The 113207-nt window shown below is 58.8% G+C and carries 103 protein-coding genes and 17 pseudogenes (2 of these 120 cut by a window edge); 59 read left to right on the top strand and 61 right to left on the bottom strand.

Annotated features, from left to right (window positions below; translation table 11 throughout):
- Positions 1-30: the final stretch of a hypothetical protein gene (locus IB238_RS23575; RefSeq protein WP_192253079.1), read on the top strand. 336 nt of this gene lie to the left of the window's left edge; the window shows 30 of its 366 coding nt (coding positions 337-366); the start codon falls outside the window, past its left edge; it ends in the stop codon at positions 28-30.
- 361 nt (positions 31-391) lie between these two features.
- Here the strand turns inward: IB238_RS23575 and IB238_RS23580 are convergent, their stop codons facing one another.
- Positions 392-1693: an Nramp family divalent metal transporter gene (locus IB238_RS23580; protein WP_192253082.1), complete on the bottom strand. Its 1302-nt coding sequence runs from the start codon at positions 1691-1693 to the stop codon at positions 392-394.
- An 84-nt stretch (positions 1694-1777) separates the two neighbouring features.
- On the opposite strand from IB238_RS23580, the gene IB238_RS23585 reads away from it, so the two are divergent.
- Positions 1778-2776, top strand: a complete 999-nt coding sequence (locus tag IB238_RS23585; protein ID WP_246723810.1) for an NAD(P)/FAD-dependent oxidoreductase — start codon at positions 1778-1780, stop codon at positions 2774-2776.
- An 11-nt stretch (positions 2777-2787) separates the two neighbouring features.
- Here IB238_RS23585 and IB238_RS23590 read toward each other — a convergent pair whose 3' ends face one another.
- Positions 2788-3234, bottom strand: a complete 447-nt coding sequence (locus IB238_RS23590) for a hypothetical protein (RefSeq protein ID WP_192253085.1) — start codon at positions 3232-3234, stop codon at positions 2788-2790.
- 69 nt (positions 3235-3303) lie between these two features.
- Positions 3304-3711, bottom strand: a complete 408-nt coding sequence (locus IB238_RS23595) for a GFA family protein (protein WP_192253088.1) — start codon at positions 3709-3711, stop codon at positions 3304-3306.
- A gap of 208 nt (positions 3712-3919) precedes the next feature.
- On the opposite strand from IB238_RS23595, the gene IB238_RS23600 reads away from it, so the two are divergent.
- Positions 3920-4507: an isochorismatase family cysteine hydrolase gene (locus IB238_RS23600; protein ID WP_192253433.1), complete on the top strand. Its 588-nt coding sequence runs from the start codon at positions 3920-3922 to the stop codon at positions 4505-4507.
- Between the two features lie 273 nt (positions 4508-4780).
- On the opposite strand, the pseudogene dinB reads toward IB238_RS23600, so the two are convergent.
- From dinB to IB238_RS23625, 5 genes and pseudogenes are all read right to left on the bottom strand, one after another.
- Positions 4781-5819: pseudogene (gene dinB, locus IB238_RS23605) on the bottom strand (DNA polymerase IV).
- A gap of 64 nt (positions 5820-5883) precedes the next feature.
- Positions 5884-7953, bottom strand: coding sequence for an ATP-dependent helicase (locus tag IB238_RS23610; RefSeq protein ID WP_192253091.1), 2070 nt, complete (start codon positions 7951-7953; stop codon positions 5884-5886).
- A 129-nt stretch (positions 7954-8082) separates the two neighbouring features.
- Positions 8083-8433, bottom strand: coding sequence for a hypothetical protein (locus tag IB238_RS23615; RefSeq protein WP_192253094.1), 351 nt, complete (start codon positions 8431-8433; stop codon positions 8083-8085).
- A 2-nt stretch (positions 8434-8435) separates the two neighbouring features.
- Positions 8436-8621, bottom strand: a complete 186-nt coding sequence (locus IB238_RS23620; RefSeq protein WP_192253097.1) for a hypothetical protein — start codon at positions 8619-8621, stop codon at positions 8436-8438.
- Positions 8618-8791 (bottom strand): hypothetical protein, encoded by a 174-nt coding sequence (locus tag IB238_RS23625; RefSeq protein ID WP_192253099.1) that lies wholly within the window; start codon positions 8789-8791, stop codon positions 8618-8620. Before IB238_RS23625 ends, IB238_RS23620 begins: the two co-directional genes overlap by 4 nt.
- Before the next feature lie 717 nt (positions 8792-9508).
- Here IB238_RS23625 and IB238_RS23630 point away from each other — a divergent pair.
- The 13 genes from IB238_RS23630 to IB238_RS23690 all read left to right on the top strand — a co-directional run bounded on the left by IB238_RS23630 (position 9509) and on the right by IB238_RS23690 (position 23968).
- Positions 9509-10264 (top strand): amino acid ABC transporter ATP-binding protein, encoded by a 756-nt coding sequence (locus tag IB238_RS23630; RefSeq protein WP_210333710.1) that lies wholly within the window; start codon positions 9509-9511, stop codon positions 10262-10264.
- Positions 10264-10905, top strand: a complete 642-nt coding sequence (locus tag IB238_RS23635) for an amino acid ABC transporter permease (protein WP_192253102.1) — start codon at positions 10264-10266, stop codon at positions 10903-10905. The genes IB238_RS23630 and IB238_RS23635 overlap by 1 nt, the downstream gene beginning before the upstream one ends.
- The gene (locus IB238_RS23640) at positions 10902-11552 is read left to right on the top strand and encodes an amino acid ABC transporter permease (protein ID WP_192253105.1); all 651 of its coding nucleotides are present in this window, start codon (positions 10902-10904) and stop codon (positions 11550-11552) included. Before IB238_RS23635 ends, IB238_RS23640 begins: the two co-directional genes overlap by 4 nt.
- Positions 11553-11583: 31 nt before the next feature.
- The gene (locus IB238_RS23645) at positions 11584-12426 is read left to right on the top strand and encodes a transporter substrate-binding domain-containing protein (RefSeq protein ID WP_192253108.1); all 843 of its coding nucleotides are present in this window, start codon (positions 11584-11586) and stop codon (positions 12424-12426) included.
- 278 nt (positions 12427-12704) lie between these two features.
- A complete protein-coding gene (locus tag IB238_RS23650) occupies positions 12705-13436 on the top strand; it encodes an aspartate/glutamate racemase family protein (protein ID WP_192253111.1) in 732 nt (243 codons plus the stop codon).
- Positions 13437-13794: 358 nt separating this feature from the next.
- Positions 13795-14403, top strand: coding sequence for an SDR family oxidoreductase (locus IB238_RS23655; protein ID WP_192253114.1), 609 nt, complete (start codon positions 13795-13797; stop codon positions 14401-14403).
- A complete protein-coding gene (locus IB238_RS23660; protein WP_192253117.1) occupies positions 14393-16069 on the top strand; it encodes a thiamine pyrophosphate-dependent enzyme in 1677 nt (558 codons plus the stop codon). The genes IB238_RS23655 and IB238_RS23660 overlap by 11 nt, the downstream gene beginning before the upstream one ends.
- Complete coding sequence (locus IB238_RS23665; RefSeq protein ID WP_192253119.1) at positions 16066-18144, top strand: hydantoinase/oxoprolinase family protein; 2079 nt, start codon at positions 16066-16068, stop codon at positions 18142-18144. The genes IB238_RS23660 and IB238_RS23665 overlap by 4 nt, the downstream gene beginning before the upstream one ends.
- A gap of 2 nt (positions 18145-18146) precedes the next feature.
- Positions 18147-19766 carry a hydantoinase B/oxoprolinase family protein gene (locus IB238_RS23670; RefSeq protein ID WP_192253122.1) on the top strand — a complete coding sequence of 540 codons (1620 nt, stop codon included), beginning with the start codon at positions 18147-18149 and terminating at the stop codon, positions 19764-19766.
- Entirely contained in the window at positions 19763-20968 is a 1206-nt protein-coding gene (locus IB238_RS23675; RefSeq protein WP_192253124.1) for a pyridoxal phosphate-dependent aminotransferase, read from the top strand. Before IB238_RS23670 ends, IB238_RS23675 begins: the two co-directional genes overlap by 4 nt.
- A gap of 12 nt (positions 20969-20980) precedes the next feature.
- The gene (locus tag IB238_RS23680; protein ID WP_192253126.1) at positions 20981-21799 is read left to right on the top strand and encodes an NAD(P)-dependent oxidoreductase; all 819 of its coding nucleotides are present in this window, start codon (positions 20981-20983) and stop codon (positions 21797-21799) included.
- A complete protein-coding gene (locus IB238_RS23685) occupies positions 21796-23001 on the top strand; it encodes an FAD-binding oxidoreductase (protein WP_192253129.1) in 1206 nt (401 codons plus the stop codon). Before IB238_RS23680 ends, IB238_RS23685 begins: the two co-directional genes overlap by 4 nt.
- Positions 23002-23065: 64 nt before the next feature.
- Entirely contained in the window at positions 23066-23968 is a 903-nt protein-coding gene (locus IB238_RS23690; RefSeq protein WP_192253132.1) for a LysR substrate-binding domain-containing protein, read from the top strand.
- A gap of 148 nt (positions 23969-24116) precedes the next feature.
- Here IB238_RS23690 and IB238_RS23695 read toward each other — a convergent pair whose 3' ends face one another.
- From IB238_RS23695 to IB238_RS23715, 5 genes are all read right to left on the bottom strand, one after another.
- Positions 24117-25058: an electron transfer flavoprotein subunit alpha/FixB family protein gene (locus IB238_RS23695; RefSeq protein ID WP_192253135.1), complete on the bottom strand. Its 942-nt coding sequence runs from the start codon at positions 25056-25058 to the stop codon at positions 24117-24119.
- Positions 25059-25182: 124 nt separating this feature from the next.
- Entirely contained in the window at positions 25183-25932 is a 750-nt protein-coding gene (locus IB238_RS23700) for an electron transfer flavoprotein subunit beta/FixA family protein (protein ID WP_192253138.1), read from the bottom strand.
- A gap of 14 nt (positions 25933-25946) precedes the next feature.
- Positions 25947-27377: an aldehyde dehydrogenase family protein gene (locus IB238_RS23705; RefSeq protein ID WP_192253141.1), complete on the bottom strand. Its 1431-nt coding sequence runs from the start codon at positions 27375-27377 to the stop codon at positions 25947-25949.
- 340 nt (positions 27378-27717) lie between these two features.
- Positions 27718-28473 carry a FadR/GntR family transcriptional regulator gene (locus IB238_RS23710; protein WP_192253144.1) on the bottom strand — a complete coding sequence of 252 codons (756 nt, stop codon included), beginning with the start codon at positions 28471-28473 and terminating at the stop codon, positions 27718-27720.
- A 40-nt stretch (positions 28474-28513) separates the two neighbouring features.
- Complete coding sequence (locus IB238_RS23715) at positions 28514-31576, bottom strand: FAD-binding and (Fe-S)-binding domain-containing protein (RefSeq protein WP_192253147.1); 3063 nt, start codon at positions 31574-31576, stop codon at positions 28514-28516.
- A gap of 99 nt (positions 31577-31675) precedes the next feature.
- On the opposite strand from IB238_RS23715, the gene IB238_RS23720 reads away from it, so the two are divergent.
- From IB238_RS23720 to IB238_RS23775, 12 genes and pseudogenes are all read left to right on the top strand, one after another.
- Entirely contained in the window at positions 31676-32425 is a 750-nt protein-coding gene (locus tag IB238_RS23720) for an SDR family oxidoreductase (protein ID WP_192253150.1), read from the top strand.
- Positions 32418-33161: an SDR family oxidoreductase gene (locus IB238_RS23725; RefSeq protein ID WP_192253153.1), complete on the top strand. Its 744-nt coding sequence runs from the start codon at positions 32418-32420 to the stop codon at positions 33159-33161. The genes IB238_RS23720 and IB238_RS23725 overlap by 8 nt, the downstream gene beginning before the upstream one ends.
- Positions 33162-33348: 187 nt before the next feature.
- On the top strand, positions 33349-33657 hold the full coding sequence (locus IB238_RS23730) for a type II toxin-antitoxin system RelB/DinJ family antitoxin (protein ID WP_192253156.1): 309 nt from the start codon (positions 33349-33351) through the stop codon (positions 33655-33657).
- Positions 33654-33882: pseudogene (locus IB238_RS23735) on the top strand (type II toxin-antitoxin system RelE/ParE family toxin). The gene IB238_RS23730 and the pseudogene IB238_RS23735 overlap by 4 nt, the downstream one beginning before the upstream one ends.
- Before the next feature lie 513 nt (positions 33883-34395).
- The gene (locus IB238_RS23740) at positions 34396-35997 is read left to right on the top strand and encodes an ABC transporter substrate-binding protein (protein WP_192253159.1); all 1602 of its coding nucleotides are present in this window, start codon (positions 34396-34398) and stop codon (positions 35995-35997) included.
- A gap of 135 nt (positions 35998-36132) precedes the next feature.
- On the top strand, positions 36133-37062 hold the full coding sequence (locus IB238_RS23745) for an ABC transporter permease (protein ID WP_192253161.1): 930 nt from the start codon (positions 36133-36135) through the stop codon (positions 37060-37062).
- The gene (locus tag IB238_RS23750; protein ID WP_192253164.1) at positions 37059-37898 is read left to right on the top strand and encodes an ABC transporter permease; all 840 of its coding nucleotides are present in this window, start codon (positions 37059-37061) and stop codon (positions 37896-37898) included. Before IB238_RS23745 ends, IB238_RS23750 begins: the two co-directional genes overlap by 4 nt.
- Positions 37899-37947: 49 nt before the next feature.
- Positions 37948-38955 carry an ABC transporter ATP-binding protein gene (locus IB238_RS23755; RefSeq protein ID WP_192253167.1) on the top strand — a complete coding sequence of 336 codons (1008 nt, stop codon included), beginning with the start codon at positions 37948-37950 and terminating at the stop codon, positions 38953-38955.
- A complete protein-coding gene (locus IB238_RS23760) occupies positions 38952-39908 on the top strand; it encodes an oligopeptide/dipeptide ABC transporter ATP-binding protein (RefSeq protein ID WP_192253170.1) in 957 nt (318 codons plus the stop codon). The genes IB238_RS23755 and IB238_RS23760 overlap by 4 nt, the downstream gene beginning before the upstream one ends.
- A 125-nt stretch (positions 39909-40033) precedes the next feature.
- Positions 40034-40810 carry a pyrroline-5-carboxylate reductase dimerization domain-containing protein gene (locus IB238_RS23765; protein WP_192253172.1) on the top strand — a complete coding sequence of 259 codons (777 nt, stop codon included), beginning with the start codon at positions 40034-40036 and terminating at the stop codon, positions 40808-40810.
- A gap of 37 nt (positions 40811-40847) precedes the next feature.
- Positions 40848-42635, top strand: coding sequence for a cobalamin-dependent protein (locus IB238_RS23770; protein WP_192253176.1), 1788 nt, complete (start codon positions 40848-40850; stop codon positions 42633-42635).
- A complete protein-coding gene (locus IB238_RS23775; protein WP_192253180.1) occupies positions 42632-43081 on the top strand; it encodes a gamma-glutamylcyclotransferase family protein in 450 nt (149 codons plus the stop codon). The genes IB238_RS23770 and IB238_RS23775 overlap by 4 nt, the downstream gene beginning before the upstream one ends.
- Positions 43082-43184: 103 nt before the next feature.
- Here the strand turns inward: IB238_RS23775 and IB238_RS23780 are convergent, their stop codons facing one another.
- Positions 43185-43859, bottom strand: a complete 675-nt coding sequence (locus tag IB238_RS23780; RefSeq protein ID WP_192253183.1) for a GntR family transcriptional regulator — start codon at positions 43857-43859, stop codon at positions 43185-43187.
- Positions 43860-44097: 238 nt separating this feature from the next.
- On the opposite strand from IB238_RS23780, the gene IB238_RS23785 reads away from it, so the two are divergent.
- Positions 44098-45261: a M20 aminoacylase family protein gene (locus tag IB238_RS23785; protein ID WP_192253186.1), complete on the top strand. Its 1164-nt coding sequence runs from the start codon at positions 44098-44100 to the stop codon at positions 45259-45261.
- Positions 45262-45355: 94 nt separating this feature from the next.
- On the opposite strand, the pseudogene IB238_RS23790 reads toward IB238_RS23785, so the two are convergent.
- The 3 genes and pseudogenes from IB238_RS23790 to IB238_RS23800 form a co-directional block, all read right to left on the bottom strand.
- Positions 45356-45574, bottom strand: a pseudogene (locus IB238_RS23790) (HigA family addiction module antitoxin); the annotation flags it as partial.
- A 30-nt stretch (positions 45575-45604) separates the two neighbouring features.
- Positions 45605-45694: pseudogene (locus IB238_RS23795) on the bottom strand (type II toxin-antitoxin system RelE/ParE family toxin); the annotation flags it as partial.
- Between the two features lie 726 nt (positions 45695-46420).
- Complete coding sequence (locus tag IB238_RS23800; RefSeq protein WP_192253192.1) at positions 46421-46825, bottom strand: RidA family protein; 405 nt, start codon at positions 46823-46825, stop codon at positions 46421-46423.
- 311 nt (positions 46826-47136) lie between these two features.
- Here IB238_RS23800 and IB238_RS23805 point away from each other — a divergent pair, with 311 nt between their 5' ends.
- From IB238_RS23805 to IB238_RS23820, 3 genes are all read left to right on the top strand, one after another.
- Positions 47137-48039: a LysR family transcriptional regulator gene (locus IB238_RS23805; RefSeq protein ID WP_192253195.1), complete on the top strand. Its 903-nt coding sequence runs from the start codon at positions 47137-47139 to the stop codon at positions 48037-48039.
- 1565 nt (positions 48040-49604) lie between these two features.
- Positions 49605-49979, top strand: a complete 375-nt coding sequence (locus tag IB238_RS23815) for a hypothetical protein (protein ID WP_246723811.1) — start codon at positions 49605-49607, stop codon at positions 49977-49979.
- A complete protein-coding gene (locus tag IB238_RS23820; protein ID WP_192253201.1) occupies positions 49976-50254 on the top strand; it encodes a hypothetical protein in 279 nt (92 codons plus the stop codon). The genes IB238_RS23815 and IB238_RS23820 overlap by 4 nt, the downstream gene beginning before the upstream one ends.
- Positions 50255-50554: 300 nt before the next feature.
- Here the strand turns inward: IB238_RS23820 and IB238_RS24815 are convergent, their stop codons facing one another.
- Complete coding sequence (locus IB238_RS24815) at positions 50555-50926, bottom strand: hypothetical protein (RefSeq protein WP_246723812.1); 372 nt, start codon at positions 50924-50926, stop codon at positions 50555-50557.
- A gap of 667 nt (positions 50927-51593) precedes the next feature.
- On the opposite strand from IB238_RS24815, the pseudogene IB238_RS24820 reads away from it, so the two are divergent.
- Together IB238_RS24820 and IB238_RS24825 are read left to right on the top strand one after the other, a co-directional pair.
- Positions 51594-51784 (top strand): annotated as a pseudogene (locus tag IB238_RS24820) (hypothetical protein); the annotation flags it as partial.
- Positions 51770-51993, top strand: a pseudogene (locus IB238_RS24825) (hypothetical protein). The pseudogenes IB238_RS24820 and IB238_RS24825, both read left to right, overlap by 15 nt.
- Positions 51994-52474: 481 nt before the next feature.
- Here IB238_RS24825 and IB238_RS23830 read toward each other — a convergent pair.
- Positions 52475-52678: a hypothetical protein gene (locus tag IB238_RS23830; protein ID WP_192253204.1), complete on the bottom strand. Its 204-nt coding sequence runs from the start codon at positions 52676-52678 to the stop codon at positions 52475-52477.
- A 63-nt stretch (positions 52679-52741) separates the two neighbouring features.
- On the bottom strand, positions 52742-53053 hold the full coding sequence (locus IB238_RS23835) for a hypothetical protein (RefSeq protein WP_192253483.1): 312 nt from the start codon (positions 53051-53053) through the stop codon (positions 52742-52744).
- Here IB238_RS23835 and IB238_RS23840 point away from each other — a divergent pair.
- Together IB238_RS23840 and IB238_RS23845 are read left to right on the top strand one after the other, a co-directional pair.
- On the top strand, positions 52935-53405 hold the full coding sequence (locus tag IB238_RS23840; RefSeq protein ID WP_192253207.1) for a DUF1515 family protein: 471 nt from the start codon (positions 52935-52937) through the stop codon (positions 53403-53405). The genes IB238_RS23835 and IB238_RS23840 overlap by 119 nt on opposite strands.
- A gap of 340 nt (positions 53406-53745) precedes the next feature.
- Positions 53746-53943, top strand: coding sequence for a hypothetical protein (locus tag IB238_RS23845; protein ID WP_192253210.1), 198 nt, complete (start codon positions 53746-53748; stop codon positions 53941-53943).
- A 55-nt stretch (positions 53944-53998) separates the two neighbouring features.
- Here IB238_RS23845 and IB238_RS23850 read toward each other — a convergent pair whose 3' ends face one another.
- Positions 53999-54157 (bottom strand): entericidin, encoded by a 159-nt coding sequence (locus tag IB238_RS23850; RefSeq protein WP_192253213.1) that lies wholly within the window; start codon positions 54155-54157, stop codon positions 53999-54001.
- A gap of 325 nt (positions 54158-54482) precedes the next feature.
- A pseudogene (locus IB238_RS23855) lies at positions 54483-54870 on the bottom strand (PRC-barrel domain-containing protein).
- Between the two features lie 202 nt (positions 54871-55072).
- On the opposite strand from IB238_RS23855, the gene IB238_RS23860 reads away from it, so the two are divergent.
- A complete protein-coding gene (locus IB238_RS23860; RefSeq protein WP_192253216.1) occupies positions 55073-55327 on the top strand; it encodes a YMGG-like glycine zipper-containing protein in 255 nt (84 codons plus the stop codon).
- Positions 55328-55614: 287 nt separating this feature from the next.
- Here IB238_RS23860 and IB238_RS23865 read toward each other — a convergent pair whose 3' ends face one another.
- The 3 genes from IB238_RS23865 to IB238_RS23880 all read right to left on the bottom strand — a co-directional run bounded on the left by IB238_RS23865 (position 55615) and on the right by IB238_RS23880 (position 57203).
- On the bottom strand, positions 55615-55839 hold the full coding sequence (locus IB238_RS23865; RefSeq protein WP_192253218.1) for a hypothetical protein: 225 nt from the start codon (positions 55837-55839) through the stop codon (positions 55615-55617).
- A 411-nt stretch (positions 55840-56250) separates the two neighbouring features.
- A complete protein-coding gene (locus IB238_RS23870; protein ID WP_192253221.1) occupies positions 56251-56433 on the bottom strand; it encodes a hypothetical protein in 183 nt (60 codons plus the stop codon).
- A gap of 383 nt (positions 56434-56816) precedes the next feature.
- On the bottom strand, positions 56817-57203 hold the full coding sequence (locus tag IB238_RS23880; RefSeq protein WP_192253224.1) for a hypothetical protein: 387 nt from the start codon (positions 57201-57203) through the stop codon (positions 56817-56819).
- 114 nt (positions 57204-57317) lie between these two features.
- Here IB238_RS23880 and ligD point away from each other — a divergent pair, with 114 nt between their 5' ends.
- A complete protein-coding gene (gene ligD, locus IB238_RS23885; RefSeq protein WP_246723813.1) occupies positions 57318-58289 on the top strand; it encodes a non-homologous end-joining DNA ligase in 972 nt (323 codons plus the stop codon).
- Between the two features lie 225 nt (positions 58290-58514).
- Here ligD and IB238_RS23890 read toward each other — a convergent pair whose 3' ends face one another.
- A complete protein-coding gene (locus tag IB238_RS23890; protein WP_192253227.1) occupies positions 58515-58715 on the bottom strand; it encodes a hypothetical protein in 201 nt (66 codons plus the stop codon).
- A gap of 42 nt (positions 58716-58757) precedes the next feature.
- Between IB238_RS23890 and IB238_RS23895 the strand changes: the two genes are divergently transcribed.
- A complete protein-coding gene (locus IB238_RS23895; protein WP_192253229.1) occupies positions 58758-59492 on the top strand; it encodes a DUF1629 domain-containing protein in 735 nt (244 codons plus the stop codon).
- Between the two features lie 139 nt (positions 59493-59631).
- On the opposite strand, the pseudogene IB238_RS24830 reads toward IB238_RS23895, so the two are convergent.
- A pseudogene (locus IB238_RS24830) lies at positions 59632-59826 on the bottom strand (hypothetical protein); the annotation flags it as partial.
- A 558-nt stretch (positions 59827-60384) separates the two neighbouring features.
- Here IB238_RS24830 and IB238_RS23900 point away from each other — a divergent pair.
- The 3 genes from IB238_RS23900 (at position 60385) to IB238_RS23915 (ending at position 63444) form a co-directional block, all read left to right on the top strand.
- Complete coding sequence (locus IB238_RS23900) at positions 60385-62310, top strand: adenylate/guanylate cyclase domain-containing protein (protein ID WP_192253232.1); 1926 nt, start codon at positions 60385-60387, stop codon at positions 62308-62310.
- 287 nt (positions 62311-62597) lie between these two features.
- The gene (locus IB238_RS23910; protein ID WP_192253238.1) at positions 62598-62858 is read left to right on the top strand and encodes a hypothetical protein; all 261 of its coding nucleotides are present in this window, start codon (positions 62598-62600) and stop codon (positions 62856-62858) included.
- Positions 62859-63135: 277 nt separating this feature from the next.
- Entirely contained in the window at positions 63136-63444 is a 309-nt protein-coding gene (locus IB238_RS23915) for an RNase H family protein (protein WP_192253240.1), read from the top strand.
- Positions 63445-64004: 560 nt separating this feature from the next.
- Here IB238_RS23915 and IB238_RS23920 read toward each other — a convergent pair.
- The gene (locus IB238_RS23920; RefSeq protein WP_192253451.1) at positions 64005-64253 is read right to left on the bottom strand and encodes a DUF982 domain-containing protein; all 249 of its coding nucleotides are present in this window, start codon (positions 64251-64253) and stop codon (positions 64005-64007) included.
- Here IB238_RS23920 and IB238_RS23925 point away from each other — a divergent pair.
- The 3 genes from IB238_RS23925 to IB238_RS23935 all read left to right on the top strand — a co-directional run bounded on the left by IB238_RS23925 (position 64146) and on the right by IB238_RS23935 (position 66482).
- The gene (locus tag IB238_RS23925; protein WP_192253486.1) at positions 64146-64673 is read left to right on the top strand and encodes a hypothetical protein; all 528 of its coding nucleotides are present in this window, start codon (positions 64146-64148) and stop codon (positions 64671-64673) included. The two genes, IB238_RS23920 and IB238_RS23925, sit on opposite strands and share 108 nt — an antisense overlap.
- A gap of 162 nt (positions 64674-64835) precedes the next feature.
- Entirely contained in the window at positions 64836-65285 is a 450-nt protein-coding gene (locus IB238_RS24835) for a DUF1515 family protein (protein ID WP_246723815.1), read from the top strand.
- Positions 65286-65354: 69 nt separating this feature from the next.
- Complete coding sequence (locus IB238_RS23935; RefSeq protein WP_192253243.1) at positions 65355-66482, top strand: Fic family protein; 1128 nt, start codon at positions 65355-65357, stop codon at positions 66480-66482.
- Between the two features lie 197 nt (positions 66483-66679).
- Here the strand turns inward: IB238_RS23935 and IB238_RS23940 are convergent.
- The 10 genes and pseudogenes from IB238_RS23940 to IB238_RS23985 form a co-directional block, all read right to left on the bottom strand.
- Positions 66680-66946, bottom strand: a pseudogene (locus IB238_RS23940) (helix-turn-helix transcriptional regulator); the annotation flags it as partial.
- 210 nt (positions 66947-67156) lie between these two features.
- Positions 67157-67765, bottom strand: a pseudogene (locus IB238_RS23945) (DUF5996 family protein); the annotation flags it as partial.
- 429 nt (positions 67766-68194) lie between these two features.
- A pseudogene (locus IB238_RS24840) lies at positions 68195-68320 on the bottom strand (RidA family protein); the annotation flags it as partial.
- Positions 68321-68341: 21 nt separating this feature from the next.
- Entirely contained in the window at positions 68342-68608 is a 267-nt protein-coding gene (locus IB238_RS23955; RefSeq protein ID WP_192253251.1) for a helix-turn-helix transcriptional regulator, read from the bottom strand.
- Between the two features lie 75 nt (positions 68609-68683).
- Complete coding sequence (locus IB238_RS23960; protein WP_192253253.1) at positions 68684-69559, bottom strand: glycine betaine ABC transporter substrate-binding protein; 876 nt, start codon at positions 69557-69559, stop codon at positions 68684-68686.
- A gap of 72 nt (positions 69560-69631) precedes the next feature.
- On the bottom strand, positions 69632-70519 hold the full coding sequence (locus IB238_RS23965) for a proline/glycine betaine ABC transporter permease (protein WP_192253255.1): 888 nt from the start codon (positions 70517-70519) through the stop codon (positions 69632-69634).
- Between the two features lie 24 nt (positions 70520-70543).
- Positions 70544-71776 (bottom strand): glycine betaine/L-proline ABC transporter ATP-binding protein ProV, encoded by a 1233-nt coding sequence (gene proV, locus IB238_RS23970; protein ID WP_192253258.1) that lies wholly within the window; start codon positions 71774-71776, stop codon positions 70544-70546.
- Positions 71777-72168: 392 nt separating this feature from the next.
- A complete protein-coding gene (locus IB238_RS23975) occupies positions 72169-72597 on the bottom strand; it encodes a GNAT family N-acetyltransferase (RefSeq protein WP_192253260.1) in 429 nt (142 codons plus the stop codon).
- A gap of 419 nt (positions 72598-73016) precedes the next feature.
- Complete coding sequence (locus tag IB238_RS23980) at positions 73017-74807, bottom strand: ABC transporter ATP-binding protein (RefSeq protein ID WP_192253263.1); 1791 nt, start codon at positions 74805-74807, stop codon at positions 73017-73019.
- 802 nt (positions 74808-75609) lie between these two features.
- On the bottom strand, positions 75610-77475 hold the full coding sequence (locus tag IB238_RS23985) for a calcium-binding protein (RefSeq protein WP_192253266.1): 1866 nt from the start codon (positions 77473-77475) through the stop codon (positions 75610-75612).
- A gap of 386 nt (positions 77476-77861) precedes the next feature.
- On the opposite strand from IB238_RS23985, the pseudogene IB238_RS24845 reads away from it, so the two are divergent.
- A pseudogene (locus tag IB238_RS24845) lies at positions 77862-78005 on the top strand (DUF3363 domain-containing protein); the annotation flags it as partial.
- Positions 78006-78158: 153 nt separating this feature from the next.
- Here IB238_RS24845 and IB238_RS23990 read toward each other — a convergent pair.
- The 4 genes and pseudogenes from IB238_RS23990 to IB238_RS24005 form a co-directional block, all read right to left on the bottom strand.
- Positions 78159-78442: pseudogene (locus IB238_RS23990) on the bottom strand (M24 family metallopeptidase); the annotation flags it as partial.
- Position 78443: 1 nt separating this feature from the next.
- Entirely contained in the window at positions 78444-79247 is an 804-nt protein-coding gene (locus tag IB238_RS23995; protein WP_192253269.1) for an EAL domain-containing protein, read from the bottom strand.
- A 291-nt stretch (positions 79248-79538) separates the two neighbouring features.
- Positions 79539-80618 (bottom strand): response regulator, encoded by a 1080-nt coding sequence (locus IB238_RS24000; RefSeq protein ID WP_192253272.1) that lies wholly within the window; start codon positions 80616-80618, stop codon positions 79539-79541.
- On the bottom strand, positions 80615-81961 hold the full coding sequence (locus IB238_RS24005) for an ATP-binding protein (RefSeq protein ID WP_192253275.1): 1347 nt from the start codon (positions 81959-81961) through the stop codon (positions 80615-80617). The genes IB238_RS24000 and IB238_RS24005 overlap by 4 nt, the downstream gene beginning before the upstream one ends.
- Before the next feature lie 78 nt (positions 81962-82039).
- On the opposite strand from IB238_RS24005, the gene IB238_RS24010 reads away from it, so the two are divergent.
- Positions 82040-82360 carry a hypothetical protein gene (locus IB238_RS24010; RefSeq protein ID WP_192253277.1) on the top strand — a complete coding sequence of 107 codons (321 nt, stop codon included), beginning with the start codon at positions 82040-82042 and terminating at the stop codon, positions 82358-82360.
- A 32-nt stretch (positions 82361-82392) separates the two neighbouring features.
- Here IB238_RS24010 and IB238_RS24015 read toward each other — a convergent pair whose 3' ends face one another.
- The gene (locus IB238_RS24015) at positions 82393-82794 is read right to left on the bottom strand and encodes a molybdopterin-dependent oxidoreductase (RefSeq protein ID WP_192253280.1); all 402 of its coding nucleotides are present in this window, start codon (positions 82792-82794) and stop codon (positions 82393-82395) included.
- A 230-nt stretch (positions 82795-83024) separates the two neighbouring features.
- Here IB238_RS24015 and IB238_RS24020 point away from each other — a divergent pair, with 230 nt between their 5' ends.
- From IB238_RS24020 to IB238_RS24040, 5 genes are all read left to right on the top strand, one after another.
- Positions 83025-83456 (top strand): hypothetical protein, encoded by a 432-nt coding sequence (locus tag IB238_RS24020; protein ID WP_192253283.1) that lies wholly within the window; start codon positions 83025-83027, stop codon positions 83454-83456.
- 65 nt (positions 83457-83521) lie between these two features.
- Positions 83522-83983 (top strand): hypothetical protein, encoded by a 462-nt coding sequence (locus tag IB238_RS24025; RefSeq protein WP_192253286.1) that lies wholly within the window; start codon positions 83522-83524, stop codon positions 83981-83983.
- Positions 83984-84387: 404 nt separating this feature from the next.
- On the top strand, positions 84388-88776 hold the full coding sequence (locus IB238_RS24030) for an autotransporter domain-containing protein (RefSeq protein ID WP_192253289.1): 4389 nt from the start codon (positions 84388-84390) through the stop codon (positions 88774-88776).
- Positions 88777-89096: 320 nt separating this feature from the next.
- Complete coding sequence (locus IB238_RS24035) at positions 89097-89822, top strand: SapC family protein (RefSeq protein ID WP_192253292.1); 726 nt, start codon at positions 89097-89099, stop codon at positions 89820-89822.
- Complete coding sequence (locus IB238_RS24040; RefSeq protein WP_192253295.1) at positions 89822-90457, top strand: invasion associated locus B family protein; 636 nt, start codon at positions 89822-89824, stop codon at positions 90455-90457. The genes IB238_RS24035 and IB238_RS24040 overlap by 1 nt, the downstream gene beginning before the upstream one ends.
- A 34-nt stretch (positions 90458-90491) precedes the next feature.
- Here IB238_RS24040 and IB238_RS24045 read toward each other — a convergent pair.
- Positions 90492-90843, bottom strand: a pseudogene (locus tag IB238_RS24045) (GSU2403 family nucleotidyltransferase fold protein); the annotation flags it as partial.
- Between the two features lie 50 nt (positions 90844-90893).
- Positions 90894-91712, bottom strand: a complete 819-nt coding sequence (locus tag IB238_RS24050) for a hypothetical protein (protein WP_192253298.1) — start codon at positions 91710-91712, stop codon at positions 90894-90896.
- A 342-nt stretch (positions 91713-92054) separates the two neighbouring features.
- Here IB238_RS24050 and IB238_RS24055 point away from each other — a divergent pair, with 342 nt between their 5' ends.
- Positions 92055-92564 (top strand): thermonuclease family protein, encoded by a 510-nt coding sequence (locus IB238_RS24055; RefSeq protein ID WP_192253301.1) that lies wholly within the window; start codon positions 92055-92057, stop codon positions 92562-92564.
- Between the two features lie 18 nt (positions 92565-92582).
- On the opposite strand, the gene IB238_RS24060 is transcribed toward IB238_RS24055, so the two are convergent.
- From IB238_RS24060 to IB238_RS24075, 5 genes and pseudogenes are all read right to left on the bottom strand, one after another.
- Positions 92583-93785: a GGDEF domain-containing protein gene (locus IB238_RS24060; protein ID WP_192253303.1), complete on the bottom strand. Its 1203-nt coding sequence runs from the start codon at positions 93783-93785 to the stop codon at positions 92583-92585.
- A 545-nt stretch (positions 93786-94330) separates the two neighbouring features.
- A pseudogene (locus IB238_RS24390) lies at positions 94331-94936 on the bottom strand (cyclase family protein); the annotation flags it as partial.
- A 15-nt stretch (positions 94937-94951) separates the two neighbouring features.
- On the bottom strand, positions 94952-95416 hold the full coding sequence (locus tag IB238_RS24395; RefSeq protein ID WP_210333696.1) for a hypothetical protein: 465 nt from the start codon (positions 95414-95416) through the stop codon (positions 94952-94954).
- The gene (locus IB238_RS24070; RefSeq protein WP_210333697.1) at positions 95413-96114 is read right to left on the bottom strand and encodes a DsbA family protein; all 702 of its coding nucleotides are present in this window, start codon (positions 96112-96114) and stop codon (positions 95413-95415) included. Before IB238_RS24070 ends, IB238_RS24395 begins: the two co-directional genes overlap by 4 nt.
- 219 nt (positions 96115-96333) lie before the next feature.
- Positions 96334-97068 carry a substrate binding domain-containing protein gene (locus IB238_RS24075; RefSeq protein WP_192253306.1) on the bottom strand — a complete coding sequence of 245 codons (735 nt, stop codon included), beginning with the start codon at positions 97066-97068 and terminating at the stop codon, positions 96334-96336.
- Positions 97069-97094: 26 nt separating this feature from the next.
- Between IB238_RS24075 and IB238_RS24080 the strand changes: the two genes are divergently transcribed.
- Entirely contained in the window at positions 97095-97433 is a 339-nt protein-coding gene (locus IB238_RS24080; RefSeq protein ID WP_192253309.1) for a hypothetical protein, read from the top strand.
- A 211-nt stretch (positions 97434-97644) separates the two neighbouring features.
- On the opposite strand, the gene IB238_RS24085 is transcribed toward IB238_RS24080, so the two are convergent.
- The 5 genes and pseudogenes from IB238_RS24085 to IB238_RS24105 all read right to left on the bottom strand — a co-directional run bounded on the left by IB238_RS24085 (position 97645) and on the right by IB238_RS24105 (position 101645).
- Positions 97645-98094: a pyridoxamine 5'-phosphate oxidase family protein gene (locus tag IB238_RS24085; protein WP_192253312.1), complete on the bottom strand. Its 450-nt coding sequence runs from the start codon at positions 98092-98094 to the stop codon at positions 97645-97647.
- 67 nt (positions 98095-98161) lie between these two features.
- A complete protein-coding gene (locus IB238_RS24090) occupies positions 98162-98509 on the bottom strand; it encodes a hypothetical protein (protein WP_192253315.1) in 348 nt (115 codons plus the stop codon).
- A gap of 127 nt (positions 98510-98636) precedes the next feature.
- Complete coding sequence (locus tag IB238_RS24095; RefSeq protein WP_192253318.1) at positions 98637-99899, bottom strand: aminotransferase class V-fold PLP-dependent enzyme; 1263 nt, start codon at positions 99897-99899, stop codon at positions 98637-98639.
- A 225-nt stretch (positions 99900-100124) separates the two neighbouring features.
- A pseudogene (locus IB238_RS24100) lies at positions 100125-101440 on the bottom strand (glucoamylase family protein).
- A gap of 1 nt (position 101441) precedes the next feature.
- Positions 101442-101645: a hypothetical protein gene (locus IB238_RS24105; RefSeq protein WP_192253321.1), complete on the bottom strand. Its 204-nt coding sequence runs from the start codon at positions 101643-101645 to the stop codon at positions 101442-101444.
- Between the two features lie 260 nt (positions 101646-101905).
- Here IB238_RS24105 and IB238_RS24110 point away from each other — a divergent pair, with 260 nt between their 5' ends.
- Complete coding sequence (locus IB238_RS24110; protein WP_210333698.1) at positions 101906-104464, top strand: SH3 domain-containing protein; 2559 nt, start codon at positions 101906-101908, stop codon at positions 104462-104464.
- A 312-nt stretch (positions 104465-104776) separates the two neighbouring features.
- Here IB238_RS24110 and IB238_RS24115 read toward each other — a convergent pair whose 3' ends face one another.
- Together IB238_RS24115 and IB238_RS24120 are read right to left on the bottom strand one after the other, a co-directional pair.
- Positions 104777-105100 carry a DNA-binding transcriptional regulator gene (locus IB238_RS24115; protein ID WP_192253324.1) on the bottom strand — a complete coding sequence of 108 codons (324 nt, stop codon included), beginning with the start codon at positions 105098-105100 and terminating at the stop codon, positions 104777-104779.
- Positions 105090-105449 (bottom strand): type II toxin-antitoxin system RelE/ParE family toxin, encoded by a 360-nt coding sequence (locus tag IB238_RS24120; RefSeq protein WP_192253327.1) that lies wholly within the window; start codon positions 105447-105449, stop codon positions 105090-105092. Before IB238_RS24120 ends, IB238_RS24115 begins: the two co-directional genes overlap by 11 nt.
- A gap of 139 nt (positions 105450-105588) precedes the next feature.
- Here IB238_RS24120 and IB238_RS24125 point away from each other — a divergent pair, with 139 nt between their 5' ends.
- Positions 105589-106500: an HNH endonuclease gene (locus tag IB238_RS24125; RefSeq protein WP_192253330.1), complete on the top strand. Its 912-nt coding sequence runs from the start codon at positions 105589-105591 to the stop codon at positions 106498-106500.
- 285 nt (positions 106501-106785) lie between these two features.
- On the opposite strand, the gene IB238_RS24130 is transcribed toward IB238_RS24125, so the two are convergent.
- Positions 106786-107055 (bottom strand): hypothetical protein, encoded by a 270-nt coding sequence (locus IB238_RS24130; protein ID WP_192253332.1) that lies wholly within the window; start codon positions 107053-107055, stop codon positions 106786-106788.
- A gap of 240 nt (positions 107056-107295) precedes the next feature.
- Positions 107296-108375, bottom strand: a complete 1080-nt coding sequence (locus IB238_RS24135) for a GSU2403 family nucleotidyltransferase fold protein (protein WP_192253336.1) — start codon at positions 108373-108375, stop codon at positions 107296-107298.
- Between the two features lie 863 nt (positions 108376-109238).
- Between IB238_RS24135 and IB238_RS24145 the strand changes: the two genes are divergently transcribed.
- Positions 109239-109982: a hypothetical protein gene (locus tag IB238_RS24145; protein ID WP_192253339.1), complete on the top strand. Its 744-nt coding sequence runs from the start codon at positions 109239-109241 to the stop codon at positions 109980-109982.
- Between the two features lie 340 nt (positions 109983-110322).
- On the opposite strand, the pseudogene IB238_RS24850 reads toward IB238_RS24145, so the two are convergent.
- Both IB238_RS24850 and IB238_RS24150 read right to left on the bottom strand, forming a co-directional pair.
- Positions 110323-110448, bottom strand: a pseudogene (locus IB238_RS24850) (MBL fold metallo-hydrolase); the annotation flags it as partial.
- Positions 110449-110472: 24 nt separating this feature from the next.
- The gene (locus IB238_RS24150; protein WP_192253342.1) at positions 110473-111372 is read right to left on the bottom strand and encodes a LysR substrate-binding domain-containing protein; all 900 of its coding nucleotides are present in this window, start codon (positions 111370-111372) and stop codon (positions 110473-110475) included.
- Positions 111373-111509: 137 nt separating this feature from the next.
- Here IB238_RS24150 and IB238_RS24155 point away from each other — a divergent pair, with 137 nt between their 5' ends.
- On the top strand, positions 111510-112337 hold the full coding sequence (locus IB238_RS24155) for a transporter substrate-binding domain-containing protein (protein ID WP_192253344.1): 828 nt from the start codon (positions 111510-111512) through the stop codon (positions 112335-112337).
- A 150-nt stretch (positions 112338-112487) separates the two neighbouring features.
- A protein-coding gene (locus IB238_RS24160) for an amino acid ABC transporter permease (RefSeq protein WP_192253347.1) crosses the window boundary here: on the top strand, positions 112488-113207 show its 5' portion. It continues 6 nt past the right edge of the window; the window shows 720 of its 726 coding nt (coding positions 1-720); its start codon is at positions 112488-112490; its stop codon lies beyond the right edge, outside the window.

Consider the following 113207-nt stretch of genomic DNA (forward strand, 5'->3'; position numbering starts at 1 on the left):
GACCCTCGGCGGCGCGCCGTCCTGCACTAGCGGCGCGGCGCGGGCCACAGAGCGTGGTAGAAAAGACATTGGTCAAACACTGCGGTCATTCGCTGGTTACCCGCGCGGGGATCAAAGGGGTGACACTGGCCTTACGCAAACTCGTTCGCGATCATCCCTTGCTGATGACAAAGCTCACCTCTGTCGCACTTTGGCACTCCCTGCAGGCGGGGGTGCGGGAATGGCGCGAAGGATCGGAGATTGGTAACTATCCAGGATGCTGGAGAGGCCGCCTGCGACTTCTCGTTCGATCGGAATGATCAGCGTTTGACGCTCGGTGTAACCATCCGTTTGGCAACGACCGGTAATCTTGTCTCGCGCGAAGATTTCGGCCTTCAAGATGGTTATCCGCTCAGAACACCACCATTCCCGCCACCGCAGCGGCCATCGCAGCCGTGGCGGCCCAACCTCCCAGTTTAAGTAATAGTGGTGCAGTGAATTCTCTCATCACGGATCGCTTCCCAACTACCGTCATCATCGCCACCATAACCGGCACGGCAACACACCCATTAATGACCGCGCTCCAGAAGAGCGCGGAAATTGGATCGATTTCAAAAAACTCTATACCCAATCCAAGTATGACAGCGGCTGAAATGACACCATAAAAGCCTTGCGCCTCCCACGGCTTGTTTTCCAAGCCACATTTCCAGCCCTGACTTTCACCGAAAGCATACGCGGCCGAACCCGCGAGAACTGGAATGGATAGCAATCCGGTCCCGACGATACCCAAACTGAACAATGCGAAGGCAAATTCCCCAGCGACAGGTTTGAGAGCCTCGGCGACGTCGGCAGCACTTCCCACCTCCGTTTTGCCGCTGGCATGCAGAGTGGCCGCGGTACTGATGATGATGGCGATGGCCACGAGGTTGGAGACCGCCATGCCAATGAATGTATCCCAGCGAATGCGCCTGATTTCCGGGCGCGCTTGTTCGGGGGCCTCCTTTAGTGGCTCTGCGTCGTCAGCGGCTTCAATCTCTTCCACTTCCTGACTCGACTGCCAGAAGAATAGATAGGGGCTGATCGTCGTGCCAAAGATTGCGACGATCATTGTAAAGCTGTCACCAGCCAGCGGAAACCTTGGCCAGACAAGACTCTTTAGCGCTGCCGGCCAGTCGATCTCGACGACGAACAGGACGGCGAAGTACGACAGAAGGACGAAGGTCAGCCATTTCAGATAGCGCGAGTATGTTTCGTACGAGAACGCCATCTGGAGGGCGAGTGACAGGACGGCGAACAACACTGTCGCTACCTTACTCGACATGCCTGTTACCATTTCTCCGGCCGCCCCCATGGCCGCTAGGTTCGCCCCGATGTTGATTGTGTTGGCAGCGAACAACAGCACGACAAGGCCAAGCACTGCGCTCTTTGGCCAGATGCGACCAATGTTGCTTGCCAGACCGCTTCCCGTGACGCGGCCGATACGGGCGCTGACCAATTGTACCGCAGACATCAACGGGTAGGTGAACAGCATGGTCCAAAGCATGTTGAAGCCGAACTGCGCGCCCGCCTGGGAATAGGTTGCGATTCCGCTGGGGTCGTCGTCGGCCGCACCAGTTATAAGGCCCGGTCCCAACTGACGAAAAACAGCCGCCCGTCTAAGGCGGCTGGTGCGGTCGGGCTTCGGTGTGGCCTTCGAGGCTGAAGTTTTGTCCATTAGCGTTTCCTCCGCGCCAGGAACGTGGAAGCTGGGTCAGTGTTCCGGAACCAACGGCCAGTGGGTTCGTTAGCTAGAGGGTTGATGGAGCGCGATTTGATGCAACCTGGCTCAGTCGAACATCGCAGCCGCAGTCGCGAGGAGGATAACCTCTCCATCCGTAACGAGATCGGGAACATGCATGATTGCATTGTAGTTGGCGGCGGACCCGCAGGACTAACTGCTTCCATCTATCTCAGCCGCTACCACTTGAAGGTCCTCGTGATCGATGACGGTAAGAGCCGCGCTGAAACTATTCCGTTATCGTTCAACCTCGCCGGGTACCCGAACGGTATACGGGGCCGCGAGCTTTTGCGAAGGATGAGGGCTCAAGCGCGTCGATTTGGAGTAAAATTCAGCTTTGGCACGGTTACGCAGTTGGCAAAATCAGGCGCTGCTTTTCTGGTCCGGAGTGACGGCTTTAGTGCGTCGAGCAGGTGCGTTCTGCTTGCGACGGGCGTCGTTAATCGACAACCGAAGATGCCGAAAACGCTACATCGGATCGCCCTCCAAAAAGGCCTAATTCGGTATTGCCCTATCTGCGATGGATATGAAGTTACGGACAAGCAGATCGCAGTCATCGGCACCGGCGACCGCGGAACTGACGAAGCCGTGTTTTTGAGGAGCTTCTCACGCTCGATTACTCTTGTCGCCGCAGGACCACAACATGAACTGTTAGATGCCGACCTCGACCGTCTCGACCAACACGGAATAAGTGTCATCGAGGGCCCCATTACGCTGTTCAGCCTGACAAATGGAGGACTGTCTTTATCGCTTCACGCTCAAAGCTTGTTCTTCGAAGCCGTCTACCCGGCCTTGGGATCGATCGTGAGGTCCGAACTGGCTGCTGGCTTAGAGGCGCGACTCAACGTCGATGGTTGCGTGGAAGTCGACAGCCACCAGCGAACCTCCGTCCAAGGTCTGTATGCAGCAGGTGACCTCGTTATCGGGCTTGACCAAATTTCTAATGCGTTGGGTCAAGGAGGCGTCGCCGCGACAGCCATCCGTAACGATTTGGCGCTTCAAGCGCCCCTCATGAGGTGACCGCGCCGGCTTCACTCTTGAACGGGCTTTATGGTGTCGACGGATATCTCTCCAGTCAGTACTCCTCTGGTGAGATCTGTTCGCCCGCGTTCCACTTCAATGACGGTGTAGAGTTTTTCCGATCGAAAGGCGCTCGCCGGAGACGTGGTCACGTCGTCTGCAGGAGCAGCATCGACCTCCATATAGTCTAGTTCCCGTCCTGAAGCCACGATTCTCGCGTCGCCCGCTGTTCGAGCCGCTACAATAACTTCCCCGTGTGACGGGCAGTTTTGCCAGCGCGGATCACCCCGCTCGGCGATGGGGACGAGGCGATAGACGTTCAACGGCTCGCCGAAGTCGGCAGAGGCAATGATTTTAGCATCGGCCATCTGCGCTTTGCTTTCCATTGACGTCCCAAACGTCGTGTCGCTCGTCCCGGTATTCTTCGGTTCGGGTCCACCTTTTGAAGTGTTCGACATTTCCGGTCCTTTCGTTTTTGCTAGTCCACGTCTGCAATTTCCCCGCTCGATCCGAGTTCTATCCGCCGCTCAGGAAGTGCTTTGCTTTGAGACGCGATTCCGCTTGAATTGCTCCGCTCCCTTGACCGGGGCAAGCCAGAGCTCGCGTCGCTTGATCCACAGTTCATATGTGGGGTGAAATGACGTGGGAGCGTTATCCAAAGTGCCCATTTTGATCTCCGCCTCACCGTCGCCACAGGAAAATAGCCGCGACCCGCAGTTAGGGCAGAAGCGCCTACCCTGATGAGTTTCGGTCCGCCCCGAGGAGGAGAATGAAGATGCCGGCCAGACACCAAAGAATGTGAAGGCCGAACCGCTTTCCTGACGGCAATCGGTACAATGACAGATGCCCACGCGATGGGGGGAGCCCCGAACCAAGTACTTGACCCGCCCGCATCTGCAGCCGCCCACGTGTATATTTTCGGTCTGCTCCGTCATAGTTCTCCCCGTCGAAAATACTTCGTGAGGCGACGGGTCCCTGTCGACGGACGCGCGAAACGGCTTTCGCATTTGGGGGCCGGCGACATGGAGAACACCTGAGGCACGCGCTTGTTCCGACGTCGCTCTCATTAGCGGAACTCTGTTGGTCAGCTGGCAGTTCTGCAGAGGTCTGGTTCTTTGACCTCGTTTTGGAAGGGTGTTGGAAATGCAACCGAAAAATTGGATTCACCTCTGCATAGACATGCAGCGCATGTTTGCCGAAGACACGCCATGGCAACTTGCCTGGATGCCCAAGGTGTTTGATGAAATCGTCGAGGTGGCTACCCGCTTTCCGGACCGCACCATATTCACCCGGTTCATCCCACCGTCATCTCCTGACGAACTGCCAGGGATGTGGCGCGCCTACTATGAAAAGTGGCCAATGATGACAACAACGCAAATGGATCCCGGCCTGGTCGATCTCGTGGCCGAACTTAAGCAGATGGTGCCGCCGGCGCGGATATTCGACAAAATGACGTACTCGCCGTGGACCGACGGCAGGCTACACAGCGCCTTATCCCATCAAGGAATCGAGGCGCTGGTGATCACCGGTGGGGAGACTGATGTTTGTGTGTTGGCTGCGGCCCTGGGCGCTATCGATCTCGGATACAAGGTAGTGCTGCTGAAAGACGCGGTGTGCAGCACGACCGACCAAACCCACGACGCTGCTGTAGAGCTTCTCGGAAAGCGGTTTTCAGTGCAAATGGAGGTGGCGCGAACCGAACAATGGCTTTCTTCCGTCTCCGCATTCTAAAGGCGGTTATCGTCGATGTAATGAGTTCCATGCCCAACACGCCGGGCCCGCGTTTTCCGCAGAGGCGAGTCCGCTAGATCGGAACAAGCTCTGCCAACACGGCGTTTCGCCGCCAATGCCACAACAGGAAACGTGGAGTTCGCGATGAAATACCTCAGAGATAATGGACTGACGATTGTTCTCTTGGCGCGTCGCTCATGCCTTGCCTTGCCGCGCGTTTGCTACCGAATGCCGCAAAAATCCTGGGTTGGTAATGTCGAACAGGTGCAGCCGTCATTTAGGTAGCGATAGAGCAAGCTGTCTTCCCGGCGTTTCTTTGGTGCCTAGAGAGGAAAGCCTCACCCCGAGCAGTCGAATGGCTTTGGGAAACGGATAGGCCGCTTCCAACAGTAACCTCGTGATGCCCAGCATTTCGTGCTAGTCAGAAAAGGATCTAGCAAGAGTTCGACTACGCGTGATCTGCTGGAAGTCCGCATACTTGACCTTCAGTGTGACAGTCTTCGCCGCAATCTGATGGCTTTCGCAATACTGCCAGACTTTGCGGGCGAGGGGCGCGAGTTCTGCTAGGGCCGCATCCAGCTCCGAGATGTCACTTGCAAATGTATCCTCGGCACCGACGGACTTCCGTTCGCGATCGGGTTCGAGCCGTCGCTATCCCGCGGGCAATTCCATAGAAGTACGGCCCCGACTTGCCAAAGTGCTCGCTCAGAAACTCAAGCGATTTCGCCTTGAGGTCTGCGCCGGTCTCTATTCCCAATCGCAGCATCTTCTCTGCGGTCGCCGGACCGACCCCGTGAAACTTTTTCACGGGCAGTGTCTCGACGAAGGCGGGTCCATTCTTCGGGGTAATCACCGCCTGGCCATTCGGCTTGTTCAGGTCACTCGCCATCTTGGCCAGGAACTTGTTGTAGGAGATCCCCGCCGACGCGTTCAGTCCTGTAACTTCCTTGATGCGGGCACGGATTTCCAGGGCAATGTCAGTTGCAATCGTCATGCCCTTCAGGTTCTCGGTCACGTCCAAATAGGCCTCGTCGAGCGACAGCGGTTCGATGAATGGCGTGTACTCGGCGAAGATCGCCCTGATCTGCTGGGAAACAACGCGATAGACGTCGAACCGAGGCTTGACGAAAACAAGATCTGGGCACTTGCGAGCGGCCGTGACCGACGGCATGGCCGAGCGGACGCCGAACGTGCGCGCCTCATAGCTTGCTGCCGCCACAACCCCGCGGGCCGCAGGGCTCCCGACTGCCACTGGTTTGCCACGCAGGCCCGGGTCGTCCCTCTGTTCGACGGACGCATAGAAGGCATCCATGTCCACGTGGATGATCTTCCGGATCAGAGGGGCTGGATCGTCGATCAAAGCTTATCCCTTCTGCTCACTTCCACATCGAACGCATCCTGGCGGCGACGTCGATCCGCACCTCACGCGCACTACGTTCATTGGCGCTTGCCGCTACCTTCGGCCAAGTCGTCGCCTCGAAGAACTGCAACAGCGTGGCAGGGATGAACCGGGTCCGGGACGCGTAAACGTGCCGATCACCCTGGCTGTTCTGGCCATGGGTGAAGAAACGTTGCGGAGTAATGAGCGCTAGGCTGTCTCGCGCCCGCGTCATACCAACATAGAGCAACCGGCGCTCTTCCTCCAGTTCCGCCGTTGTGCCGACGCCGAGATCGGAGGGAATGCACCCGTCGACGACGTTCAACATGAACACCGAGCGCCACTCCTGTCCCTTGGCGGAGTGAATGGTCGAGAGGATGAGATAGTCTTCGTCGAGCAGCGGAACGCCTGCCTGATCACTTGTCGCATCAGGCGGATCGAGGGTGAGTTCGGTCAGGAACCTTTCCCGGCTCGGATAGCCAGCTGCGATCTGCTCGAGTTGCAGGAGGTCTGCCTTGCGGGTGTCGGCGTCCTCGTGGATGCGATCCAGATGGGGTTCGTACCAGGCACGAGCCGTGGCGATCTCCGCAGGCCAGCCACCGCCCGCCTTCCTCAGACCGGAAACCAGGGTGACGAAGTTGGTCCAGTCCTCGCCCGTCTTTGGCGGAGGCGGAACTTCAGCGAGTGAGAGCAGGGGCTCTGGGTCGGCGGCGATGGCGTCGAGGATCTTTCCAGCCGTTTGTGGCCCGATGCCCGGTAGCATCTGGAGGAGGCGGAACCCCGCGACACGGTCCCGCGGGTTCTGGGCGAACCGCAGGACCGCCAACAGATCCTTTACATGCGCGCTGTCGAGGAACTTGAGCCCGCCAAATTTAACGAAGGGAATGTTGCGCCGCGTGAGTTCGACTTCGAGCGCGCCGCTGTGGTTCGACGAGCGGAACAGCACGGCCTGCTGCTTGAGGGTGATGCCGACCTCGCGGTTTGCCAGCACCTGCTCGACGATATAGTTTGCCTGGTCGGCTTCGTCCTTCACGGTGACAAGAAGCGGGCGCTGCTCTGACGGCCGATCCGTCCAGAGGTTCTTGGTGAAGCGCTCGCGGGCGAGGTCGATGACGCCATTTGCCGCGGCAAGAATCGGTTGTGTCGATCGATAGTTGCGGTCGAGCGTGATGACGTCCGCAGGCTTCGGAGAAAATTCCTGCGGGAAGTCGAGGATGTTGCGCACCGTTGCCGCTCGGAAGGAGTAAATCGACTGGGCATCGTCGCCGACCACCGTCAGGCCGCGCCCGCCAGGCTTCAACGCCAACAGGATCGAAGCCTGCAGGCGATTGGTGTCCTGGTACTCGTCGACGAGGACGTGGTCGAACCGATTGCCGATGTCCTCGGCGAGCTCCGGATCGGAGACCATCTGCGCCCAGTAGAGAAGCAGGTCATCATAGTCGAGGACGTTCTGCGCCTGCTTGGCCTCGACATACCCCGCAAACAACTGCTTGAGCTGTGCCTCCCATCCCGCCACCCATGGGTAGGTCGCCTTCAGGACATCGGCGACGGAGCTTTCGGAATTGACAACGCGAGAATAGATCGCAAGGCAGGTGCCTTTCGTTGGAAAGCGGCTCTCTGTCTTCGACAGGCCGAGCTCGTGCCGAACGAGATTCATCAGGTCAGCGCTATCTTCCCGGTCATGGATCGTGAAATCCACGTTGAGACCGATCTGCTCGGCATACATCCGAAGCAGGCGCGCCCCGATGCCGTGGAACGTGCCCGCCCAGGCCAGGGCATCGGTCATGATCGCCGCATTGTCTCCGAGCACCTGCCGACAAATGCGCTCGACGCGACGCGCCATTTCCGATGCCGCTCTGCGCGAGAAGGTCATCAGCAGGATGCGTCGCGGATCAGCCCGATTGACGATCAGATGCGCCACTCGATGCGCCAGTGTGTTGGTCTTGCCAGACCCGGCACCTGCGATGATCAGCAGAGGGCCGCCAAGCGCTCCATCCGGCAGTCCGACGCCATGTTCGACCGCCTCGCGCTGGCGGTCGTTCAGTTTCTGCAGATAGGTCGAGCTCATGTGTCCCCATTCGGATAAGAATAAATATCTGTACTCGACTGCCGCCTATCTGGGCTTGGCAAATGACCGAGAAATTGACAGCTTGTTGGACGGACGCCGACTATGAAACGCGTAACGCGCTCTCCCTGATCAGCCATCACCTCCACCCCGCACATCCTTCCAAACCGGCACCTTGATGCTCCGCACCTTCACCAGGTGCCGCACGGTCATCTTCATCCGCTCCGCCGCACTTGGATTTATGTACGTCAGGTTGATGCCGTCCCTTGACCCACAGCGGCTGCAGCGGAAGCGGCCATCGAGGTCCAGGATTGTAACCTCACCGAACAATTGCACGAGGTCACTGGGACGGTAGAAGTGCGACACACTGCACAGGGCGCATCTAACCTTCAGAAGCTGGCCGTTCTCGTCGGCTTTCGCCAATGTGTGCATCTTCGCCCGGACGGCCGGGTGAATGAAGCCGCGCTGGTAGCTCTCGGGCACGGTTAGGGCCGCCAGCCACGGGTGTAGCCTGTCCCCAAGATGATGACGGCAGTAGCCAGCCGCTCTTCCAGACTGTCGCGTTCGGCGAGCAATGTTCTGATGGCTTCCATTGCGTCGCCGTGGTGGAGCTTGAGTACTTCGGCTGCCTCATCTCGAGGTGGCTCCTCTTTCTTTGCTTCGGCAGTCATTGAAGTGGCAACTCCATCTGGGCCTTTTTGTTGGCCAGCACATAAAGTGGGCGAGGGGCGTCCAGCCGCTTCTGCATCTCTTGGCGGCGGGCAAGGATGCGCTCGCGGAGCGCTTTGGAGGCCGCGACTTCGGCGAGAGCTCGGGCGATTACGGTGTCTGTCTTATGCATGAGAGAGCCTCCATAAGTGTTCTCTTTTTGTTCCAATTTGCTGCGCGAGTCAAGGCTGGCTGGCTATGGCGAAAGCACTGTCGCAGGACATTGGCGCTGGCGGAATTCTGTCTGTGGTAGCACCCCATTCGGCGTCAACGACTGGGCGCATGGCCTTCTGCTATGGAGGCACCTTCTTCACACTGGACGGCGTAATGAAGGCCCATTGTATCGCGATTTGTCCGCCGAGTGACGCGTACCAAGATTCGATCGAGGATCCCGTCGCGACAGCGAGCGCCACCACCGAAGCCATCGGTCATGCTGTATCACCTTAGGCGAGAGCGCCGGGCAGTAGCGTCGGTCTTGATCATCGAGCCGACCAGTCCCTCCTATGAATTCATAGCCGAAATCTTTGGCGATTGGACTGTCGGCCGTATTAACTCGGCCTCACTGCCCGTTTGAGCAGGTGCGCAATACCCCCGGCAGGCTGAGAGTGTCCAGAGTCAAGAAATTCTTGCCGTTCTGCCAATTTTCTTGATTTGGCTCAGGGCCGGCTTCCTGCACAGTGACGGTGCAAAATCGGCGGTCATCGGCGTTTGTCACCACGGACCTTAGTGCGCGCTGGGGAGCAAATCTAGCGCCTTGCCTGTTTGTCTGGGAATTTGCCGCGGCCACGGACCGTCGGTGCTTGGGGGGCGCGTTACAATGGAAGAGGTGGGACAAGCATTGAGCGACAACATGCCGAAGCAGCCTTTGGTCCACGTTTCGGAGCTGAAGAAAAGCTTCGGTTCGCTGACTGTGCTTGACCGAATCGATTTCGACGTCGCGCAGGGTGAAGTGCTTGCCATTATTGGTCCAAGCGGGTCGGGCAAGAGCACGCTGTTGCGCTGCATAAACTTCCTGGAGACCCCTGATGAAGGGCGAATTCGCCTGGCGGGAGTTGAGATCGACGCTGGACGTCACCCGAGCCAAAAGCAGGTCCTGCAGCTTCGGCGTCTGGCTGGCATGGTCTTTCAGTCATTCAACCTGTTCCCTCATATGACGGTTCTCGAAAACGTTAGTCTGGCCCAAAAGCGTGTATTGACGCGTTCCCAGTCCGAGGCCGATGCCCGGTCGATGGAGCTTCTCGATCGGGTTGGTCTTGCTGCCAAGGCCAAGGAATATCCGTACCGCTGTTCCGGTGGGCAGCAGCAGCGCATTGCCATTGCGCGCGCGCTTGCGCTCAACCCGAAGGTCATGTTGTTCGACGAGCCGACATCGGCGCTCGACCCGGAGCTTGGGCTGGAAGTTCTGTCGGTCATGCGTGAGTTGGCGGAGGACGGCATGACCATGATCGTTGTGACGCATGAAATGCACTTCGCGGAAAGCGTCTCGGATCATGTGATGATTATGGCGGACGGCCACATCATCGAGTATGGGCCGAGCGCCGAAATCATGCGCAATCCCCAATCGGCCCGCGCCCAGCGTTTCCTGCATGCGGTGAGGGATCGTTGATGACCGAGATTGCCGCTCAGGTCATTGTTGGTCTCCCCTGGACCATCGCCGTTACCGCTTCGGCATTGCTGATCGGACTGGTTCTGGGCATGCCGGTGATGCTTGCACGCAGCAGCCGCTGGCTATGGTTGAGATTGCTTGCCGTCAGCCTCATCACGCTCGTGCGAAGCATTCCGCCCATCGTTTGGCTGTTCGTGATTTTCTTCGGCATTGGCAGCGGCTATTTCAAAATATCTCCCTTCGCTGCGGCTGTTGTCGGGATGGGCCTGATATCCTCCGCCTACATGGCTGAAATCTACCGCGGCGCCCTGCTGTCGATCCATTCGGGCCAGGTGGAAGGCGCTTCCGCGCTGGGATTGCATCCGGTCCGGATTTGGATCGACGTCATTGCGCCTCAGTTGCTCCGGGTGGCGCTGCCGGCAATGGCCACTTTCGCGATCGGACTTCTAAAAGACAGTGCGGTTTCCTCGACGATCGGTGTGCCCGAGCTCACCTTCCAGGCCAATGCGCAATCCATGGCGACTTACCGGGGCATGGAAGTCTTCAGTTTTGTTGCTGTCGTCTACATCGTGCTTAGCGTGCCGGTGGCATGGCTGTCGCGCATTCTGGATCGTCGCCTGCGCGCAAAGGTATCAAGATGAACGTCCTTTTCGAACAAGCAGGCAATTGGCTCCCGCACCTATGGAACGGGCTAAAACTCAGCCTCGGCGTTACGGCTGCGAGTTTGTTGATCGGGTTGCCATTTGGCTTTCTGCTGTCATTGGGCGTGATTGCGCGCAGCAAGGCGATCCGCCATGGCGCACTCGCAGTTGTTGAAATCGGGCGCGGAGCGCCGTCGCTGGTGCTGCTCCAGTTCGCCTATTTCGGCCTACCATCCACGGGCCTGGTGCTCTCGTCGTTCGCAGCAAGCGTTCTTGCCCTGAGTTGGTCGACTGCAGCCTATTCGAGCGAAATCATCCGGGCCGGGCTCCAGTCCGTGCCGGCGGGACAGAGCGAAGCGGCTTTGGCAATCGGGATGACGCGGCTCGATACGATGCGTTTCGTTGTCCTGCCTCAGGGCCTGCGTGTTGCGATCCCGGCTCTTCTCGGGTTTGCGATCCTGATTTTCCAGACAACGTCGCTGTGTTTTTCAATCGCGCTGCCGGAACTGACCAGCCGCGCCTACGAAATTGGGACGAATACGTTCCAATATCTGCCCGCACTTACGCTTGCAGGCCTTCTCTATCTCGCGGTCTGCGTGCCCGCGACCATTATCGTGAGCTGGGTCGAGGCACGGGCGGCTTCTTAATCTGCCATCACAAACGGAAAAGGGGAATTTTATGAACAATATCACCGGTCGCTCGGCGCTCTGCCTGCTCATTACTGCTTCGGGCGTGGTGTATGCAACCAGCTCAAGCGCGCAGGAATGCACGCCCAAGCATACCTTCAAGACGGTCGAGGAGGGATATCTTACCGTATCGGCACCGACTTTTCCTCCGTTCTCGATCCCGAAGGGTGAAAACGAGGTCAGCGGTATCGACGGTGATATCGTCACCGCGATCGCCGAAATGGAATGCTTGAAGATCAAGGTCACGAAGGTGGAATATGCCACGGCTGTCCCCTACGTTTCCTCCGGTCGCACGGACGTTGCCATCGGCAATTATTACCGCACCGAGGCGCGTGCCGCGGTCGTCGCGATCTCCAATCCGCTGTATCTCGATGAAATGGGAATCTTCTCCAAGGAGGGGATCAGCAAGATCGAAGACCTTAAAGGTCATTCCGTCGGCACGGTTCAGGGCTATCTCTGGGTGGACGAACTGAAAGCGATCCTTGGAGATGACCTGAAACTCTACAACAACTACGTCGCCCTCTATCAGGATCTTGATACCGGCCGCATCCAAGTCGCCATCGACGGTCTCGGTGTTGGTGCCGCGGCGCAGCAGAGCGGCAGTGCGCTAAAGGGCATTCAGCTCAAAGTGGCCGAGAAGGATGAGCGCGTTCAGGCTTCGGTGAATGCTGCACAAGCAGGGCTCCCGCTGTCGAAAGACAACGCTGATCTGCTCGCCGCAGTGAACGCTGACCTGGCAGAAATCCGCTCCTCCGGCAAGCTGGTCGAAACTCTCGAGAAGTTCGGACTGCAGAAGAGTGCCGCCGACGTCGGCGAGCCGCGCCTGATCAAGTAACTGCAAAGGGCGCTCGCTCTGCGTCGAATGGGCGAGCGCCTGACTAGGTTACACGGTTCGAACGATGCTCGCCAATGAGCAAGTCGTTCAACAAGCATTGCGCTTGCCGAGACGGTAGATGCCAACATCAACCCTGCCCCTTCTGTCAAACTCGGTAGAGCTGCGGCCGCCGTCGTGTGAAATGGCGGAATGTGTGCTCAAGGCCGGCGAAAGAAAACAGCGCGACCGGCGGGACCACCTTCGTCTCAGGTGGTCGCACGCATTCACAAGGCTGAACGATGATTTACACGACACGATCGAGAAGGCAGAACTGGACCGGTGAAACCGTTGGTATCATGGTGCTAGACTGCGAGTATCCCTATATCCCCGGCAATGTCGCCAATGCGACCACCTTTTCGTTTCCGGTTCGTTATGCCGTTGTTGAAGGGGCCGATAACCATCGTCTTATCTTCGACCGTGATCCGGCGCTTCTGGAGCCGTTTATCGCCGCAGCCAGGAAGCTCGAGGCGGAAGGCGTAAGGGCGATTACCGGCGCTTGCGGATTCATGTCGCTCTTTCAGAAAGAAATTGCAGCAGCAGTCAATATCCCGGTCTTCATGTCCAGCTTGCTGCAGGTACCGTTTATCCATAACATTACCGGCAAACGGGTCGGGATCATCTCGGCCGACAGCGCAAACCTGACCGAAGAACATCTCGTTAAAAGCGGTATCGCGCGCGAAACGCTGCTCGCTGTTGGCGGTATGGAGAAGTGCGAGGCCTTCAGGCAGGCAATCTTCTTTCCAGATGGAACGCTTGATGATGATGCCGTAAGAGAAGGCGTCGTCGGTGTCGCGACGGAGCTGCAGCGGCAGTACCCTGACCTTGGGGCCATTCTTCTGGAGTGTTCAGATCTTCCGCCTTACGCCCACGATGTTCAGCGGGCGACTGGTTTGCCGGTATTCGATTTCATCACGATGATCGATTATGTCCACGCGTCCCTCGTCCATAGTCGCTACGCGGGATGGGTCTGAACGCATTGGCGGGCTGTCACAGCCACTGCGGGTCAGCAAAAATTCCGTCATAAGGTCTTTGGTGATGAGTGCGGCGAAATCCGCCCCGCTTGCCCTGACCGATTCAGGCAAGAGGCGCGGAACGCCTCATGGGCGAAATCGGGTGCCGGCCCGATGCGTTCCAACCATCCCTGGACTGCCATCAGTCTGATTCGACCCAGCGCCGCGTCCGATTGGGCTGGTCGCACCGCCGGTGTGTTCCTGCGCTTGTGGTAAGGATGAGCAACAAGAAGAACTTGCCTAAGCGCGCTAATTTCTTCGTTTCAAGCACTGGCATCTACAGGCATCGTCCAACTCGCCTCATGGAGATCGTGTGTTGATGAAAGCACTTGTTACGGGGGCGACGCGTGCTCCCGGACGCGCGATCGCAACCACACTCGCAAAAGACGGTTGGGAAGTTCACGCCCTCGGTCGTGATCGAGTCGCGCTTGAGGAGATGCGCGGCGAGCACGGGATTGTGCCCCTGGCGATGGATCTGACGGATCGCGACTATGTTCGGTTCGTCGTCGAAGGGATGGAGCCCGAGGTCGTCGTCCACGCAGCGCTGCGCTGGCCCGAGGAGACCCGTTTTCTCGGTCTTGCGGAAGCCGACATCGATATGGCGCTCGAAGTCAATCTGTCCGCCACGCTGCATGTCACCCGAGCGGTCCTGCCCTCAATGATCGAACGAGGACGCGGAGCGTTCGTCATGCTCTCCCTGGACGACTGCGAGGCGAAAAGCGCTCTCGAACGGGCAGCCGCCGGAGCAATCGACGGTCTTGCGCGCGCTCTTGCCGACGAAATCGATGGCAGTGGGGTTTTCGTTCACCGCCTTTCCTTGGGAAAGCTGCCGTTTCAGCAGTTGGGATCGCAGGTCCTTGAGCTGTTGTCGGCATCCGGTTTTCAATCTCAAATCACCGAACGACAGGAACATGGAAATGGAACGTAATGGAGGGCAGTTGCTCGTCGAGTGCCTCTTGGCGCTGGGGGCGACAAAGAGCTTCGGAGTGCCGGGGGAAAGCTATCTCGCAGTCCTCGATGCACTGCACGACACCGGGGGACGTCTTGACTATGTTCTCTGCCGCAACGAAGGGGGCGCCGCTTTCATGGCTGCGGCCTACGGCAAGCTGACCGGCCAGCCTGGCATCTGCTTCGTGACTCGCGGTCCTGGCGCCACCAACGCCTCGATCGGCGTGCACACCGCCATGCAGGATTCCGCGCCGATGATCCTCTTCGTCGGCCAGGTCGGAACCGACATGAAGGGCCGGGAGGCGTTCCAGGAGGTCGATTACAAGGCCGTTTTCGGCACCATGGCCAAATGGGTCGTCGAGATCGATCAGGTCGAACGCATCCCGGAAATCCTTTCGCGCGCCTGGACGCTTGCGGTTTCGGGCCGTCCCGGTCCGATTGTGATTGCGCTGCCCGAGGACATGCTGACCTCGCTGACCGGGGCCGCGCCGCTTGCCGGTCCAGTCGAGATTGCCGAGCCCGCGCCGCCGGCTTCGGCCATGCAGCGCCTGCGCAATATACTGGAAGGCGCGAAGCGTCCCGTCATTCTTTACGGCGGCTGCAACTGGGCCGAGGGCTCGATGGCTACCGTCCAGCACTTTGCTGAAGCCTCCGACATTCCGGTCGTGTCCGTCTTCCGCTATCAGGATCAGTACGACAACGCCTCGCCGACTTTCTGCGGCGAAGCTGGCGTCGGCATGGTCGCCTCGGTCAAGGAACTGCTGCGCGAGGCCGATGTGATCCTCGCGATCAACAACCGCTTCGGGGAGAACTCCACGGACGGCTATACGCTGTTCGACGTGCCGCAACCGCGTCAGCAGATCATCCATGTCCACGGTTCGGACCTGGAGATCGGCAAGGTCTACCGGCCGGTGCTCGGCATTCACGCCGGTCCGAATGCTTTCGCGGAAGCACTGGGCGGTCTCGAACCCGTCGAGGGCGGATGGGCGGAGTGGCGCGCCAATGGGCGCGCCGCCTATGAAAAGGGCTTCGATCTCCCCGACCTGCCTTCCCCGGTCGACATGGGCAAGGTCACGGCTCTCCTGAACGGCATCCTGCCGGAGGATGTGATCCTCACCAACGGCGCGGGCAATTTCACGGTCTGGCCCAACAAGTTCTTCAAGTTCGGGCCGAAGGCGCGTCTTCTCGCCCCGCAATCGGGTGCTATGGGCTATGGCGTTCCGGCGGCCGTGGCCGCCAAGGTCGCCTATCCCGGGCGCGCCGTCATCTGCTTCGCCGGCGACGGCGACTTCCAGATGAATTGCCAGGAACTGGCGACCGCCCTCCAGCATGGGGCGCAGCCGATCATCCTTTTGCTCAACAACGGCATCTACGGCACGATCCGTGCCCATCAGGAGCGGCATTATCCGGAGCGTGTTTCCGGTACCACGATGGTCAATCCGGATTTCGTGGCGCTCGCGAAGTCTTACGGTTTCCATGCCGAGCGTGTCGAAACGACGGCGGACTTTTCGGCCGCGTTCGAGCGCGCCCGGGCATCGAAGACCGGCGCCCTCCTGGACCTCGACATTTCGCCTGAGGCGTTGACCCCGCGCCAGACGCTGAGCCAGATGCGCAAGGCTGCCCTTTCTGCAAAGGAAACCGCATGACACAGCGTCACGACATCCGCCTGGGCGCCGATATCGGCGGCACCTTCACCGACATCGCGCTTGACGTGCGGGGCAAGCTCTTCTCGACGAAGGTGCTGACCAATTATTCTGCACCCGAACAGGCAATCCTCGACGGTATCGAGATTGTCGTCAGGGATGCAGGCATCGCGCCGAAGGATATCGATATTGTCATCCACGGCACCACGCTTGCCACCAACGCGCTTATCGAGCGCCGCGGTGCCAGGACCGCGCTCGTCACCACCGAGGGCTTCCGAGACGTCATCGAGATGCGTACGGAAAATCGTTTCGAACAGTATGATCTCAGCCTCGTCCTGCCCAAGCCGCTGATCCCGCGCGAGGATCGCTTCCCGGTCAAGGGTCGCATCGATGCGCAGGGCAGGGAGCTTCAGCCGCTCGACGAAGCGGCGCTGGAAGCCCTAGCGGATATCATCGCGGAACGCGGTTTCGGGGCAGTGGCCATCGGCTTCATCCATTCCTACATGAACCCGGCGCACGAGGAGCGCGCCCGCGACATTCTCTCCAGGAAACTTTCTGTTCCGATCTCGATCTCGGCGGAAGTGTCGCCGCAGATGCGCGAGTTCGAGCGTTTCAATACGGTTTGTGCCAATGCCTATGTGCGTCCGCAGATGGCCGACTATCTGTCGCGCCTGCAGGTGCGGCTGAAGGAGATGGGCGCGGGCTGCCCGGTCTTCATGATCCATTCGGGTGGCGGGCTCATCTCGGTGGAGACGGCTTCCGAATTCCCGGTTCGCCTCGTCGAATCCGGCCCGGCGGGCGGTGCGATCTTTGCCGCTGACATCGCCCGCCGTTTCAGTCTCGACCGCGTCGTCTCCTATGATATGGGCGGCACGACCGCGAAAATCTGCCTCATCGATGACTACCAGCCCCACACGGCGCGCACCTTCGAGGTTGCCCGCACCTACCGTTTCTGCAAAGGCTCGGGCATGCCGATCTCCATTCCGGTGATCGAGATGATCGAGATCGGCGCGGGCGGCGGTTCCATCGCCTGGGTCGATGCCATGGGCCGGATCCAGGCCGGTCCGGAATCGGCTGCCTCGGAGCCGGGTCCGGCCTGCTACCAGCGCGGCGGCGAACGGCCGGCGATCACTGATGCGGATCTCGTGCTCGGCAAGCTCGATCCTGACAATTTCGCCGGCGGCAAAATCAAGCTCTCGGTCGATAACGCTAGCGCGGCGATTGCACGCGATGTCGGCGACAAGCTCAAGCTCGCTCCGGAAGCCGCCGCCTTCGGCATCGTTGAGGTGGTGGACGAGAACATGGCCAATGCGGCGCGCGTCCATGCGGTCGAAAACGGCAAGAACATCTCGGAAAACATCATGATCGCCTTCGGCGGCGCCGCACCCCTGCATGCCGCTCGTCTCTGCGAGAAGCTCGGCGTGGAGCAGTGCCTCATTCCGCACGGAGCGGGCGTCGGTTCGGCCATCGGTTTCCTGAAAGCGCCGTTCGGCTACGAAGCGCTGGCTTCCAAGATCATGGGCCTGTCGAAATTCGATGCCGGACCGATCAACGCCATGCTCGACGAACTGAAGGCGACCGCCGAAGGGTTCGTGCGCGCCGGAACGAATGGGCAGATCGTGCGCGAAATCACCGCTTTCATGCGGTATGCGGGCCAGGGCTGGGAAATCCCGGTGGCGCTGCCCGACCGTGCCTTCACCGCAGCGGATACGGCCATGATCGAAGCCGCCTTCAAGGAGCGGTACGCCCAGTTCTTCGGCCGCGCGGTCGAAGGCCCGGAAATTGAATTCGTCACCTGGTCGGTCAAGGCGCAGGACGTCCGCCCCGAAAGCGAGCGCTTCGCCCTTGAAACGGACGGCGCGCCGGCGTCCGTGCCCGCGACGAGAGCCGTCTTCGATCCCGCCTCCGGCAAGACGCTGGAAACCGCGATTGTGTCGCGCGATACGCTCTCGCGAGGCGCGCGTGTGATCGGCCCTGCCGTCATCGTCGAGCGTGAAACGTCCACCATCGTCACGTCGCCGTTCGATGCCGTCATCCAGATCGACGGCACCATTCTTCTCGTGCGCAAAGGTCTCTGATCATGAGCGATATCAATGAAATTCGCATGCAGGTCATGTGGAACCGTCTGATCTCGGTCGTTGAGGAACAGGCGCTGACGCTGCTGCGCACCGCGTTTTCCACCTCTGTCCGCGAGGCGGGCGATCTTTCGGCCGGCGTCTATAACGCCAAGGGCGAGATGCTGGCGCAAGCCGTTACCGGCACGCCCGGCCACGTCAACACCATGGCCGAGGCGGTGCTGCACTTCATCGCCGAAATCCCGCGCGAGGAAATGTATCCCGGAGACACCTACGTCACAAACGATCCGTGGAAGGGCACCGGCCACCTCCACGATATCACCATGGTCTCGCCGTCGTTCAAGGGAGAGGAACTGATCGGCTTCTTCGCCTGCACGGCGCATGTGGTCGATGTCGGCGGGCGCGGCTTCGGGGCGGATGGCAAGTCGGTCTATGAAGAAGGCATCCAGATCCCGATCATGAAGTTCGCCGAGCGCGGCACGGTGAACAAGGACCTCCTGAAGATCCTGCGCCTCAATGTGCGCGAGCCGAACCAGGTGATCGGCGACTTCTTCTCGCTCGCTGCCTGCAACGACGTCGGCCACAAGCGGCTGATCGAGATGCTGGACGAGGTCGGCTACGACAATCTCGACACGCTTGGCGATTTCATCCTGTCGCGCACGCACACTGCAACGATGGACCGCATCGCCGGCCTGCCGAAGGGGGCATGGACGAACGAGATGCTGACGGACGGCTATGATGTACCGATCAAGCTTGCGGCCGAGGTCTCGATCACCGACATGGGTGTCAATGTCGATTTCTCCGGTACGGACGGGATGAGCCGCTGGGGCATCAACGTGCCGCTGATCTATACGAAAGCCTATGCATGCTACGCGCTAAAATGCGTGGTGGCGCCGGATATTCCGAACAATTCGGCGTCTCTCGCCGTCTTCAACGTTTCCTCGCCGACCAACATCCTCAATGCCGAGCGGCCGGCGCCGGTATCGGTGCGCCACGTCATCGGCCATATGGTGCCGGACCTTGTACTCGGCGCGCTTGCCAAGGCGCTGCCCGGCAAGATTCTCGCCGAAGGTGCAGCCGCCTTGTGGAATATCCATATTTCGGCCCGCCCGGTCGCCGGCGCTTCCGGGCGCCGTGCCGAGGTGCTGATGTTCAACTCGGGCGGCATGGGTGCGCGCCCGGGCATCGATGGCTTGTCTTCGACGGCCTTTCCTTCGGGCGTCCATACCATGCCGATCGAAGCGACCGAGCATACCGGTCCCATTGTCGTCTGGCGCAAGGAACTTCGCCCCGATTCCGGCGGCGCGGGCAAATATCGCGGCGGCCTCGGCCAGATCATCGAGATCGCGCCCGCGGAGGGGCATGAGTTTGATTTTTCCGCGATGTTCGACCGTATCGCGACTCCGCCGCGCGGGCGCGATGGGGGTGAAGACGGAGCACCCGGTTCGGCAAAGCTCGACGATGGAACGAAGCTGCGTCCCAAGGGCTGGCAGCATGTGCCGGCGGGCCGCCGGCTGGTACTGGAACTGCCGGGCGGCGGCGGATTTGGAAGCCCGGCCGAGCGCTCGGCCGAAGCCTGGGCCGAGGACCTGTCGAAGGGTTACGTGACGGAGAAGAGACAATGAGCCACATCGCAAGCCGGCTTTCCGCCGTCAAACCTTCCGCCTCCATGGCCGTCTCGCAGGCCGCCAAGGAGCTGGCGGCGACCGGGATCGACGTGATCGATCTCGGTCTCGGCGAGCCGGACTTTCCGGCTCCCGCCCACATCACCGAGGCCGCCTTCGAGGCGGCGCGCAAGGAGCGGATGCTCTATACCGCTTCGCTCGGCACCCCGGACCTACGCAAGGCGATCGTCGCCAAGTTCAAGCGTGAAAACGGCCTCGATTATGCCATCGACGAGATCGCGGTTGCCAATGGCGCCAAGCAGATCATCTTCAATGCGCTGATGGCGACCCTGGAGGAGGGTGACGAGGCGATCCTGCCGGCGCCTTACTTCGTCTCCTATCCGGAAATGGTGAAGCTTTTCGGCGGAGTGCCGGTCACCCCGGCCTGCCGGGCCGAAAACGGCTTTCGCCTGACGCCCGAGGTGCTGGAAGCGGCGCTCTCGGAAAAGACGCGGTGGCTATTCCTGAACATGCCGGGCAATCCGTCGGGCGCGGTTTATACCGAGGCGCAGTTGCAGGCGCTCGGCGCGGTGCTCGCCAAATATCCTGATGTCATGATCCTCTCGGATGAAATCTACGAACACATCATCTTCGACGGGCGCACCTTCGTCTCCTTCGGCACGGCCTGCCCGGAATTGCGCGATCGTTCGCTGATCGTCAATGGCATGTCCAAGGCCTATGCCATGACCGGTTGGCGCGTCGGCTATGCCGCCGGCCCGAAGGATCTGATCAAGGCGATGGCGACGATCCAGAGCCAGTCCTGCACCTCCGTTTCCGCCCCGGCGCAGATCGCGGCCAAGGCGGCGCTGGAGGGGCCGCAGGATTGCGTTGCCGAGTTCCGCACGGCGTTCGAGCGCCGCCGCCACCTCGTGGTCGAGGGCATCGCGAAAATCAACGCGCTGAGCCTTGATCCACCGGAAGGCGCCTTCTACGCCTATATCGGCTGTGCGGCGCTGATCGGTGCGAAAACTCCGTCCGGCCAGACGCTGGAAGACGATATCGCCGTCGCAAAGTACCTCCTCGATGAGGGGCATGTGGCGGCCGTTCCGGGCACGGCTTACGGCCTTTCGCCCTTCTTCCGCATCTCCACCGCGACCTCGGACGAAGTTTTGGCCGAGGCGGTGAAGCGTATCGGCGCGGCCGTCGCTAAACTCGAATTCTGATTGGAAGGAAGAATGTCCAAGCTCTACAAGACCATTCTGATCACGGGCGCGGCCGGCCGTCTTGGTACGGAACTGCGTCGGGGCCTTGCACCACTGGCCGATAGGCTGCGCCTGGCCGATATCGGCGAGATCAAGGACCTGCAGCCGAACGAGGAAGCGATGGTCTTCGACCTTGCCGACGAAGCCGCCGTGATGAAGGCGGTCGAGTGTGTCGACGCCATCGTGCATTTCGGCGGCGTTCCGCTGGAGCGCCCCTGGCAGGATATCCTCGATGCCAATATCCGCGGCAGCTACCATATCTATGAGGCTGCCCGGAAGCATGGCGTCAAGCGCGTCGTCTATGCCTCCTCGGTCCATGCGATCGGCTATCACACGCTGGAAGCCCATATCGATACGGATGCGCCAGTCCGGCCAGACAGCCTCTACGGCGTTTCCAAATGCTTCGTCGAAGCGCTTAGCCGCTTCTACTGGGACAAGTTCGGGCTGGAGAGCGTGTGCCTTCGCATCTTCTCCTCGTTCCCGGAGCCGGCGGATCGCCGCATGCTCTGGTCCTGGCTGTCCTTCGAGGATTGCATTCGCCTGGTGACGGCTAGCCTGACGGCGCCGCGCGTCGGCCACACGATCAGCTTCGGCTTGTCCGACAACGCCATCAAGCCGGTCGACAATTCCAGGGCCGGCCATCTCGGTTACGTGTCGCAGGATAGTACGGAGTGCTTCCGCGCCAAGGTCGAGGCGGACAAGCCGCCGGTTGATCCGAAGGCGCCTTCCACCCTTTACCTCGGCGGATGGTTCGTCGATATCGGCCATCCCAATGATGAGGTTTCGAAATGAAAGACCAGTATGACGTCGTCATCATCGGCGGCGCGGTGATCGGTTCCGCCGTCGCCTACTATCTCGCGGCCAATCCCGATTTCGACGGCTCGGTGCTCGTCGTCGAACGCGACCCAACCTACTTGAAAGCGGCGACCTCCCTATCTTCCTCTTCGATACGCACACAGTTTTCCAATCCGATCAATGTGAAGATCAGCCAGTATGGCTCCGAGGTCATCCGCAATTTCGGGGAGATGATGCAGGTCGGCGACGATAAGCCCGACCTCGGCTTCCATTCAGGTGGGTACCTGTTCCTCGCTAACACTGCGGAGCAGGTACAAGTCCTCAAGGAGAACCATGAGGCACAGGTTTCCTGTGGTGCGGACGTCGTACTCTGGAGCCGTGATGAATTGGCAAATGCCTTCCCGCATCTGAATGTGGCGGATATCGAGCTGGCCTCCTACGGCCGTTCCGGCGAAGGCTGGTTCAATAATACGGGCCTGATGTATGGCTTCAAGAACAAGGCGCGCTCGCTGGGCGTCGATTATGTCACGGATGAAGCCGTAGCCATCGGCCGCGATAGCGACAGGGTGACGTCGGTAACTTTGAAGTCGGGCTCGGTCGTGAAGGCTGGCACGATCGTCAACGCCTCCGGCCCACGCGCGGCGATCACCGCCCGCATGGCCGGCCTCGATATTCCGGTCGAGCCGCGCAAGCGCACATTGTTCGTGTTCGATTGCGCCGGTACGCCGGAGGGAACCGCGAACGTCAACCAGGGGCGGCTTCCGCTGATGATCGATCCGTCCGGCGTGTTCTGCCGGCCTGAAGGTCGCTTCTTCCTGACGGGTTGCCCTCCCGTGGAGGACCCGGCGGCCGATTGGGACGATTTCGAACCGCGCTACGAAGAGTTCGAGGAGATCATCTGGCCGGCTCTTGCCGAACGGTCGCCCCAGTTCGAAGCGATCAAGGTGGTGAACCAGTGGGCGGGTCATTACGACTTCAATGTCCTCGATCACAATCTGATCGTCGGCCGTCATCCCGCGGTGCGCAATTTCGTCTTCGCCAACGGCTTTTCCGGCCATGGCCTGCAGCAGGGGCCGGCGACGGGACGAGGCGTGTCAGAGTTGATCATCTACGGCGAATATCGCACATTGGACCTGACGGAAGTCGGCTATGAGCGTGTCGTGGAGAATCGCCCGTTCCTCGAAAAAGCCGTGATTTAATCATCGTAGGCTCCGCCGGCAGGCGGAGCCGTTATATTTAGATATCGCCTGTCGGGAGGGCGGATTGGCTGGACAACACACACGGCTTCCCCCTCTCAATGCGCTGCGGGCGTTCTGGGCGGTTATGCGTCAAGGTACATTTCGTGGCGCGGCAGATGAACTACTTGTCACGCCGCAGGCCATCAGCCAGCAGATCAAGCTGTTGGAGGATACCTTGCACGTTCCGCTGTTCGAACGGAAGGCGCGGGTAATTGAACCGACGGAACATGCGATCATTCTCTCGCATTTCGTCCAGGCAGGCTTCGATGAATTTACGGAGGGAATCCGTCGAGTCACCAACTCGACCTACCGTAACCGCATCAACATCAATGTCAGTCCGTATTTTGCCACCCGCTACTTGATGGAGCGCCTTGAGCGATTTCGTCAACTCATGCCCGGTGCTGATATCCGGATGACGACCATGGTAAACGTGCGCGACTTCGCCGCCGAAGAAGTGGACGTTTCCATTCAATGGGGATTCGGAAACTGGAAGGAATATGACGTAAAATTGCTGATGCACGACCCGAAGATCATCTGCTGCTCGCCGGAGTTAGCCAAACAGATCTCTTCACCGGCGGACCTCGGCCGTATGACCCTTCTGCATCCTGTCATGGCGCGCGACCTGTGGCGCAAGGTGCTGGCGCATCTTGGTCTGCCGTCGCTGGAAATGGCTGGGGAGATCGAATTCCAGGATGCCGCGACGATGCGCAAGGGTAGCATCTCCGGCATCGGGGTTGGGCTCGTGTCAAGGGGCGACGCGCTTGCCGATATCGAGGCCGGTACCCTCGTCGCGCCGCTCGGCATTGATATGCTGGATACGATGAACAAGAAGGATATCCCCGGCTTCTATCTTGTCGTTCCGAGAGCCCACAAGCGAGTTAAGATCATCTCCGCCTTTTGTGACTGGATCGCCGCAGAGCAATGGTGAAAGGAAAAGTGCGGAACAAAGTGGACGCCAGCATAGCCGTCCGCTTCCGCACTTGTGACCACTCCTCTGGGTGTTTCACTGACCGATAAGCGACCACCAAGCTGGCGGCCGGTGGCGGAGGCGTTCTTCCGCCACCGATATTGGATGGTCACAGCGCCTTCTGAAGTTCCGGCAGCGCCTCGAACAGGTCGGCGACGAGGCCGTAGTCGGCGACCTGGAAGATCGGCGCCTCCTCGTCCTTGTTGATGGCGACGATGACCTTCGAATCCTTCATGCCGGCGAGGTGCTGGATGGCGCCGGAGATGCCGCAGGCGATGTAGAGCTGCGGGGCGACCACCTTGCCGGTCTGGCCGACCTGCCAGTCGTTCGGCGCGTAGCCGGCGTCGACGGCGGCGCGGCTGGCACCGACGGCGGCCCCGAGCTTGTCGGCCACCGGCAGGATCACCTCCTTGAACTTCTCCGCCGAGCCGAGCGCCCGGCCGCCGGAGATGATGATCTTCGCCGAGGTCAGCTCGGGACGGTCCGACGACGACAGCGCATCGCCGACGAAGGACGAGAGGCCCGGATTGGCGCCGGCGGCGACCGTCTCGATTGCGGCGTTGCCGCCCTCGGCCGCGGCGGCGAACGAGGCGGTGCGTACGGTGATCACCTTCTTCGCATCGGTTGACTGCACCGTCTGGATGGCGTTGCCGGCATAGATCGGCCGCTTGAAGGTGTCGGGCGCAACGACCTCGACGATTTCCGAGACCTGGGCGACGTCGAGCAGGGCTGCGACGCGCGGCAGGACGTTCTTGCCGACCGAGGTGGCGGCCGCAAGGATCGTGTCGTAGCCGCCGGAAAGCGCAACGATCGTCGCTGCTAAGGGCTCCGCCAGGTTGTTGGCCAGCGAGGCGTCGTCGGCGAGCAGCACCTTGGCAACGCCCGCAAGTTTCGCCGCCTGCTCGGCCGCCGCCTTGGCGTTCGCGCCCGCGACGAGCACATGCACGTCGCTTCCGGTCCCCTGGGCGATTTTCTGCGCCGCCGTCAGCGCCTTGGCGGTCTGGTCGGAAAGGTGGTTGTTGTCGTGGTCAGCCAGAAGAAGAATGGCCATGATCTTGTCCTCAAATAGTGTTGGTTCCTGAAATCCGCCAAAAACCGGCGCGCAGCGTACCGAACGTACGTGAGCACCGGAAGCGCAGCGGCACGCCGTTTGCAGGCGGGCCTCACGGATTCCCTCACAGCACGCCGGCTTCGCTCTTCAGCTTTTCGACCAGCTCGGCGACGCTCTTGACCTTAACGCCGGCCTTGCGGCCTTCCGGCTCCTCGGTCTTCAGCACCTTCAGCCGCGCGGCGGTGGAGACGGCAAAATCGGCCGGGCTCTTCTTGTCGAGCGGCTTCTTCTTCGCCTTCATGATGTTCGGCAGCGAGGCGTAGCGCGGCTCGTTCAGGCGCAGGTCGGTGGTGACAACCGCCGGCAGCTTGACCTCGATCGTCTGCAGGCCGCCGTCGACCTCGCGGGTGACTTTTGCCGAGCCGTCGGCAAGCTCGATCTTCGAGGCAAAGGTGCCCTGGGCCCAGCCCAAGAGCGCCGACAGCATCTGGCCGGTCTGGTTCGAATCGTCGTCGATCGCCTGCTTGCCGACGATGATCAGGCCCGGCTGTTCGGCCTCGGCCACCCCTTTGAGGATCTTTGCCACCGCCAACGGCTCGACCGCGTCGTCGGTCTCGACCAGGATTGCCCGGTCGGCCCCCATGGCAAGGGCGGTGCGCAGCGTCTCCTCGGCCTTGGCCGGGCCGATCGACACGACCACCACTTCGTCCGCCTTGCCGGCCTCCTTCAGCCGCAGCGCCTCTTCGACGGAAATCTCGTCGAACGGGTTCATCGACATCTTCACGTTCGCAAGCTCGACGCCCGTGCCATCCGGCTTCACCCGGATCTTCACGTTGTAGTCGACGACCCGCTTTACGGGGACCAAGATCTTCATATTTGTGTCTCCAATCATGCAGATGTGTAGGCGATCTTCACCGAGGTGTAGAACTCGGCCGCATAGCGCCCTTGCTCGCGCGGACCGTAAGATGAGCCCTTTCTGCCGCCGAAGGGGACGTGGAAGTCGACACCCGCCGTCGGCAGATTGACCATCACCATTCCGGCTTCAGAGTTTCGCTTGAAGTGGGTAGCATGCTTCAAGTTGGTGGTGGCGATGCCCGAGGAGAGGCCGAAACTCGTGTCGTTGGCAACCGCAAGGGCCTCATCGTAGTCCTTGACGCGGATGACAGCGGCAACAGGGCCGAAGATCTCTTCGCGGCATATGCGCATCTGATTGTCCGCTTCGGTGAAGAGCGCGGGCTGAAGGAAGAAGCCGGGGGTCTCTCGTTCCAACCTGTCTCCGCCGAACGTCAATCGGGCGCCTTCAGCTTTGCCAAGCGAGATGTAATCGATGTCCTGCTTCAGCTGGCTTTCGTCGACGACGGGGCCGATGTGCGTTCCCGACTTCATCGCGTCATCGACGACGAGCGCCTTCAGGCGTTCCGTCAACGCACTGACAAACGCATCGTGAATGCCCTCCGTCACGATAAGGCGCGAGGACGCCGTGCAACGCTGCCCCGTCGAGAAGAACGACGAGTTCGCTGCTGCCTCCACGGCAACCGCCAGATCGGCATCGTCCAAAACAACAAACGGGTTCTTTCCACCCATCTCAAGCTGGAACTTCCTGTTGTGTTCGACCGAGGCAAGCGCGACGCGTTTACCGGTGCCGACCGAGCCGGTGAAGGTGATCGCGTTGATGTCCGGGCTGTCGAGCATGGTCTGGCCGACAACAGAGCCGCGCCCCATCACCAGGTTAAGCACACCGGCCGGCAAGCCCGCGCGATGAAGAATGTCGACCAGTGCCCAGGCGCTGCCTGGAACGAGGTCGGCCGGCTTGAAGACGACCGTGTTGCCGTAGCAAAGCGCAGGCGCGATTTTCCAGGCCGGGATCGCTATCGGGAAATTCCACGGCGTGATGATGCCGACAACGCCGACAGGCTCGCGCGTGATTTCGATACCGACGCCCGGACGTGTGGAAGGGAGCGCTTCGCCCGAAAGGCGCAATGCCTCGCCGGCAAAAAATTCGAAAACCTGAGCTGCTCGCACCGTTTCGCCGATGGCTTCCGGCAGGGTCTTCCCCTCTTCCCGGGCGAGGAGTGAACCCAGTTCATCCTTGCGTGCCATGATCTCTTCGCTCGTCCGCTTGAGAATCGCGTGGCGCTCGAGGATCGGAGAGCGCGACCAGCTGGGGAACGCTGCCTTGGCTGCCGCAATGGCTGTCTTGGTCTCCTCAGCTGTCGCCGACGCAAACTCGCCAATGACTTCGTTTGTGTTGGATGGGTTGATGTTCGCCGAGGCGTCGCCGGATACCCACTCGCCGGCGATCAAGTTTCTGTGCAGCATTGTCTTTTCCGTTCAGTGTGAGCCATGCGGTCCGTTCCGCATCCGTTGTTGCTGCAGGGATAAGCGCCGGCGGTTCGCTCTGCGCTCAACCTTGGAAGGATTGGAAAAATCGTAAATCACCATGGTTCCAGCGCGGTTTGCGCTACACACGCACATCGTGTGTGGATTACCTGCAAGTCTTGTTGCCACTGAAAAAGTATAGGGCTGCGTAGCCTTGGGGCTGCGTAAGAAATTCAGTCGATCGACAAGCTATCCTTGATACGCCGACCCTCTCCAGCGCGAAGAATGGACACCTTAACCCCGAACAGCGAGACGTGGGGTTGGTCGGTTTCACAATCCGCTATGTCTGTGCGCAGCGCGGAGACAGAGCGGGACTTTTCATGCCCGCCGGCTCTTCCAGCATGGCGCGGTAGCGGTTGAGGCTCTCCTCCAGATGCGCGGCTAGCGCCTGTTTGGCGGCCTTCGCATCGCCCTGTGTAATTGCCGCGAGAATGGCGGCGTGCTCCTTGTTGATCTTCTTTAGATAGGCGTTGTAGGAGCGGCCGGACTGGCTGTGCTTCAGCACGAGGTCGAAATTGATCTCACCCATCACAGCTTCGAGAAAGCGCGGGAAATGCTGATTGCGGGTCGCCTTGGCGATGGCGAGATGGAATTCGAAATCGGCCCGCGCCTCGGTCTCGGGGTCGTTGGTGTCGAGGTTCTCGATATGGTCGAAGGCCCGCGCGATCTCGGCGAGCGCTTCGGGTGTGCGGCGCTGGGCGGCGAGCGCCACGGACTGCATCTCCACGCCGAGGCGCAGTTCGAGGATCTGCATCGCCGAGCGGATGTCCTCGATCCGGCTGATCTCGAAATTCAGCGTTCGGACGTCCTTCCCTGTCACATAGACGCCGGCCCCCTGCCGGGCGATGACGCGGCCTGCTACCTTCAGCGAGGTCAGCGCCTCGCGGATGACCGTGCGCGAAACGCCGAATTCCTCACAGAGCTGTGCGCTCGACGGAATCTTCTCGCCGGGGGCATAAAGGCCAGAGTCGATGCGCTCAGAAAGCCTGGCGACGACGATTTCGGCGAGATTGCCGCGCTGCGTGATGACCGACATGGCGTACAGCCTCTGGGTTATGCTCTAAATTTATCATATATCATACGTGGCATCCCCGCCTGAGGGAAGCGCCCGTATTCTCTTGCAGAATGGCGTGGATGACCTGAAGCGGATGGGGAAGCCTCCGGCCGTCCATCAGCTTGGCCTGCGACCGGCAGGAATAGCCCGTCGCCATCACCAGATCTGCCGGGCCGGCGGCGGCAAGCGCTGGTTGCCAGCTCATGGCATAGAGCTTTTCCGAAAGGGCCCGGTTGCGCACCTCATGGCCGAATGTGCCGGCCATGCCGCAGCACCCGGTCTCGCCGGCCACGAGATCCACGCCCAGTTTCGCGAAGACCACCCGCCACTGGTCCGCTGCGGCCGGCACGTTGGTGCGTTCCGTGCAATGGGCCATGAGCATGTGGCGCGTCCGTTTTTCGCCGGCAAGCAAGGGCAGGCGGTCGAGGATGGCGGCCAACCATTCCTGCGGCAGCAGGACATGCGCACGCATCCTCGTGCTGGCGTATTCGCTGCGAAAGGTGAGCGTCATGGACGGATCGATGCCGACGAGCGGCACGCCGGTTTCCGCAAGCCGGTTGAGGGCGTCGGCGGTGCGGTGCGCCGTTCTTTCGAAGGCTCCGAGATAGCCGTGCACATGCAGCGCCTTGCCGTTGCGGAGCGGCGGCGCGACGAAGGGAGAAAGCCCGAGCAGGCGCGCCACCTCCACCGCATCGAGAATCACTTCGGGGTCGAAATGCTCGGTGAAGGCATCTGGCACGAAGATGACCGCCTTTGTCCTCTCCGCCGCGTCGAGGCGTGCGAGCGCCGCGGGCGTGGCGACCGGCACGTGCCGCCGGGCAAGTTCGCGGCGCGGCGACCGCGACGGAAGAACGGGAAGGGCAGTGAGGCCGGCAAACCGCATTGTCGCCCGGCCGGCCACAGAGCCGACGGCGAGATTGTAGAGCGGGCGCATCCGCGCCATCAGTGGCAGGGTGGTCTCGATGGCGGCGACCAGCGGGTCCTTCAACGGCCGCAGATAGCGCGCATGGTAAAGCTCGAGGAATTTCGCGCGGAAGGCCGGAACGCTCACCTTGACCGGACATTGCCCCCCACAGGCCTTGCAGGCAAGGCAGGTGTCCATCGCCGCACGCACTTCATGAGAAAAGTCATCGCGATTGGCGGGATTGATACTGTTCCAGAGCCGGCGCACCAGCCCGAACCCAGCGCCGGGGCGACGCTGCCGCTCCGCTTCGCGGCGGGGATCGACGCCCTTTTCCGCAAGGCGGCGCAGCCATTCGCGCATCAGCGAGGCGCGGCCCTTGGGCGAGAAGCGCCGGTCGTGCGTCGCCTTGTAGGAGGGGCACATCAGCCCGTCGGCGTCGAAATCGAAGCATGCGCCGTTGCCGTTGCAATAGGCGGCATTGTCGAAGGCAGCGCGGATTTCGTTGCCGATCTGCCGGTCGAGCGTGCCGCGCAGGGGGATCTCGTCGATCTTCGGCAAAGTCTTGCCGGCCGGCGCGATGATCTTGCCGGGATTGAGCTGGCCGAGCGGGTCGAAGACCTCTTTGATTTCCTGAAGGCGCGGATAGAGCGGGCCGAAGAAGTCGGGCACATATTCAGAGCGCACGCCCTTGCCGTGCTCGCCCCAGAGCACGCCGCCATATTTGCGCGTCAGCGCCACGACGGCATCGCTGATCCGGCGTACCAGGGCGGCATGCTCGGGGCGGGTGAGATCAAGCGCCGGGCGCACATGCAGCACCCCGGCATCGACATGGCCGAACATGCCATAGGTAAGGCCTTCCCCATCAAGCAGTGCACGGAATTCGCGGATATAGGCGGCGAGGTTTTCTGGCGGAACGGCGGTATCCTCGACGAAAGGCACCGGCCGGATCGGCCCTTCGGCATTGCCAAGCAGCCCGACCGCCCGCTTGCGCATCGTCCAGACGGCCTCGATCTCGGCCTCGCCTTGCGTCATGGTGAAACCTTTTCGGCCGGGAAAGGGGCTGTTTTCCAGCGCTGCTGTCACGCCCGAAAGTTTTTCCGCCAGTTCCTCCGGCGTCTCGGCTAGCACCTCGGCAATGTTGATGCCGTTGGCCGGGCCGTCGGCATCGTGGGGAAAGAGAGTCGCAATGCGGGGCCAGATAATATCGCCCTTGGCAAGCCGCAGCACCGTTTCGTCGATCGTCTCGACCGAGGTGAGGTTCAGCGCCACTAGATTGCGCGCATCTTCAAGTGCTGCGTTGAAATTGTCGTAGCGGATGTTGACGAGCGCGGCATGCTTCGGGAGCGGCAGCAGATTGAGCTCCGCCTCCGCAATCATCGCCAGCGTACCTTCCGAGCCGCAGAGCACCGCGTTGAGATCGAACCGGCCGTCCTCCCGGGTGAGGTGCGCAAGGTCGTAGCCGGTCATGAAGCGATTGAGCTTGGGGAAGATCCGCTCGATGTCGCCGCTGTCTTCCCTGGCGATGCGCGCTAGGGCGCGGTGGATAACGCCGATGCGGTCGCGCCGCGCCTGCAGCGCTCGCAATTCCTCCTCGCGCACCGGCCGGGAGAGGAAATCCGTTCCGTCCGTCAGAACCACGCGCAGGCCCAGCACGTGGTTGCTCGTCTTGCCGTAAAGGCAGGAACCCTGGCCGCAGGCATCCGTCGAGATCATGCCGCCGATCGTCGCCCGGTTTGAGGTGGAGAGCTCTGGCGCGAAGAAAAGGCCGTGCGGGGCGAGCGCCTTGTTGAGCTGATCCTTGACGACACCGGCCTCCACGCGTGCGATCCGGCGAACCGGGTCGATCTCCAGGATGCGGTTCATGTGGCGCGAACAGTCGACAACGACGCCTGCTGTCAGTGACTGGCCGTTCGTCCCCGTGCCGCCGCCCCTCGGGGCGAGCGTGACGGCGAAAAATTCCGGACGGGAGAGGGCCTTGGCGATACGCTTCAGGTCGCCGATATTTTTCGGAAAGATGATGCCATCAGGCTCCACTTGATAGATGGAATTGTCGGTTGAGAAGACGGTGCGCTCGGCGGCGGACATGCCGATATCGCCTTCGAAGCCCACGCCATCGAGATAGTGCAGGAACGCTTCGCTTGGCGAAGGCGTGCGCGGTTCGGCTTCGAGGCGGGGGATCATGGCGGAGTCCAAAAAAGGGCTTGTGCTTCATCAAAGTTGGCATATAAGTGATAACATGCCAGTACGGTGAAGCAACCCGAAAATTGTGGGGTCGGAGATATGAAGAACCAGTCTGTTGTCATCGTCGGCGGCGCATCCGGCCTGGGGCTTACGGCCGCCAGATTGATGGTGGCCAACGGCGCGGCGAAGATAGGCCTCATAGACCGCAACGAGGCGATGCTCGCCTCCTCCGCGGCGGAACTAGAGGCGCTCGGCGCGGAGGTCGCGACGGCCGTCGCCGACATTTCGCGGGCCGAGACAGCCCACGGTGGCTTCGAGGCCGTCGCCGCCGAGCTCGGTCGCGTCCATGCGCTCGTCAACAGTGCGGCGATCTATCCGCGAAAGCCCATTCTCGAAATTACCGACGAGGACTGGGACCTGGAAAACGCCATCAACGTCAAAGGCACCTATCACATGATGGTCGCCGCCGTGCGCCACATGCGCCAGTTCGTAAACCCGCCGGAAGTGACCGGCCGCATCGTCAACGTCACTTCGGTCGATGCCTTCAAGGCGCATCCGCAGAACGCCCACTACGCCGCCACCAAGGCGGCCGTCGTCAGCCTCACAAAATCCTTCGCGCAGGAATGCGCCAGCGACCAGATCCTCGTGAACTCGGTCGCCCCCGCCGGCTTTGCCACCGACCGCGCCAAGGAACTCGGCTTCCTGCCGGAGCTTGCCAAGGCGAGCGCGCTCGGCCGCGCCGCTGAGCCTGTCGAAATGGCGGAGTGGATCGTCATGATGGCCTCCAGCCGAAATACCTATGCGACCGGCGAAAACGTTGTGATCAGCGGGGGCTACATCTATGTCTGACGCCTATCGCGTCGCCGTCGTCACCGGCGCCACGAGCGGCATTGGCAAGGCCATCGTGCCCACGCTACGTGCCCGCGGCCTCACCGTCTATGCTATCGGCCGCAACGAGGCTCAGCTTGCCGAACTTTCGGGCGCGACCGGCGCGATCCCGGTGCAGGCAGATGTGCGCGACACGGCGCGCATCGCTTCGGCGCTCGATGGCGTCGAGGTCGACGTCCTGATCAACAATGCCGGTATCCTCTCGACCCGTGCAGCCTTCCAGGACATCGATCCCAACGAGATCGATGCGATGATCGACGTCAACCTCAAGGCGCCGCTGCACCTGACGCGTGTCGTGCTGCCGGGTATGGTGACGCGCAAGTGCGGCCACCTCATCTATATCGGCTCTAGCGGCGGACAGGCGCCGTACCCGAGCATGGGCGCCTACGGGGCCTCGAAGGCCGGCCTCAGCCTTTTTTGCGACAACCTGCGCTGCGATCTGCTCGGCACCTCCGTCCGGGTCAGCGAGATCGTGCCCGGCCGCGTCCAGACGGACCTCTATCGCACCTCGATCGCCAACAACCAGGCGCAGGCCGTTCTCTATGACGGCTACCGGGCGATTCAGCCGGAACATATCGCCCGCATCGTCAATGACGTGATCGCGCTTCCCGTCTATGTGGATGTCGCTCGCGTCGAGGTCTTCCCGACCGATCAGGCGACGGGCGGCGGAACGATGGTGAAGTTCGAGGCGCAGTGACAGGGCTGTGCGGCGTTGAGGAGGGGCGATGACCGGCACGGTTGACAAAGTAAAGTGAGCGGTCCCGATCTCGTCAGCAACTATCGCGCTGTTGCGATCTGCACCGTCAATCCCGCGCATGCGGTGCTTCAAAAAGCGCGGTGTGAAGCGGCGTTCGCGCTGGAATCGATTCAATTGGGCTTGCCCAATGCCAGCAAACGCACTTGTTCAAACGCGTATCGACCCTGACGTCCGGGACCGCGCATCGGCCGTGCTCGAAAACATGGGGCTGACGGTCTCGGATGCGGTGCGCATTCTGCTCACCCGCACCGCCAATGAGGGCGCACTCCCGCTCGAACTGGTCACCAACAGCGAGGCTCATGACGTCTGGTTCCGGGCCAAAGTGCGCGAAGCACTTGAGGATACTCGGCCTGACACACCTGACGATGAGGCAGAGGCGCATTTCGCTGAGCGGCGTGCAGCGGCCCGGCGCAGGGCCGACGGCCTGAAATCTTGAGGCTCGTCTGGTCGGCCTTCGCGCTTTCGGATCGCGACGGCATTTTCACGCAAATTGAGGCCGACAACCCTGCCATCGACGAGCGGATTGTGGCCGCGACCCGGCGTCTTCGTGATTCCCGGTACTCCCTACATTGCGGTCTATCAGGCAATTGGGGAAGCGGTCCGAATCCTCCGCGTGCTGCACGGTGCGCAACAATGGCCGGACAGCCTTCAGGAAGACTGATGCGTCGCCCTACTAGGCTCTGAGCGGCGCCGAACTTAGTGCGACGCCAAGGTGGCCGACGTCCACTACCCCGCTTGGTGGCGATGCTGGCTATTGTGGCGCGTGTGCGATGACGTACTCGAGGTACGCTAAGGGTGTCACGGGGTCGCTGGACGCCCGCTACTGATTGGGCTGTAGACGATCAAAGATCATTGAATGCGATGCTGTCGAAGAAGGCTGAGGCCTTGATCATCTTGCCGTCCTGCAGATCGAGGAACCACCATGCAGCAGTGACGAACCAGCGATGTTTTTTCAATGCAGATTTGGAGCAGTCACATCTATAAAATTAGAAAGATAATCAAATTTATGATTATTGACATGATTGTATTTGTTTCATAGATTTTCGATTGGAAGTGGAAGTGGGCGACTTTGCGACTAAGCGCCTTGGGAGGGCAGTCGGCGTATTCCAGCACGTTTTCGAACGGCAATAGCGGCATGGAATAAGCGCGAGGGCATAAAAACATGGAGGAATGGATGAGAAAGACGTTGCGCGCAGGCATTCTTGCCTGCCTTGCAGTTATCGGCACAGAAACCTCGCTTCACGCCGCCGAGGCTGGTGGAGCGTTCAACTTTGTGGCGCCCTACGACGGGAGCATCCTGACACTCGATCCGCATAAAACTGCCAAGCAGCAAGACCTCTTGGTTACCACCAACATCTTCAGAACGCTCTATATGTGGAGCACGGAGGAGCAGAGGCCGGTACTGGAATTGGCGGAGGCTGTCGCGGTTTCGGAAGACGGGCTGACGTACACCTATACGCTGAAGGATGGCATGACCTTTCACAATGGGCGCGAGCTCGTCGCCGGCGATATTGCCTATTCCTACGAGCGGATGCTGACGATGGATCCGGTCAGTCCTACTTCGGGCTACCTGCAGGTGGTCGTTGGCGCGAACGCGCTGCAAAAGGGCGAGGCCGACACCTTGGCCGGGGTGAAGGTGATTGACGACAGGACTTTCTCGATCTCCCTGACCGAAAAAGTCGATCCTGCCTACCAGTTCTACCAGCCGGGGACTGCGATCGTTCCCAAAGAAGAGGTGGAACGGCTCGGCGAAAAGTTCGGGCTTACACCGGTTGGAAGCGGGCCATTCAAGTTCAAGGAGTGGGTCGAAGGCAGCGAGGTCTCACTCGTCAAGTACCCGGAATATTATGAAAAGGGAAAGCCCTACCTCGATTCGGTCGCATTCAAGATCATGCAGGAGGGGGCGGCGAGAGATATCGCGTTCCGGGCCAAGGAGCTGGATTCGATCATTGTCGAGGCGCCGCAATACAGCAGCTACAAGGATGACCCTGACTATTCTGCGAACTTGATCGAGGTCGCCGAGATGTTCACGCGCTTGATCGTGTGGAATCAGAAATACGAGCCGCTCGCCAATAGGAAAGTGCGTCAGGCAATTAGCTACGCGATCGACGAGGACGCGATCAATCGGAAGTTCCTCAAGGGCAAGGCGTATAATCCGGTGGGCTGGCTGCCCCAATCGTCGGAGGCGTTCGACAGCGGGGCGGCTGGGTTAGGTTTTGACCTAGATAAGGCCAAGGCGCTGATGAAGGAGGCTGGCTACGAGGACGGGTTCGAGTTGAAGATCCTCGGAAGCGCGAACATGTCCTATGGCGTTGCGGTTGCGGAGGTCGTCGGTCAGTATCTCAGTAAAATCAACATCAAGGTGACAACCCAGCAATTGGAGGAGGGCATCCTCTACGACAAGATGATTGCCGACGATTTTCAGGGTATCATCTGGTCGTTCGGTTCCGGCCCCGAGCCATTGGTGGCTCTGAAGCGCTGGCATTCGAAAACTGCGAACACCTCCGGCAACTACGCGCACTACAACAACGCGGAGTATGACGCTCTGCTTGACAAGGCTCAGGCGGAAACGGATTCGGCCGCGCGGATTGCTCTCATCAAACAGGCGGATGCCGTCTTCCGCGATGATGCCGCCGTATGGCTCCTCAACTACAACAAAGCCGTTCTCGCCGTCCAACCATGGGTGCATGGGCTCAAGCCCGTTGCGATCGAGATCATGTACCAGGATATGGCAGATGTCTGGGTTGAGCCGGCTTCGCCTCGCTCAGGGAAATAAATGAGCTCCGTCGACCAGTCGGCACCATGACAACGGCGCCGACTGGTCACTCCATTTCCCGACATATCAGTTGCTCCCCCGCGCATAGCAATGTTGTCGCCACGGGTCTCCCGATGACGACAGAGAGAAACCGACATGCGATCCTTCGCCATACGCCGCATTCTTCAGTTCATCCCGACGATTCTTGGGATCACGCTGATCATGTTTCTTTTGTTGAACGTCATCCCAGGCAATGCCGCGTTGAGTACCGCAGGCAAGCTTGAGCTCGGCGCCGACGTTGTCGAGAAATTGAAGGCCGACCTGCAATTGGATAAGCCGGTCTATGTCCGGTACTTCAACTATGTGGCCCGCTTGGCCCAAGGCGATTTGGGGCAGTCCTATCTGCGGCGCTACGACGTGGCTGACGTGGTATTCGCCCGGCTGGGGGCGACGCTGAAACTTGCCTTCTCCGCGATCGCGATTGCGATCGTCCTGGGCGTTCCGCTCGGATTTATCGCAGCGCTGAAACAGGGGGCCTGGCCGGATATGCTTGCGACCGTGGCGGCGGTGGTGGGCGTTTCGATCCCGCAGTTCTGGCTAGGCATCCTGCTGATGTATGCCTTCAGCTACATGATGCACCTGCTGCCGACCTCGGGGTACGGTGACGGCGCGCTTGCCAACCTGGTGATGCCGGCGGTGACGCTGGGCGTGGGTTACAGCGCTCTCATGGCGCGTATCACCCGCGCCGCCGTGGTTGAGGTTCTGTCCGCGGACTACATCCGCACAGCAAGGGCCAAGGGGCTGTCGGAGTTCAGGATCAGCTACAGGCACGTCTTCAGGAACGCCTTTGTGCTGATCTTGACGACCGCCGGTCTCCTGTTCGGCTCGCTGATCGGTCAGACAGTTGTCGTCGAGCGCGTGTTCTCATGGCCCGGAATTGGTTCTTTGCTGGTCGAGTCGATCTTCCAGCGGGATATTCCGGTGGCGCAGGGCTGCCTGTTGGTGATCGTCATGGTGTTTCTGATCGTCAACCTGCTCATCGACATTCTCTACAATGTGATCAACTCACAGATTGATTTCAAATGACCCTGCAGCGCTTTTTCCAGCACAAGAACCTGTTCTATGGCAGCCTCATCGTCGTTTTCGTCACATCGGTGGCGGTCTTTGCGCCCCTGATTGCTCCGTTCGACCCGATCAACGATGCGGATTTGATGAACGCTGAGTTGCCTCCGGACGCGACGCATCTGTTTGGTACTGATACGAGTGGGCGCGATGCGTTCTCGCGCGTTGTCTACGGGGCGCGGGTGTCATTGAGCGTCGGTCTTGTCACGCAAATCGCCAACACCATTATCGGCGTCTCGTTGGGACTGGTCGCAGGGTATTTCGGGCGGTTCTGGGATGAGCTGATCATGGGGGCGACCAATATCATGCTGTCGATCCCGGTCATCGTGTTTGCGCTGGCGATCATGTCGGCGTTGGGGCCGGGTCTGTTCAACATCTATCTCGCCCTTGGTCTGACGAACTGGTCCTATACCTGTCGCTTGACCCGCGCGCAGGTGCTGTCGGTCAAGAAGAGCGATTATGTGAGGGCCTCGGTGGTGTTGGGGTACAGCAAGACCAGCATCATTTTCGGTCAGATAATGCCGAATGTTCTCGGGCCGGTGCTGGTGATTGCCACCCTCGGCTGCGCTGAGGCGATCCTGATGGAAGCCGCGCTTTCGTTCCTAGGGCTTGGCGCGCAGCCGCCGATGCCAAGCTGGGGCGGAATGCTGTCGTCGTCGCGCGATCTTTTCTTCACCGCCCCTTGGCTGTCGATCTTTCCCGGTCTGGCAATCTTCATCACGGTTCTGGGCTTGAACCTCTTTGGCGACGGACTGCGCGACATTCTGGATCCAAGAAGCGTGCTGAAGAGCAACGCGTAGTCCGCCGGCGCGCGGACACGCGGTTTCCCAGACGGCACGAGGAGGAATAATGCCAAAGGCGGCCAAACTTCTGCAAATAAGCGGGTTGCGGACGGAGTTCATCACCCCTGCCGGTGTCGTTCCGGCAGTCAGAGACGTTTCGTTCGATCTCGATCCGGGCGAAACGGTGGGCATAGTCGGTGAGTCCGGTTCGGGCAAAAGCGTCACTGCTATGTCAGTCCTGCGGCTGATTAAATCGCCACCTGGCCGCATTGCGGCGGGTAGCATCCGATACAAGGGCGTCGATCTTCTGGCGCAGGACGATGCTTACATGCGTTCGATCCGCGGAAACCGGATTTCGATGATCTTCCAGGAGCCGATGACTTCGCTTAATCCGCTCCTGACCGTGGGCGACCAGATCGCCGAGGTCATGCAATGGCATCAAAATGTTAGCCGTCGCGAGGGCATGAACCGCGCGATCGAGCTGCTGCGGAAGGTTCAGATTCCGTCGCCGGAGAAGCGGGTCAGGGACTACCCGCATCACATGTCGGGTGGCATGCGCCAACGCGTAATGATCGCCATGGCGCTGGCTTGCAACCCGGAAATTCTGATCGCCGACGAACCGACAACCGCGCTGGATGTGACGATCCAGAGCCAGATCATGGACTTGATCCTGGGGCTGAAGGATGAGTTCGGCAGCGCGGTTCTGATGATCACCCATGACCTTGGGGTTATTGCTGAAATGGCCCAGCGCGTGATCGTGATGTACGCCGGGCAGGTGGTCGAGGTCGGCTCGGTCTACGAGATCTTCGACGACCCGCAGCATCCTTACACCCAGGCATTGCTGCGGTCGGTGCCCAAACTCGGCAGCCGGACCGAAAAGGGACGGCGCCGTCTGCAGGAAATCCCGGGCATGGTGCCCAGCCTGATCAATGCTCCTGCCGGCTGCGCGTTCCGCGACCGTTGTGCGGTCGCCGGCGCCGAATGCGTCGGCAGCGCGATCGAACTGCGAGCGGTCGGCGAAAACCGAATGGCTCGGTGCATCAAGATTGGAACCCCGGCGGGAGCAGTGACATGACGGCATCGGGCGCGTTGTTAACGGTCAACGATCTGAAGGTTCATTTTAACGCAAAGGCCCTGCCGATCCGCGCGGTTGATGGCGTGTCGTTCACGCTGGCGCGGGGGGAGACCCTGGGCGTTGTCGGCGAGAGCGGTTGCGGCAAGACCACCACAGGTATGTCGATTGTCAATTTGGTGCAGGCCACCAGTGGCGAGATCGTCTTTGACGGGATGGATCTGACACGGCTCCATTCCTTGCCCAAGCAGAAACAATTGGAACTGCGGCGGCGGATCCAAGTGGTGTTCCAGGATCCCTATTCGTCGCTAAACCCGCGCAAGACGTTGACACAAACGTTGGACAAACCGCTGCGGATCCACGGATTGACTGCTTCGGAACGCAAGGACCGGATCGCCTATCTTCTTGAAAAGGTGGGCCTGAGCCCGAAGCATGCAGACCGGTACCCGCATGAGTTCTCAGGCGGGCAGAGACAGCGGATCGGTATCGCGCGGGCGCTTTCGGTCGGGCCTGAGCTCATCATCTGCGATGAGGCGGTGTCGGCACTGGACGTTTCTATTCAGGCGCAGATCATCAACTTGCTGCTGGATCTACAGGAAGAATTTGGTCTTTCCTACCTGTTCATATCGCATGATCTTGCTGTCGTTGAACATGTCGCGGATCGGGTCGCAGTCATGTATCTCGGCAAGATCGTCGAAATGGCTTCATATCAAGCTTTGTTCTCTAATCCGCAGCATCCCTATACGCAGGCGTTGCTGTCCGCAATTCCGGTGCCAGACCCCAGGCATAGTGGCTCGCGCATCGTGCTGCAGGGTGATGTTGCAAGCCCACTGAATGCGCCGAGCGGATGTCCTTTTCATACACGGTGTGCGCGCAAGTCGGCCGTCTGCCAATCGGTCGCGCCGACATTGACGACAATCGCCAGCGACCATTCGGTATCTTGTCACAATACGTGACGTTTCAACTGCCCCGTTCCCCATTTTCTACTTCGAGTATCGGTGCTTGCCGGGTGGGAACGGATTGACTCAATAATTCGAAAATTGTATTTGTAATTATAAATATGATTACGTAGGTGATGGCGATGACGCAGCGAGTTGGCATAATTGGCGTTGGGCATTTTGCGGCCTATCTCATTGCGGGTTTTGAAAACGCTGGCGGAATATCGACCTTGCGGCTGTTCTCGCGCACGCGGGGCCGCGCGGAACGAGTTGCGGCTCGTCATCCGCACGCCGAGGTGTTTGACACGCCGCAGGAGGCAATTGATGGCGCGTCGGTCGTTATCGTGGCGACCCGGCCGGCAGATGTGGAGACCGCGCTTTCAGGCCTGAAGTTCTCGAGTGACCAAGTCGTAATATCTGTCGCCGCCGGGGTGACACTGGAACGATTGCGACGACTGACCGGCGAGGCAACGGCAGTCCGGGCGCTGCCGGTTGCCTGCGCGGCGATCAACAAGAGCCCAATACTGCTGATGCCGGAGAATGCAGCGGCCCGAGCCGTTCTGGAACAATTGGGGCGTGTCTATGCTCTGCAAACGGAAGACCAGTTCGACACTGGGACCGCATTGGTGGGCGCCTTCTACGCGATGATGTTCCCCTTGATGGATCACCTTGCTGCTTGGACTGCTGCGCGGGGTCTGGATGAAGAAACGGCGCGCGCGCTGGTCGTCGAGACTATCAGCGGGGCGAGCGCAATGGCCGAGCACGACAGGGACGTGCCGTTTCAAGACATTTGGGCATCGCTCGCCGTTCCTGGCGGCATCTCCGAACGGGGCATGGCGGAGGTCGAGAAGGCGGGCGGCCTTGCCGCGTGGAGTGGCGCGCTTGATGCCGTTGTCCGCAAGTTGAAAGGTCACCTTTGATGATCCGCGAAACGCCCAGGTGGATCGGAGTCTCGGCATGACGACGACCAGATTCGAACAGGTTACACGGCAAACCCTGGCCGACCAGCTGCCCGATTACTCAGTCATTTTGGCCGAGGCGCGCGAAATTGCGAGTGCCATCAAGATCGGGCGCACGGCGGCCTTCGACAAATGGGGCGTGGAATCGGAGGCTGAATTCAAACAAGCCTGCATGCGGAGCGGTGAAATCAACTATCACGCGCACATCGGCATGGGAAACTGGGATCTCACCGAACGGGCGCTGGCCAATGTCTTTCATGAGGCCAGCCTCAACAATATCGAGGTGCATCGCGCCGGTCTTTGTCTCGATCGCCGCATGGGGCTGCCCGAAGGGCTGCGCAGCAAAGCTGCGGCAGAAACCGGCCCCTTGCTGGAAACGCCCGGGCACTGGAGCCAGATCGGACAGGTGACGCCGATCCAGCCTCACATGGGCGACTTCATGATCGGTTTCCCGGCGGCGACTGGGAACACCGTGCAGGCTCTGCGTGCGGGGGTGACGACGATCGGCAACCTCTCGCAGTACTTCGCCCATGAGGCGCCGGGCTGGCACGATCACGTTGCAACTGCCGTGGAAACCACGAAATCAATCGCGATCCTCGGTGCGCTGCGGGATCGGGGAGTGATGCTGCATTCGTATCTTGAAGACGGGTTCGGCGCGTTGTTCCTTGATTGCACGACGGTGGCGGGATGGGCGTATCTCGAGAAGTACATCGTTGAAGATCTGCTGGGCGCCAAGCTGTCCCACTGCATTGGCGGACTGACATCCGATCCGGTCAAACGGGCCGGATGGGTGTTTGCGCTCGCCGAGATCCATGACGGAAATTGCGTCGGCTCGATGTTCTACGGCGATACTATTTCGTTCACGCGGAACTTCGACGAGAACCGAGGGCTGGTTGCAGAGTATCTGCTGTGGGACATCATGGCGCAGTTGGAATGTCCCACCGGTCATGCGGTTCTACCGCTGCCGGTAACCGAGGCATTCCGGGCCCCATCTTGGGAAGAAATCATAGAGGCGCAGATATTGGGCCACCGGGTTGAAGCCACGGCGCGCCGTCTGCATTCCCGCGTGGACTTCTCCGAGAGCCGTAAATTTGCCGAACAGATGCGGCAGCACGGCAAGCAGGTTTTCAAGAACGCCTTGAGCGGGCTTCGAGCTGCCGGTGTCGATACGACGAACCCGCTGCAAATGCTCTACACGCTGAAAAAACTGGGCCCAGCTTTGTTCGAGGAACTGTTCGGCGCGGGTGAACCCGCTGCCACGGAATTGCGCTCACGCAAGGTGATCGTGCCCACCGATATCTTTGCCCAGTCCCTTCAGTGCTACAAGGATAACCTGCCGCGGTTCGAACTGCCTGAACTAGCCGACAGGATCGCCGGCAAGCGGATACTCCTTGCTTCGACCGATGTGCATGAGCACGCGATCATGGTGCTGCATTGGCTGCTGTCGAACACCGGCGCCGAAGTCATTTATCTGGGTGCCGAGGCAGATCCCGACCAGGTCGCCGAGAAGGCCGGCGCAGATTCACCGGACGCAATCCTGATCAGCACGCACAACGGCATGGCGCTGGACTACGGCAAGATGCTGGTGGACGCGCTGGCGAAAAGACAAGTTCGCGCACCCGTTCTGTTCGGGGGCGTTCTGAACCAGAAGCGCGGCGATCTCGATCTGCCGGTCGATGTCACAGCAGAGTTGGCCCAGATCGGACTTCACACCGATTCCGGGCTCGGAAATCGCCTCGGCGCGCTTCTTGCAATCGACAAACCATCTAGTGAGGAGAAAAGATGATACACTTTGCCTATGGCTCCAATCTGCAGCTGAAGTTTCTGCACACTATCCTGCCAAATGCAAAATTTCTGATGAAAGGCTATATTCCTAACTACGAAGTGCGTTTCAACTTCTGGTCCAAGAAGCAGCAGGCTGGCATTAGCAACATTATTGAAGCACCCGGTAAGATGGTTCATGGCGCACTATTCGAGGTGCCTGAGGCCGAGATGCGCGAACTGGATGTGAAGGAAGGCTATTACATCGGCGACTATGAGCGCAGGACCTTCATCGCCATGGGCGACGACGGTAAATGGCACGATGTGGAGCTATATCAGGTCATCGATCCCCAAGGACCATTCAAACCTTCCAAGTCCTATGTCGAAGGCATGCTGGAAGGTGCCAGGGAATTGAGGCTTGATCCAGACTACATAAGAACTATTGAGAATTTCTACCAAGATTCTCTGTAAGCCAATTTTACGGTAGCAAAGAATAGGCATTTCACCATTTCGGCAAATGGAAAATGGTGGAATGCCTTGTGTCTGTATTTTCGATTTCACCCGCGCGGAAAGGCTAGAATTTTATAGCGGCCTTCTCGTCGATCATCTGTTGAAGGTTCAGGTACGCATGTACCTTGCTGTTTTCAATGTGCTTCTCCAGCAAGGATTTTGCGAGTTCCACGTCGCCAACGATAATTGCATCGAGGATTAGCCCGTGATCGGCTTGATTCGATTGTTCTCTGGTAACATAGCCAAGGCTTGCCTTGTATTTCAAATGCAGAACATCGAAGACATTCTTCAAAGCGTTGAGCCGGATCGGCTGCTTTGCCAATCGCGCGATCGTAAGGTGGAAATTCATGTCAGCGATGAGCTTCTGATGGGTCAGGTTGCTCGACAGCGATTCCAGATAGGCGTCATGCGCGGCCTGCAACTCGATCTTTCCGGCCTTGTCCAAGGTCGACATTGTCTCCTCAAGCAGGGTCAATTCGAGCATTTTGCGGAATCTATAGAGTTCCTCGACCTCCTCGAGCTTGAGAGCTTCGATGAAGTAACCCTTGTTGGGCTCACGCCGAACCAGCCCCTGAAATTCGAGATACTTCAACGCCTGGATCACGGGCGTTATGCTCATGTCCATCTGCTCGGCCAGATCTTTGAATGGAATTTTTTGACCCGCGACGATTTCGTTGTGAAACAGCATCTGCCGGATGCCGAGGTAGGCCTTGTGGGATAGATCGGGTGCCAGTTTCACGGGTTTTTCAGAGTGCGATGCCATGGGAACTGTATCGCAGTTTTTATGCGAATATTCAATATTCTAGGGTGAAGGAGATCAGGTATTTTTGGCATTCGGAAATATAGAATTACTAAAACTTTGGCCGATGAAATACCTAACGGCGCCACCGTGATCCTGTCGCGGCGTGCGGCCGGCAAGCACCAAGTTATCCATCTTTCCCGCGTGGCCGAGACCAATCTAACCTAAGGAGATTATTATGCCGGTACTGCCGCAAATTGCGGAGCGCAGCGATGAACTTACTGCGATACGGCGCGACCTGCACGCGCACCCTGAGCTCGGCTTCCAGGAATACCGTACTTCGGCAATCGTTCATGAATTGCTCACTCAATACGGCGTCGACCAAGTCCATACCGGGATTGGAGCAACCGGTGTGGTGGGCATAATCCGCGGCAAAGAGGAGGGAGACAGACGTGTTGGGCTCCGGGCGGATATGGATGCGCTGCCGATACATGAGACGACCAACCTTCCATACGCCTCGCAAAACGATGGTGTTATGCATGCTTGCGGCCACGATTCACACACAACGATGCTGCTGGGGGCGGCCCGCTATCTGGCCGAGACACGCAATTTTGCCGGCACAGCGGTGCTGATTTTCCAACCCGCCGAGGAAGGTTTGGGCGGGGCGCGAACCATGATCGCAGAAGGGTTGTTCGACCGATTTCCCTGTGACGAGGTGTTCGGTATGCATAACAACCCCAACGGCACGCCGGGGCTTGTCAAGGTCAAGCCGGGCGTGGCGATGGCGGGGGCTTGCTTTTTCGACATCGTCATGAGGGGAGCCGGCAGTCACGCTGCAATGCCTGAAGACGGCCAAGATACCATCATGATTGCGTCGGCTCTGGTGGGAGTATTGCATACCATTGTCAGCCGCAATGTTCCGCCAACCAAGCCTGCGGTGCTGTCGGTGACCAGGATCCATGCAGGCAACGCGTACAACGTACTACCTGACACCGCGACGATCGCAGGTACCGTGCGATATTTTCACGAGGACGTTCGGATTTTGATTGAAGACAGGATCAAAGACATTTGCGCCGGCTTGGCCAAGATGCATGGCATCGAGATCAGCGTCGACATTCGGAATGTTTTCGATGTTTTAGTGAACGACGTTGATTTGTCTGAAGCTTATCTTGCGGCCGCAGCCGAGATTGTCGGCGCCGAAAACGTCCGCATATCCGATGATCTTGTGACCGGCAGTGAAGATTTCGCGGACATGCTGAAGGCTGTCCCCGGAGCCTATTGTACGCTTGGCCATGGCGGGGCCATACCTGTCCATAATCCGGGCTATGTGTTTGACGACGCGATTTTGCCAGTTGGTGCCAGCATCATGGCGAGAATCGTAGAGAAACGCTTGCAGATCTGAAAGCAACGAGGGCTTGGGCGCCATTGCGCTTTGTCTGGCAGTGAGCCCGATTTTCGTTTAGAACCTTCGCTCACTCAAATGGCGTTCTGCTTGTTTGCATGTTCATCCAGAATTCCGGCGTTGTGCGGAAATATTTGGCGAGGCGTAGAGCGGTATCCATCGTTATCGGTGTTTGCTCCGCCGCTATACGTTCGATGCGGTTTCGAGGAACATTGAGCTTTTTCGCCAGTACACCGGCGCTCATGTTAAGAGGAAGTAGGTACTCCTCGCGGAGGATTTCGCCCGGATGGACCGGCGGAAGGATAGGGGTCATCTAAAGCTCCCTGTGCGCCACGATTGGCTCTCAATGGTAGTCAACTATTTCGACGTCTTCGATACCGGCATCTGTCCATACGAAGCATATGCGCCATTGATCATTGATCCGGATCGAATGCGCCGGCTCAGGTGAAGTTGTAGTCGATCATCTTCACGTTGGAGAGGTCAATCTTAGCGTCCGGGTTCTTGTAGGCCCTGTCGGCTCGAAGCTGGGATTTTGGCCAAGTTGGAGACAGTCTGCTCCGAATTCTGGAGCAGACTGATGGGTTGGAGTATTTCGAATGAGGATTTTGTCGGGCGTTGGAGCCTGAGCTTTTCGGACATAGAATTTGTGTAAGGCAAGCCGGCGCCGGCACGACTGGGATTGGCGGTTAAGCTTAAGTTCTTCGCCGCGCATGGCTTCTTTGTACAGGACCATGCCTTCGCTGGCGAACTGTGTCCGACCGGGAAACCGGTTGGCGCCATGCTCGAGCAGGTTTTTCTGTGGTGCCGGGACCGTTGCATATACGGCCCGTCGCACAAGGAACTGGAACGGCTTGGTGCGTTCGCAACGGCAACATTATCTCGACAATTGGTTGACCGGGGTGAGTGCTCGCCTTTTAGCAAGCACGGTCGCATTGCTGGAAACGTCTATTGCCGAGGCAGACGGCCCGACCAGCTTCAATACGATGAGAAGTGATGCTGGCCAGGCATCGCTCGACAACATCCTCATGCCGTCATTCGCCCACCGACCGACAAACAGGTTTTTTGTCAGCCGGTGGGTCGAAACGGCGATGGCGGACGCGATGTGGTTTGTTCATTTTCATGTGAATGAAAACGGACAGACGGATCAGTTGATCGCGTATCAGTCAGGCAGGCGGACGACCAGTTCGAGCTCAACTTGCAGGCCTTGTCCGGCAAGGGCCGCGACACCAATGCCAGTGAGAGAGGGCTGTGCTCCGTCGAAGATCTTGCGAAGAGGATCCATGACCCTCTGCAGCCGCTCCTCGGTCAGGTCAGTAACGTAGACGCGCGCCATCACGACGTCCTGCATGGTGGCGCTGATCGCCTCCAGTGCCTTTCGGGCATTGGCGCCGGCGATGTGGATCTGTTCAACGAGATCGCTGGGAAGCGGCGTGCCCTCCGGTGTCCAGGCAACTTGTCCTGAGATGTAGGCGATACGGCCTGGTTCTGCGATCGAGATTTGAGAAAAGCCTTGCTGGCCGAAATCCGGCAACGTGGCCGGGTTCATGCGGGAGATGCTGTTCATATCGAGGTCCCTAGTTTTGAACATGCGTGGTGAAGGGAGAACTGAGCCGTGACCGGTTCAGTCCCGGGGAAGGCGGCCGAGCCAAAGGCCATCGCCTCGTCGAGGATCACCGGGATGCCGCGAAGGTCCGTGCAGCGCTTCTGAGGCGCTGGCTGGCGACGGCGACCCGCTAGGAGGCAAGCTCATTTCAACCTTCTCGGTGTGATCCATGGTGACGATACCTGCCCTGTTGATCTACAGTGCATTACATAGTCGATGCATTGGGGAATGTGCGTCCCGTCAAAGGGGTAGCGCGTTCAGGAGGGGGATAGATGAGCGATACACCCGATCTCGGCACCATTCGCGCCTTCATCGCCGTTGCGGAAGCCGGGAATTTTGCGACTGCCGCCCGCACAGCCGGCCTCACGCGCTCGGCGCTTGGGAAGGCACTTACGCGGCTGGAGGGAAGACTGGGAACCCGTCTCCTTCACAGAACCACGCGTCGGGTATCGTTGACGGTGGACGGCGCCGAGTATCTGGCACGGACCAGGCAGATACTTTCTGACCTCGCCGAGGCCGAAGCCAGCATTCGCCAGGATCGCCCCGTCGCGCGGGGCGTGCTCCGGCTCACCTTGCCGGATGCCTACGGGCGACTACGTGTCCTTCCGATCCTGAAAGACTTCCTCCGGGAGTGGCCGGAGCTATCGGCCGAAGTGAACTTCACGGATCGTCCGATCAATCTCGTCGAGGAGGGCGTCGATCTCGCGGTGCGCATCGGAAGCACGGAGACGAGCGCCGAACTGGTAGGACGGGTGGTGGCACGCTCGACAATCATTCTCTGTGCCGCTCCCGCTTATCTGGCCGAGCGGGGCAGACCGATGGTCCTGGGGGAACTTGCCGACCACGACCGCCTCCATTTCGGCAGTCGCGGGGAAGCCATGCGTTGGGCCGTTTCGGCGCCGTCGCAGGCTACGGAGCAGGTCGCGGGGCCGGGGCGCGTAACTCTCGACAGTGCCGAGGCGATCCGCGACATGGCTGTCGCGGGATTCGGCATCGCCCATCTTCCTCGGTTTCTCGTGGCAGACGATCTGGCGACCGGGCGCCTGGTTGCGATTTTTGTCGATCATCCAATGCGTGAAGTGCCCATCTCCGTCCTCTATCCGAACCGACGCCACCTGCCAGCTCGTGTCCGTCTGTTTATCGACCGATTGTCGCAGAACCTCGAAGTTGAATGACCGCTTCTGGTGACTAGGTGGTCCGCCGATGTTCGACCTATAGGAGACGGCGGCTGCTTCCCTTTCCAGAGGGGGCTCGTCGTAGTCCGATGAAGTGTGACAAGTAGTCGAGGTTGGCTGGCGGCCTCGGCCTCCTTCGTCGCCGTGCATGCGGCTGCGTGGTCAAGGCCGCCGGAAGAAGGGCGGCCGGGAGCGGCCTATCCGGGAAGAAGTCGAGCGCTGCGGTATCTGGCGGCGACGGTGCTGATGGCCTTGCCGCCCTTCGGGGTCATCGGCTGGGCGCAGCCGATGACCGAAGGGCGTGCTTTTTCCTGGATGGGGATGGTGGGGCGTGGTTGCCGCCGCTGCCGGCCTCGCAACGATGACATCGCGAGGCCGGCTGGCCGCAGCAATCGTTCTTGGAGGCTGCTGGGCCTGGTCCGCCGCAAGCTGGACGGAGCCACCTCTACCGAGAGGATGGAAAGGCGTCGACCTGGAGCAGGGTCAAAAGCTCGACCCTTATCGCAACGGTGCTGTCTTTCGTCACTCCGCAAACCGGGCGATCCGCGCACTCTCGTTTCGAGGTGATACACACTGGCTTTGGCGCGCCGTTGATCAGGATGGTTTCGTGCTCGACGTTCTTGTGCAGACCACGATCCGATCGCCAATCTCTTCCACCTTCCTCGCCACGACATTTCCTCGAACCATCATCGCGAACTACGCTCCGCCGCTATGCAGATGTGGAACGAGAATCGCTCAGTTGGCGCTCGCGTGATGGTGGGACGTCTACGCCGACTGCGCCTCGTCGGCCTTAACGTGGATGCTTTAGGTGTGCGAGCGTCACCATCTTCGCCAGTGTTCACACAGCGATGTCGGATGCCGTATTTGTGGGCAGGCACATCTTTGCGGCGCAATTGCTCTGCTACCGCCTGCCATCCGCGCTCCGCGCCGATCTCAATCCAACTGATGCGGATGGATGCGACGGAATGCACGCGGACAGTCATGCGTGCAAGGGTGCGACATGTCGCGTATGGTTGCCTGTGAAACACTTCGGGCACAACGAAAGAAGAAGAGGAGGTTCTGAAAATGCGAAGCACCTTCTGGCCGGCGTCTTCATCGCCGGGATTGTTTTCACACAGACCGGCACCTCCCAGGAGTCCGCGGGCTTTTGCTCATTCTCGTTCATGAGGCGGCTCCCATTTTCAGTCTATGGCACGAGGATGTTCGCGTCTCGGCACGCTCCCAGGAAGGCGTATCGAGCTTCTTCCAGTGTCTTAGGTCTAGAAAGTGCAGCAAGGCATGCTCGTTTTGCTTGACTGAAGTGATCATCGTCCGATTTCGGCCACACACGGGGCAACACTGCGAGAGCCTCTTCCGGGCCTCGTATAGCCCTAATTCCCTCCGGCGTGGTGATACGAACTGGCGATTTCCAGTGGGGTTGATGATCGTCGCGCATGACGCGGATCCTCGTAGCTCGAAGAATATAGAACCTGAAAGAAGGTCTAAAGTTCCGGATCGAGAGGGCGACGCCTATGATCGCCCCGCGCGTCCAAACCATCTGCGAGGAGTATGGGTGACCATCGTTGATGGCCGGTCTTATCCTGGCATTCGCGAGACACGCGCTGTTGCTCGATCGCATCCTAACATCAAAAGGTGAGGATCACTTCCGCCTCGTCCTTTCCACGGTTGTCGAAACCGAGAACAATCAGGGGTATATCGACAAGCACCTGCTTTGGGCCGTCAGTGACCTCGTTGAGGCTTACAGCAAGCTTGTGGAGCAAGATGCCACCGGATGGCTCGAATGCTTCGATAGGGCTCCCGTGGGCGAACTACAGGTGGTGGCCAAAGGTCTTCGGCATCAGCGGTTTTCCCTGGTAGGCATGTTGGCGGAGAGAGTGGTGCGTAGGTTTGGCCTGAACGCTGGGCAGGGCGATCTCTTCGATGAAAGGCGAGCTGCATGAACATGACGATGATTGAACGAGCAGCAAAGGCGGTCTTTGACGTCGACCATCCCGAAGCGGAGGAAGAGGAGTGGGAGAACGCAACAGCTTGGTACTGCACCCGCGCCCGCGCTGCCATCGAAGCCATACGGGAACCTACCCCTTCTATGGTTGGTGCCGCCACAGGCGTTCCTATCCAGAGCAACGTGGTGTCTGAGACATATGTTCTCGATGATGAGGCAACCGCGATCTGGCAGGCAATGATCACCGCGGCGCTCGAGGAGAATGGCGAATGAACAAGGCAGAAATTGGGGCCAGGGCAGCCTGCCCTTAAGCAGCAGCGCCCAGGGGTATTGTCTGCTGAAGCGCTGATTGTGGCGCTCCCGCGCCGATTGGCAAACGGTTTGAGGTCACTTCGAGGCTGAATCGGCAACGAGAGAGATGGGCTGCCGCACGGTGCCGACGCGATCTACAGCGTTGATACGGGCTGCCGCAATGTTGCCGGGCTAAGTCGTACGTAACTGCCTTGTTCTGGTCGGAAGGCCCAAACCATCACGACTGAAAACAGCACGAGTAAAGCGCAGATCAACAATCGATTAGACATGGTCGCTCACGCCTGGCTGAGAGCCGAACGTGTTGCGATTGAACACGGCTCTGAGTTCGATAGCATCGGATTCTCGCAGTCCTGTCACCTGACGGCTTCCCAATTCCGCTGGTTCGCCGGTATCGCTGGCAAAGACTGTCCAGGTTCCATCACATTCTTCCCGATGGCCGTAGGGTTCCGCCGCAGATCGCTGAACATAAGTCATCTCGGGATGCAAGGTATCGAAATCGGACAGCACAGACGCAGAACGCTTGCGGAAGGTTCCGTTGATCGGTTCCAGTTTGGACGTGACGTAGCCAGCTCGATGTAACATCTCGCGCATAAGCGCCGCGTCCGACAAAGAAAGATAGTTGTTAGGGTGCATAGTTTCTGCCTCGCTTGGGGCCAGGGTAGCCAACCCTCAAACAGCAGAGCCCGTGACATGACTGCTGAAGCGCTGATAGTGGGCGCTTCTATGCCAAACAGCAAAGGGTCAATTAAGGTCACTTCGAGGCGATGCTTCATGGCACATACCCGCGTCAACTTTTGACGGGTATTGCGTGCTCGGGTACTCTAATCTGCCTGCCGGGGTGGAGCTCGCTGATCGTAACCGTGCTACTGGGAGGTGATCGCGCTTTGCCTCGACAGGCACAAAAGCAGCACAGAAAGGTGGGAACGTTTCGCCCGGCCTTATTTGTTGCCAGTCCGGCGCTGTGGAACATTGGCATCCAGTTGCAGTTATGCCCCTTGATTTGGAGGAATGGTCATGGGCATCGACAACGCACCCACCGAAAAAGGTAAAAAAGGAGCGCGGGGTCTTCATAAGTCCGCGCGTGCAGAAGAGCGGAAGGTCGAAGCTGAGAAGGGTTCGGACCTTGCAAAGGGCGCGGATCGCCATTTGGATGTGAGCCGAGGTTCTTGGAAGGTACATAAACTGGTCGCCTCTCATTCGGTTCGCCACCAGGCCTCCCTCCGGCCGGTTTTCGTTGCCCAGAATTGCGCGGGAACTTTTGTAAGTCCCATCGATTGGCTTCTCCAGGAAGGAAGCAATCATGGGCACGAACACACCGCGAGATGGAGCACCGGGCACAACCGATCAATCCCCTCGTTGGGAAGGACCTGAGGAAACGAGACCACGTGGGTATCTTCCGGCGAAGGATAATCCCGACGTAGACCGTGACGCCGTGGGAGAAAACACAGAGATGAGCGCAATCGACCCTCGGACGCTCTGAAAACAAGAGACACGCCCAATCCCGAGAAGGATGCCAGGGTCAGTACGCAAGGTCGCGTGCCGATCGTGAAAGCCAAAGCACGGGCGTAGCAAGTGCCAAGCCGACTGTAGTAAGCGGTTCCGCAGATGCGACTCGAAACCCACCTGGATCCGTGGACCCCGATAAGGACTGGGACATCAATTTCGATGAATCCGAGCCAGATCGTTCCCGTTCCCGCTAAAACCCATGCCGAAACCCACAGCCCGTCGCCTAACCGCGGCGGGTTTTCGTTTGTGGAGAGAGGATGTCGGAACAGTCCGCAAGGTGATCTACCTAATAGCGGTCAGCATTTTGACGACTGTCTGCTCGTCCTCCTGAACCGAAAAAGTGATCCCGTTCCCGTGTGTGTCTAGACCAGTGGTCAAGATTGCAGTGAACTTCGGCTGTGCCGTCACAGACACAACGTGATCCGGGTTCAGGTAGAGGCTTGCCCCGCTCCCCGATTGCGAGAAATGAACGAGTTTCATGATGATCCTCCCAGCTTGACCCGTGAGCGAAAATCGCCGGGCATGAGAGCACGACCGAAGCCTAAGCTCAAGACGCTGAAGCCTCTCGTGGCAACCATCAAGCCGCTGGTCGGCGGGATGCCGGGAGACGAACGGGCACGAGATGCCCACCGCCGGCAGCACCAACCTGATGTTCCTCGCACCTGCCAACAAGGCTTAGGGTGCTGCCATCGCCTCCAGCTTTTCGGCATCGCGAATACCATCCTGAGCGAGGCTGAAAAGCCTTCGGGCTAGTGCTTCAGCCTCATCACTGTTTGGTCTGATTTGCCGGCTCTGGCAGATCTTGTCGAACACGTTGCTGACCATCATCAGCGCGGCAGGATCAAAAGTTTTGTCGTTGGGTACGTGGCGATAGATCATTGCTGCTTCTCCCTCGGGATGGCGCGCCTCCAATGCGCCGCTTCGAAAAAGCCCGCCGAAAATTTATGAACAGTTCGCGCTCGATTCAAGTGCTTGAGGTTGACGATGTTCCCCACTGAAAATACCGCCGTCCGTCGTCAGCTTGGCGAACTCGCCGAGGGAATGCGGGGGCTCCAGCAGTCCCTTCGCCGGATGGAGGAAGCGGCCAGCGATCGGAAGATAAGTCGGCTGAGAGCCGGGCGCCGTCCACAAGCGCATGGACGAGCTGGTTTCGCGCGTCGGCCATCTCGAAGCAGGCGTGTCCGAATTGAAGGACGATGTTGCGGAGATGAAGCCGGTCACCGATGACGTGAAGCGCTTGAAGCTGATGGGCATCGGGGCACTGGGCGTCAAAAGGCAAAGCGGTAAACGCCAAAGAGCCCGGCGTCGGGCACGCCGGGCTAGGCGGCAGTTGAGACTGCAGGTGGCGGAAGCGGGTCCGCCACGCGCCCTGCTACGCACTCGCGTAAACAGTTCCCGACTGGTGACTCACATCGCCTTAGGACCGTACAGTTGGCTTCGGAACCGCCACTTGCATCGGGTTAGGCGAGCATGCATGCCCGCCAACAACTCGGCTGGCTCGTGGGTTCCGGCCAGAAACATCTGCGTCAATTTGTCTGGCAAGTTCGTCGGCCACAGCCGAATGATCGGAGATGCGCTCACATTCGCACACTTTCTCAACTGGTAAAGCGGGAGCCCATTGCAGTACCCGACGTTGTGTGGCGTGGCGAGGGAGGGGTACCGCCGGCATGGCGGGTAGAGCCGCCCGCGCTCAAACTACGCTATCGGGGGTCTGATGCAGCTTGAGCCTATCATACGAGTATGCACCTCAAAGGGCCTAGGCGCTACCAATCGATTTGCCGTTGAGGCCTTTCTCAAGTGGGCGTAGAATGCTTTCGCGCGGACGTGCCGTTACCAACGGGTATCAAGTCCCCCGATGCCTCCTGTTGGGATTGTTTGAGAGACGCTGCGACACGCCCGCGTTTTCATCCAATAGCGTCGGATCGTCGTTTGCGCGGCCACAGATCATGGACACGCCCCTTCCTCTCTGGCCGCGACTGATCATCACCGTAATAACGATGTTGGTGGCCAGCTACGTGATCGGCCTAGGCTGGCAGGGAGTATTTGGCGGCTCCATTCCGAGCTATGTCGCGGGCGTCATCGGAGGCCTTGCTGCGCTCCCGATCTGGGACCTACTCAAGCGTATTGGCCCGTCGGCAAAATGAGAGCTTGCCGCGATTTTTCGGCGGCGTGTGGGGTGTCGAGCAGTTCAATGCGACCTTACTGGGCGGCCTTTTCGACGGTTCGTCCAGCACCCTGCGTGGCATTGACCGTGTTGGCCGTGTCCTGTCCCATGCCGCGGATGGTGTTGGCGCATCCGCCAAGCACCGAAACGGCAACACATACGAAAGTGATGTGGGTAATCATTGACTTCGTCATGATTGGTGTCCTCCAGAGGAGCAAGCCGCGCGGAGACATTAAGAGCCCGACGCTGTACGATACGCCGGGCCCAGCACGGTTGGGTGTGGCGGAGGGGCCGCCACAATCGTGGTATACGCTTGAGCCGCGATCTCTGCGATAGCTAAAAGGGACTATTCGCGTAAATGAAGCGACCGACGGGAGATACCCCGCCGGTCGCGCTCGGCCGCCAGGTTGGAGCTGGTGCTGTTTTGAACACCGGCGCAAATAGTAGTCGCTACTTGCTGACAAAGGCATGAACGTGGGCGGGAAATTGCTGCTCCGCAATCTCCCGCCACACAGCATTTCAAAGCACCCGCCGCGTCACGCCGTAGTAATCGTCGATACCGCGAGTGTACCCCGGGTTTGACCAGTCAGGACCGGTTCTATCGTCAAAGTACGGCGCGCGCTCCAGTTGCTGCTTGTCGAGATCAACGACGTAGCCGCCTGCGCTTTCATCGTACTCCAGCATGTTCCATGGCAGCGGATGGTAGCTTTCGCAGAAAGCCACCGAAAGACATGACGGCATAAGCGACCTGGCCGGACCGTTTGTCGAGCATGACGTCGTACACGGTGCCAAGGGACTCTCCTTGACGGTTGTAGACATTAGTGCCCTCGACTTTTCTGGCGGCAATCAAGGTTCCGGTTTCGTTGGTTGCCACGCCGCCCGTGGCAGAGGCATTATAGTCAGTCATTGATCTTCTCCTTATCGCACTGCACCCCTTTCATCAGGGCCTGCTACTAAACAGGCACATGCTGGGTTCGTTCCCATCGATTCTAATGTGAATTCGCCAGCGGCGGCCGACGCGTCGGAATTCGCTCTAGTCATGGCGAGGATCCTTCCAGACGGAACTTCTGGTAGTCAGCATTGTTTCTCCGACAAAGGGAGGAACGGCAATGACCAGAACGATCGTTCTACTCGTGCTGCTTGAGGCAGCCGCCTCGGGATGTACGGCGACGGAGCAAGGCGCGGGCATTGGCGCAGCTAGTGGTGCTGTAATCGGCGGTGCAATTACCAATGATGTCAGAGGGGCTGCGGTTGGTGCCGCCATCGGTGGTGTATCGGGCGCTGCGATTGGCAGCGTCGCCGGCCAGTCTGGGAACTGCTACTATCGAGATGCATACGGTCGCCGCTTTATCGCCGCCTGTTGAACGCGGAGACAGAAATCACATTCCCTGACGATATCGAGACGGCCATTGCGGAGTTCGCCGCAGAACGTCAGATCACACGAGAGGAGGCGATTGTCCTCGTCCTTCGTGATTGGTTCGAAGAAAATGGCTATATCGCGGTGGAACCACCCCAGGATAGAGCTGGATACGACTGACCGGGCGGTGTTCAAACGATGCGCGATCATGGATCGGGCCGAGCGCAAAAACTGACATCCCGGTTTTCAGAGCGCGCGCCTGCCCTTGCCAGGGTTATCTAAGGGTTCCGCCCATCACCCAACACGGCGCTGAAGGCGGGCTTGCACCAATGTCATTATTCTTTCGCGGTCGCGTGCGCCGGCCTTGTAGATCTCGAATATCTGTCTGGCGAGTTCATCCGCGGTCGCAGATCGGTGTTCGAATTTATGTTCCTTGCAGAGGTTGTCGAAGACTTCTTGCAAGATGGCAAGATCTTCCGGCCCGACAAATTCGCCGGCTCGGGTGAAGCGCGTAATCATCTCAAGCCTCCCTCATAGAATGCATGAGAGTGCGCTCGACCTCGCTGCGATTCAAGCAATCACGAGATGTGACCATCGTTAATCCGAGTTGATGTTCAATGGGCCGCGGTCACTCGAACGAGGCCAGCGACGAGACCGCGCGCCTGGCTGGTTGCGTGGCGCCGACATCTTCGACGGGTGGCGGCTAGCGCTTTCCAGGGAGACCCTGTATCGCGTACCGGTGCAGATGGGATGTGCTGCCGACGGTATTCCGGTTTAGGATTGTGGCCACCCCTTCGGCATCTGCCTCTGAAAGTCTTATCACCGGGAGGAAGCCGGGTGCCGCAGCGACGCCGGAACGAATGTCGAAGACCGACCACGTGCCATCGCGCTCACGGCGATGTGCGTACGGCAATGCCTCAGCCGGGCCGGTCATGTGGACGCCTCCTGCATTGTCCCAGTCATGAAGCGCCGTAGCGCCGCCTGTGAAGGATGATGAAGGGGGCCGGCCAAGGGCGTCAGTTTGGCTGTGATGTATCCGGCCTTCTTGAGCATTTCTCGGAGAATGCGGCTGTCGCTCGTCCGAAATTCGACGCGCTGGATTTTGGAGGACATCGTGTCCTCCTTTTCGCATTGGGGGCTAGGGTGTGGGGGCCCTGAAGCAGCAGCGCCCTGATAACTGGCTGCTGAAGAAATGACTCTGCGCGCAACTTCGTTCATTAGCAAGCAACCCACCACTGCCCGGATCGGTATTCGTCGGACGCGACAGCCCGCCTGAGTCCACCCGCCGGGCGAGCGGTTCATGCGGGCGGCCAGGATGAACGCCGCCGACTAAGACGTTTGTTGACTATTGGCGACCGGCCCACGCTCGATACCGTGTTTCTTCGTTGTAGGCCTCCTGTTCGACTGAGCCATGGCTGCGAATGTATCTGATGGCGAAGCCCTGCACTCCCAGTCTTGATACTGCCGGACATGCGTAAGTTCATGAACCCAGCCGACTACGTTATGGAGCGCATCTGCTTCATGGGCGAAGACGATAACGTAATCGAGGGTGATGGCATCTGCCGCCCCGTAGCGAAAGCATTCACCTGCAGACTTAGCTCGCCACCGCCGCCAACACGGTAGCGAGTAACGTCCAGGATTCCACTATCTACAAACCCCTGCAGCTTTTGCCGAATTGCTGGCGGTATTGGTTGAACGCCCGCCGATAGAGCGTCATCTCTTGAGCTGACGATCGCTTTCTGGAGAGTTGGAGCAGTCGCCTGAACGATGCCGTCGATCACGTCACCGAGAAGGTCTTCGGCGCGTACGTTGCCAACACCGCAAAACAACCCGACCAACGCGAGTGCCGTCAAAGCGCTGCAGATGATTCCACTGCGAGACATTGGCCGCTTCCGAGACGGCTGGGCCATCCATAGCTGCCGTCGTTCGCATTCTAATGCAATTGAACTGAAACATCCGCCTCCTCGGCGGCAGCCAGGAACGCGAGGCGCACGGCCATGGCGAAGCGCGGCGGCTCAAATCCTGTCGTCAAACCAGACCCGATGCCAGACCGCATCGAGCCATGCCTTGCGCTACTCGCTCCTTCCCCGCCTGCCGGTCCTCAATGGGCCTTCGAAATCAAATGGGACGGCTATCGGCTCGTCATCTACAAGGAGCCTGATGGTTCACGCATCGTGACGCGTGGCGGGCATGACTGGACCGAGCGGTTCCCCACCATTGCCGAAGCTGTCCGGCGCCTGCCAGCAGAGACCGCCATCCTCGACGGTGAGGCTGTCGCACTCGACGAGCAGGGTCGATTAGACTTCGGCGCCCTTCAACATGCTCTCGGTGGTCGCGGTGGCAGGCGGCAGGCGCACGAGGTCATCTTCTACGCCTTCGATCTGCTCTACCTGGATGGGCACGATATGCGCGACATGCCGCTGTCCGAGCGGAAGCGGGCGCTTGAACCGCTTATTGCCGATGCTGGGCCGACGATCCGCCTGTCGGAGGAGGTCGAAGCCGAGGGCGCCGCCTTCCTCGAGGCAAGCTGCGCAATGGGGTTAGAGGGTATTATAGCCAAGGATCGGACCTGTGCTTATCGATCCGGGCGCAGGAGCGGATGGCTCAAGATCAAATGCGCCCAAAGAGCGGGGTTCGTGATCGTCGGCTACGAGCCGTCGCGTGTGGGGTTGGGGGGCATCGGCCGGCTGCTGCTTGCGGCGCGCAAGGGCGATGGCTTGGTCTATGTGGGCGGGGTAGGGACCGGCTTTAACGAGCGGACGGCCACGCTGCTGCGCGAACACCTCGACAAGATCGCGATTGAGCTGCCGACAGTCGATGTCGGGAAGCGACGTGCAATTTTCGTCGTGCCGAACCTCGTTGCCGAGATCGAATTCCGGGCGTGGACGAAAGATGGAAAGCTGCGGCATTCATCGTTCAAGGGGCTGCGGGACGCGGTGGATAGCAGCGCGGTCCTTTCACTCGATTGAGCCCCGGAAGTTTTACAGCACGCACCTAACCTATTGACCTGCTTTGGGCCGGCTGGGCGTGTTTACTGCGAAGCCTTTGGCGGAAAACGAATGTCACGAGCTTCCCAAGCTGAATGAGCGGGTTCGATCCCCGCTACCCGCTCCAGCCTCATTTTCCAGTGCATCGAGCCCAGTTAGCGGCCTATTGAAAAATGGCCGGTTTTACAGTCGGTTTTAGGACTGATGTCAAAATTGACCACGTCCGCTTTGCGCCAACAGCAGACATTGCAGAACTCCCCAGAAAGTTTGCAACAGCGGCAACGGGGTGTAGTTCACCCGCCTAATTCTTCTTTCAACTTTTCCGCGCAACCTGGCGGAGATTTCTCTGGGAATGGCTTGTTTTGCGTTTACTGACTGGGTCGGCAGCGTGATGAGCAACTGCTCCATCGGAGATCCGCCGAGGCTCAAACTTATGCTAAAGGTTCATCAATGGCTTGGAAGATCGACATTGATTGCGTTTCCGCGCAGCCAAATTTTGAGATTGATACGGATGACGATTGGATGAAACCGTATGGATTCGGTTCTTGGGGAGCGATCCACAGTCTCATTGGCCGCCCGGTGCCGAGGAGTGCGACCCAGACCGACAGCAACAAGCTTGTCGACGTCTTTCCGCTGCCGGCGCTTGCCTGTGTCGGTGAGAGATTTCGGGCGATCGTGGAGTCATTCGAGCCGGGCATCCATGAATTTTATCCAATCCAGCTCAAGACGAGGAAAGGGGTTCCCTATGAGGAACCCTACTTCCTAATCAATGTCGGCCAGCGCTTCGATTCCATCCTGGTCAAGGGGATCGATCTCGAATGGGGCAGGAGAGTAGCAGGTGACCTGGAGGGGATTCCCTATCTTTCTCGCATGGGCACCAAACCGCCATTGCCCGTCAGCAGATCGACGATCGCGGGCCGGCACCTCTGGCTGAACTATTGGGTCTGGGAAGGCGGGGGGATTATGGTTTCCGATCAACTCCGAGCCGCGCTGATGGATGCAAAGGTCCGGCGCTTGAATTTCAAGGAACCGTGGGCCGAGCATTTCGACGAGATCGATGCGCCCTTCGATTATCGCGAGCAGGTGCCGCACATAGTCGACTGGATGGAGACCCACCGACCCACGGCGATGCTCGACCAGCACCTTGACTGGGTGAAAACCTACATGCCGCATTGGCTGCAATAACTTGCGCGAACCGGACCTGAATTAGCGGCCAGCTTGCTCTAAACCGATCCGCAATCCCCGGCTCGCGTATGGGGTAATGACCGCTTCGGGCCCAAAGCGGACGGCGCGCGGCTCCGATTCCCTTGGCGCGGATCGAGGCAGATGAGGCGAGCTCGCCGATCTCCCCGAACTGGATTAGGAGCCGGGGACTGGTCATGTCGCCGCTTTCCATATCGACCTGTACTGCGTAGGCGGCGACGCCAATGTGACGCGGCGCCATCGCTGCAGGCCTCGGCGCCAGGCCGCCGCGTACGCGCTTGAATGGGAGGACAATATATTTTTCAGCCATTGCCATCGGAACACCTCTTCTATGTTCTACAAATGTTCTCATTGGGGGCAATGTCAACGGGGGCATGTGGGGCGATTGACGGCTGGACACTTTTCGAAAAAGCGCAACGATTGCGTGGAAGGGGCAAGTGTCCAGAAAGTCGCCTGAACATTGATTTTATTGAGTTTCGGTTGCCCGGCATGGAGTGCCACCCCAGGCCTTTCGGGCTCAAAACTGGTGGGACAATCCAATTGGAAAGCATAAGCAAATCAAAGGGCGATTTTCGGTCTCACTTTTTTGCTACGGGACCAACTGTTTGCAGAGGAAAACGTTTCGCCTCGGTTGGGCGAAAAGAGGTGGCATGGTCCGCTTCGCGCCACGAGCGGACGCTGCACAATTTCTGGTCAACGGTTGGAAACGACCCTTGCGGAAGTTCGCTCGTGCTCAGCCGAACTCGCCACCGTGGAGAGTCACCGCGTAAAGCTCGACACTGTACAGGTCAGGGTCTAGGCTAACATTCACAGTTTTAGGGACTTCCGAGAGATGGCGCACGATAAGTGATGTTGCCGCTCACGAGGCTCGCAGATGCCGGAAACGTCGACGGGAAAAGCGCGCCACCGCGTCAGGATCGGATTCCAGCTCTCAATCACCGCGCTTTTTGTTGCGGTCGTCCTGTGTGTCGGCCTAGCCCTCGTCTTCCTCAGCTTCGACCGGGCGAAGGCGATCACCCGTACCGCCGCCCTGACCTTCATCGACCGGGTCGCAGAACACACAGCGGAGCGGGTGGACCGGCAATTCAAGGAGGTCCAGAGCGCCCTGGCGGTGCTGAAGCTACTCCCTTCCGTGGGAACCGCGGCAATCTCGGACAACCAGTCCCTCAATGCAATCCTAGCGGTGCTTCTTCGGCAACACGAACAGCTCTACAACTTGTATGTCGGGTACGACGACGGAGCTTTTATCGAGCTCGACGCCCTTGACCGGGCCGGGCCTGCCGTCCGGGCGAAACTTGGGGCGCCCGCGGATTCAGCCTTCCGGTTGACCGTGATGGACCGACCGCCTGGATCGTCGACAAGGATGCGGACCACCTACTTTCTCTCCACAGACCTCAAGACGTTGACTCAGGCGCAGCGCGAGGCGGACTACGATCCTCGGACCAGGCCATGGTATCTCGGCGCATTCGAGCCCGGCGCCGGCGCGATTACCGACCCTTACGTGTTCAAGGTTGCCAACCTGATCGGGTACACCGTGCGGGCGCCATTCACGGCGCCGCGGCTCGGCATAGTCGCTGGCGACATACTGCTCGCCGACGTTGATGCTTTCCTGCGCGCGCAGAAACTAGGGCAGTCGGGTGTAGTCTTCCTGTTCGACGACAGCGGCCGGCTGATCGCCCATCCGCGGATGACCGAGTTCTTGAAAGCCGGATCCTCGGACGGCACTGCGGACCTGCCTCGACTTGATCAAGTCGAGGCCATCGATGTCGGCGTTCCGTTGAAGGCGTGGAGGCAGAGCGGTGTTGCCCAGCAGTTCTTTGAGGCCCGGGACGGCCGGACCTACGTTGCAGCGTTCCGCTCGATTGAGACAGCCGGTTCGGCTAATCTCCGCCTGGCTGTCGTGGCGCCGCTTGATGAGTTCTTTTCGGAGGTAGAGGCGGGAAGGCGCAGGTTGCTCCTGCTCGCCCTCGCGTTCGTTTTCGCCTCGTTGCCCGTCGTCTGGTGGATCGGCTCGCTGCTATCCCGCTCCATGAATGCTCTGGCCGTAGAAACCGACCAGATCCAGCGTTTTGATGTACAGGGAGAGGGCAAGCGAGTGCGCTCTTCGATCCGTGAGATCGACGACCTGGGCCAGTCAGTGTCGACTATGCGGGCGGTTGTCCAGACCTTTTCCAGTTTTGTCCCGAAGCGCCTTGTACAGCAGCTCATCGAGAGCGGAACAGCGTTGCGACTCGGCGGTTCCCGCCGAGAGATCACGATCTTATTCACGGACATCGCGGGCTTTACCCATATCTCGGAACACGCAGATCCCGAGAAACTCATGCTCTACACTTCCCGTTACCTTGCCGCGCTGACCGAGGTGATCATGGCAAACAATGGCACGGTTGATAAGTTCGTCGGCGATGCGGTCATGGCGATCTGGAATGCCCCGGCAGAGGACCCAGATCATGTAGCACACGCCTGTTCCGCGGTGCTCGCATGTCGTGACGCGAGCCACATGCTAGTTCAGGAGTTCGAACGGGAGGGATGGCCCGCCTACAGGACTCGGTTCGGTCTCCATACGGGCGAGGCAGTCGTCGGCAACGTCGGCTCGTCGGATCGAATGAGCTACACGGTCCTCGGCGCAACCGTGAACATGGCGGCCCGGCTGGAGGCGCTGAACAAGGATTACGGCACCGAGATACTTGTCAGCGAGGCCGTCCGGGAACAGGTGGCGGATCGGTTCGCCTTCAGGTCAGTCGATACCGTGACGCCGAAAGGTTTCGAGGCCGCGGTGCGAATATATGAATTGACAGCATGAGCGTTGGCCTAGCGTCGAGGCTCCGGCGAAATTGTCAATTAGATCGGTGGTAGATCGGTGGCCGCTACGCCGAGACCTTTGCAATTGGCAGTCTTGGAGGCGACGTTTCAACCCTTGGATTGCCCGGTGCTGAAGGCAGACAATCCGTCGGGACGGCTTGCCACATGTAGGCTGGTCGCGAGGATCATCGGAAGGTGTCTTGAGCTTCTTGGAATGACACCGGTGCGGCGTATGTAGGGTCCACTGGGTTGATAGCTCTTCGCGGCCGATCTGCCCTAAGGAGGTCGTTGCAAGTGCCGGCGAGTGGCGCGGATTTCTTCGACAATGAGCGCGCTTGGGAGAAGGATGACCCTTATCCGTTCTATGCTCTCACCATGGGAAGCCAATCGCCTGGCGAGGATTTTATGGCGAAGTTCATCGCTCCAACAACATGGAGGACAAGAAACGGAAATAGCCGACCAGACAACCTGCACGGCGGCGGACTGGGGTCTGAAATCGCGACGGCCGCCAAGCGCGCGTTCGTCGACCGCCCACGGGAACAGTACTGATGTCGGTGGCAATCATGATCGCCATTCTGGCAATTTTGGTGTTCGCCTCACTGCGAGGTGCGCAGGCTGCCGCCGTTGCCCGAGCTGCTCGGCGGCGAACTGACGGCGGATGAGGCGAGCTGCCTGTTCGTCTCGCACTCCGATGCTACCGACCCTGATGGCGATCCAAAAGGCTATCCCGGCCGACAACGAGAAGGCGGGTGCCTCGAAACCAACGGCACCCGCCTCAGCCCGGCCCGCCGCCAAGTGGGCCAAGCCCGTTGGGGATAAGCCGAGCGTGAGCGAAAGCAACTCATTTGCGTGCGACATCTCGTCCGGAATTCACGTCTTTGCTGACGGCACAGCTTCCGAATCCTGGCGAGGGCGGTTGGGGCGTCGTGCGCTGCTGAATGCGATCGGGGTCGCGAAGCGCTTTGACGGTCCGGTGACAATCTGGTGCGACAGCCAGTATTGCGTCAACGGCGTGAACGACTGGCGCCACAAGTGGAAGCGGCACGGCTGGAAGAAGAGCCCGAATGCGAAGGAACGGGTCAAAAACCCAGATCTCTGGAAGGGGATCGACGAGGCCATGACGAGCGCGGCGTAGGTAACCATCAACTGGGTCAAGGGCCATGCCGGCATCGTCGGCAACGAGCCCTCGACTAGCACATGTCCTCGAGGTCATCGTGCCCCAGTGCGTCAACCGTGCGACACAGTTCAACGAACTTTCGGCGTGCGGTTTCGATCGACATATCTTGTCTGATGGCGCCGACACAGGCGAGAATTGCGGACGGTACACCACGCCCTTCGAAAATGGCCAACCTCTTCTCATAAATCTCAGGGCGCCCCTCGGACTGCGTATCAGCAGCACACCACTGTTTGTGACGATGGGCACGGGCGACGTCCAACGTACTACGAAATCAATGAAAACCATTTTCCCCATTTGGCGAAGATCCAATCGACAGCCAACCTCCTCCACGGCGCGAAAGCTACCAATTGGTGTCCGCTTTACGAACTCCTACAATCGATTGAAAGTACACTTCGTCCGGTCCGGAGTTACACCGAACGAGTTGGGTTTATCCATAGGCATAAAGGCCCCGGCTTCCTTTGCGCCTTTGAGGGGCCCATCGCGAATGATGCGAATACCAAAGGCGGTAGCATTGCAGACTATCGGCGCAACGTCGTGTCGTTGCCACTCCTAGTGTGGGTCAGAAGGATCTTTGCCTCCTGGCATGCGTCAATAAAGACGTCCCTGGCCTCATCCGGCGTCCTGCGCCCACAAATCGCGTCTATACACGCGCGTCTCGCTTGTTTGAAGCGCTGGCCACCATGGGCACGCGGCCAGCTATCGGAGAGCGCGGAAAGGGCGTCTTCTGGACTTATGACGATCCGAATGAGCCTGTCCTGGGTGATCATGCCTACCGGCACGCTCCAGCGGGCACGGAAGTCTACGCTGATGACATCGTTCATGGGGTGACCTCTCAGGCGGTCAGGACGCGCAATGTGACTCCAAAACGCGTTGATGACGATAGGCTGCGCGGCTGCCACACAGCGCCGCGATGCCGCTGGTCGGCGGGATGCCGGGAGACGAACGGGCACGAGATGCCCACCGCCGGCAGCACCAACCTGATGTTCGGTCTGATTTGCCGGCTCTGGCAGATCTTGTCGTACACGTTGCTGATCATCATGAGCGCGGCAGGATCAAACGTATTGTCGTTGGGTACGTGGCGATGGATCATTGCTGTATCTCCCTCGGGATGGCGCGCCTCCAATGCGCCGCTTCGAAAAAGCCCGCCGAAAATTTATGAACAGGTCGCACTCGATTCAAGTGCGTGAGGTTGGCGATGTCCCCCACTGAAAATACCGCCTATGTCCATCGTCAGCTTGGCGAACTCGCCGAGGGAATGCGGGGGCTCCAGCAGTCCCTTCGCCGGATGGAGGAAGCGGCCAGCGATCGGAAGATAAGTCGGCTGAGAGCCGGGCGCCGTCCACAAGCGCATGGACGAGCTGGTTTCGCGCGTCGGCCATCTCGAAACAGGCGTGTCCGAATTGAAGGACGATGTTGGGGAGATGAAGCCGGTCACCGAGGACGTGAAGCGCTGGAAGCTGATGGGCATCGGGGCACTGGGCGTCAAAGGGGGTAAAGCGGTCAACGCCAAAGAGCCCGGCGTCGGGCACGCCGGGCTAGGCGGCAGTTGGGACTGCAGGTGGCGGAAGCGGGTCCCTACGACCCGAGACACCCCCGACGGGGCGTGTCGGGTGTCCGAGCTTTTGCAGCAGATGGAACTCGACCTGGCGAAGTACAATACCGGTTGCCCCCTTTCCGGCGGTCAGAAGCAGAGGATCGGCATCGCACGCGCCTGCACCATGTTGAAGCGACCCTTGAAAGGGTGTTGTCACATAAACCAGATGTCAGTTGGTAGGGGGCGAGTTCTCAGTCTCCGATGAGTAATAGAGTGACTTGCAATAGCTCATAAATGCGTGCATTTTGAGCTATAGAAAGGGCGGCTATAACTTATGCAATGGAACTGGCAACAAGCTGACTGGCCAAATTTCACATATGACGTTGAGAACCTGGCCTTATTGGAGCAGAAATTTCTCCAGTCTTCGGGCGAGGTGATCGGTGCAGTTCGGCATTTTAGTGAAGACGATAGCAGCCAACTGCGGATCGAATTGCTAAGCGATGAGGCGGTCAAAACCTCTGAGATCGAGGGCGAGTTTCTCGATCGAGCAAGCGTTCAGTCGTCGCTGCGCCAGCAGTTTGGCCTCAACACAGACGGTCGTCCGGTCCGGCCGCAAGAGCGCGGGATCGCAGAAATGATGGCCGATGTTTACCAGCACTGGTCTGGCTCACTTCACCATGAGGAACTTTTCCATTGGCACTCGATGCTGATGGCCGGAAACCGGCACATCGAAACGATTGGAGCCTATCGTCGCCACGATGATGCAATGCAGATTGTCTCTGGTCGTCTGGATAAACCGACGATCCATTTTGAGGCACCTCCATCTCGCCAAGTCGGGCCCGAGATGGAGCTTTTCGTCGACTGGTTCAATCGATCCGGGCCAAGTGGGCAAGCTCCTTTACCTGCGGTGACCCGTGCGGCTATCGGACACCTCTACTTCGAAAGCATACATCCCTTCGAAGACGGAAATGGCCGAATTGGGCGTGCGTTGGCCGAGAAGTCCCTGGCGCAGAACATCGGACAGCCGAGCTTGATTTCGCTTGCCTATACGATCGAGGGCAATCGAAAAACCTACTATTCGGAACTTGAGCGCCACCAGCGGAAGCTCGATATTACTGGATGGGTTATCTATTTTTCGAATACGATCCTAGAGGCCCAACAGGCAACAATTGATCGCATTGCCTTCTTCATTCAAAAGGCAAAATTCTACGATCGGTTTCGGGGCCGGCTTAATGAGCGCCAGCAGAAAGTCATAGCCCGCATATTTCGAGAGGGTATTACGGGCTTCAAAGGCGGCCTGAGCGCGGAAAATTACATTTCCATCACAGCCACATCGCGAGCGACGGCAACGCGTGACCTCCAGCAACTTGTCGAGATCGGCGCACTGACTCGCACCGGAGAGCGGCGACATACACGCTACGCCCTGCAGCTTCAAGAAGTTCGCCAGAGCAACGTACGGTAGAAGGCGGCGAGATCCGCTTTTGGAAATCTGCTAGCTCTCGATATGGTCATTCCGTCGATCAGGCGGTACCACCGACGGCGGCAGTGTCGCGTGCGCAAGCAATCACGATATGCCCATAGGGACTGCCACTCGCTGTACACACGCCAAGCAACGGGTTGTCTTTACCTACAGCGAGCGGTGCCGTGGATCAGCTGCGCCTATGCCGGAATTCGCTCGGGGTTTTGACACTTCTTGCGGAATGCGGTCGCGAGATGAGCCGAGCCGGAAAAGCCCGTCTCATGGGCGATCGCGGTGACGGAGAGTACGCTGTTGTCAAGCAGGAAGCGGACGTAGCGCAGGCGGGTTTCCAGGATGAAATGTTTCGGTGTCATGCCGATATGCGCCTGGAACAGGCGTGTGAACTGGCGCGGCGACAGGCCAATGGTGGCGGCGATCTGCTCGGGCGAGACGTCGCGGCCCCTGCGGAGGCGAATGACGCGCATTCCCTTGCCGCCGAAGCGCATGGCGGAGCCAGCGGCCAGTTTCGAGAAACGATGCCGTCTACACGGTTGCCGCTGGAGGTTCGAGAACGCTGTTGCGGAAAACCTGATCTTGCAAATGCTCCGGTCGAAGTGCTTCACGCTGAGCGTGCGCTCCAAATCCGAAACAGTCTTCGTGCCCTCTTGTAGGGGCCGTTAGAGTGGATGTGGGCGGCAAGGTACACCACAGGCGCATTCAAGGGCATCTCGGTCCCACCTGCCGAGGGAGGCTGCAGCCTCGTATGTACTTTGCAGGAACGCCATGAGGGTCGCCTCGGGATCAGGTGCAGTGCGCATGGCATCGTAGGGCAATAGAAATTCGCCCAGCTCCTGAGAAAAGATCGCCTCGGCTGGCTCGACAGTTGCCGAAGCAAAGCCCATCGGCGCTGGATAGGCATAGGAGTAGAAGGCCGCATATTCGATCGGCCCACCGCCGGGCCAGAAGCCGGCGCTGCTCACCTCATGCGAATAGGCTTCGCGGGCGATCGCATCGGACAAGCGTGGAATGCCGCCCGGATGTAGCGGCGCTGGCCTACCGGAAAATCGCGTCACCGCCAGATCAAAACTGCCCCAGAAGAAGTGCACCGGGCTGGCCTTACCGAGGAAGCCGGTACGGAAGCGCGAAAAGACCGCGTGTGTCGACAGCAGAATGCGCCAGAAACGGTTGGCGTGCTCAGGAACAATACGTGGGTGGACGTTGTCTTTGTCGAATGAAGTGCCGTCGGCGATTTCGCATGGGAGGGTCGTGATCGGCGTGTCGAGCCCGTTCTGGCAGGCGACAGCGAAAGGCAGACTAGTCCTGCCTTTCTGTCAGGATTGCCGCCAATATCACTGGTATCCACGCGCCGTCTGCCCGCATTGCCACGGACAGAACCTGCACTGGAGGCACTCTGACGGTTACGGGATTATCCATAGCTTGGCCGTGATGTACCGACTTTCCCCTCCCAAGGCTGCCGCCATTGTCCAACTGGACGAGGGTATCTGCGTCTACACGGTCATCCGTGACGCCGAGGCGGGGGCCCTGAGCATCGGGCAACTTTCGCGCCCGCTTCGTCGGCAAGTGCCGCGTTGGTATTCAGGACGCTGATGGAAGAATGAGCACTCAAGGTGCTAGAATTACCGATCCTACTCCGGGGCGCGACCTTCGAGGTCAAGGGACAGTTCCGCTAGGAAGGTCGGCTTACAGAGAACGGACTATGGTCTGATCTCAAAAATGGCGTCAATCCCCACCGCGAATCCGCACGGCAAGGAGCCCGCGCCGAGTGCGGTGCGCTCATTACGGCCGGACTCGCCCAGCGCTTCGACCGGAAAATCCGAAGCAGTGCGCCCTGCGGGAATGTTTCAGAGGAGCGGGCCTTTGCCCTGTCCATCGAGCAGCCAAGCTATCTTGACCTGTAGAATACGGGCCAGCATGTCGAGGCGGTTGGCTCTCGGCTCGGAGCGGTCGTTTTCCCAGTTTGTCCAGGTCTCGACGGTGACACCGGCGATGGCGGAAATCTGCTCGACGGAAAGGCCGACCGCATCGCGGGACAGTGAAATCCGGCCGCCGATCGTGTCGTCGGTGGTATCGACTGCAGCGCGCGGTGCAAGGGTGGTGTCTTTCAGCATGCCGATGCTCCTGTTTCGTTTGAAGGGCGCCCCTCGGACGTGCCGCGGAGCGTTAAGGGTACTTTGGGACGCTACTTAGCCGTCGTCCCTGGCCAGCCAGGCCTTGATCTGCTCGGGATGGTCGGCGATGTATTTGTCGACGGCCTCATCGTAGGAGGCTTCCTGCGCGCTGAACATCGCGGCCTCGAGATCACCGATCGGCAGCTTCATACGCGACAGGAAGCCGGCGACCTCGGGATTGTCCTTCTCGAAATCCTTTTGCGCGAGGACGTTCACATGCTCGGCCTTGCCGAGCGCGCCCTTCGGGTCGTCGATGTAGCGCAGCTCGTACTTGCCGAACATCCAGTGGGGGCTCCAGGACGTGGCGACGAACCAGTCCTCCTTTCGGATGGCCCGGTCAACCGTCGTCAGCATGCCGGCTTCGCTGGAGATCTGAAGCTTGTATCCATCGAGCGCGTACTCCTTGACGGCCTTTTCGGACAGGCGCGTGAGCCCGGCGCCCGGATCGATGCCTTCGATACGGCCTCTCAGCTTTTGCTTCACATCGTCCTTTTTCAGGTCCTCGATGGAGGCGATGGCGTCCTCGGGGATGTACTTGGGCACAACCCAGCCAAGCTTCGCCCCGTCATAGACGGTGCCGAGTGTTGTCACCTTGTCCTTCACCTTGGCGAAGTAATCAGCATGGGTCTCCGGCAGCCAAGCCATCATCATGGCGTCCAGGTCACCGCGGCCAACGCCCTGATAGAGCGGCGCGACGTCGGTCTGGACCAGGTCGACCTCCTGGCCGAGTTCATCCTTGATCAGTTTTGCAGCAAGCTTGGTCACGAATTCGGCATCGGACCAGGCCGCCCAGCCGATCTTCACCGGCGTCTTTTCTTCCGCCAGCACCGTGCTGAAGGTGCCGACCGAAATTCCGGCTGCAAGGCCCATGGTAATGAGGGTTTTGAACATGGTTGCTCCTTTTTGAAAGGTTCGCATTCGGCGACCTGAAGGCCGCCATGTTGGGCGCAGGCTCCGCAGCCTTCAGACCATGGCGGCGGCCGAAGCCGCGGGTTCTTGCGCCGGTCGACGGAAGAGGCTGCGCCTGCCTCTGGCGCGTTTCCTTCCGAAGCTTTGGGTGGTCCGGTCGAGGATCACCGCAAGGATGACGACTGTGATCCCTCCCTCGAAGCCGGTGCCGACATCGAGGCGCTGGATACCGGTCAGCACCGTGTTGCCAATGCCACCAGCGCCGATCATCGAAGCGATCACCACCATGGAGAGCGACAGCATGATTGTCTGGTTGATGCCGGCCATGATGGAGGGCAGTGCATTGGGCAGTTGCACCTTGAAGAGCAGCTGGGCTGCGGTGCAGCCGAAGGCGTTGCCCGCCTCGATGAACTCCGCATGCACCTGGCGGAGGCCGAGATTGGTAAGGCGTACGACCGGCGGCATCGAGAAGATGACGGTCGCAATCGTGCCGGGCACCGCGCCGAGGCCGAAGAACATTGCTGCCGGAATCAGGTAGACGAATGCGGGCATGGTCTGCATGAGGTCGAGCACGGGCCGGACGACGGCTGCGACGCGATCGCTGCGCGCCATGGCGATGCCGAGCGGCAGGCCGATCAACATGGCTACAAGCGTCGAGGCGAGAACCAGCGACAGAGTCTCCATCATGTCGGACCACAGGCCCATGTGATTGACAAGCCAGAGCGAGAGGGCCGTGAAGCCCGCAAAGCCAAAGCCGACTCGCCACAGCGAAAGCAGGACGAGGATCGCAAGGCCTAGTGGCATCGGCGTTGCCGTGAGCGCTGCCTGGATTCCGTTCGTCACCGTGCCGATGGTCGCGGCTATGACGTCGAGCAGCGGGGCGAAATTGTCGAGGACGTAGTTGACGGCGCTGTCGACGCCGTCACCGATATCGAACGTCATGGAATTGTCTCCGAGCGGGTTGGATCAGGCGGTGCGATCGAGCGTTTCGAGAAGTGCGGACTTGCTGATGGAGCCGAGGTAGCGGTTCGCTTCGTCGACGACCGGGACGGGAAAGGCGCTCGCTGCGACCTTGCCGAGGACGTTGGACAGGCTCTCCGACGCGGCGATCGGCTGGATATCCGGCAGGAAGGCCCGCTTGTAGAGATTGCAGGCGCCGTTGCGCGTGTTTTCGATCAGCGAACTGCGACTGACCATGCCGTGATAGGTCTTGTCACGGCCGAGGATGATGGCGACATCACGGTCGTAGTGTTCCATGCGCTCCAGTGCCGCGGCGGCGGAAACACCCTGGCGCTCGATGATCGTCACCTGCGTCTTGCGGGCGACGTCGCCGGCGCGGAAGACCTGTGAAACGTCGACATTACGGAAGAACGACCGCACGTAGTCGTTGGCAGGTTTGAGCACGATCTCATCGGGCGTGCCTACCTGCACCACCGCACCATTCTGCATGATGCAGATGCGGTCGCCAATGCGCATGGCTTCATCGAGGTCGTGGCTGACAAAGACGATAGTGCGACTGTGCTCTGTCTGCAGGCGCACCAACTCATCCTGCATCTCCGTTCGGATGAGTGGGTCGAGCGCGGAAAAGGCCTCGTCCATCAAAAGCACGGTCGGTTTGCTGGCGAGTGCTCGCGCAAGACCCACACGCTGTTTCATGCCGCCGGAGAGCTGGTCGATGCGGCTACGATCGTAGCCTTCCAGCCCCACGGCCAGTAATGCCGTGCGGGCGCGCTGCTTGCGCTGCTCCTCGCCAATGCCGGCAACTTCAAGGCCGAAGGAGACATTGTCGATGACGGTGCGATTGGGCAGAAGCGCGAAGGACTGGAAGACCATGCTGATGTCGCGGCGGCGGAGCGCAATCAATTCACTTCGCGGCATGCGGGTCACGTCGCGGCCATCGATCTCGATCGCCCCGGAGGTAGGCTCGATCAGGCGGTTGATAAGCCGCAGCATGGTCGATTTGCCGGAGCCTGAAAGCCCCATAATGACGAATATTTCGCCCGCACAGATGTCGAAGGTGGCGTTGTCGACGCCGATTGTGCAGCCGGTGGTGGCGTGGATTTCCGCCTTGGTCTTGCCGGCCTTGAGAAATTCGAGGGTCTTGTCCGGCCGATCGCCGTAGACCTTGAAGACGTTCCTGATACTGATCTTGGCCGGGCGCTCGTTTGCCGGAAGATCGATCTCAGTCGCACATGCCATATTGTCTTGGGCCCAACTCCGGAAGCGGGGCACTCTCCTTTGTTCAGTCGTAAGCCGCTGTAGTAATCAGCAGAGACGCAGGTCGCGAGGACTTCGCAAATACGACAGCGCGTCGTAATTTGGCCACCTTATGGCACGGCAAATCTCAAATGTCCACATTTGTGAAAAAATATTCCATCAACACGTGCATTTTAGGGAGAAACCGGAATGGTCTTGCACAGAACTCATGGGCGCCCCTCGAGCACGTGCGAAGCGGCGCGCTGCGGCCACATCAAATTGCGGCGCCGTTTCGCCACTTCCCCGTCGGCTTGCAAGTTATCGGAAAATGTCAAGATTCCGGCGCGATAGCGCCGGGTCTGCTTAGGGGGAGCATTTGCGGGACGGAGGAAACCCTATGAACCCCGGCTAGATTCAAGCACCACATATTCGTGATCCTCTGCGACACCCCTTCCGATGGGTCTAAAGCCATTGTCACGGTAAAATGCCAGAGCAGCCTCATTGAGGGAAACACACTTCAACCGGTAAGGTTTGGTATACCAACCGGGCAGCGCATGAAGGAGCATCCGTCCGATACCTCGACGTACGAACTGCGGATGAACGTGTAGATGATGGATGAAGTCGTCTGGCTCCCAAACCGAAATGAATCCGATCAGGCGTTGGCCATCGAGAGCCACCAACTGCCATTCACCGTCGGTCTGGCTGTCATAATCAAGGAGGGTGCGCGTCGATGGCAGTTCCCAATTGAACGCCAACTGTCGCGACTGCAGAAACAGTTCGCGAAGGGCTGGCAGATCAAACGGTATGGATAGGCGAATTATCATGAATGTAACTGCCAGGGCTCGATGCGGGAAGCAACGCCATCTTAAAATACTGCCTGGTCCTAAGCAACAAACTCCCCGCTTAATGCGGATTGTGACGTTCAGCTTTTATCGGTGCAGAATGTTCAGAGTGGTAGGGGTCGTTTGCGGGAGGGGAGAACCCCTACACCAAGGCCGCAGCCTCGGCTAACGCCGCCATTGCCCGTATCGTTGACAGAAGTCGGTCATGGCCCAACTGGCGAGACAACTCATCCCTGGCGGATTTCCATACGGGAAAGGCCTCTTGTCGAGAACGTGCTTCCCGCCGGTTGAACTTCTTTGCGACCCGCTGTTCGTTTCCGCGCAGGGTGCCTGTACCCGCGCGCGAGTGGAAGCCCGAAGCTGAAAACCGAAACGCCAGAGCGTAGCCCTGGCGTCTCGACTCATGCCACCAGACCTTTTGTCAGTTCCAGCGCCTGCCGCTCGAACAGTCGGCGGTAGATGCCGTCACTCAGCCGGATCAGAGCGTGGTGGTCGCCCTCTTCGATGATCGTCCCCTTGTCGAAGACCAGCAGTCGGTCGAGCGCCCGCACCGTGGACAACCGGTGCGCAATCACCAGCGTGGTGCGGCCGTTCATCAGGCGCTCCATTGCCTGCTGTATCTGGACTTCGCTCTCGCTGTCGAGACTTGAGGTCGCCTCGTCCAGAATCAGCACCGGCGCATCCGCCAGGAAAGCACGGGCAATGGCGACACGCTGCCGCTCCCCGCCCGACAGCTTGACCCCGCGTTCGCCCACCATGGTTTCATACCCCTTGGGAAGATCCATGATGAAGTCGTGCGCGCTGGCCTGTTTGGCAGCCTGCTCGATTTCGCGCCGCGAGGCTTGCGGCCGACCATAGGCGATGTTTTCCGCCAGCGTGCGGTGGAACAGGATTGGTTCCTGCTGGACGATGGCGATCTGGCCGCGAAGGCTCGACTGGCTGACTTGGGCGATATCCTGCCCGTCGATGAGGATCGAACCCGCGTTCACGTCGTAGAGCCGCTGGATAAGCTTGACGAAGGTCGTTTTGCCCGAACCCGAGTGCCCCACCAGGCCCACCCGCTCGCCCGGCTTGATGGTTACCGAAAAATCCTCGTAAAGCGGGCTGGGATGCGCGCCATATTGGAAGGTAACGCGATCGAAGACGATCTGGCCCCTATCGATCTCGATGGGTGTGGCCTCTGGCCTGTCCTCGATGCCCAGCTGCATCTTGTCGAGGAGCACCAGCTCTTCCATGTCGTTGACGGCCCGCTGCAGATTTCGGATGTCCTGGCCGACATTGCGCAGATATCCCTGCAGGACGAAGAACATCGCCAACACGAAGGTGATGTCGCCCGGTGAAGCCAGCCCCTGCTGCCACATTAGGAGGCCGGTTCCCAGAATCCCCGCCTGCATGGAAACCATCATGAACCCCTGGATCGTGCCGCTCAATGTTCCGCGCTTCCACGTCCGTCGCGTGCGGCTGTCCCATCTGGCCAGCACGTGTCCCAGTCGCGCCTCTTCCCGGTCCTCGGCCCCGAAGGCTTTGACCACCGAATTGCAACCGATGGCATCCGCCAGCGCGCCGCCGAGCTTGGTATCCCAGGCGTTGGCAAGCCTTGCCGCCGGCGAAACGAACCCCATGGAAAGCATCACCGTCACGCCGATATAGATCAGCGATCCCGCGCCGACGATCAGCCCCATGATCGGCCAGTAGCTGCCCAGCACGACAGTTGCGCCCACCAGCATGACGACCGACGGCAGCAACGCGACCAGTAGCAGGTCGTTGAGCGAGTCGAGCGCCCACATACCGCGAGTGATCTTGCGGACCGTCGAACCGGCAAAGCTGTTCGCGTGCCAATCGGTTGAGAAGCGCTGCACCTTGTGGAAGCCGTCATTTGTCACGTCCGCCATCGTGCGCAGCGTCAGCCTGATGATGCCGTTGAAGATGAACCAGCGCAAAGCCACGCTGGCCAAGCCCAGTATCACAACGATGACGAAGGCCTGCAGGGCACGATCGGCTGCATTGCCGCCCGCAATGGCGTCGACGATCTGGCCGGAAAACACCGGCACCATCACTTCAGCCAGCGTGCTGGCAATCACCAACAGGATGATGATGCCAACCAGTCCGAACCGATGTCTCCAATGATGAAATACAAAGCCGAGCACGTTGCGATAGGCCTCGGCACGGAAATCGAGCTTCTTGCGAGTCATTTTATCCAGTCTCGGCCCCGTGTTTCGGCGGCCGGTCCTCAAAATCGGGAGTTGAATGGCGCAGCCCGAGCGGAGACGAAATGATCCCGTCAGATCAATCAGGCTGTGAAGGAAGAGAAAGCCGCAGAACGCGCTCGCTCCAGGCGAGCCGCGAATGGAGATGACCTAGTGTCGGTTCATTCCACGCGGGAGGATTCTGATGAATGCTGGTGTCATGCAACGCCTCCCTTATGTTCGATCAAACGCAGTGAGCCTTTTGTACCGAACCTATTTGCCGTTGCCAACCAGGCAAATGCAACCTCACGGAGGGTGATGCGAAAACGACACAATTTTGAAACTGCGGGGGCTACGGCACGCGTGCCAATTCGGAGCAAGTGCGCACGCGACAGGTCGTCGACGTGCCCTGCCGCGCTTGACCTGTTAGCTAGGAACCCGGTCTGCACTACTACGACCCCACCACCCCCGCGATGTGTCATGAAGCTCTTGGCCGCTCGTCGGCGTCATATACAACCCTTGTCAGTTACAAGCACTTTCGCTCTCCGCCATTGTGACCGCATGCGGTCTGGCTCTATTTCCGACAAAGATGAATTCAAGCTGCGCTGCTGCCCAAACGCTCCGACGGGTGCCACGCGACTTCCATGCAGATGCATGCCGCGGGTGGTCCACGGTCGAATCCTTTTCAAGATCGACACCCTAACGCCGTGCTGCCCGGATCAGGTGGCCGGTTTCGCACTCACTCGCACCGGAGAACGACGATGCTCCAGGGTTTTATCATCGCCGCTTTCCGGACGTTATGCCCAGTTCAAAGGATGAAGTCCGATTTGCTCATCGTAAGGCTGAGGTCGAGCATGATCGAGAAGTCGGCCTTTCCATCGCCGTTCACGTCGCCCTGGATGAATGTGTCGCCGGACTTCTTCTCGAAGCGCAGTTCTCCGGCCTTCTTGTGGAACTTCTCCGCGCCAATGAAGGTGAAGGCTTGGTCGCCGCCGGATTTCGTGCTGGCGTCGATCGCCTTGAGATTGATCTTGTCGCCTTGCGCGCGGCTGAAATCGTAAATCGTGTCGCGACCGGACGAAGCGACCGTGGAGTCGGTTGCCGACATGAAGACGAAGGTATCGGCACCCAGCCCGCCATAGAGCTTGTCCGCACCGGTGCCGCCATAAAGCATGTCGTTTCCGGCTTCGCCCTTCAGCGTGTTGATGCCGGTGGTCCCCTTGATGACGTTGGCAAGGGCATTGCCGGTGCCGTTGATGTTGCCCGTTCCCGTCAGCGTCAGATTTTCGACATTGACCGAAAGGGTGGTGTTGACGGATGCCTTGACGAGATCGATGCCTTCGTTCGCCTTCTCCGCCACAGCGTCGGCCAGGTTGTCGACGATATAGGTGTCGTTGCCCTTGCCGCCCTGCATCTTGTCGGCGCCGGCCTTGCCGTCAAGCACGTTGTCGGCGGCATTGCCAAAGAGGACGTTTGCCAGGGTGTTGCCGGTGCCGTTGATCTTTGCTGCGCCGGCTAGCGTCAGATTTTCGATGTTTGCCGCAAGGGTGTAGCTGACCGACGCCTGGACGAGATCGATGCCTTCGTTTGCCTTCTCCGCTACGGTGTCAGCCAGGTTGTCGACGATATAGGTGTCGTTGCCTTTGCCGCCCTGCATCTTGTCCGCCCCGGCTTTGCCGTCGAGCACGTTGTCGGCAGTGTTTCCGATGAGAACGTTGGCCAGGCTGTTGCCGCTGCCATTGATCTTTGCCGTTCCTGTCAGCGTCAGATTTTCGACGTTTGTCGCAAGAGTGTAGCCGACCGAAGCCTGGACGAGATCGGTGCCTTCGCTGGCGTTCTCGATCACCTTGTCGCCGGCATTGTCGACGATGAACGTATCGTTGCCCGCTCCGCCATACAGGAAATCCCGATCTGTTCCGCCATTGAGCGTGTCGTTGCCGCTGCCGCCATAGAGCTTGTCGATGCCAGCGTCGCCGTAAAGCCTGTCATTGTCGATGCCGCCGCGGATCTCGTCATCTCCTTCGCCGCCGTAGACTTCGCCCGATAGCCTTCCGTTCGTGCCATCGTAAACGTCCATGCCGCCGCCGAGATAGATATTGCCGATCATGTGGCCGGTATTGGTGATGAGATCTTTCGCTATGGTGGGCAGTCCGTCATAGGAGGCAGCTTTTCCGGAAATGGTTCCGCTGTTAACGAGTGAAATGATGCCATTGACACTGGCTTGATTGGGTCTGGTCACACCAAAATTCTTGCCCTCGATCGTTCCAGAGTTTGTGATTGTTGATATGGTCTCTCCATAGGAGTACATGATCACGCCTACGTTCGACGTCCACACATCACCGGCGTTGATGAGTTGGTTTTCTCGTCCTTCCATCCAAATGCCGGTTGAGGCGAATTCGTACCCCCTAACAACGCCGCTTGCTGCGATGCTCACGATGTTTCCAAAATCTTCTTCCGCATCACCGAGCTTGATTGCGACTCTCGGACCGAGAACGGTGCCGGCGACATCGACCCTATGCTGGCTGCCAGTGCCGGTTATTGTTAAGTCGAGGCCGTTTGTGGCATCGGTTCGAGCGACCGTGACGTCACGGCCGATATAGAGATCGTCCTCGTTGGCAAGAGTGATGCGAACGCCCGTACCGATCGAGTCGGAAGTAAGAACCTGGAATGCCATGTGTACTATCCTCGTTTGTGGGGTGCAGTGGCTCTAACGTTTTGTTGTGCGCTCGTAGTCCGCCACTGTCTGTCTGAAGTAAAAGTGCTCGATGGCGAGTTTTGTTAGAAGCAATCGAGTAGTCCGGGCACTGCAGCTGCGGGGCGAAATCGCTCAACTTGCACTCGCGTGATCGGTGCCGTCACTGGTCCGGTGGCAAGCACCTGATTCCGCGGCCACTCGCATTCCCTCGGCAGTTTTCGCGTCGCTGCTAAACCGGCCCATTTTGTTCGCATAGTCGCACCCAACTAATTTATCCGGGGGCGGTGCTAACATGGCTAATCTGCAGGCGCCCCCCTGTAACACAGGGGGCCGTTCCTAATTGCTGAGAAAAAGCGGAACCGTACCGCGTCGGCGGCGAGCTGGCCGTAACAAAGGGCTTCCGTTCCGCCGCGACGGATGGCGAGACCGTCATCGGCAAGTTCACTCGGACCATCCAGCTACCGAGCGGCAAGTTCACCCTGGTCGAGCAGAGCCATGAGTTCATGATGGCAGTTAGGGCGCCAGAGGGGGGATCAGCCTCTAGTTTCCAGCCCGCCCTTGCCCAAAGCAGTCCTTCAACCTACTGCGCGGTACGTAGAGAGTGCGCTCGGGGAATAGTCGTTACTTTTTACCCGGTCGGCAGAAAAAGACGGAACCGATACTACATCGATGTTGACCAGATCGCCCGGTTCAATCCGCCGATTACCGGGAATCCCATGGGCAATTTCCTCGTTAACGCTGATGCAGGTTGCGCCTGGAAAGCTATTGCAGAGCTCTGGCTCCGGCCGCGCGCCCTCTTGTTCGATAAGCTCACGACCAATCGCATCAAGTTCAGCCGTCGTCATCGCGGGCTCAAGAGCGGCGCCCATGGCAGACAGGGTATTGGCAACGATCCGGCGCCTATTTCTTTGAGTTTGATAAATTCGTCTTCATTCGAAATCGTCATCTTAAGCTTCCGATACCGCTCCGGCGGGCTCATGACTAAATTTGTTTTTTATCGCCAGTAATTCTACTTCCCCTCCCGGTCCGCCAGCATTGGCGACCGGCAACGGAAGGTATTCGATAACAGGGCTTGCAAAGTAGTGACCTTGCATCAGGTTTATACCAAGGTCGCGCAGTGCATCCATTTCTTGCCGCGTTTCGATCCCCTCAGCGATCACCGCCGTATGCAGTCGGCTGCAAACGTCATGGATGGCTGACATAATCGACCGCCGCCTGTTATCCGAGTCGATCCCTCGGATCAGGCTCATGTCAAGCTTCAGGATATCCGGCATGAACTCCAGCAGTGCAGCAATGCAACTGTAGCCTACACCAAAGTCGTCATAAGCAATCCGTGCGCCTCGGCGTTTGCAGGCGAGAATTTGTTCTTTCGCACGGGCGACATCGTCAATCGCCTCGCGTTCGGAAATTTCAAAGATGAGCTTTTCCTCGGCGAACCCACTAGAGCGAGCAACATCGAGCGTCGAGAGTAGTCCATGGTAGGCGTGGCCGACGGTTTCTGATGAGATGTTCACGCTCAAGCAAGCAGACAGATTGAGGCCCTGCGCAAGCTGCACGGCTCGCTTACGACACTCGGCGTCAAATGCTTGGAAATCCGAAGCGCGCGCCGCAGCCAAGACCGTCGAGGCAGCTTCGCCATTCAGACCGCGAACCAGAGCTTCATAGGCATAAGGCTTCGTTCCGGCGGAAAGGTCGACAATCGGTTGAAATGCTATGGTAAACTTGGATTCTCGGCAATGTTCTTCGAGCATCTCAATCCTAGCTGCCTCGTTAAGCTCGTTACTTGGATCGCCAGTGTTTGGCGAACGGTTTATGCGTATTTCACTTCGCGCTGATCGCAGCTCGGGAATGGTGCTGGGTGACAGCAACCCTCGATGCTTCAACCAAACCACGGACAATGAATCCTTTCCCCGTGGAGCGAATGCTGCTTGATCCTTCACGGGCTCGACATCCTCCTCGTGTAGTCGCGCCCAATTAACCTGTCAGGGTGGTGCTAGCATGGTCAATCGGCGGGCGCCCTCTGTGAAAGCAGGGGGCGCCCTTCAGTTGCTGAGCGAAAGCGGAATCGTTGCCCTTATCAGCAGGGCGATCAGATCGGCCTGGCGATGGGTGTGGGTCTTCTGGAACAGGTTCTGCAAGTGGAAGGTGACGGTGGTCGGCTTCACGCCGAATTCTTGCCCGATCTCTTCAAGCCGTTTTCCGGCGACCAAGGCAGCGGCCAACCTTGCTTCTGCCGAGGTGCAGCCGAACAGGGATGCCAGAACATCGGCGGAGATATCGGCTTGTCTGTCAGGATCGATGACGAGGACAACGACATGGCGGACATTGCTACTTGGGAGGTTGATCGAGGATAGTTGCAGCACGAGGGGATGCCCTTCTTCCCGCTCTACCGCGACCGACTGGCTGGTTCCGATATCCCGCAGGACGGCAGTGATTGCGGCTTTCAGAGATTGCGACGATTTTGCAAAGCGGGCGAGGAGGCCCGTCGATGTCAGGGAAAGCCCCTCTGCCCTGGCGATCAAATGTCGTCCAGCTTCGTTGGTCATGCGGACCTCGCCGCTTTCCTCGATCAGGAAGATGCCGATCGCAAGCCGATCCAGCGCTGCTGCCAGCGCCGCCAGCGTAACCTCGCCGTCTCGCACCGCCTGCTCGATCATCTGTTGCTGCTGGCGCTGCAAGTCGACAAGGAGCGATCGGCGAACCCGGTCCACTAGGCGAAGCCGTGATTTGATCGTTGCGAGTAGGTCGTCGAAGTCGACAGGTTTTACCAGATAGTCATCCGCGCCGGCATTCTTGCCGTTCAAGACCTCGACCCTGTCGGCCAATGCCGTCAGAAAGACGAAAGGCACTTCCGCAAGGTCGGGGCGATCAGTCCTGAGCATTGCCATCAGTTCGTACCCGCCGATTTCCGGCATCGTGACGTCGCACAAGATCAGATCGGGACGCACCGCCTCGAGTTCGCGAAGCGCTTCCCGTCCGTTGCCCGCTTCGACCACGCGATAGCCTGCCGAAACGAGTTCTTCGACGATATCGGAGCGAAGATCGGCTTCATCTTCAACGCATAGGACAATTCTTTGGAGACCGGATTCCAGACCCGGTGTGGGAAGGTGATCCAAGTTCATGCTGCTAGCGCTTCCTCTCTGGGTATGGTGAGAACAAAAATCGAGCCGCCACCCTCACGTGCGAAAGCGTCCACATCACCCCCGTGCATGCGGGCTATTGTGCGCGCGACATGCAGACCGATACCTGTCCCTTCGACGCCCACGGCGGTCCTTGCACGAAAGAAGCGTTCAAAAAGTTTGTGACGCTCTTCTTCGGGAATACCGACGCCCCGATCGCTGACGCGAATGCGAACCTGTTGGTGATCCACCTCCGCAGAGACGTCGATTGAGTGGGGCGGCGATGAATATTTGACGGCGTTAGAAAGCAGGTTGGCGACCACCTGGTCGATGAGGAGCGGATCGCAGGATGTCCATGCCGGCAAGTGCTCCAGTTCGATGTGGAATATCCGGTTAGGGGATGTCTCCTTTTGACGCTCGCAGGCCTCGACAATGAGTTTCGCGAGGTCGCAACGCCGAATGTCGACATCGATTTGCCCGGCGTCCATCTTGGCGGCATTCAACGTACTCGATACGAGGCGGGTGAGCCGCAGTACCGCCGCGCGGATCTTTCCTGCGCGCTCGTGGATTTCTTCTTCCGTCATTTGCCTGCCGCGGCGGATAATCCGCTGTGCACTGGCATCGATAATCGACAAAGGGGTTCGGAACTGATGTGACACCATCGACACGAAGCCCTTGTAGAGCTCACGCAGGCCGGTCTCTCGCGCCAGCGATTCTTCGAGATCGCGCGTTCGTTCCGCAACGATGGTTTCGAGCTGGTCCCGGTGCTTGACGAGTTCGAGTTGGGCGCTGTGTGCGTCGGTGACGTCGCGGAAGAAGAGGATTCCCCCGATGATCGTGTCCCCCGATTTGATCGGATACGTAAATTTCTCGATGTAACGAGTGCTGTCGGGAATAGCATGGGCAGGCATGTGAAGGCTCTCGCCCGCAAGTGTCTGGCGCATCAGGTCCATGATCATGTGGTCGTCGGGAAAAGAATAAGCTTTCTGAATGAGGTGACCGACGATGTCCTTTCCGTCCGGGACGGGAAACATCGCACTCATGGCGGAGTTCCAGTGCGTGCAGCGAAATTCCCGGTCGAAGGCCGCCACTCCGTCTCCGCTCGACTCGAGCAGGAGGCGCGAGAAGTCGCGGTCGCGCCTGAGCGTATTCTCGGCAAGGGCAACGGAGCGCAGGCTTGCCACCAGGCGCATGACGATAAATATCCCGAAGCCGAAAATCAGAATAACGGCAATACTCGCTTCGAAGAGAATGCCCCTGTACTTCTCGCGCTGTCCCGCGGCGCTGTTGCGTTCAGCAATCATGATGTCGTTGGCCGCGCTCCTGAACATGGCGGCGTCGCTCAACAGATTGTCGAGGACGGGTTGTGGAATATCGATTTTGGAAACTGCTGCGATCCTTAGCGCCTGTTCGAAAGCCTTCAGATGAGCCGTTGCTGTCTCGATCGGCTCATTTCCCAGATTCCGGGCGATTACTTCTCCCAGCATCCCCTCGGAGAGAAGCGCAAGACGGCTGAAAGCCATGTCGAGCCGAAGCTGAAGTTGTTCGACGTCGGCGTCTGTTCGATTGCCCCGGTTCCAAGCCTCGCAGGTCAATGCAAGACGATGATCCTCGTAATGAACCTGGGAAATCAACCACAGAACGTTCTCGCCAACGGAGTTGGACAAATCCTTTTCAGCTTCCATCAGCCGGTGCAGGGCCAGGCTCAGCAACACGGCGCAGGCGGCGACGATCGCTATGGTTAGCGCCGTGACTGTTCGCTTGCTGACCAAGATGTTCATCGAACCTCTATTTTGTTAAGCTGCCATACCCATCTGGAATCATATCGTTCGTCGCGGATTTCGGCGATACTGTCACGCGGGTAAACGATCCAGAGCGGCCCTTTGTCCCGCCGGGACAATGGCTTTCCCTCCATCTGCATGGCAAGCAAGACGCCGAATTTCTCCGCATCCGACAGGGGAAACGCGATCCTGTAACCGTTGATGGCCTCCGCGAAGAGTGTATCGCCTTGCGCTCCGACCGCAGCCAGCACGTCCTTCAGCAGAATGCCATCGAAACGGGCGATCCCGTCGGTCCAGGGCGTATGCGTTTCTATCCGGTGCGCCGGAAACGTTGAAAGAAAATCCGCATCGAGAAGTGCGGCCCCGTCGCCATTCGTCTTTTCGATCTTTCCCGTCACTGTAAGCAACACCTGACCGCTCGGGTACGCAAGATCTTTCGAGAATGCCGGTTGCGCAGTGAACAGGGCAAGCGCCACCAAAGACTGAAACCAGAATATTCGGTTATCGGGAGTATTCATCTGACGGATCTTTCACAATCGAAGCACTTTGAGCTCCCGATGGTGTAAGCGCCCGCTTTTCTCTGCACCCCCTATGAACGTATGGGGCGCGCCCCGATTTCTTCCATTACATGGTGAAGGCAAGTCTACTGCTTCTTGGATCAGAGCACATCTGCTGGAGCACGGGCTCAATCAACTATAAAGTTTCAGGGAAAATCATGAAGTTCTTCATTATCGGACTGCTTTGCCTTGCCATTGGCGGATGCAGTCAATCCTCTTCGGAAACGGGAGCGACAACCTCGGCGCGCGGAAAATCTGCGGTGGCCACACGCGGGATGCAAAAGAGAAAGCCGGAGACGAAGAGGGACGCCTGCGCGGAAGCCGTCCAGGCGCAATCGAATGCGGCGATGCTGGGCGGCGCGCTCGGGATGGTTGGAAGTTTCGGAGGCTTTGGGGGGCGCGGCGGCATGGTTGCCAGCCAGGTCGCATCGACGGCGGGCAACATGGTCGCCAACAGCCAGTCGACAAAGGCGCAGTCGGGGGTCATGCAAGAATGCTACTGAGGCGTAAAACCGGACATGTGGCGGCTGTAAGCTCGAGACGCCTTCCGAAGCTGGCCGCGCTCCTCGTGACGGCGGGCGTGGCATTGCACGCTTTGCCCACTTCCGCGCTCGATAGCCAGGAGGCGGGACAGGTCGTGACCATATTGGAAAGGCTCGTCACAGAAACTGGCGGCAGCGTCTATTTCGACGAGGAGGCCGCGGAGGAGTGGTTTCAGATCGACGACGAGACATCGCGCTTGATCCCCGCCGCAGGCTTCACCCGTACCGCTTGGAAAACAGCATTCGACCAGACGATGACCGGCTTCATTGCATCCATCCCGCAGGCCGAGATGGAGCAGATGATGGAGGATTTCATGGACAAGATCGGGGAGGTTGCGAAGATGACCCCCCAGCAGCAGGAGGAAGCGATGGAGCTGGTGCGCGCCGAGAAGGGGAAATTCGACGGTATCCGCGCACGGGGCGCCGAGTATCAGGATTTCGTCAGCTCGTATACTTTCCGTCTGAGAAAGATTACCTTTCATCGGTAGAAGTAGTTTCGCTCCCGTCATTCGACGGATCAAAAGCCCGGCAGAAAAAAACGATATTCTTTCCGGCAACAAGCTCTCAATGAGCACAGCACGAAAATTCGATAGCGCGGGAGATGCGGTCTCCCGACTTCTTTGTTTCTGCATACGAATCTGGCGCGCCCTGCGCGAAAGAATTTTCGTCGCCCCTCTGACCATATGGGGTGGCTTGGATACCCGCCTGCTACGCCGTTCGAAATTTGAACGGGGGCAGGCGATGCTGATCAGGACTGCGCAATCGAGGGTGAGGCCACGGCCCAAGAGGGTCGTCGATAGGGCCGTTTCCAAGCGCGGCAGGCGACTTGGGGTCCAGCGCGCGCCTCGATCAATCCCCTCCTACTGAATACCACGCACCTGAGAGTAACATCATGTCTATTATCAGCTCCGCCACGAATTCTATTGTACTCAACCGCAAAGGCCGCCTTCTATGCGCAACCGCGCTCATGAGCGTCCTGCTGCCGCTTGCAACCGCAAAGGCGCAGCAAGCCCAATACAACTATACGCAAACCGGCACCTACGCGGACGACATCTCGATCGACACGTCGGTTCGAATGACGACCGCAGCAGGCACCGTCGCGACCTACGCCGGCAATCTGAGCTTCAACACGGCCAACTCGATGCTGGATGTGGGATACGGGGCTGCCGCTGATTCAACGATCATCTTCTCGCCGGAGACCGTCAGCGGCATTCAACCCTCACCGGGGTCGTATGCCGGATGGTTGCGGCTGTGGTCGGGCCGCTTGCAGTTTGGCGCGGATACCGCCGCACGCGAGTATTTCTCACGCCACGGCGCGCGCGTTGCCTTATTTGGGGACGGCACTCTGGATCTCGCCGGCAGGGATCTCAATTTATACCAATTCAACAAGGAGGGCGACGGTGTCGTCCTGAACGATAGCGCCGGGAGCATGGCGACTTTCGGCCTTGAGTTTGGAATGATAAACGGAGGCATTCGTGACGGTGCTGGGACACTGCGATTGAGGAAGACCGGTTCCGGTGACCTCGTCCTCAACGGTATCAATGACTATTCCGGTGGTACGGAGATCGCGTTTGGCACGGTCTACCTCAGCACCGGTACCGGTATAGGAACCGGCTCCATCGAATTCAGCTCCAGTGGCTCCGCAGCTTCCGAACTACGGTTCGAGGCTGACGGGTTGAGCCTGGCCAACGACATTCTCATCTCGGGCACTTCAGGCGCAATGCTAACCGTCAACACCGGACACTCCGTCGCGCTGGGCGGTGCGATTGCCGGCTCCGGTCCGTTCATAAAATACGGTAACGGCACCCTTGCTCTGACGGGGAGGAATAGCTTTACCGGTGACACCGACGTCCAATATGGCACATTGGTACTCGATAGCGGCGATGCTATCGCCGATGCCAATCTGGTGCGGATCAGCCGCAACGGCACGCTGCGTCTGGCTCAGAGTGAGACGATCGACCGCCTTCAGGGCTCCGGTGGATCAGCTGTGCTTGACGGGGGGACGACCCTTTCCGTTGGCGCGTACAATGGCAATTCGAGTATCGCAAGCGTGATTCGTGGGGCCGGAGAACTGCGCAAGCAGGGCAATGGGACGCTCGAACTGCTGGCCAACAACACTTACGCTGGCGACACCGCGATTGAAGGTGGCCGGGTCCTGGCGGGTCGGGACTTCGCCTTCGGTCTTGGTGGACAAGTGACCTTCAGACGAGCCTCGGAAGGTCGCAGCACCCTGGAATTGTCGAATGGTGTCACCATCGCTCAGAATATGCTGCTCGAAGACAGCATCAATCTCGACAACAACGATTTCAGCACCCTGTCCGGTGTCATTACTGGTCACAATCACATCATCCACAAGTTGGGCCAAGGAACTGTGAGCCTTACCGGCGAGAGCTTCGATGCGCCAGGTGCCGTCGTCCGCGCAGGGGGACTGTCGTTTGATGGCCGCTATGGCGGCAATGTTGAGGCGGCTTTCGGCGGCACCGTCACCGGATCCGGCCGTATCGAGGGCGATGTCTTCATCGAAGATGGCGGGCGGCTCTATGGGCAGTTTGACCGCACCCTGACCATGGGAAGTCTCACGCTCAACGAAAATTCCGATATAGAAATTCTGGTTGACGCACCGGGCGCCTCGGCCTTCTTCGAAGTTGAAGGCGATCTTGTGCTCGACGGCCGCCTGACGATCGATGATGGCGCCGGCGTGAATTTTGGTCAGGGCGTGTACCGCCTGTTCAACTATGGCGGCACGTTGACCGACAACGGGCTGGAGGTCGTCGGTGTTCCGGACGACAGCCGGTACGACATCGGCGATATCGAGATCCAGACCGCGATCGACAAGCAGGTGAACATCGTCGTCGGTGGTGATCCTGGCCCCGGGCCTGACCCGCGTCCGGATATTCTGTTCTGGGACGGTCCGAACTTGATTGCGGATGGTGTGATTTCTGGTGGGAGCGGCACTTGGAGCAACGGAACAGAGAACTGGACGACCACAAATGGTGACGCAAATCATAGCTGGGGCGGCCGTTTTGCCGTGTTTCAGGGCGATGCCGGCACGGTCCTCGTCAACGGTGGCAATGGTCAAGTCTCGGTCACCGGCATGCAGTTCGCCGTCGACGGCTACCGTGTCAGAGGCGATGCCATCACACTTGCGGCCGGGGAAACCGTCATCCGTGTCGGCGACGGCTCGCAGGCTGGGGCGAATTACGTCGCGACGATTGCTTCCGAGTTGCGCGGCGACGGCGCGCTGATCAAGGACGATCTCGGCACTCTGGTTCTCACCGGCAACAACAGCTATCGCGGGGACACGATCGTGCGGGCTGGCACGCTCGTGGGCGATACCCAGAGTATTCGCAACAATATCGGGAACAACGGCCATGTCGTGTTCAATCAGGATGATGACGCCGTCTTCGCGGGCAGCATCTTTGGTCGAGGCACCATGGAGAAATCGGGATCGGGGACACTTACCCTTGCCGGACGCAGCGATCTCGACTGGACGATTAGTCAAGGCGGGCTGGCGTCCAGAACAGATCTGTTCGGCGGCGACGTCTCGATTGCTGCGAACAGCTTTATGCGGTTTGAACAGGATGGCAGCGGCACATATCGGGGCACGATCTCAGGTGAGGGTGAATTCCAAGCCGCTGTTGGCAATGGAAACTGGCTTCGCCTGACGGGGGACAGCTCGGCTTTTGTTGGCTGGACGTCCGTGGCCAGCGGTGGCCTGATGGTTGATGGCAGACTCGGCGGCGGCCTCAATATGTTCGATGGGACCGTACTTGCGGGTATCGGGACGATTAACGGCACCGTCAACATCAATACCGGCGCAACCATTGCGCCGGGAAATTCGATCGGCACTCTCACTATCGCGGGCAACATTCACTTCCGAGAGGGATCGGCCTATGAGGTTGAGGTCAATCGAGAAGGCCAATCGGATCTAGTTGACGTCTCAGGCTCGGCATACCTCGATGGCGGGGCCGTTCGGGTAATCGCCGGCACAGGCAATTATGCAGCCGCAACCCGCTATACGATCCTGACGGCAGACGGCGGCGTCAACGGCACATACACGCGCGGCGTTGCGTCCAATCTCGCCTTCCTCGATCCTTCGCTCAGCTACGACGACAACAACGTCTATCTGACGATGACCCGTAACAGCGTTACTTTTGACAATGTCGGTGTCACCCGCAATCAGGTCGCCACTGGCGGCGGTGTCGAGAGCCTGGGTGAAGGCAACGCAGTCTACGATGCCGTCCTGAATTTGTCGGCTGAGCAAGCCCGCTATGCCTTCGATCAGCTTTCAGGAGAAATTCACGCCTCTGCGAAGAATGCCTTGATCGAGGACAGTCGTTTCGTCCGCAAAGCCGTCAATGACCGTCTCCGTGCGGCCTTCGACGGTGTGGGAGCGTCTGGCGCAGCGGTGACGTATGAAGACGGTGTGCCGCAGCCGGTTGCGGCCAATACCGATCGCTTCGCGGTTTGGGGCCAGGGCTTCGGCTCGTGGGGACATACGAACAGCGACGGCAACGCGGCGCGGCTCAACCGGAAGACGGGCGGCTTTTTCTTCGGAGCGGATGCGCCGGTTTTTGATACCTGGCGGTTCGGTGCGGTAGCCGGTTACAGCCATACCAGCTTCGATTCCGAGAAAAGCCATTCGTCCGGTTCGAGCGACAACTACCATGTCGGCCTCTATGGCGGTACCGCTTGGGGTGATTTCGCCTTCCGTACTGGCGCGGCCTACTCTTGGCACGACATATCGACCAGCCGTAGCGTCGCCTTCCCCGGCTTCAACGAGAGCCTTAAGGGCGACTACAACGCCGGCACAACCCAGGTCTTCGGTGAACTGGCTTATGGCTTCAATTTCGGCTCAACCCGCTTCGAGCCTTTTGCCAACCTTGCCTATGTGAACCTGCATGCCGATGGCTTCCGCGAGACGGGGGGAGCGGCAGCTCTCACCAGCGGATCGTCCAGCACCGACACGACCTTTACGACGCTCGGCCTGCGCGGTTCGACCACCTTTGACCTGAACGGAGCCCCCGTCACCGCCAAGGGCATGCTCGGCTGGCGTCACGCCTTCGACGATGTCACGCCGATCTCCTCCATGAGCTTTGCTGGTGGCGGCAACGCCTTCACCATCGCCGGAGTACCGATCGCCCGCGATGCTGCGGTGGTTGAAGCGGGTCTCGACTTCGCCCTGACGCCATCCGCGGCAATCGGTGTTACCTATGGCGGACAGTTCGGCTCCGGCATTGTTGATCAGTCTTTCAACGCCAACTTCAGCGCGAAGTTCTGACTGACCCAGTGATCGGGACTGCGGGTGACGCCTGGGTTAGCGTCACCCGGTTATCTGGCCGCTGCGCGGATTCTTGGCGACGGCTTCACGATTGAAACGGGGCGCGTCTGGTGGAGGGCACTACGGGGCGAGCGGCGCCCCCCTCCCGCATTAACCGAGCCACGAGCGGCCGCAGCTCAGGTTGTCTGCCGCGTGCCCGCCGTGGATATGACTTCAACAATTGTGGCGCAAACGCGCCGGGTGATCCCAAATTGACAGTAGATAGCAATACTTCCCCCGAAGGAGATCGGGCAGGCCTTCCGCTCTTTTACAAGGATCCCGTGCTTCTCCGCTTCGAAGAGCATGGCGAGGTAGGCCTTGCTCCGGCCTCGAGCTTCGGCTTTGCGCGCAAAGCCGAAGCCATTCCGCTTTCCATCAGCGAGTTCGCGGTAGCGATGCGGCACTTCCCGATAGTGTTTTCGATGGGTGAGCGCGCGATGCCGATTGCCGTCGTCGGTATCGAGCAGCGTCGCAATCTCTTCATTGGTCGCGATGGTTCCTGGCGTGCGAATAGCTATGTGCCGGCCTATGTTCGCCGCTATCCCTTCATCGTCAGTGAGACCCCGGACAAGGCGCGACAGTTCCTGGCTATTGATCGGGGTAGTGATCGCTTCGTGCCCTCGATCACCGCGCATCAGCATGGCGAGCGCCTGTTTGATGCCGTGGGCAAGCCAACGGCGATAGCGCAATCGGCGCTTGCTTTCTGCCAAGCCTGGCATGCCGATCACGCAAATACCGTTGCGTTCACTCAAGCGATGGCTGGAGTGCAGGTGCTGGAGCCCTATCATGCCGATATCTGCTTGCCGGACGGCTCGCAGCATCAGGTCAACGGCTTTCAGGCTGTGAATGAAAAAGCCTTCCGTGCGCTTCCGGCCAAGACCGTTGCCGAATGGCACGCCAATGGCTGGCTCGATCTGGTGGTGCTTCATCGGGCCTCCCTGGAAAGCTTTCAAAGTCTTCTTGACCTAAACGCGCAGCGCGCAAATGAACGAAAGGCGCTCGCATGATGAGCAAAGAACGGATTTTTGGTCTTTCTACGGTCGCAACACTCCTGCTCGGGGCTGGTGTCTCGCTCTATGTTGCGCCGGGCGTCGCGATCTCCAATCCGACGCAAGTCGCAGCAGCAACTGACAATTATGGCGATCCTGCTCCGCAGCGTTTTGAGGTTGCACAGGCCCAGGACGGTGGCGGCTCTACGCTGCCCGGCGGGGCCTCATCCCTCAATGAGACATACAAGGATTGGCGCGTCGCCTGCGTTCAGCAGGGAAACGCCAAGCGCTGCGTGCTCAGCCAGGTTCAGTCACAGCAGAACGGTCAGCGCGTGCTTGCCATTGAATTGAACGCTCCCGTCGCCAATACCGTCTCTGGGACGCTCATCCTGCCTTTTGGTCTCGCGCTCGATTCCGGCGTGACATTCCAACTTGACGAAAAGCCGGCTATGCAGGCGCTGCGATTCCGCACCTGCATACCGGGCGGATGCCTCGTCAATGTCAGCTTCGACGCTGCCATGCTGGTAGCTCTGCGTACAGGCACCGCCCTGAAGATCAAGGCCGTTACAGATGGCGGCGCTGCCGCGCCGTTCTCGATCTCGCTACAGGGCTTTGCCACCGCTGTCGACCGAGTGGGGGCGCTGTCACGTTGACGTCAGTCAAGCCAGATTCCTTTCTCGCAGCGGGCGCCAGGTCGGAACTCCTGCGTGTCTGCAGCAGAGCTTCGAATAGAATGCCTGCCTGTTTGACGTCTTTGTCGCGTTTGATCGCACACATGCCGTCGTTGTGGCGACGCGAGGCCATGATGAGCTTGCGGACGGCGTACCGAGACGGATCAGGGACTGTGACCGGGATGCCGGGTTTTCGGGTCGCGGATGAGGAAATCTAGGAATCGAAGCGGATCCGCGCTTGGGCCGCCCAGCGCCGGCATCTTTGCAGGCTGACCCATGTAGTCGTCGGAGCCTCGGTTCGACGTCAGGAACTCGACCTTGTAACCATCCTTGTTTCGGAAGCTCGGGGAGGCGGCTTGTCCCGATTTTGAGACGTGGACGGCGTGGCTGCCGGGCCGCCCCGTTAGCCCCTGGAGGATCACAGCAGAAAATGACCTTTGCTGAAGGTCAGCGCGTCGTCCAGGTGGATCGCAAAATCGGGTTTTCCGTCACCGTCCACGTCGCCGAAAATAAACGTGTCCGATGCCTTCCTGTCGAAGCGCAGTTCGCCCGCCTTCTTGTGAAAAACTTCTTTTCCGATGAATTTGAAGGCTTGGTGGTCCGCAAGCTTGGTGTTTGCGTCGATCGCACTCAGATCGATCTTGTCGCCCTCTGAGCCTTGGAAATCGTATATTGTGTCGCGGCCGAGAGAACCGACAGTTGAGTCTTTCACCGATTTGAAGATGAAGGTGTCTTTGCCGCTATTTCCAAACAGGTAATCGTGACCCGAGCCGCCATGGATTTTGTCGTCCCCGGCGCCACCTTTCAGCTTGTCATTGCCCGTCTTGCCGTAAAGCTTGTCGTTCCCATCGTAGCCGAAAATTATATCTGCATAGCTGCCACCGGAGAGGGAATCACTGCCTTTGAGGACGGACTTTACCAACGCGAGGTCGTCCGCCGTTGAGGCTGTGTTAAACACCTTGACGAGGCTCTGGACTGACAGATTTAGGCCAGTCAGCGAGATGTTGACTGTCCCGGCATAGCTTTCCTGGGCACTGTAAACCGTACCGCCGACCAGATATCCGTATTTATCTGCGGTAAAGCCCGAGCCGGTGATCGTGATTTTGGATCCATCGGCATATCCAACGATCTTCGTTTTGGTAAACGTTGTGATGTCAGCCGATCCGACTTCCAAAACGAAATCATAGTCAGACATGTCGATCCAATAGTCGCCGCCGACTTTCAGTGTCACACCCATTTTAAGCCCCCATGCTTTGCTTTATGGCCAACTTGATAGAACACTTAATGGTTGCGGGCAATCTAGGTGATGGCTAGGACATGCCTGTCTTGACTGGAACTTGTGCATCTGTCCCTATGCCCGAATAACGGGTGGGTGGATTATGCATTTAGTTATTGCTTTGGTCGTTTCGTTGATGCCTTTTCCAGCTGATTTGCCGATTGACGGAAATGTCGTGACGGTTGGCAAGTGCAACTATTGCGGATGCCGTGGGGGACCCGGGTGGCGCATCAAGAAGACTGGTCAGTGCGCCAGCAAGAAGAACCTCGCCAAGCAGTGCGGGATGCCTCCGAGCGATCGACTATGTACAAAGGAAAGCTGATCTTGGCCAGCGCGGCGCTTCTTCTTGGCACCGCTTCGAGTTTTGCCGCGGAACCGATCGTTGGTCGCGCTACCGTCATCGACGGCGACACGATCGAAATCGCTGGCGAACGGATCCGCTTCAATGGGGTTGATGCTCCGGAGAGCTGGCAAATCTGCATTGACGCTGCCGGCAAGGAATACCGATGTGGTCAGCGTGCGGCCGTTGCATTGGATGAATACCTCGAGAAGTCACGCCCAACACGGTGCGAGTTCGTCGAGCGCGATCGATACGGACGTGTTGTGGGCAACTGCTACCGGCAGGACGGCGAGAGCGTCAGCCGCTGGCTTGTCAGCGAAGGCCATGCAGTCGACTGGGCGCGGTATAGTCGAGGCGCTTATCATGACGCGCAGCAGACCGCACAGACCGCAAAGCGCGGGATCTGGCAGGGCCAATTCGAAATGCCGTGTGAGGCGAGAGCAAGGAAGTCCGGTCGAAAGCCGAGTTGCTGAGAAGTGACGGCAGTGCCTTCATGCCCATCTGGCTTCATTGGCCGCCTTAAGTGGAGTTGACGTCGCCCAAGGTTCGGGCCCTTTGCGGGTGCTTCGCCCCGAGGCAATGGTGAAGCCATTGCGACCACGCCGCTTGGTCTCGTAGAGAGCCATGTCTGCTTCTTCGATGATCGTCTTGAGCAAGGCAACGTCGCCCGCCGGCCTGAGCGCAACGCCGACACTGATTGACAGCGGAATGGTCTCTTTAAGCCAATCGAACCGGCTCGCGGCGACAGTCCCTGCGAAATGATCGGCGAACCTCCTTACTGCAGCCGGATCTTTGACAACAAAAGCAATCCCAAACTCATCACGCGCCAAGCGCCCAAGGAAATGCTCCGGTCCCATTATTCTTTGGGCAAGCTCTGAGAAATGCTGCAGGCATGCATCGCCTGCCGCGTGCCCATGGGTGTCATTGATGGTCTTGAACCTGTCAATGTCGATAATCATTACACCAAAGCCGACGCCCAAACGCGCCGCATTGGACTTCATTGTGCCCGCAGTTTCCATGAAGTTGCGCCGATTCGGCAGTCCGGTGAGTTCGTCAAAGGATGCGAGCCTGATGAGATCGGACGCTAGACGGTCGACGGCCATCAGCACAAAGCCGAGGTTCCAAACGGTTGCGCCGAAGATGGCTGCGACGAGCAGGAAGGCGGCGATGTCATAGTAGCGTTCCGTCGACAGGCTTCCGGTCAACCGCATTATGTTCAGCACGGCCTCGGTCCCTTGTCCGGTGAAGGCGACAACAAAGCCAAATGTTGCGGCGATCGCACCGAGACTTGGGCGTTGAAAGGCTTTCAGCGCGGCGATGGCCAAGGCCATCGGGATGACCTGAAATACGGCGATCGCGACGTTGATGGCAGGTCGGTTGTCGCCAACCAGCGCCAGGACGGATGTACCTGCAAGAACGATGAGTGCGACGGCACGCCAGGCGGCGGGCTCGCCTTGAAATCGTCGGATGCCGGTCCACGCCAGGCAGAAGCCCAGGACGGTACAGGCGTTAGCCGCAACGACGGTTTCGAGTGCGAAGAGAACACCGCCAAGTGTTGTCAGCAGGCACGCAGCTAGCCAGTATCCGGCACCGTCGATGTTGCGATGTACCCAGACAAAACCTGACCAAACGACGCAGAGCACGACCGAGTTAAGCAGGATGATGAGGTAAAGCGTTTGGAAATCCAGGCTCATCCGAGTTCCATGAAACGTGCATTTAACTGTCGCTGTACGCCCTCATGGCGACGGCATTCCCATTCATTTTACGGAATAGGTGTCTCGCAGTAGCACGCGTCACTTAGGTCCGGCTCAAGAAAACCGCTAAAATTAAACCTATCATTGTTTGATGGTATTGTGCCGACAGTCAGCCCCAAGCTCAGCATTTGCTAGTACCTCAAGGATTTCCCTGGCGAGCTTCGGGCCACGGCGGGTTCTGCCATCGCATTCGGAATAGGCGCAGATCGGTGGCTTGAACTTCGTGCGAAAGCGGAGACTGAGACTTTTGATCGGAGCCCGTTAAACTTACGGTGCCGGTGTTCGAACGACTATCTGTCGATGGGCGTTCACCTGGAAGTCATCGGCGCGGCGCGTGACGCATGAGAACAATATGGCGCGAGCGCGGGTGTCAACGCGGGAAGATACCGCTCCCGTTTTGCTTGGGAGCGGTATCAACGCCATCTTTCTAGAACCAGTTGGGTGGCGCTGAACACCCGCTGGTTATTTGCAAAGTCTGTTTTCAGTTACTGGAGCGGCAGTGCAACCGGACGCAGAGGCGCTGCGTCGCCGCCGCGGATTTTCAACGGGCCGCCAATGAAGGCGAATTCATAGACCTTGTCCTGTGACAGCTCATCAAGCGCGATCAACTCGATGATCGGAGCGCCCTGCTGCGCCAGCAGGTAGGTGTGGAGCGGCACATAGTCATCCGGCACTTCGGAAGGAAAGGCTTCGAAGCTCAGGTTGTCCGCGCCCACCACCATCGCGCCACCTTCCTCGACGAGGTAGCGCGCCGCATCCAGCCCCAAGCCGGGAGGGGATGCCATATAGGCTTGCGGGTCGTTGAACAGTTTCATGCGGCCGGTCCGGATCAGGACGATGTCGCCTTGCTGCAGGGTGGTGTTCTGGCGCGCCAGCGCGTCCTTGATATCCTGACGGGTGATCCGATAGCCGTCCGGCAGCATGTCCACGCTCTTGGCCGCGGCGATATCGATCAGGACGCCACGGGCGATGAGTGGCGGGAACTTTTCGATGCCGGTGCGCTTCCAGCCGCGATCACCTAGATGCTCGTCGGCCTTGAAACCGTTCCAGATCTTGCCGTGAATACCGAAATGGTTCAGCGCATCGATGTGGGTGCCGGTATGGCTTTACATGGAAAATGCTGTTCCCGTGTAGCTACGGGTGGCGTTCATTTTCTTGCCGACGCCCATCGGATCATCCACCTCCGTGCCGCGCGGCGTGTGGGTCATCCAGAACTGGTAATGGGGATCGCCCGCGGCCTGCCAGCTTGGCATGCCGATGTAATAATCCGTCGCCAGATCGTAGGCCTTGCCGCCCTTGATGCGCGACAGGATGGCGGCGCGCGATTCCGGCGTGATCAGGTTGAGGCGGCCGATTTCATCGTCCAAGCCCCATGGGCTGATGCCGACTTCCTGACCGCTGGGGGCAACGCGCGCTTTTGCATTACCGTCGGCATGGGCCATTTGCGCATAGGTCGAAAGACTGGCGCTGCCGAGCAACAGCAGGCCGATTACGCGAAGCGTGCGGGAGAGTTTCATGTTTTCTTCCTTTTGGGAGGTTGGAGGGCTGAAAGTTTCCGCGGATGCGGTCATGCATTCCGCATGATGGCTTGCAGCCGGGCCTTGAGCGCCGGCACAGGCATGGTTTGCAATCGGTCGAGATCCGGACCAACGATCAGGGTGGGAATGGAGCGGATGTCCAGCTTGCGGGCCTCGTCACGGTCGGCCCGCACCCGTTCACTGGCGGCTTCACTGCCCATGTGAGCGGCAAAGACGTCGCGGGCGAAACCCAGCTCGACTGCGATGTCGAGCAGCACGGAACGGTTGCCGATATTGCGATGCTGACTAAGATGAGCATTCTGGACGGCATCGAAATAGTCCCAGTGGGCAGCGTCGCCGCCCATGATATGGGCCGCCTGGCAGGCGTGCGCGCCAGCAAGACCATTGGGATATTCGAAGCTTTCGGCGCGCATGCCTTCGATATCGATGCGCTGCTCGTCATCTTGTTTCGCGCAGGCTTCCCAATGGCCAAGAATCGCGGACTTGGCCTGCTCCATCGAGCCGAAAGCCTGCACCATCCTTTCTCGGGAATCCTGCAGGACGAAGCTGCGATGGCGGACCTCGATATCCAGCTCGCCTGCGACCTGCCGCAAACGCGGTGACATGACATAGCACCAGCCGCAAACGACATCGTGAAAGAAATCGATAGTCAATGGGGTTGTGTCGCCGGTGGGAGTTTGTAACGTCATCATCCTGTCCTTTGCGATGTCGATCTGTTCGATGGAGATCAACTTACGGACAGCGTGGCGGAGGAATAAGCCCGTCGTGGTTCGGACAGTTTTTGCTGCCGGTTAAGAATACCGGCAGGCAGCAGCGGCAGGATCACAGGATTTGGCAGCCGGCCTGCGCGCGGAGCCTAACCCGATCTGACTGGATCAGCTCGGGCTCGATTTCTTGATTTCACGCGCATCTTTCTCCGAAAACCGGTTCACACTTTTCGGGATGCGGCTCTAGCTGTAGTCATTGATGACGGAAGGTAAGCGACGGGCCAGAAATTCCACGAAGGCCTTTACCTTGGGTTGAAGATGGCGGCTGGTTGGATAGACCGCATAGACATGGCGCGCTTCATCCATGAAGGCGGGCAGGACACGCCGAAGTTCGCCGCGCGCGATCGCCGGATCGGCGAGGAAGGAAGGCAGCGCGCCAATTCCTAAGCCTGCGATGAGCAGGTCGCGCAGCATCATGCTGTTGTTGATCTGGCTTCGCTCACGGCCGGATGCCGCATTCTCTTGCGCGGGGACGATATCCTGCATTTGCGCAAGACTATAGGTGAGCATCGTGTGATGGCGAAGATCGTCTGGCGTCGCAAGCGCGCCATTTTGTTCAAGATAGGAAGGGGCCGCGCACAGTACCTGTTTGACGGTGGCAAGCCGTCTGGCGATCAGTGTGGAATCGTCCAGACTGGAACGCAGCCGGATCGATACGTCAAACCCATGCGCGACGGCGTCTATCAGTCGGTCTTCCATCACCAGATCGAGCTGCAGATCCGGATATTCCCACAGAAACTCGGCAAGAAGCGGCGAGATCTTGCTCTTTGTTTGAGCGTGGTCGTTTTTGAAAACACGCGTTTGTGACAAAGCGGTTCCCGCCGGCGAATGCGCCCGCCAGCGAAGGTCTTGTGGGCTCTCGTGTTGCTGTTCACAGGCGGGATGCGCCACGCCGGATTTGGGAATCCGAGCGGCCAACCGAGCACCAAGCGAGGAGAGGTAAAATGAACAAGTTTCTTCTCATATCGGCGGGTCTCCTGCTGATGCCGCTCCCAGCCTTAGGTCAAACCGCCTCTGGCGACCGGGGCTCGTTCCAGGACAGACAAGACCGCGAAATCGAAGACCTCCTGCGTAGCATCACGGACGAGGTTTCCGGCGGGGGTGGTCCGCGGCGCGGCGCGGCCTTTCTGCGCCGCAGTGGCGATGCGACCGTAGCAGTCCGCTGCGACCCGCGGGAATCGATGAGGGACTGTGTGGACCTGACAACGACGCTGCTGGAAAAGGCTCGTTCCGCGATGCCGCCGGGCGGCACCCCTCCGGGAACCGCGCCTCCTAGTCCATAAACCTAACGTCAGAGGAATGCCGCCTCGCGTTTGGGCCGCGCTCAGAGGCCATGCTACGCGCAATGGCGCGCGAAACAGTGAAGCAAACCTCAGTTGCAAACTCAAGTTAGCGTGTAGCGTCAGCCAGTCGGATTTCTAACGTATCGTTCAAATGAACGCATGGCGCAGACGTACGATGTGTCTTTAGCATCTCTCAGTGCGATTGCAGACTTTATCTACTAGATTCGATGGCTATTCTGCCCGTGACCTCATCCACCTCTACGAAAAAGAACACGGGCTTTGAGCCAGCATCTGGAAGCCGTGGCTTATACCCACCGGGATCCCACCAATTCGCATGCTTTTCGAGAAGCGCCCATGCCCGCATGTGGTCCTCATGAAGGTTCTTGGTATCCGGCAGTTCTCGGTAGTGACCGTTGGCGAGAACGCTCTTCCACTGCTGCATATTTTCAATGTTGTCAGCTTGAATGCAGACCTCCGGGTTTTGACGCATCCACGTAATTTTTTGGCCAAGCAGCGAGAAGCTGTAAATTCGCTTCCCTGCTAGGACGTATTCAATCGGGACGACGTAGGGCTTTCCGGCGTGAGAGCATCCGAGCCGGGCCACATGTTCATGGGCTAGCAAGGCAAAGCACTGAGCGGTGGTCATCTCTTGGATGAACATAGCATTCACCTCTTACCTTTCGCGCTAGCGGAGGAGGTGCAGGCAATATTCTAACTTCCGTCGCCATCTAGTGAGTCGTAACTGGCATCTCGGCTGGAACGGACAGGTCTTTGTCTTTTTTCGCTTTTCTCTTCAGTTGCGCATCTGGCTCAGCAACGGGTGCCGATTTATGAGGCTGATCGTTGACGCCTAGATGCCGCAAGCGCTCCGTGATAGCCAGAGCATAGACGACCCGAAGCACATTTTCGTCCCTGACATTCGAATCCTCGAGCGCCCCAAGCGCTGCGCGCACGATCTTCTTACTAGAGGTCTTGGGGCAGCGCCTCACCACGAAGTTGTAGAGAGCCGAATCCGTGAGCCCGTCACTTGCCCCCTCAATAAGGGCTTCGTAGATCTCTTTTCGCATTTTGCCCATGCAGTATCTCCTTTTCTGGAGCCGACTTTGTCATGCAATTGTCATGCATAAGGCAATGCTTTACAAGCTCTCGAGCAGTAACGACTCGTAGGACGAGACCGCGTTAACTTCACTACGCGCTCTTGGGTCAAATTCTAATGAGATCCCGCATTGAGCCCACCCCCTCCAGGGCCCGTTTTACGTGCGCCTGTGTGTTGTAGACATGCGGACACAATCGCAGTCCGCCACTGGATGATGCCGCGATGCCGTACTTTGAGTATAAAGTATCGACAACGGTTTTTTGATTCTGCTTAGGTACCTCAATAACGACGACCCCACCGCTCATCGCTGGTTCTTCGGGCGTTACCAATGACGCTCCCATATCCTTCAATCCATGCTTTAGCTGGGTGGCGAGCTCTGTAATCCGCGCCTCTACGCGCTCCGGGCCAATCTGTGAATGAATATCGGCCGTATCGGCGAGTGCTGCTATCGCAGCGTCGTCACGCTGGCCAAGAGTCTCGAACTTTTGGGCGGTCTGGAGGTCGAGCTCGACCTTGATTTCACCCGTATAACCGATGGTGTTAGGCCAAATGTTCGGCGCGCGACCTTTTTTAACAAATAGTAATCCGACCTCTTTCGGCCCCATGAACCATTTGTGGGCGGATGTCGAAAAGGTGTCACATCCGATGTCGTGCAGATTGAGAGCCGCGGCTCCCCAGCTTTGCGCACCATCAACGTGGCAATGGATGCCGCGGTCGCGAGCCATGTCCGCGAGCTTTTTCGCCGGAAGCTTCATACCACTCACATTGGAGCATTCTGTGAAGCTCAGCACCTTTGTCCTATCGGTGCACGACTTGGCAAACAGTTCAACGATTTGTTCGTCGCTTTCCGGCCGCCGCGGTAACATCACCCGCACCACTTTAAGATCGAACCGCTTGGCTCTAATGTCCCAGGCCTCATTGTTCGTCACATGGTTCTGATCCCATATGACGACTTCGTCTCCCGCCTTGAAATCGATACCATTGGTTATGATGCTGTTGGCCTCCGACGTGTTGCGGACCAGCGCGATTTCGTCGGGGTCAGCACCGATCTGTTGCGCCACTTTCGAGCGAGAGTTCCGCAGCCGATCGTTGAATTGCGCCCTGTTGTTCAGAGACACATCGTAGTCTATGACCCGTGTGAGTTCGGCGACCCTGTCGGCAACAGCCTGGAATGATGGACAGAGGTTTGCACTGTTCATCGGAACGGCAGACTCTGGAAAAATGAACTGGTGACGAACAAGGTCCCAGTACATGTCTCCGCTGATTGAATCAGCTCGGGCAATAGTCGACAGCAAACTCTGCACCGTGACAGCCGCAGCAGCCGCGCCCGCCATTTGCATCAATGATCGTCTGGTAACAGGGATCTGCATCGCATTTCTCCCCACACAGATGCGAAAGCATGCTTGGAGGATGCGCCCAAGCAACTGGCATGGCAAGAGCAGACCAGTAGCGACTGCTACATGTTCCGGGCAGCGGTTCCCTTAAAGCTTCCTTTGGGGGCAAGGCCTTTGCGACGGTGACCTAACGGAATAGGGATAGCTAGTTCCTTTCTGCAGAGGGTCCAGCGCTACCGGCATCGCGTTACGTCACATCAGTTACAGCCATCCCCCCTCGAACCCGGCGCGTCTCAGCCCCACGACCAGTGGCTCACAGCGACGCATGATGTTCCACAAGAGGCCGGTCCTGTAGTTTTCGATCATCAGGACAACCGGCCCCTGGTCGACGCCGAAGTGATATGGACTGACCCACCAGCCTGCTTGACCATTTTCCACCGGAAACGACTGGTTGAAAGATGGCTTGAACCCGTAGAGACGCGTCATGCCGAGGTTCATGCGCGCAAAGTGCCATAGGGTCGGAATTACGATCTCCGGTGCGAACGGCAGCGAGGCAACGACCACCCAAGGGGACACGGTTCCATCGTCCGGTCCGTATGGCGCGCCGCGAGCGATGTAGTCATAAAACTCCCGGTCGACGCCGTTGACGGTTCGTCTGATCCAGCCGGGGCCATCGCTCGCTGTGAAACCCCAGCAATGGGCACCGTACCCGGCGAAATTCTTCGGGTTCCTGATTGCGTACTGTTGCTGGACAAAGGTTGCGTGCCGGCTGTTCTGAAAATAGTCGCTGTTGTGCTCCCGCATGAAATCGTCTTGGATCCCGCGGAAGTCGATCCACATGTGCGAAAGCTGGTGGGTGAACAGCGGCCCCGAGTAGAGCAGTTCACGGCCGTAGATGTTTCGCCATTCATAGCTCTCGGTGTAGGCGGGGAAGGATTCCGATGGCAGGGGATTCGGGGAACCAAGGCCGAGGATATAGAGGAGCAGGCCTTCGTCGTAACCACGCCACCGATAAGGGATGAAGCCGCTTTCCGGTCGCCAGCCATGGGTCAATGTCAGGCCGTGGTCGCAGGCCCAGTTCCAGTCCGCCCGCTCATAAAGTGTGTTCGCCAGACGTCGTATTTCGGTCTCTTCCGCGTCCTGCCCATCGAGATACGCGGCAACCGTCAGCGCTCCCGCGAAAAGGAATGCCGAGTCGATCGTCGACAGTTCGCACTGCCAGACCCTCCGGCCCGTTTCGATGTCGAGGAAATGATAGAAGAACCTTTGTAGCCAGATGCGTCAGGTTCCGGCCCCTGTGGGCACTCCAGAAGAAATTTCAGTCGTCGACGTGCAATCTTCGACGCGAACTTGCGGATGATGATCCCGCGCTCGACCAACACAGGGATTGAGGCGAGAGCCATACCGATTGCAGCGATGCTGGCGGGAGCGTCCGGCTGCGTCTTGTCGCGAACGAGCCCGTTGTCCGGGTTGGTGCAATGCAGGTAGTACAAGAGCGTCGTGAACTGCAGCCGAGCGAGATCCTGATCCGTCGGCATCCGGTTCAGTTCGGGATCGGTCGAGAGCGGGTTTTCCATGCTAGCCGACCACCAAATGCACATCGTGGATGCGCCCGTCGTCCACAAGCGGCACTCTCTCGTCGTCAATTTGAATCCCGTCGACGCTCAGCAAACGTCGCCCGGATTGCGAGCTTAGCTTCACGTTGACGCGATAGGTCGCTGTTCCATATCGATAGTCGACCTCGTAGCCAGGCCAGTCGGTGGGGACACACGGTTCGATCATGCGGAGATCATTCTTAGATGGATCGGCACTTCACTTCAGGTCTTGGCTGTGGTGCTTGGCGTTACCCAGGCCGCTCTGGGTTTGCAGGTTATTCTGCATAGTTTTAGCATGATTGCCTGGTGACAGCCGCTCTCATTGGGTACGCAAATTACTCTGGACCGGATCAGTCTGGACGTGGAAGGAAGCCCAACGCATGCCGACCATTCAGATTGGCGCTGTTGAGACTGCACGCGATTGAAACGTCGATCGGAGATGTGATCATGCGTAGAATTCTCGCCTATGTAACAATTGCCTCTTTCTTCTCGACCTCGGCCCTCGCAGATCCCGCAATCTTGACAGCCAACGTTAACTTCAGGGAAGGTCCAGGCACTGGATTTGATGCAATGCGTGTCATTCCACAGGGCGACGAAGTCGATATCAAGGAGTGTGATGCAACAGCGGCCTGGTGCGCAGTCAGGCACTCCGGGACTAATGGTTTCGTCGCGGGAAAATATCTCAACCAGTCGGACTCCAACGCACCAGCCTGGCCGAGGGTTTTCGATACGGACGCGGGCGCAACGATAACGCTTTACCAGCCGCAGATCACAGAATGGAAGGATTTCAGCCAGCTCGACGCTCTCGTCGCTACCGAACTGAAGACCTCGGCCAGCGCAAAGCCAGTTTATGGCGTCATCGGACTGTCGGCCAAGACCGTGGCTGACGATGAAAACGACAATGTGACTCTGACGGATATAAAAGCTACGCGACTGGATTTTTCCGGGCTGGAGCGCAAGGAGCTTTCTGACCTCGCCCTCGATATCGGCAAAATCATCCCAACGGATCCGATCGTTGTCTCCGAGCAGCGCCTGGCGGCAAGCCTTGCGGAATATAAGCGACTTGCAGATGTCCCAGGTATTAAGGCAGACCCGCCGCCAATCTTCTTCAGTGAAATGCCGTCGATCTTGTTACAGACGGATGGCAAGGCTGTTTCAGCCCCCGTCAAGGATGCCCAGGGCCTCACCTTCATAGTGAATACAAACTGGGACCTCCTGAAGGTAGACGGGTCGAGCAGCTACTACCTTCGAGATGAAAAGAACTGGCTCACGTCCAACAAGCTGGAGTCGGATTGGGTCGAGGCAGACGCCGTTCCAAATGCGCTCTCCAAGCTGCCGGAAAGTGACACCTGGAAAGAGGCAAAGGCTGCACTGCCGCCCACTCCGTTCAAGGAGAACGAAACGCCAAAGGTTTTTTACTCCGACAAGCCAGCGGAGCTTTTGCTGTTTGACGGAAAACCCGTCCTCGAGCCAATCGCTAGTACGACGCTTGATTGGGCGTCCAATACCGAGAGCGCCGTCTTTCACGACCGGGCAAATCGCAAATGGTACGTCCTTCTCTCTGGAAGATGGTTCTCGTCCACCTCTCTCGAAGGACCGTGGAGCTTTGCCACCCCCGATTTGCCTGATGACTTCCTGAACCTACCCGACGACGCTCCATATTCCGCGGTGCGGGCCTCGATTCCCGGCACATCCGAGAGCGCGATGGCGCGGCTGAAAGCCAGTATTCCGAAACTGGCCCGCGTGTCGACCGACGGGTCCGTCAAGGTGGACGTGAGATACAACGGAGAGCCCAAATTCGAACCGATCGAAGGCACATCGCTGTTTTATGCCGTCAACGCCAGCGAACAGGTGATCAAGGTCGCTGAAAAATACTTCGTCCTCAAAGACGGCATCTGGTTCGTCGGTGATACGGCGATGGGGCCGTTCGCTGTTGCGCGCGCCGTTGCCGAGGAAATCTACTCGATTCCACCATCATCGCCCGTCTACAACGCCACTTACGTCCGCGTCTACGACAGCGAAGCTGATGCGGTCTGGTACGGATATACCCTCGGATATCTCTACACGTATCTGGCATGGGACACACTCGTTTGGGGTTCAGGTTGGTACTACCCGCCATACTGGGATTACTACGACGATGATTGGCCCTATTATCCACCGCCAATCAGCTATGGATTTGGTGCTTCGTATAATCCCGCCTACGGGACCTACGGGCGCTATGGGTATGCTTATGGACCGGAGAGAGGCTTGGTGTTCGGCGCTGCCTACAATCCTGAAACGGGAACACGGTTCCGAGGTGGCGCTGTGGCCGGGCCAAACGGTGAGAGAGGCTTCATCTCCGCCTACAATCCACGCACTGGCAATGCAATAGTGGCCCGTGGCGGGCAGAACGTCTACGGATCCTGGGGCAGCGTTTCGGTCAAGCACGGCGGAGAATTCGCGCGCATCAGCGGAGGTTCAACAGGGAATGCTGGCCGCCTGCGCTGGCGCAATACGGAAGGCAATAAAGGCTTTATCGTGGGCAGCAAGGGTGGTGATATCTATGCGGGCCGCGATGGCAACGTCTATCGCCGTCAGGACGGGCAGTGGCAGACGCACTCGCCGGATGGTTGGCAACCCGTTCAGCGTCCTGACAGCGAAAGCCTCAGAAATGCAGGCCGTCGCGCAGCGTCCGAAAGACCTCAAGCCACACAGCGTATTCAGAACCGGGCCGAGACACAGCCAGCCACGCGTCGCAATCAGCAGGTTCGTCAGCGAGCCCCGGATCATCTTTCCATCGACCGCACTGGACGTCAGTTGGGCAACCAGAATGAATTGAGCCGCAGCTATGGCACGCGTTACCCTGGCTCTAGCGGCAGCTTTCAAAACTTCGACCGAGGTGGCTATCGTGGCGGCGGTTTCCAAGGAGGTAGCCGAGGTGGCTTCTCAGGGGGCGGCAGTCGCGGCGGCGGAGCCATCATACGTGGCGGTGGGGGCGGCCGAGGTGGCGGTGGCCGTGGGCGGTGAAGACTGTTTGTGGCGCAAGGTTGTCGCCTCGCCGCTCAACTTGATGTCCGCTTTTAGGAGACGGCTAGGATGCAAGCTATGACCTAGATGAAGGCGCACAGCAGCATCCGATGTGCGGCTGGCGAGGGCTCAGCAAGGATCAGGATACCCGGTGCAGGCTTTGCGGCGGAAAGGCAGAGAAGGGTCGAGGGAGCTGTTGTTCACGAGCCCTGTGCACGGCTTGTTGCGAGGATGTTCACGTTCTGGGCCAAGATGATGGCATAATGGATCGGCTGGAACTGCGCGTGCTGATCCTTCCGCGGCATCGTCCTTCTAAGACAGCATCTCGAGACCGTGTTTCCGGACGATCGAGAGCAGCTTCAATGCGGGACCGCTCGGCCGCTTCGCGCCGGTTTCCCACTTTTGTACTGTCGATTCACTGGTGTTTAAGTAGCGCGCGAAGACTGGCTGGCTGACATGGTTGTTCTCGCGCAGCGCCTTGATCTCGCTTGGCGTCAGCACCTGCGGAATGGACAGGCAAGTCTCATCGAAGGTCTTCATGGTTTCCTTGTCGATGGTGCCCGCCGCATACATATCTTCGACGGCGCTATGGATCGCCTCGAAGGCATCGCTCTTGAACTTGCGCTTAGTCGCCATTGCAAATCTCCAATAGGGCACCGGTCCCGATTTCGGCATCGAGTTCGGCCTCTGTCTTGCGCCGATAGAGTTCGGCGAGCTTTCGGAAAGCCAGCAGCTCGTCGTCATCGATGTTTGCGCGGTCCTTCTTCGCGAACAGATAGGCGAATACCCAGTACTCACCGGCTTTCGCCAGAACGATCGAACGATGCATGTTATCGTTGAGCCGCTTCTTGAACACGCCACCACCGAGATCATCAGCCTGTCCGCGTGCGACTTGCTCAATCGCCTTGCAAAGACCCTTATCGGAGATCCGCGCTTTCTTCGCTGCTTTGGAAAACCACGCGGTTTTAAAAATCCGTTCTGACATCGCTTCATATAGCACTAGGTGCTATATCTATCAAGTTGTCGGGAAAAATTGCGGAGACTACGCTGCTTCCCATACCTGATTCCCAGGAATGCGTGTGATGTCGTATCGGCAAACGCTCAGGCTGTGCTAAGCATCATTCATGGGATTCGGGGTCTTCATTCATCGCTCAGATTCGATCTACGACGACAGCCCAGCGGAACAGTACCAGTTCCCAAGCCAATATCTTGGACGGGTGCGGGCCTGCCTTGGCGACTGGATCATCTACTACGAGCCGCGCAAGGTCGCTGCGACGCGGGGCTACTTTGCTGTTGCCAAGGTGGCCGAGGTCATCCCGGACCCGAAAGCACCGGGTATGTATCTCGCGCTCATCGAACCGGGTAGCTATCTCGACTTCATCAATGCGGTTCCATTCAGCGGAACAGAGGGTGTGGTTGAGCGCGGCGTCCTGAATAAAGAAGGCCGGATATCGGGCAGAGCGCAGTCTGCCGTAAGGCCTATTTCGAGCGCGGACTTCAATCGCATTGTAGGCATTGGTCTCGATGAGCACGTGCCCGAGTTGCCGCGGACCGGGGAGTTGGACGCAGGATTCGCGCTTCGCGGATTTGATGAGAGCAGCCAGGCGCAGTTCTTACTCGAGCAGGAACGCGATCGCGTCGTACAATTCTCGTCACGGATTGTCCGTGATCGGCTGTTTCGCCGTCTCGTCGTTCAGGCCTACGACAAACGCTGTGCAATCACTGGCTTGAAGCTCATCAACGGTGGGGGACGCGCTGAAGTTGATGCGGCGCATATACGGCCCGTCGAGGCGAATGGACCCGATATCCTTACCAATGGCATCGCACTGTCTGGCACTGCGCATTGGATGTTCGACCGCGGCCTGATCAGCCTGTCCGATGATCTCGACATCCTGGTTTCGAGGCATGCCAACGATCCAGACAGCATTGAAGGGCTGATCAACAGGTCTGGTCGAGCGATCGTGCCGATGCGGGCATTCGAGAGGCCGCATCCGCATTTCCTACGGTGGCATCGCGGGAATTGCTTCAAGCAATAGGTGGCGCAGAACGCGATAAACGCGTCGGCAGTTTGAATTTGCTCAAGGCTCCCGCACTTCAGCAACTTCTGCAGTCAATTGATTGTTTCATCGACGCATTCATGTGCTGCTCGGAGGGGAGGGGCACCCCATGCGCAGGCGAGCCGGGAAGTTCCATAAGAAACCTTACGCAATCAACATATTGATTTAAAAGAATAAAATTGATTAAGATGCCTTAGCGGTGTCCGATACCGAAGCGGCTTGGAGGCTCTGTGATGAATGGATGGAGCACATGCGCAAAGAGCTTCACGAAGAAATTCGGCTGGACATGGAGAGCGGGAAGTTCGTGCCGTAAGCCATCCGAACGCCGGCGTCTCGCAGGATCTCGATGGTTCTGGATCCGGCGCACCGCGCCATGTTGAGCTTTCGCTGGTTCGCCGTTGGGTCGCCGGATTCCTTGAGAGCGTCCAGGATGAACGTGTAGTAGTTCATCAGCTCGTCCTTGTCCTCACGACGAACCCACCGAGTCAGTTCCTTCCTGTTGAACCTCGCCTGCTGGAAGCGATCGAATGTCACCCGGATCCACGGCCATCCCGACCATCAATATCGGAGGAACTTCGGTAGCCCAACGGTGTTGAAGGTCCAACCCCGATAGTAGCTGCACATACAAAGTGTAGCCTGGTAGCTCGGCCAACGGGATCGATCGATCCTCAGTGAAGTTCTTACGTCTGTCGACCACTTCCCGCGGACCCGATTATGGTTAACAGCCGTTTACCGTGTCTTAGGGCTGACAGCTCGCCTGAGGCGCGCAGACGATCAGAACGGCAAGACGGCCTTTTCTCCGATGCCCCGACTCCCGGTATAGAGACATTCCCTGAGATTGTCCTTACGCTCGCCCGGTAGCATCGCTGCTCCAGCCCTGATGGCTTCCTGCCACGCTGGGCCGCGCTCCCACGCTTCGATGTAAGCGGAGGCGAGGTCGGCCGATTGGCGTGTCTCGAGCATAGCTTCGGTCAGGATCCCGGCCTGCATGATGTCCTTGTCGCGTTTGAGCACGCTGTCCGCATGACGTCTCGAGGCAACGATCAATTTGTGGATGGCATAGCGGGCAGGGTCGGGGACAAGTACTGAGACACCGGCTCCGTAGAGGAGCACCGTACGGACAGGTTCACGGATCAGGAAATCCATGAAGCGGAGCGGCTGGGCGCTTGCTCCGCCAAGGGCGGGCATGTCCGCGGGTTTGTCCAGGTACTCGTCCTTACCGCGGTTCGTCGTCAGAAACTCGACCCGATAGCCTTCCTTGTTCACGAACGCCGTCGTGTCGGCCCCGGCGAGGTTAGGGACGGCACGGAACGTCGGATCCATGGTCTGCAAGAGGTCGAGGATCGGCGGCAGACTGTCCATGACCCCGGCAGAGATCGCGTAGTCCTGCGCGAAATCCGCATCTCCGGTCATCATGGCAGTAGAAGGAAGACGGACACCCAAGACGCCTGAATAAGTTCCGAAGGCGAGGGTGCCCACCAGAACCGCTCTCAATCGGAAGAGGCCAGCGGCTGCCAAGGCTTCGACAATCTCACCTGAGGCGCGGTCGGTAGGCTGCAGGCCGCCATCGCGCGTCAGGCTCGAGACCAGACGTCGGCGTGTCCTGTAGTCGGTCTTGGTGCGGGAGAAATCCTCGACCCGTTTGGCGATCTCCGGATCGTCGGCAGGACCGACATATTTCCGGGCTTGGCCGCCGTCGCCATCGGGCTGGTCGAAATACCAATAGTCCCGGTCTTTCACGCGCACTCTCACGAAGCGCCCGGTCGGAGGGAAGTCGAGGTTCCATGCGTCATCGAGCGCACGCTGCCCGATCTCGGCAAGCATGGTCTGATACATCATGTCGATGCGTCTCATGGTGAACCCTCGTGTTATACTAATATCGCAAATCTAGTATAGTGAACTTCGAGCCGGGATCAATCCTCCCTTGGAGAAGGGGAGGGATCTCTTCCCGCTAGTCCCTGACTCTGTCGGTTATAACAGAATTGCACATCTAGTATAATAGTGCCGTCGAACAGGACCATCATAGGGACAGTCCGTACGACCGTCCTCATCAAGATCCATGCCGTCCTCCGTCTGCAGGGCAGGAGCGCAGTAACGGTTATTTCACTTTGGATCACAGCAGATTCAGGCGCTTAACGTCTCGACAACCGTACGATCGCAAAGCTGCGTCATCACTCGAAAATCCTTGGGCTCAGGCGGTTATGGCTATTGCTGAAAGCGGAGCGGATCTGAACGCAAAGAATGAGTTTGGATCGACGCCTATCGCCCGCCGTCGAATGCGACGACTGCCCTTGTCCAGACCGCGCTCGCGTGCGCCGCGAAGGCATGGAAGGGGAATAGAGAAGGAAACGGGTTCGCGTACACGAAAGCTGGCGTGATGCTCGACGACCTGGTGCCGCAGGAACTCGCCCCGGTGGCTCTTCGCTCATGAACAGGCGAGCGCAGGAAAGCTGTCGGCCGCGCTGGATACGATCAACGATCGATGGGGGAAGAAGACTTTGGTCCTCGCCTCCGAGGGCTTCAGGCAGTCGTTCGCAACGAAGGCCGACATTCGATCCCCGCGCTATACGACCCGGCTTTCAGATTTGCCAGTAGTAAGAGCGTGAATCGCTTAATACTTGAAATGGCCAGAATAACCGAAAGCTAAGAAATTCCGTTTATACGGGGCTGGCCAGGTGCAGTTATGCGCAGCAATGAGTTCGATTAAGGTTTTTGCAATGAAGTCTTTTCTCTCAACCGTTTTCGCGGCGGCATTTATTGGTGCTTCTGCCTCGGCTTCGCCGGCGTTGGCTCAAGAGACAAGACCGCTTGATAACCTTTATGCTTGCGTCGGCTATTACAGAATTTTCCAGATGCTTCCGGCCTCTCGTCAGTATGGCGAGAAGCAGTTGAGCAAGCTATACAAGATTATCATGACAATTGAGGGCAAGAGCTTTGCCGAACCTAACGACCTTAGTGAGATCACCATGGCGGGTTTTCAGGACGAAAACGGCCCGGATGAGTTTGTTGAAAAGACACGAAACGCTGACAAAAGCTGCACGGACACGATTGTACAATACTCTTCGGTAGCTCGCGGCGAAGCGGTCCCAATGTCCGAAGGGCCAAATGTTGCTATGATCGTTCACAACAAAAAACTGGTGACTGGACGGGCGGCATACGAAAAACAAGAAGCAGATCGAGCATCGGCATTTGAAGGAATGTTCGCAGAGGCGCAGCGTTGCGCTACAGTCTTTCGGGTTGAAACAGATCAATTTCCATCCGTAGCGCATCAGCACGATATGGCCTTTTTCTGGGGTAGAGCTCAGAGCCTCGCAGAGAAAAATGGTAAGAGCGAGCTGGAATTTAGATCAGTGATATTTGATCCTTATCAAGAAATCTCGGAAATGCGGTCATCAATGACGGATAAATACACAGAGGTGCTTGATACGTGCCGCGAACTCAGAACGTCATTGCAGCAATGATTTTGCACTCGACCGACAGGTTAGAGTGGGCAAGTGCCTTTGCGGGTAAACGCGTTTTACCCCGCTTAGCAATCACGGCCCATGCGACCCGCGCCGCGCCATCTGTCCGATGGTTCCATAATACATATTTTACGCAATCAACTTATTGATTTAAAAGAATAAAATTCAATGGGCCTTCCCTTTAACCAGAACTTTGCAGATCAGTGGATGACCGCTTAATGCCGGAGCTGCCGGTTGGCGGTCTTGACGCGAATGACCGCCTTGCGCACGTCTGCTGTCCTTTACGGCCGCGACGGAAGACTGCTGTCCGAGTTTCGTTCGGCCCTAACCCATCAATCGGTCAGTACTCCCAGGGGCCTGGCACCCAACGAAAGACGTCGCCATCGACCGCCACGTGGCAGACGGACGGAAACGACAGGTGCGTGGCCACCAGCGATTGACGGTTCGCCGCCAGCTCGAGCACCACGTCGGTCACCGCCGGATGCGGCGCTCAATCATCTGTGGCAGGCATGGCCGCAAATCCGCTCTTCAAGAAATCGACAAAACCTTCAATCAAAGTGGATTTCTGATGCAGTTTTGATCTCAATAACCACACTCCGAACTCAATCTTGGGTTCGAAGCGCCGCACCAGCACATTCTCAGTCGGGAAATCGTGAGCACTGAATGGATCTATAACTGAAACGCCAACTTTTTCCCCCACCAAGGCAATAGCGGCATCCGACTGGCCGGTCTCTATTTGGAGGTGACGTATCACACCGAAGTCGGAAAACACCTTGTCGATCTGCATCCTCGCGCGGTCCTGTTTCCCGAGCGATATGAATTTCTCGCCTTCAAGGTCGCGCGCATGGATTACCGCCTTCGAGGCGAGAGCGTGACCTGAAGGTAGGATGCATACGGCCTTGACGCTTTTGATGTGAATGCTTTCGATCTCCTCCCGATCTCCGGGAAGAAAGCTGACGCCGACATCCATTTGCTGAGCGGCAACTGCGTCAATCAGGCTGATACTGCGCATGCTTTGCAAATGAAACTCCAGATCGGGTCGTTCTGATATATATGAGGCGATCATCCGGGGTAGAATTCGCTTTCCGATCGCTGGAAACGACCCTACGCTGATTGCGCCCCACTTCTGCTGGCGCAGGGCTTCCGTCACGCGCGAAACACGATTGAGCCCATCGAAAATGCGATTGACTTCGACCAGGAGAGCCGCCGCTTCCCGCGTCGGATGCAACCGGTTCTTGACCCGTTCGAACAGGCTGAACCTGCAGCTTTGTTCCAGCATGGTAATCTGTTGGCTTATCGCCGGCTGAGACACGTTGAGCATCTGCGCGGCGCCGCTGACGCTTCGGCAGGACATCACTGCTCTGAACGCCTCCAATTGCCTCACATTCATCCGTTCGACTTCTCCAATGCGCTATATGTTTATTAGTAGGCCTTATGAAAATGAAAGAAAACAGTATTATTCATTATGGTTGGAACTTGCTAAATAGCCCATGAAATCACCGGTTAAACAAAGGGGAATGAAGCGCGATGAAGAAGATTTTCGCAATGGTGTGCGGGGCCGTGGCGTCTGCGACCGTCGGTGCCGCTCCGGCGCTGGCCGACCAGCTGGACGAGGTTAAGTTGCGCGGCAAGATTATCGTCGGCATCAAAAACGATTACCGCCCGTTCGGCTTTCTCGACAAGGATGCGGCTCTCAAGGGCTTTGAAATTGACCTCGCCAAGCAGGTCGCCAAGAAAATCCTGGGCTCGGAAGATGCGATCGAGCTTGTGCCGGTCATCGCTTCGAACCGTATCGAGCTGCTGAACGCCGGACGCATCGACCTCATCCTGGCCACGCTCGGACAAAACCCGGAACGCGCCAAGGTCATCGATTTCACCGAAGCCTACTACATGATGGCCGGTATCGAACTGCTCAGCCCGAAGGATGCTACAATCCAGTCCTGGGAGGATATCAGCGGCAAGAAGCTCTGCGGCGTTCAAGGTAATCTCTACAATAAGACGATTACCGGGAAATACGGTGCCGAGACGGTGCTGTTTACCGGCACGGCCGAGATGTTCAAGGCCTTTCAGGATGGGCGTTGCGATGCGATCGCCTTCGACGGGCCGATCTTGAGGCAGAAGATTGCCGAGCCGGAATGGGCGGAGAAGTACAAGATCGCGCTCGAGACCTTCAATTACATCCCGATCGCCGGTGGTGTGCGTAAGGACGAACCGGCCTTCCTGAAGGCGGTCAACGAGGCGATCCTGTCGGCTGAAGCTGCCGGCGTACTCGTCAATGCGGAGAAGGAATTCGCCATGGGCGAAAGCGAGTACGTGACCAAGCGGGCCGCCGACGCCGCCGCCGCTGGCCACTAATTCCCCGCAGTGCCGGGCCACATGCCGCATGTGTCCCGGCGTAACGCACATGCGACGGTCCGATGCCGGTGCCATCGCAGAAATTCCAGATAGCAGCGACCGGCTTTAGGCACGGGTTCGTGTCCTCTAGCTAGTGCAGGACCAATATCCATGATTTTCGGATTGGACTTCAATTGGCTGACTGATCAGCTCTATTTCAGTTGGCTGTTGAATGGCCTTTGGGTCACGATGTTGTTGGCTTTGATCGGCACAGCCTCCATGCTGGTCGTTGGCGTAGCCGGCGCAGCGATCGTTCATTTCAGGGTGACATTTGTTCATCCACTTGTGATCGTTCTTGTGGATCTGTTCAGAAACACGCCGCCGCTGGTGCAGCTTTTCTTCCTCTATTTCATGCTGTCCGACCTCGGGGTCACCATCACCGACCATACGACTGGCGCTCAGATCCCGATGTTTTCCGGGTTCGCCTGCGTCGTCATCTCGCTCGCTCTCTACAATGGCTCCATCGCCGTCGAGATCGTCCGTTCGGGTATCGGGGCCGTGCCTTCCCAGACCGTTGAGGCTGCGAGGGCGCTCGGCTACTCGCGCGGGGCAATTTTTCGTCTGGTTGAACTGCCGCTCGCCATGCGCACAACCATTCCCAATATGACCAGCAACGTTGTGAGCCTGATCAAGACCTCGGCCCAAGCCTCTCTGGTGGCCGTTGCCGACGTGATGTTCTACGCCACGCAAATCAGCCTGGAAACATTCCTTAACCTGGAGGTGATGATCGTGATTTGGATCATCTATCTTGTGATCGCATCGATCACGACCTTCGCAGCCAAGTTGATTGGCGAGCGCCTTTCCGTGCCGGGCTTTTCCGGAGGCGTTGGG

The organism is Rhizobium sp. ARZ01 (genome assembly GCF_014851675.1).
Classification (GTDB): Bacteria; Pseudomonadota; Alphaproteobacteria; order Rhizobiales; family Rhizobiaceae; genus Mycoplana.

Excerpts from the sequence above, each read along its gene's own strand:
- IB238_RS23580 (WP_192253082.1), bottom strand. The coding sequence starts at position 1,693 with ATGGACAAAACTTCAGCCTCGAAGGCCACACCGAAGCCCGACCGCACC.
- IB238_RS23585 (WP_246723810.1), top strand. The coding sequence starts at position 1,778 with ATGGAGCGCGATTTGATGCAACCTGGCTCAGTCGAACATCGCAGCCGC.
- IB238_RS23590 (WP_192253085.1), bottom strand. The coding sequence starts at position 3,234 with ATGTCGAACACTTCAAAAGGTGGACCCGAACCGAAGAATACCGGGACG.
- IB238_RS23595 (WP_192253088.1), bottom strand. The coding sequence starts at position 3,711 with ATGACGGAGCAGACCGAAAATATACACGTGGGCGGCTGCAGATGCGGG.
- IB238_RS23600 (WP_192253433.1), top strand. The coding sequence starts at position 3,920 with ATGCAACCGAAAAATTGGATTCACCTCTGCATAGACATGCAGCGCATG.
- IB238_RS23610 (WP_192253091.1), bottom strand. The coding sequence starts at position 7,953 with ATGAGCTCGACCTATCTGCAGAAACTGAACGACCGCCAGCGCGAGGCG.
- IB238_RS23620 (WP_192253097.1), bottom strand. The coding sequence starts at position 8,621 with ATGACTGCCGAAGCAAAGAAAGAGGAGCCACCTCGAGATGAGGCAGCC.
- IB238_RS23625 (WP_192253099.1), bottom strand. The coding sequence starts at position 8,791 with ATGCATAAGACAGACACCGTAATCGCCCGAGCTCTCGCCGAAGTCGCG.
- IB238_RS23630 (WP_210333710.1), top strand. The coding sequence starts at position 9,509 with ATGCCGAAGCAGCCTTTGGTCCACGTTTCGGAGCTGAAGAAAAGCTTC.
- IB238_RS23635 (WP_192253102.1), top strand. The coding sequence starts at position 10,264 with ATGACCGAGATTGCCGCTCAGGTCATTGTTGGTCTCCCCTGGACCATC.
- IB238_RS23640 (WP_192253105.1), top strand. The coding sequence starts at position 10,902 with ATGAACGTCCTTTTCGAACAAGCAGGCAATTGGCTCCCGCACCTATGG.
- IB238_RS23645 (WP_192253108.1), top strand. The coding sequence starts at position 11,584 with ATGAACAATATCACCGGTCGCTCGGCGCTCTGCCTGCTCATTACTGCT.
- IB238_RS23650 (WP_192253111.1), top strand. The coding sequence starts at position 12,705 with ATGATTTACACGACACGATCGAGAAGGCAGAACTGGACCGGTGAAACC.
- IB238_RS23655 (WP_192253114.1), top strand. The coding sequence starts at position 13,795 with ATGAAAGCACTTGTTACGGGGGCGACGCGTGCTCCCGGACGCGCGATC.
- IB238_RS23660 (WP_192253117.1), top strand. The coding sequence starts at position 14,393 with ATGGAACGTAATGGAGGGCAGTTGCTCGTCGAGTGCCTCTTGGCGCTG.
- IB238_RS23665 (WP_192253119.1), top strand. The coding sequence starts at position 16,066 with ATGACACAGCGTCACGACATCCGCCTGGGCGCCGATATCGGCGGCACC.
- IB238_RS23670 (WP_192253122.1), top strand. The coding sequence starts at position 18,147 with ATGAGCGATATCAATGAAATTCGCATGCAGGTCATGTGGAACCGTCTG.
- IB238_RS23675 (WP_192253124.1), top strand. The coding sequence starts at position 19,763 with ATGAGCCACATCGCAAGCCGGCTTTCCGCCGTCAAACCTTCCGCCTCC.
- IB238_RS23680 (WP_192253126.1), top strand. The coding sequence starts at position 20,981 with ATGTCCAAGCTCTACAAGACCATTCTGATCACGGGCGCGGCCGGCCGT.
- IB238_RS23685 (WP_192253129.1), top strand. The coding sequence starts at position 21,796 with ATGAAAGACCAGTATGACGTCGTCATCATCGGCGGCGCGGTGATCGGT.
- IB238_RS23695 (WP_192253135.1), bottom strand. The coding sequence starts at position 25,058 with ATGGCCATTCTTCTTCTGGCTGACCACGACAACAACCACCTTTCCGAC.
- IB238_RS23700 (WP_192253138.1), bottom strand. The coding sequence starts at position 25,932 with ATGAAGATCTTGGTCCCCGTAAAGCGGGTCGTCGACTACAACGTGAAG.
- IB238_RS23705 (WP_192253141.1), bottom strand. The coding sequence starts at position 27,377 with ATGCTGCACAGAAACTTGATCGCCGGCGAGTGGGTATCCGGCGACGCC.
- IB238_RS23710 (WP_192253144.1), bottom strand. The coding sequence starts at position 28,473 with ATGTCGGTCATCACGCAGCGCGGCAATCTCGCCGAAATCGTCGTCGCC.
- IB238_RS23715 (WP_192253147.1), bottom strand. The coding sequence starts at position 31,576 with ATGATCCCCCGCCTCGAAGCCGAACCGCGCACGCCTTCGCCAAGCGAA.
- IB238_RS23720 (WP_192253150.1), top strand. The coding sequence starts at position 31,676 with ATGAAGAACCAGTCTGTTGTCATCGTCGGCGGCGCATCCGGCCTGGGG.
- IB238_RS23725 (WP_192253153.1), top strand. The coding sequence starts at position 32,418 with ATGTCTGACGCCTATCGCGTCGCCGTCGTCACCGGCGCCACGAGCGGC.
- IB238_RS23730 (WP_192253156.1), top strand. The coding sequence starts at position 33,349 with ATGCCAGCAAACGCACTTGTTCAAACGCGTATCGACCCTGACGTCCGG.
- IB238_RS23740 (WP_192253159.1), top strand. The coding sequence starts at position 34,396 with ATGAGAAAGACGTTGCGCGCAGGCATTCTTGCCTGCCTTGCAGTTATC.
- IB238_RS23745 (WP_192253161.1), top strand. The coding sequence starts at position 36,133 with ATGCGATCCTTCGCCATACGCCGCATTCTTCAGTTCATCCCGACGATT.
- IB238_RS23750 (WP_192253164.1), top strand. The coding sequence starts at position 37,059 with ATGACCCTGCAGCGCTTTTTCCAGCACAAGAACCTGTTCTATGGCAGC.
- IB238_RS23755 (WP_192253167.1), top strand. The coding sequence starts at position 37,948 with ATGCCAAAGGCGGCCAAACTTCTGCAAATAAGCGGGTTGCGGACGGAG.
- IB238_RS23760 (WP_192253170.1), top strand. The coding sequence starts at position 38,952 with ATGACGGCATCGGGCGCGTTGTTAACGGTCAACGATCTGAAGGTTCAT.
- IB238_RS23765 (WP_192253172.1), top strand. The coding sequence starts at position 40,034 with ATGACGCAGCGAGTTGGCATAATTGGCGTTGGGCATTTTGCGGCCTAT.
- IB238_RS23770 (WP_192253176.1), top strand. The coding sequence starts at position 40,848 with ATGACGACGACCAGATTCGAACAGGTTACACGGCAAACCCTGGCCGAC.
- IB238_RS23775 (WP_192253180.1), top strand. The coding sequence starts at position 42,632 with ATGATACACTTTGCCTATGGCTCCAATCTGCAGCTGAAGTTTCTGCAC.
- IB238_RS23785 (WP_192253186.1), top strand. The coding sequence starts at position 44,098 with ATGCCGGTACTGCCGCAAATTGCGGAGCGCAGCGATGAACTTACTGCG.
- IB238_RS23800 (WP_192253192.1), bottom strand. The coding sequence starts at position 46,825 with ATGAACAGCATCTCCCGCATGAACCCGGCCACGTTGCCGGATTTCGGC.
- IB238_RS23805 (WP_192253195.1), top strand. The coding sequence starts at position 47,137 with ATGAGCGATACACCCGATCTCGGCACCATTCGCGCCTTCATCGCCGTT.
- IB238_RS23815 (WP_246723811.1), top strand. The coding sequence starts at position 49,605 with ATGGCCGGTCTTATCCTGGCATTCGCGAGACACGCGCTGTTGCTCGAT.
- IB238_RS23820 (WP_192253201.1), top strand. The coding sequence starts at position 49,976 with ATGAACATGACGATGATTGAACGAGCAGCAAAGGCGGTCTTTGACGTC.
- IB238_RS24815 (WP_246723812.1), bottom strand. The coding sequence starts at position 50,926 with ATGCACCCTAACAACTATCTTTCTTTGTCGGACGCGGCGCTTATGCGC.
- IB238_RS23830 (WP_192253204.1), bottom strand. The coding sequence starts at position 52,678 with ATGATCTATCGCCACGTACCCAACGACAAAACTTTTGATCCTGCCGCG.
- IB238_RS23840 (WP_192253207.1), top strand. The coding sequence starts at position 52,935 with ATGGACGAGCTGGTTTCGCGCGTCGGCCATCTCGAAGCAGGCGTGTCC.
- IB238_RS23835 (WP_192253483.1), bottom strand. The coding sequence starts at position 53,053 with ATGCCCATCAGCTTCAAGCGCTTCACGTCATCGGTGACCGGCTTCATC.
- IB238_RS23845 (WP_192253210.1), top strand. The coding sequence starts at position 53,746 with ATGGACACGCCCCTTCCTCTCTGGCCGCGACTGATCATCACCGTAATA.
- IB238_RS23850 (WP_192253213.1), bottom strand. The coding sequence starts at position 54,157 with ATGACGAAGTCAATGATTACCCACATCACTTTCGTATGTGTTGCCGTT.
- IB238_RS23860 (WP_192253216.1), top strand. The coding sequence starts at position 55,073 with ATGACCAGAACGATCGTTCTACTCGTGCTGCTTGAGGCAGCCGCCTCG.
- IB238_RS23865 (WP_192253218.1), bottom strand. The coding sequence starts at position 55,839 with ATGATTACGCGCTTCACCCGAGCCGGCGAATTTGTCGGGCCGGAAGAT.
- IB238_RS23870 (WP_192253221.1), bottom strand. The coding sequence starts at position 56,433 with ATGTCCTCCAAAATCCAGCGCGTCGAATTTCGGACGAGCGACAGCCGC.
- IB238_RS23880 (WP_192253224.1), bottom strand. The coding sequence starts at position 57,203 with ATGTCTCGCAGTGGAATCATCTGCAGCGCTTTGACGGCACTCGCGTTG.
- ligD (WP_246723813.1), top strand. The coding sequence starts at position 57,318 with ATGGCGAAGCGCGGCGGCTCAAATCCTGTCGTCAAACCAGACCCGATG.
- IB238_RS23890 (WP_192253227.1), bottom strand. The coding sequence starts at position 58,715 with ATGGAGCAGTTGCTCATCACGCTGCCGACCCAGTCAGTAAACGCAAAA.
- IB238_RS23895 (WP_192253229.1), top strand. The coding sequence starts at position 58,758 with ATGGCTTGGAAGATCGACATTGATTGCGTTTCCGCGCAGCCAAATTTT.
- IB238_RS23900 (WP_192253232.1), top strand. The coding sequence starts at position 60,385 with ATGCCGGAAACGTCGACGGGAAAAGCGCGCCACCGCGTCAGGATCGGA.
- IB238_RS23920 (WP_192253451.1), bottom strand. The coding sequence starts at position 64,253 with ATGATCACCCAGGACAGGCTCATTCGGATCGTCATAAGTCCAGAAGAC.
- IB238_RS24835 (WP_246723815.1), top strand. The coding sequence starts at position 64,836 with ATGGACGAGCTGGTTTCGCGCGTCGGCCATCTCGAAACAGGCGTGTCC.
- IB238_RS23935 (WP_192253243.1), top strand. The coding sequence starts at position 65,355 with ATGCAATGGAACTGGCAACAAGCTGACTGGCCAAATTTCACATATGAC.
- IB238_RS23955 (WP_192253251.1), bottom strand. The coding sequence starts at position 68,608 with ATGCTGAAAGACACCACCCTTGCACCGCGCGCTGCAGTCGATACCACC.
- IB238_RS23960 (WP_192253253.1), bottom strand. The coding sequence starts at position 69,559 with ATGTTCAAAACCCTCATTACCATGGGCCTTGCAGCCGGAATTTCGGTC.
- IB238_RS23965 (WP_192253255.1), bottom strand. The coding sequence starts at position 70,519 with ATGACGTTCGATATCGGTGACGGCGTCGACAGCGCCGTCAACTACGTC.
- proV (WP_192253258.1), bottom strand. The coding sequence starts at position 71,776 with ATGGCATGTGCGACTGAGATCGATCTTCCGGCAAACGAGCGCCCGGCC.
- IB238_RS23975 (WP_192253260.1), bottom strand. The coding sequence starts at position 72,597 with ATGATAATTCGCCTATCCATACCGTTTGATCTGCCAGCCCTTCGCGAA.
- IB238_RS23980 (WP_192253263.1), bottom strand. The coding sequence starts at position 74,807 with ATGACTCGCAAGAAGCTCGATTTCCGTGCCGAGGCCTATCGCAACGTG.
- IB238_RS23985 (WP_192253266.1), bottom strand. The coding sequence starts at position 77,475 with ATGGCATTCCAGGTTCTTACTTCCGACTCGATCGGTACGGGCGTTCGC.
- IB238_RS23995 (WP_192253269.1), bottom strand. The coding sequence starts at position 79,247 with ATGCTCGAAGAACATTGCCGAGAATCCAAGTTTACCATAGCATTTCAA.
- IB238_RS24000 (WP_192253272.1), bottom strand. The coding sequence starts at position 80,618 with ATGAACTTGGATCACCTTCCCACACCGGGTCTGGAATCCGGTCTCCAA.
- IB238_RS24010 (WP_192253277.1), top strand. The coding sequence starts at position 82,040 with ATGAGCCGTTGCTGTCTCGATCGGCTCATTTCCCAGATTCCGGGCGAT.
- IB238_RS24020 (WP_192253283.1), top strand. The coding sequence starts at position 83,025 with ATGGTGAAGGCAAGTCTACTGCTTCTTGGATCAGAGCACATCTGCTGG.
- IB238_RS24030 (WP_192253289.1), top strand. The coding sequence starts at position 84,388 with ATGTCTATTATCAGCTCCGCCACGAATTCTATTGTACTCAACCGCAAA.
- IB238_RS24040 (WP_192253295.1), top strand. The coding sequence starts at position 89,822 with ATGAGCAAAGAACGGATTTTTGGTCTTTCTACGGTCGCAACACTCCTG.
- IB238_RS24050 (WP_192253298.1), bottom strand. The coding sequence starts at position 91,712 with ATGGGTGTGACACTGAAAGTCGGCGGCGACTATTGGATCGACATGTCT.
- IB238_RS24055 (WP_192253301.1), top strand. The coding sequence starts at position 92,055 with ATGTACAAAGGAAAGCTGATCTTGGCCAGCGCGGCGCTTCTTCTTGGC.
- IB238_RS24060 (WP_192253303.1), bottom strand. The coding sequence starts at position 93,785 with ATGAGCCTGGATTTCCAAACGCTTTACCTCATCATCCTGCTTAACTCG.
- IB238_RS24395 (WP_210333696.1), bottom strand. The coding sequence starts at position 95,416 with ATGACCGCATCCGCGGAAACTTTCAGCCCTCCAACCTCCCAAAAGGAA.
- IB238_RS24080 (WP_192253309.1), top strand. The coding sequence starts at position 97,095 with ATGAACAAGTTTCTTCTCATATCGGCGGGTCTCCTGCTGATGCCGCTC.
- IB238_RS24085 (WP_192253312.1), bottom strand. The coding sequence starts at position 98,094 with ATGTTCATCCAAGAGATGACCACCGCTCAGTGCTTTGCCTTGCTAGCC.
- IB238_RS24090 (WP_192253315.1), bottom strand. The coding sequence starts at position 98,509 with ATGGGCAAAATGCGAAAAGAGATCTACGAAGCCCTTATTGAGGGGGCA.
- IB238_RS24095 (WP_192253318.1), bottom strand. The coding sequence starts at position 99,899 with ATGCAGATCCCTGTTACCAGACGATCATTGATGCAAATGGCGGGCGCG.
- IB238_RS24105 (WP_192253321.1), bottom strand. The coding sequence starts at position 101,645 with ATGATCGAACCGTGTGTCCCCACCGACTGGCCTGGCTACGAGGTCGAC.
- IB238_RS24110 (WP_210333698.1), top strand. The coding sequence starts at position 101,906 with ATGCGTAGAATTCTCGCCTATGTAACAATTGCCTCTTTCTTCTCGACC.
- IB238_RS24115 (WP_192253324.1), bottom strand. The coding sequence starts at position 105,100 with ATGGCGACTAAGCGCAAGTTCAAGAGCGATGCCTTCGAGGCGATCCAT.
- IB238_RS24120 (WP_192253327.1), bottom strand. The coding sequence starts at position 105,449 with ATGTCAGAACGGATTTTTAAAACCGCGTGGTTTTCCAAAGCAGCGAAG.
- IB238_RS24125 (WP_192253330.1), top strand. The coding sequence starts at position 105,589 with ATGGGATTCGGGGTCTTCATTCATCGCTCAGATTCGATCTACGACGAC.
- IB238_RS24135 (WP_192253336.1), bottom strand. The coding sequence starts at position 108,375 with ATGAGACGCATCGACATGATGTATCAGACCATGCTTGCCGAGATCGGG.
- IB238_RS24145 (WP_192253339.1), top strand. The coding sequence starts at position 109,239 with ATGAAGTCTTTTCTCTCAACCGTTTTCGCGGCGGCATTTATTGGTGCT.
- IB238_RS24150 (WP_192253342.1), bottom strand. The coding sequence starts at position 111,372 with ATGAATGTGAGGCAATTGGAGGCGTTCAGAGCAGTGATGTCCTGCCGA.
- IB238_RS24155 (WP_192253344.1), top strand. The coding sequence starts at position 111,510 with ATGAAGAAGATTTTCGCAATGGTGTGCGGGGCCGTGGCGTCTGCGACC.